Genomic DNA, 115,343 nt, shown 5'->3' on the forward strand with positions numbered 1-115,343 from the left:
GCTGGCCATTGGGTTACCGGTCAATCGCTGGATAATACAGCCGGCGACCGCCAGCATGACTCCGGCGAAGAGCGCGGAGAGGATCCGCGGCCAGCGCCACGGCATTAGCTGATCCAGCAGCGTACCGCTCGCCCATTGCCAGCTCTGAGCATCCCGGCCAAAGGCCAGCGCAACGATCAGCGCCAGCAGCAGAATCAGCGCGCCGCCGAGCACAAACCCCAGTACGTTTTGCCGCTCCAGCGGCACGTTATCGCCGCCATTCATCACCGGAGCACTGATGCTGCGCAGGCGGGGTAACAGCCACAGCAGCAGCGGCGCGCCGATCAGCGCCGTCACGGAGCCGGTGGACACTTCCCTCCACACCCGGGCAAGCCACAGAATAATTTGGTCCGACAGCCAGAGAATAAGCGCGCCGATCAGCGCCGCCAGCAACAGACGCGACAGCAGGCGGCGGGCGCCGAGCATTTTCGCCAGCAGCGGCGAAAACAGGCCGATAAAGCCAATAATCCCCACCGCGTTCACCAGCATCGCGCTGATAATAATCGCCAGCGTCAGCGTTGCCAGTCGCGCCAGAGAAAGCGCCAGTCCGAGGTTACGCGCCACGCCATCATCAAGCCCCATCAGCGTGAGCGGACGCAGCAGCAGCAGCGTTAAGATAACGCCGCCGAGCAGCTGCGGCCACAGACGTTGCACCACGCTCCAGTCGGTTTGCGTGAGCGTACCGGTGCTCCACAGAAACATGCTTTGCAGCTGATCGTGATGGAAAATCACCATCAGTTGGTTCAGTGCCCCACAGTACAGGCTAACCACCAGACCGGCCAGAATCAGGGTCACCGGCGAGAGCCGTTTCCCCCACGAAACGCCGAAGACCAGCGCCCCGACAAGACACGCCCCCGCCAGCGCGGCGAACTGCGAAGCCAGTACGCCGGGAATTGCCCACAGCGTCGTTACCGTCATGCCCAGTTGGGCGCCGGTAGCAACCCCGAGGGTCGTCGGTTCCGCCAGCGGGTTACGCAGTACCTGCTGGAACAGCACGCCCACCAGCCCCAGTCCCGCGCCAACCAGCAACGATACTGCCAGCCTCGGCAGCAGGCTGTAGTGGAACAGCATCTGGGCAATGTTATCGATATCCGGTTGCCACAATGCCTGACGCCATTCGTTTTGCGGCAGCACAGCCTGAAGATTGAAGACGCTAAGGCCGAACGCGGCAAATACCAGCACCGTCAGCAGCAGAGCCGCCAGAGGAGAAATGCGCGATCTCATGCCGGCTCTCCCTGGGCATCCGCCAGTACGCGGGCAAAATGCATCGCCGACAGCGTCGCGCCATAAAACCAGACCGCCGGAACGCGCTGGAAGCGCCCTTCGCGAACAAACGGCATCGCCCGCCATAGCGGCGTATTCATCAACTGGTTCATTTCCGCCTGATTACCATGGTCAAAACAGATAACATCTGCCTCTTTGTAGCCGGCCAGCCGGTCGATACCGACGCTGACGCTGCCCCAGAAGGCGGTTTCACCACGCCAGGCGTTTTTAATATCAAAGCGATCGAGCACTTCCTGGAACAGGCAGTTATGGCCGAAAACCAGGACATGGCGAGGATCGAGTAAGGTGATCATCAGCAGCGGGCGATCGCCGCGCCGGGCGAAACGCGGACGCAGGCTCTCCATCAGAGCATCAAATTCCGCCAGATGGAGCTTCGCCGCCTGCTGTCGGCCAATCAGCTCGGCCATCTCGTTGAGGGATTGCTGCGCCATCAGCAGCGGTCGTTTACCGTCGCTGAAGGTGAATCCGCGCCCCGGAGCAATTCGCGCCAGCTTCTCCGCCGACGGTCCATACCCGGCCGACCAGACGATAAACGACGGTTTCATCTGCGTGAGTAGCTCCAGATTCGGCTCCGTACGCAGCCCGACGTCAATCACCGAAGCCGGCAGCGTCGGTTCATTCACCCACAGGTTATAGTTCGGGATATCGGCCACGCCGTAGGGCGTTACGCCGAGAGCCAGCAGGAGTTCCGCCGGCAGCCACTCCAGCGCCACAATACGCTGCGGGTCAAGAGTTGCAGCCTGAGCGCCGCGCATCTGCCACAGCAGCGGCGACAGGGCCATCGCCGTCAGCAGGCGGCGACGGGTCATCAAAGGGGTCTTTTCCATCAATATACAAAGCTTACCGGCGCGCTACCCGCCGGATGCGGCAGAATACCCATCGGAATGCCGTAAATTTGCTCCAGCGTTTCGCTGCGCATCAGCTCCGCCGGCGTTCCCTGGGCAATCATCTCCCCGCCGCGTAACGCGACCAGATAATCACAGTAACGGGCAGCCATGTTGATATCATGCAGGACGGCAATCACCGTTAACCCGCGTTGCTGGCTCAAACGATGCACCAGCGCCAGCACATCAACCTGATGCGCAATATCCAGCGCCGAGGTGGGTTCATCCAGCAGTAAACAGCGGCTGTCCTGCGCCACCAGCATGGCTATCCACGCACGCTGACGTTCACCGCCGGACAGGCTGTCAACCAACCGGTGTGCCAGCGGCTTCAGGCCGACCAGCGCAATCGCCTCTTCAACTTTTTCCCGGTCGGCGGCGCCGAAACGCCCCAGAGCACCGTGCCACGGATAGCGGCCAATGGCCACCAGCTCGCGCACCGTCATCCCTTCTGCCGGCGGCAACTGCTGCGGTAAATAGGCCACTTTGCGGGCAAAAGCTTTGCTGCTCCAGCTATCCAGCGGCTGGCCGTCCAACAGCACATCGCCTTCCGACGGCGGCTGATGGCGACCGAGCATTTTCAGCAATGTGGATTTACCGGAGCCGTTATGACCAATCAGCCCCGTCACTTTTCCCGCCGGGAAAGTTAAGGAGAGAGGATGCAGCAGCGTACGGCCGGGTACGCGAAAGGTAACGCGATTCAACGAAAACGTGGTATCGGAGTGCGGAGAGTTTTCCTGCATAGCGGCGACCTGGTGAACGGCGCGGCGAACCGCGCCCGTTAAGTGATTAGAAGCGGAAGGTTCCGGTCGCAATAACCTGACGTCCTGCGCCCCAGTAGCACGCGTACTCGCTGTAGCAGCTGGAAACGTATTCACGATCGAACAGGTTGTTCACGTTGATCCCAACCGACGAGCCCGGCAGACCAAAGCGCGCGAGATCGTATTTCACCGTGGCATCCATCAATGCATAGCCGGCTACGTTGAAGGAGTCGTTTTTCTTTCCGGTATCCGTATCATTTTTATAGTAGCTGACCGTTGAGCCGATATAACGCGCACCAGCACCGACCGTCAGCCCGCTAAGCGCGGTCTCATGGAAGGTATAATCCGCCCACAGCGATGCCATATTGCGCGGTACTTCCGCCGGACGTTTACCTTTGAATACGGTGTCTTCGGTGTATTCTGCATCGGTATAGCTATAGGCCGCGGTCAGGTTGATATTGGCATTGACCGCCGCTTTCGCTTCCAGCTCAAAGCCACGCGAGCGAATTTCACCCGTTTGAATGCTATAAATTCCATACGGATCATTAGGATCTGCCGTCAGGTTTTTATCTTTGGTCAGCTGATAAACCGCCGCGGTCACGACCACCGGCATATCTTTCGGAACGTATTTCACCCCCGCTTCATACTGCTCACCACGGGAAGGATCGAACGGCTTACCTTCACGCGAAGAACCGGAAACCGGTTCGAAAGACTGGCTATAGCTGAAGTACGGAGAGATCCCGTTGTCGAACAGATAGTTAATGCCGCCGCGCCAGGTAAACTGCTGATCGTGGTTTTCCGCGAGATCGTTAGAAGAACGCGTCAGCGTTGAAGCCATTGCGTAATCATAGCGACCGCCCAGCGTCATCACCCATTTGTCCCATTCCAGCTGATCCTGGGCATACAGGCCGGTCTGCTCCATGCGGTTCAACACCGCGTAAGGGAAGTTCACATTGACGTTAGCATCGCCGTACTGCGGGTTGCTCATGCTGACAGGATCGGCAGAACCGTAATCGGCATTCACATCGTTACGCATGCGCGAGTAATCAACGCCGGTCAACAGCGTATGGCTGACCGCCCCGGTCGCAAAGTTGGACTGCAGCTGGGTATCCACGGTAAACGTGTTGAGGTTTTCATCAGAACGCACGTAGGCACGGTTGATTTGGCCCGGGGCCGAATAACCATTCCCGTAGACGGAGCGATACAGCGTCTTCACGTCGGTATAGCGCAGGTTCTGGCGTACAGTGAAGGTATCATCGAACTGGTGCGAGAAGCTGTAGCCAACCATCTGCTGACGGCGGGACATCTTGTTATCCGGCTCGCCTTCGTTGTAATCGGTCGGCAGTTTATGCGCGTTGCCGTTGGCGTCGTAATACGGCACCACGGTCCCTTCACGAGGCAACCAACCGTAGTAACCTGCATACGGATCGTTCTGGAAGTTGCTCAGGAAAGTGAAATCGGTTTTATCATCCGGGCGCCAGCTGAAGGACGGTGCGACCGCATAGCGGGTCGATTTCGCCATCTGCTGCTGCGCATCCTGGCTGCGGCCTAAACCGGTCAGTCGATACGACCATACGCCGTTATCATCGATGGCATCGCTGAAATCAAAACCGGTCTGCCACAGGTTATCCGTACCCATTTTGAACTGAATTTCTTTCAGCGGTTCGGTCGTCGGGCGCTTGCTCACCATGCTGACGATACCGCCTGGGTTGCTGTTGCCATACAGCACAGACGTTGGCCCACGCATCACTTCCACGCGCTCGAGGAAGTAAGGGTCCATCGACGCTTCAGAGTAGTTATTCCCCTGCAGCTTCATGCCGTCCAGATACTGGTTGGTATTGACCGTCGATGAAGTCGTGAAGCCGCGAATGGTCACTACGTCATAGGTCGTCGAGCTGCCGCGGGTAGAAAAGACGCTCGGCGTATAGGCCAGCGCCTCTTTCACCGTGGTCGGCTGCTTCATGTCCATCTCGGCGCGGGTTACGACGGAGATAGACTGCGGTGTCTTTTCAATCGGGGTATCGGTTTTGGTCGCAGTAGCTGAACGCTTCGCCGCAATCGTCGGCGCTGGCCCCCAGGCGCTTTCCTGGTCGGCAGGTGCCGCGATAACGGTGATAGTTTCTTCTTTTTTCGGTTCAACTGCTGCCTGTGCATAGACAGACATGCCGCTAACCGCCGTGGCTACTACAACTGCGATTTTACGCAGCGAGTGATTTGGCTGAGCAGTTTTTGGACGCGCCATTGGTATATCTCTGATGAAAGTGAATGATAACGTAAACGAGAATTATTATTATGACCGTTGTCATAATAGGCGAAACGCGGAATGCAAGGCAAGTGATATGGGCGCGGTGAATGCTGAAGGATGAAATAATAACCAGGCAGTTATTGTGGAGTTAAGTGCCTGTTAAGTAATGTGCAGAAATAAAAAAGCCCTCTGATACGTTTGCATCAGAGGGCTTGTTCAGACCGGCAATTAGTTGCTGCCGAACATGTCCTTAATCCAGCCCGCTACGCCATCGCTCTTTTCCTGCTTCGGCGGCTGTTGCTGCTGAGTCGCTGGCTGCTGCTGTTGCTGCTGCCCGGACTGATTGAACGGATTGTTCTGCTGCTGCTGCTCCAGCTGCTGCTGTTGCATCTGCTCGCCCTGGCGACACAGCGCATCCGGCGTGGTGGTCCAGACCGGAAGCGTACGCATTCCTCCGCTACACACGAAGTTGCCGTTGCTGTCCACGCCCATATCCACCACATCTTCCGGCGCCGTCAGTGCCAACGGAGTCGGTGTCTGGTTAGCCAGATAGCGCTGGTAAATGGACATTGCCCCGCTGGCACCGTAGAGCTTCGTCGGCTGGTTGTTGTCGCGGCCCACCCAGGTAATGGTGACCTGGCTCCCGTCAATCCCGGCGAACCAGGTATCGACGTTATTGTTGGTGGTCCCGGTTTTCCCCGCCAGGTGCAGACCCGGATACTTCGCACCAAGCTGACGGCCGGTACCGCGCAGCACAACCTGCTGCATCGTCCACAGGGTCATGTACGCCGCCTGCGCCGGCACCGCACGCTCTGCCTGCGGGTAGCTCTGATACAGTACGGTACCATCTTCAGCAATGACCGAACGCAGCGCCGAAAGCGTTGCGCGGTTGCCGCCGCTGGCGATGGTCTGGAACGCCTGCGCGACTTCGATAGGCGTCAGGTTCAGCGCCCCGAGAATCATCGCCGGTACCGGGTTAAGCTGATCTTTCGGCGCCCCCAGTTTGACCCAGGTGTCGGTTATCGCCGGCAGGCCCAGCGCCATCCCGAGGTTAACCGTCGGCACGTTCATCGAGCGCGTCAGCGCATCAACCAGCATCACCTGACCGCTAAAGCGACGATCGTCGTTCTGCGGGGACCAGGTTTGACCGTTTGGCAAACGGATAGTGATGGGTGCATCGGCAATCGAGGTGTTCAGGCGATACTGATTCGGCAAGCTCAGCGCCGTCAGGTAGGTCGCCGGCTTCGCCAGAGAACCGATTGAACGGCGAGCCTGCATGGCACGGTTATAGCCAGCAAACTGCGGCTCCGCACCGCCAACCATCGCCCGCACTTCACCCGTGAAGCGGTCAACCACTACCATCGCGGTTTCGAGATCCGGCAGCTTACGCTGTTTCTTCAATGCCGGAATGCCGTCGGTCGCCGCTTTTTCTGCGGCATCCTGCGCAACGGAGTCAAAGGTGGTAAAGATCTTCACGCCGGAGAGATCTTTCACCTTGTCGCCCAGCTTCGCCTGCAGCTCCTGACGCACCATCTGCATAAACGCCGGTTGCGGGGAGATAACGCCACCGCGCGGCTGCACGCCCAGCGGACGCGCGCTCAGCATGTCATACAGCTCTTGATCGATCACGTTCTGCTGCTGCAGCAGACGCAGCACCAGGTTGCGTCGTTCCAGTGCCAGCTTCGGATTACGCCACGGGTTGTAAATCGATGCCCCTTTTACCATCCCAACCAGCAGCGCCTGCTGATCGAGGCTCAGCTCTTCGACCGGACGGCCAAAGTAATAGAGGCTCGCCAGCGGGAAGCCGCGAATTTCGTTGTCGCCACTCTGACCGAGATACACCTCGTTCATATACAGCTCAAGGATACGATCCTTGCTGTAGCGGGCATCAACGATCAGCGCCATATAGGCTTCGTTCGCTTTACGCCAGTAGGAACGCTCGCTGGAAAGGAACAGGTTTTTCACCAGCTGCTGAGTCAGGGTACTCGCCCCCTGCACGGTGCGCCCTGCCGTCAGGTTCGCCAGGACCGCACGCCCAATCGAGTACAGGCTAATGCCGTCGTGCTCGTAGAAATGGCGGTCTTCGGTCGCCAGCAGCGTATCCACCAGCAGATCCGGGAAGCCGCTGCGTTTCACAAACAAACGCTGTTCGCCGTTTGCCGACTGCAGCATGGTGATCAGCCGCGGATCGAGACGGAAGAAACCGAACTGGCGGTTATTCTCCATATTCTCAATCGTTTCCAGGTGATCGCCGTCAAAGGTCAGACGCGCGCGCACCTGCCCTTCCTTACTGTCAGGGAAATCAAACGGGCGGCGGATCATCTCGATGCTGTTGGCCTGCACGGTGTACTCGCCCGGGCGCGTCATCGCGCTGACCTGACGGTACTGTGTGGCATTCAGCAGACGAACCATTTCGTTTTTGCTGATCTGCATATCCGGTTCGAGGTTAACCATGCGGCCATAGACCGCCGCCGGAAGCTCCCAGACTTTGCCGTCGATGCGGCTACGGATTTTCTGATCGAGGTAAACACCGTAGGCGGCAACCAGCACCGCGACCACGATCCCTAGCTTGAACAGCAGCCATAGCCAGGTACGTTTACGGCGAGGCTTGTTCGCTTTGCCTTTCGCTTTCTTCGGCATCGGCTCTTCATCCTCATAATCATCGTCGTAATCATCATCGTCGTAGTCCTCATCCCGAACCCGACGACGAGTCACTTTTTGTTTTGCCGGACGCGAGGGTTTTCCCTTACGTCCGATAGGCTCGCGGTCATCTCCCGCCATGCTTTTTCTCCGCAACTTTCAGGCGTAAAAGCCTGATTCTCAATACTTCCTCTTAAGAGAGGAAGAAGATATCTCTCAAATTCACGCCCGGAGGTCTCAACCAGCAGGCAACCATCTCTGTATCACGGCGCTTCGCGCGCTCGGCGTCTCACGGCGTGGTCATGACGTACGCTTATGCACTATTTTTATAATACATAATATAAATCATCATGTTACACACATCGCCTGACGAGAATTTTGGGACATAGCACGAATAGTCCAGGCGACACAGGATAGCACTAAACCGGGACAGGCTTAACCAGCATTTTACTCCCTCATGGCGTAACAAAAGCGAAAATATTATGTTTTTTAATAACATAAAAATATTACCTATCGCTCACCGCCGTTACGTTCTGCCAGGAGCATCTTCACAGATAAAAAAAACAAAAAAGCCAGCGCCGGGTAAATATTATATTCCGACTATGACAAGAAATATTTTGGCAAGAAGTAAAGAGAAACCTTACGCCATTTGGCGATAAAAACGGGAGCGCCTTAACAAATATTCATAATAATATTTCCTGATGACAGCATGGAAATATTTGTTAAACTGTCCTTCAGTTAACCGGATCTGTTTAATATATTATGCGAACTTCCATTATATTTCCGCTGCTCATGGTTGCCACTCTCGCGGGCTGCCAGCAGAACCGTTCGTCTACGCTAAGCCCTACCGTCAGCAATGAAGCGCAGCTGGATCAGCTCTCCTCCGTAGCGGCAGGCGCGCGCTATCTGAAAAACAAATGCAACCGTAGCGACCTTCCCGCCGATGAAGCGCTCGATCGCGCAGCATGGAATGTGGGAAAAAAGAGAGGATGGAGTAATATTGATTACGCAACGCTCAGCCAGCGCAGCACGCAAATGTATCAGCAGCTGCAGCGGGACAGTACGCCGGAAGCCACAAAATGCAGCCAGTTTAATCGCCAGCTGGCACCGTTTATTGATAGCTTACGCAGCTAATAAAATGAAAATATAGCCCCGCCGCTTTTTTATTTCGCACCAGTTTATTCCCCTTGCGGGCTATCTTCAATAATACCTCCCGGCCAGTCGTCCAGAGCAGCAAGCGTAAAAGTTTTACCATTAAAGCTGAATACCGTTAGATCCTGCTGAATCTGCTCGACGACCAGATTCGGCAGCGGCGATTCCCCTTCTTTCCAGGACTGACCATTTAAAACGATGCTGCGTTTCTCCGCAGATGAGGCGAAAACATGCGCGCTGTAGCGCAGTGCGGGCAGATTATCTTCATCGATGATAACCTCTGGTTTCGGTTTTGCTTTCTCAGGTGACGAGGCCGCTACCGGTTTAACCTTTTTTTGCGTGGGAGGTGCTATCGGCACCAGCGCAGCATGTGCCACGGGCACTATCAACGTTGACGTCGCGGGAGGATTACGCCACTGCTCGCCAGCAAACCAACCCAGGGCAATCAACAGCGCAGCGTAGACGGGTACGGTCAGATACGGCACCTGCACCATACGTCCAACGACCACCGGTGGTTCGCCATCGCGCGCAATCAGAGCAGGCAAACGGCACGCTTTCTCATCGGGAACGATCACGCTCTCTCCTTTACCCGTAAAACGATAGCCCGGCGACAACTGCCGGGCTATCAGGCTCATTTAGCCGGAGCCTGTCAAATGTCCCGCCATTACTTACTGCTTACCGGCAGGCCCGTCCCCTGGGCATCGCCCTGAGGTTTTTCCAGTACCACCACGGACCAGGCCGGGAGCGTGATCGTGCCATTGGCCGCGATCTCCACGCCGCTCGCCAGCGAGCCGTCACCGGCAGCTTGCTGGATTTGGCTCAGCTGCAGATTGTCACCGGTAAAGTCATCCAGAGTCCGGCTCTCAGGTGCTGCGTTAATCGCCACAACCAGGCCATCAAGCCGGCTATCGAGGCTCGCCCCTGCCTGCGCGCCATCGTCGATGGTCATGATCAGCAGACCTGCGCGCTGCTCGGGCCCGGTATTACGGAAATCAACGCGCTTCATGACCGCACTTCCGTCACCTAAAGTGAACAGCGGGGATGATTTACGCAGCTGAGTCAGCTCCTGATAGAAGGCGGTCATTTGCTGTAATTCCGTCTCGCCAGGGGTGGCAACCATCTCCTTAACGCGGGAAATCAGGTCATAGTTACTGCCATCATCACTGCTGCGCGGCATCCCGACGTTAAAGTTATTGTCCTGCATGGCATAATCAACGCGGTTAAACCAGTCACCGGAATCATACGAGTCACGGGTAAAGGATTTAGAGCGCAGCAGTTCAGAACCCTGCTGATCAAAGGCGATCCCCTGGCCCAACATCACCGTCGCCAGCGATACCGCCTGCATCCGCACGCGCGTATTCAGATCGGCCTGCTGCGCGGCTTTATAGGTAATCATGTCCCACAGGGTCTGGTTGTCGTGCTTAGAGACATAGTTGACGACTTCCGTCGGGTCGGCTGCGTAGCCGCCAGGTGCGCCGTTATAGTCGATCTCGCTGCCTTTTTTCACCGCGCCGTCTTTATCAATCAGAATAAAATCAGCAAGGTTGCCGGCCATCCCCAGACGGGTCAGATCGGCCAGGTGGCGCACATCGTCATCGCTCTGGCGGGTAATCTCGTTAGGCAGAACCCCGGCACCGCTGCCGACGCCCTGGTTTTCACGCAGCGCATCACCGGAATCAAACGGACCACCGCCGCGCACGGAGTCGCGCAGACGATCGGAGAAGGTACCAATACCGGTTCCTTTCAGATTGATTTGCGACGCGATATCAAAGCGGTCGCTCTGATTAGAATCCCAGCCCTCGCCAAAGAAATAGATATCCGGATTTAACGCTTTCACGCGATCCCACGCCGACAAAATCTGCGCTTTCGGGTGGTAGCCCATCAAGTCGAAACGGAAAGCATCAATCTTATAGTCGGTGGTCCACACCGCCAGCGAATCGGCGATAAGCTTCGCAAACATACGATGCTCTGGCGCAGAATCCGAACAGCAGGTGGCCGACTCAACGCTACCGGTGGTTTCGTTCAGACGCTGATAGTACCAGGGGACAATTTTATCCAGTACCGATGTACGGTCAGTTGGCCCCGCGGCATTAGTATGGTTATACACGACGTCCATAATGACGTTCATTCCCAGATCCTGCTTAATCGCCTGAATCATGGTACGGAACTCTTTAATGCGCGTCGTGCCCTCCGGATTGGTCGCATACGAGCCTTCCGGCACCGTATAGTGGAACGGATCGTAACCCCAGTTATAGGAGTCCGTCTGCGCCACAAGGGTGTTCAGCGCCTGAACCTGCGGGTTGTCCTGGCTATCATTCTGCTTGAGCTGATTGAGCACCTCTTCAACGGAAGAGCCGCTGCTGCAATAACCGGCAAATTCGCTGCTCTTCACCGCGCTGTTGATTTCACACAGGTGACTGAACGGCTGCTGGATATCGGCGACTTTATCGCTGAACTCGTTGACCGTCGCCAGATCGAAGACCGGCAGCAGTTCAACGTGGGTGACGCCCGAGCTGGACAGCTTTTTCAGATGCTGCACCATATTGCTGTCCTGGGCTGTGAGCGCGAGATATTTACCGCGCAGCTCAGCAGGAACGGTCTGATCCCAGGCAGAAAGATCGCGAATGTGCGATTCATGAATCGTCATTTTCGCGAGATCGGCTTTGGTCTTCTGGGCATGAGGCATCGCCAGGCTATCCCAGCCTTCCGGCTTAAGATCGCTGTCGTTAAGGTCAACGACCTGACTGTATTCCGAGTTAGTGGATAAGCTATGGGAGTACGGGTCGGTGACTTCATACTGTTCAACCTGGCGCGACTGCGGATGGTAAACCGTCAGCGCGTAGCGGTAAAACGCCCCTTTCAGGTCGCTGCCGCCCTGCCAGGCCCAGGAGCCAGATGCGCTGTCACGGGTCATCGGATGGCTGGCCACCACTTTTTTATCCGCGCTGTAGATAACCAGATCGACCTGCTGTGCGGTAGGCGCCCACAGACGGAAACTAACTCCGCCATCGCTCATCTGCGCACCGTAATTCAGCGCTTCCGCCGCCTGCGCATAGATATCATCCAGGACACCCGCCGTTTGCACCTGGGTGGCGGAGATCAGCACGCCGTCTTTCTCGGCAGCAATCGCGACGGTTTCACCTTGAAGCAAATCGGCGGTTTTGGCGTCATCGGGCAGTTTAAACGCCGCATAGCCGGAAAGCTGCGGGAAACGCATGCTGACCTGCTGGCTGACGGTGGTTGGCGTCAGTTTCAGGTAGCTGTCGGTAAATTTCCCTTCGCTATCTGCCGCCACTTTGCTGCTGTGGCTGTAGTACAAGCGTACGACAGGCTTGTCTTCACCAGCCGGCCACAGCAGCGTCGTTTTATCGACCCAGTGGGCTTCGGCAAGCGCCACGCCGAAGGCGGCGCGGAACGCATCGGCGCGAGAGTCATAGATAGCATTGCTGCCGGCAATCACCGATACCGTACGGTCGGTAAAGTCGCCAAAGGACACGCGCAGGTCGCTGTCGATCAGCTTGTTGGTGCCATCTCTGACAATGACGTTAATGCAACCGCTCTCTTTATTCAGCGGAATGACCCAATACGGGCCGTATTTATCACTCCCTGCCGGCGTGGTGCTGACGTCATTCCAGTCAGCCATCGGCGCGCTTAATGCATCGCAGGTTTCATTATTCCAAAGATACAGGTTCTTACTGCTGTAATCCGCCGCACTGGTACCGGTTATCCCGGCAATATCGACCAGATGAATAACGGCCTGATTCGCCGACGCCATCGCGGCTTCACCAGGAACCGCCACATCGGGTAAACGAACAACAACATCCTGATTATCAGGATTGCCGGGGTTATCAGGTGAGCCAGAGGAAGAAGATGAAGAACTATTATCGCAGCCGCTAAGTAAAATCAACGAGCCAAGGAATAGGGCATTACAGGTATATCTGAGCATTCGATAGTCCCTAATATGCTTAATAAATTATGAAAGGTAAGAAAAGATGTTTATCTGTAAAGCGTCGCAATTAGATATTTTTGTTTTCTCCGGTTCAATCATCCATTAACAATTAATGGGGGGGCGTAGGTGGCCGGGGGAGTAAAACTCAAAAGGGAATGACGACCCGGATAGTGAAATTCATTATGCTTCGCGACGACAAATCCAGTTTCTCGCAATAAAAGCTCGCAATATAAAAAAGCCACCCACCAATATAGGTAGGGGTACTGTGCCGCCTCGAGGGAAATAAAATGAGCGATGGAATAAAAAGATATATTTCTGTGATGCGCTTAACACTAATAAATAAAAAAAACATTCATCACGCACCGCATATTGCCATGCTCATCACCTTATTACTGATTGGCCAACAGCTGGCGAAATTAAGCTGGCGAATGGTATTCCCGACTCATTCTCCGGATATCGCGATGAATGACGCAGCGCAGGCTTCTGCAGCAATCGCGATGCCAAAAACTGAATTACCGGCATTCACGCTGTTCGGTCGTGCAGAAAAAAAACCGCCGCCATCAGCTCATGACGGCAGCCTGGAACAGGCCCCACTCTCAGCGCTGAAGCTGCGGATTACCGGCCTGCTCGCCAGCAGCGATCCAGCCCGTTCGATTGTCATTATGGCAAAAGGTAATCAACAAGTTAGCCTGATGACCGGCGACAGCACACCGGGGAATGAAGCCCGAATCGTCGCGATTATGAGCGATCGCATTATCGTGAACTATCGGGGCCGAAATGAAGCAATTTTGCTGGCTGATGACGGTATGGCAAAAGCGAATACCTCGCCAGGCGCAGCGGTGAATCCGCGCCTCAGCCAGATCCGCCAGCAGCCGCAAAATATCCTTAATTATCTCAATATTTCACCGGTGATGGTTAATGAGCAACTCAGTGGATATCGGCTTAACCCGGGAAAAGACCCCACGCTTTTCCGTGAATCAGGTTTACATGAAAACGATCTGGCGGTCGCCTTGAACGGGCTTGATCTTCGCGATCGGCAACAGGCTCAGCAGGCATTAAAACAGCTTCCTGAGCTTAGCGAAATAACGCTTACCGTCGAACGCGAAGGGCAGCGACAGGATATCTATTTAGCTTTGAGGGATGAATAATTGGCACATGCAACGATTTTCCGCCTGATTTTCACCACCCTGATGATATTCAGCTCGCTGTTATTCAGACCGGTCTGTGCTGAAGAATTTTCCGCCAGCTTTAAAGGGACGGATATTCAGGAATTTATTAATACCGTAAGCAAAAACCTGAATAAAACGGTGATTATTGACCCCAGCGTACGCGGGACAATTACCGTCCGCAGCTACGATATGCTCAATGAAGAACAATATTATCAGTTTTTTCTTAGCGTGCTGGATGTCTATGGTTTTGCCGTTATCAATATGAATAACGGCGTGCTCAAAGTGGTTCGTTCAAAAGATGCCAAAACCGCGGCGGTCCCGGTCGCCAGCGATGCCGCGCCCGGCGAAGGAGATGAGGTCGTGACCCGCGTGGTGCCGCTAACCAACGTCGCCGCACGTGATTTGGCGCCGCTGCTGCGCCAGCTCAACGATAACGCCGGCGCAGGCAGCGTCGTACACTACGAACCCTCCAACGTCCTGCTCATGACCGGACGGGCTGCGGTGATCAAACGCCTGCTGACCATTGTCGAACGCGTTGATAACGCAGGCGATCGCAGCGTGGTGACGGTCCCGCTGTCGTGGGCCTCCGCCGCCGACGTGGTCAAACTGGTCACCGAGCTGAACAAAGATACCAGTAAATCGGCGCTTCCCGGCTCGATGGTCGCGAACGTCGTCGCCGACGAACGTACCAATTCCGTGCTGGTGAGCGGCGAACCCAATTCACGCCAGCGCATTATCACCATGATTAAGCAGCTCGACCGTCAACAGGCGGTGCAGGGCAACACCAAAGTTATCTATCTGAAATACGCCAAAGCCGCCGATCTGGTGGAGGTTTTAACCGGCATCAGTAGCACGATGCAAAGTGAAAAACAGAGTGCGAAGCCGGTGGCAGCGCTGGATAAAAATATAATTATCAAAGCCCATGGCCAGACCAACGCCCTGATTGTTACCGCTGCGCCGGACGTCATGAACGACCTGGAGCGGGTGATAGCCCAGCTGGATATTCGCCGTCCGCAGGTGCTGGTTGAAGCGATTATTGCCGAAGTTCAGGACGCCGACGGCCTCAATCTCGGCGTCCAGTGGGCGAATAAAAATGCCGGGATGACCCAGTTCAACAACAGCGGCCTGCCGATGTCGACAGTCATTGCCGGCGCCAATCAATACAACAAAGACGGCACGGTCACCAGTTCGCTTGCCAGCGCGTTAAGCTCTTTTAACGGCATTGCCGCCGGGTTCTATCAGGGCAACTGGGCGATGCTGCTGACCGCGCTCTCCAGCAGTAGCAAAAACGATATTCTCGCCACCCCCAGCATCGTCACCCTCGACAACATGGAAGCCACCTTTAACGTCGGGCAGGAAGTACCGGTGCTTAGCGGATCGCAAACCACATCCGGGGATAACATCTTTAACACCGTTGAGCGTAAAACCGTCGGCATCAAGCTGAAGGTCAAACCGCAGATCAACGAAGGTGATTCGGTGCTGCTGGAGATCGAACAGGAGGTGTCCAGCGTCGCGGATTCCGCCTCCAGCACCAGCTCGGATTTAGGGGCCACCTTCAACACCCGTACGGTCAATAACGCGGTCCTGGTGGGCAGCGGCGAAACGGTAGTCGTCGGCGGGCTGCTGGATAAAAGCGTCACCGATACTGCCGATAAGGTCCCTTTGCTAGGTGATATTCCGGTTATCGGCGCCCTGTTCCGCTCCAGCAGCAAGAAAGTCTCCAAACGTAACCTGATGCTGTTCATCCGCCCGACGATCATCCGCGATCGCGATAGCTATCGCCAGGCGTCTGCGGGTCAGTACAACGCCTTTAACGAAGCCCAGACCAAACAGCGGGGCCAGGAGAGCAACGAAGCCTTGCTGAGCGACGATCGGCTGCATATCTACCCGCAACAGGATACCGTGGCCTTTCGCCAGATAAGCGCCGCGATTGATGCCTTCAACCTTGGAGGCAAACCATGACGCCAGCGACCGATCCCCGCCCGCTGCTGCCCTTTGCCTACGCCCGCGCCCACAACATCGTGCTGCTCAGCGACGGCGTCTCGCACCATGTCCGCTGCCTGAGCAGGACGCCGGCACCGGCCTTGCTGGAAGCCCGGCGGGTCGCGGATGGTCCGATTACCATTGAACGCGTGGCCGCCGAAGATTTTGAAAAACTGCTGGTGCTCAGCTACCAGCGTGACTCCGCGGAAGCCCGACGCATGATGGCCGATATCGGCAACGAGCTGGATTTATACACGCTGGCCGAAGAGCTGCCGGACACTGACGATCTGCTGGACAGTGAAGACGATGCGCCGATCATTCGTCTGATCAACGCCATGCTTACCGAGGCTATCAAAGAGAAAGCCTCAGATATTCATATCGAAACCTACGAGCGCCACCTGCAAATTCGCTTTCGCGTGGATGGTGTTCTGCGTGAAATCCTGCGCCCGCAGCGCCGCCTCGCCGCCCTGCTCATCTCACGTATTAAGGTGATGGCCAGTCTCGACATTGCGGAAAAACGTATTCCCCAGGATGGCCGCATGGCGCTGCGCATCGGCGGGCGCGCCATCGATGTACGTGTCTCAACGCTGCCCTCCAGCCACGGCGAACGCGTGGTTTTGCGTTTGCTGGACAAAAACAGCGTCAATCTCGATCTGCTCACCCTGGGAATGCCGCCCGAGCTGCTGCGGCAGGTCGACGACCTGATGGCCCGCCCGCACGGCATTATTCTGGTCACCGGCCCCACCGGTTCAGGGAAGAGCACCACGCTGTACGCCGCCCTCAGCCGGCTCGACGCGCGGGAGCGCAATATTATGACCATTGAAGACCCGGTCGAATACGAGCTGGAGGGCATCGGCCAGACCCAGGTCAATGCCAAAGTGGAGATGACCTTTGCCCGCGGGCTGCGCGCCATTTTACGTCAGGATCCGGACGTCGTACTGGTAGGCGAGATCCGCGATGGCGAGACGGCGCAGATCGCCGTGCAGGCTTCGCTGACCGGGCATCTGGTGCTCTCCACGCTCCACACCAACAGCGCGCTGGGGGCCATTTCACGCCTGCAGGATATGGGCGTGGAGCCATTTTTGCTCTCCACCTCGCTGCTGGCGGTCATGTCGCAGCGCCTGGTGCGCCGCCTTTGCCCGCACTGCCGTCGGCCGCAGCAGGCCGATCCGCAAACTGCCAGCCAAATGGCGGTCGCACCCGGAACGCCGCTGTGGCAGGCAGTCGGCTGTGCGGAATGCAGTTTCACCGGCTATCGCGGGCGCACCGGGATCCATGAACTGCTGCGAGTTGACGATCGCGTGCGTATGGCTATCCACCGGGGAGAAAATGAATTAACGCTGATCCAACAACTGGGGGCCGACTACACCACCTTACGGGATGCCGGGCGCGAGAAGGTACTGGCCGGGATCACCAGTTGGGAAGAGGTGGTCAGAGTGACCGAACAGCGAACGGGGGAAGCAGACTAGGATGGCAGTCTTCCGTTATCAGGCGCTCGATGAGCATGGCAAAACCCAGCGCGGCGTACAGCAGGCGGATTCCGCCCGCCACGCCCGTCAGCTGCTGCGTGAAAAAGGCTGGCTGCTCCTTGAGATTCACGCCGTCGCACGGGCAACGCCGGGGTCCACCCGCTCGCTGCTGACGCGGCGTACCAGCGCCAGCGATCTGGCCTTGCTGACCCGCCAGCTGGCCACTCTGGTGGCGGCCGCCATCCCGTTAGAGAAAGCGCTGGATGCCGTGGCACAGCAGTGCGAAAAAGCCCACCTCAAGACGCTGATGGCAGGCGTTCGCGGTAAAGTGCTTGAAGGCCATTCACTGGCGGAATCCATGCGCGGCTATCCGGGCTGCTTTGACCAGCTGTACTGCGCCATGGTGGCCGCAGGCGAAACCTCCGGTCACCTCGACGGCGTCCTGAACCGCCTCGCGGACTATACCGAACAGCGCCAGCAGCTGCGCGCTCGTCTGCTGCAGGCGATGATCTACCCCATCGTTCTGACGCTGGTCGCCGTCAGCGTCATCGCCATTTTACTCTCCACGGTGGTGCCTAAAGTCGTTGACCAGTTCGTTCATATGAAGCAGGCCCTGCCGTTCTCAACCCGCCTGTTGATGACCCTCAGCGATATTGTCCGTACCGCCGGCCCCTGGCTGCTGTTGGCCCTGCTCGCCGGCGGCCTGCTGCTGCATTACGCCCTACGTCAGCCCGCGCGGCGCCTGCTGTGGCACAAACAGCTGTTGCGTCTGCCGCTGACTGGCCGGGTGGCGCGCAGCATCAACAGCGCTCGCTACGCCCGAACCCTAAGCATTCTGAACGCCAGCGCCGTGCCGCTGCTGCTGTCGATGCGGATCAGCGCAGAAGTGCTGAGCAACGCCTGGGCGCGCCGTCAGTTGGAGGCGGCTACCGAGTCGGTACGCGAAGGCATAAGCCTGCATCGTGCCCTCGAAATGACCGCCCTTTTCCCGCCCATGATGCGTTATATGGTGGCCAGCGGTGAACAGAGCGGAGAACTCAACGGCATGCTCGAACGCGCTGCCGACAATCAGGACCGTGAGCTGAGCGCACAGATTCAGATGGCGCTCAGTCTGTTCGAACCGTTGCTGGTGGTGGCCATGGCCGGAATGGTGTTGTTCATCGTTCTGGCGATCCTGCAACCGATCCTGCAACTCAATACCCTTATGAGTATGTAACTGTCTTAAATGGAGAAAAATATGCAACGGCAGCGCGGCTTCACGTTACTGGAAATTTTGGTGGTGATTGTCATCCTCGGCATTCTTGCAAGCCTGGTAGTGCCCAATTTAATGGGCAACAAAGAAAAAGCGGATCGTCAGAAGGTGGTCAGCGATCTGGTGGCGCTGGAGGGCGCGCTGGATATGTACAAACTGGATAACAGCCGCTACCCCAATAGCGAACAGGGGCTACAGGCGCTGGTCAGCCGGCCCACCGCCGAGCCGCAGGCGCGTAACTACCCGGAAGGTGGCTATATCCGCCGCCTGCCTCAGGACCCGTGGGGCAACGACTATCAGCTGCTCAGCCCGGGCCAGCACGGTCAGATCGACGTCTTTAGCGTTGGCCCTGACGGGATGCCGGATACCAATGACGATATCGGCAACTGGAATATCGGGAAAAAATAGTGCGACAGCGCGGCTTCACGTTACTGGAGATGATGCTCGTTTTACTCTTGATGGGCGTCAGCGCGGGCATGGTAATGCTGGCGTTTCCGACATCGCGCGAGGATGACGCGGCGCAAACTCTTGAGCGTTTTCAGACGCAGCTGCGCTTTATCCGCGAGCGCGGACTACAGACCGGGCAGTTCTTTGGCATCTCGGTTCACTCCGATCGCTGGCAGTTTATGCTGCTGCAACCGCGCGATGACGCAGAACCGGACACCCGCACAGAAGACAGCTGGTATGGCTATCGCTGGCAGCCGCTGCCGTCAGGTCGCGTCGCCACCTCCGGCCTGGTCACATCGGGAAAAATGACTCTGCATTTCCCGCATGATGCCCAGTGGACGCCGGGCGAACAGCCCGATGTCCTGCTGTTTCCCGGCGGCGAAGTCACGCCGTTTCAGCTACGGATCGGCGCCACCGAAGGGATCGTCGTCGATGCCCGCGGCGCGGTTCGCACAGTACAACAGGATGACGCAGGATGAAATCGCAATCCGGGATGACGCTTATCGAAGTCATGGTGGCACTGGTGGTCTTCGCCCTGGCCGGGCTGTCCGTCATGCAGGCAACGCTTCAGCAGACCCGCCACCTGGGGCGAATGGAGGAGAAAACCCTCGCCGGCTGGCTCGCCGATAACCAGCTGGTGCAGCTCAAGCTTGAAAACCGCTGGCCAGCGCTGAGCAGCTCTGAAACCACGCTACAGGCGGCAGGAAGCCGCTGGCATATCCGCTGGCAGGGCGTGGAAACAGAGATCCCGCAGCTGCGTGCGCTGGATGTTGAGGTCCGTCATGATAAGAGTGATAAGACCCCGGTCGCTTCGCTGCGTACCTACGTGACTCAGCCATGACGGTACGCCAGATGCGCGGTTTTACACTCGTGGAAATGCTGCTGGCGCTGGCCATTCTGGCGGCGCTGAGCATCGCTGCGATGGCGGTGCTGCAAAACGTCCTCCGTGCCGATACCCTGACCCGGGAAAAAACAGCGCAGGTACAGGCCCTTCAGCACACCTTCAGCCAGATGGCCGCCGACTTTAATCAGATAATCCCTCGCCGCAGCCGCGAGAGCGCAGGCCTCTTTTTTGCCGGGCGCTTTCAACTTGCCAGCGACGACTGGGCGATAGCCTTCAGCCGCAACGGCTGGCCAAATCCGCTGGGGATGCTGCCGCGCTCCGAGATTCAGAACGTCAGCTACCGCCTGCGCCAGCAGCGGCTGGAACGGCTGAGCTATGACCAGCAGGACCCGCTCACCGGCAGCGAACCGACGGTGGACGTTTTGCAAGATGGCATTCAGGCATTCCGCCTGCGTTTTTATGCCGATGGTCGCTGGCAGGATCGCTGGGAAAGCACGCAAAGCCTGCCTCAGGGCCTTGAAGTGACCCTGACGCTGGACGGCTACGGGGATATCACGCGCCTGTTCCTGATAACGCCCGGAGTCAGCCAATGAACCACCGACAGCGCGGCGTTGCGCTCCTGATGGTACTGCTGATCCTGGCCCTGATGATGGTGCTGGCAAGCGCGATGACCGAACGCACGGCGCGACTCTACCAACAAACCGCCACGACCCTCGATAACCTACAGGCCAAATGGTATGCGCTTGGCGCGGAAACCATGGCTGCCGCGCTGCTCCAGCGCGATGCGCTGGACTCCCCGAATCAAACCCACCTGGCGCAAAACTGGGCGCAGGAGGGACGTCGTTTCACGGTCAACGACGGGGAGATCAACGCGACCATCACCGATGGTCAGGCCTGCTTTAACCTCAACGCGGTCAATCACGGTTCCGGAGAGGAGAGCGAAGAGCTCCCCTGGCCGGCGCGCACGTTTACCCGCCTGCTGGAAAACCTTGGCGAAGAGCCGCTACGCGCACTCCAGCTCACCGCCGCACTGCGCGACTGGATCGACAGCGACCGGGAACCACGGCTCAACGGCGGTGAAGATGAAGTGTACATGGCGCGCTCGCCGGGATACTTCACTGCAAATCAGAAAATACAGGACGTCAGCGAACTGCGGCTGATTAACGGGATGGACGCGGGGCTGTATCTACGCCTGCTGCCCTACGTTTGCGCCCTGCCGGACGACAGCCTGCAACTCAACGTGAATACGCTCAGGCCAGAGCAGGCTCCTCTGCTGATGGCGCTATTTTCTGACGGGATCAATCTCCAGCAGGCGCGTCAGTTACTACAGGATCGTCCGCGCAGCGGCTGGAACAGCGTCGCCGCCTTCCTGGCGCTGCCGGCTTTACAGCAAAGCGATACCGCCGCCGCGCGCCCGTGGTTGACGGTCCACAGTGAACGGTTTGTCGCCGCCTTCACCGTGGTTATGGGCAGCACGCGTTACCAGCAGCGTAGCGTCCTGCAAAAAGAAGGTCGTACTTTCCGCATTATCCAGCGGCGCTATGGACTCTATAGGGTGGCCGATGAATCACGATAAAACACCGCAGAAGGAGATGCTTATTGTGCGTCTTGCTGCACCCGAGCGCCCCGTCGCCTGGCGACTGGTCTGCCCGAGTGACCCGGAACAGGAAGCTTCCGGAGAGTGGTCCGCCACGGGGGATAACACTACGCTTCCCGAGCTGGCGGAGCGCTATCCCGCCTGGGTACTGGTCCCGGCCAGCGACTGCGCCTTTCATGACGTCACGCTCCCGACGGGGCTGCGCAAACCGCCGCAGCAGGTATTGCCGTTTTTGCTGGAAGAGCGGCTCGCCACCGACGTCGAAGAAACCCACTTTGCGCTGCTCCACCACCAGCGAGAGCGCTGTGCCGTGGCGGCGATAGCGCGGCAAAAGATGGCCGCCTGGCTGACCCGCTGCGACGGGCTAGGGCTAACAATTCTCGCGCTGACGCCGGATGTACTGACGCTGCCCTGCCGCCCCGACCGCTGGAGCGCGATACAGGCCGACGACCAATGGCTAATTCGCCAGGACAGCTGGTGCGGTATAGCCGTGGAAAACCCGTGGCTGACGGAATTACTCGCCGCCTGGGAAACGCTGCCGCCGATCGATTGCTATTCCCCACCGCCCGCCACGACCGCCCCCTGGTCCACGCTTGCGCCCCAGGATTTACTCACCCTGGCGGCGGCAAACCCGGCGGCCCGGCGCATCTGTTTACGTCAGGGAGTCTTTGCGCCTAAGCATCGCTGGCAGCCAGCCGGCCAACGCTGGCGCCCGACGCTCGCCGCCGCCGCGGTGCTGGCACTGCTGTGGAGCAGCAATGTCGTGCTCGACCACTTTTCGCTAAGCCGCCAGGCCGATGCGGCCCGGGAGGCCAGCCTGGCGTTTTATCGCCACTGGTTCAAAAACGATAAAAACATCACCAATCCGCGGCTGCAGATGCAGCAACATCTGCGCCAGCTGGAAACGACAGCCACCGCCTCACCGCTGGTCGCTCATCTCCGCACCTTGCAGAATATGGTCTCCGACACGCCGGGAATTCAGCTCCGGGCGTTGACCTGGGATGCCGCCCGTAACGCGCTACAGCTGGATATCTCGGCGGTTTCTCCGCGAGCGCTGGAGCAGTTCACCACCCGCGCCGAGGCCGGTTTTCACGTGCGGACAGGAGAAATGAAACCCCGCCCCGACGGGATTGAAGGACGTCTGACGCTGGAGGGCAACAATGGCTGATTTTCTTGCGCTATGGCAACAGCGCACCCGCCGGGAACAGCGCTTATTGATCGGCATGAGCCTGCTACTGATTGTGGGCATCATCTGGTACGTACTCTGGCAACCCTGGCTCAGTCGGGAAGCACAGTGGCAGCAAACGATCGTCAAAGAGCAGGCGACCCTGCGCTGGATGCAGCAGCAAACACCGCAGCTCCGGCTGCTGGCCCAGCAGAAACCTGCCGCCGGGAGCGCTGTAAAGGAGGCGCTCTCCGCCGTCATCATGCGTGAGGCAACCCGCCTGGATCTGGCGATCGTCCGGCTACAGCCGCAGGGCGCGCGGGTGAACGTCACCCTGCCACCCTGCACTTTTCAGGCGCTGATGTCATGGCTGGACGTCCTCGGACGGCAGGGTATTCACACCTCTTCTCTGGCCGTCAGCGCCCATCCTGCCCAGCCCGGCTGGGTGACGGTCACGACGCTGGTACTGGAGCGTCAACATGACCAGTAAAATCACTATCGGCCTGCTGCTATCGGGTATCTATCTGTTTTGGCTGCTGCTTACCGCACCGGCCAGGCTGCTGACGTTGGCCCTGCCGGACGGCATCAGCGTCGGCGAGTTTTCCGGGACTTTATGGCACGGTGAGGCCCGACAGCTGGCCTGGCGCGGCACCCGCCTCGATCACCTCAGTTGGGCACTGACGTTCTCTACCGGGCTTCCCGGCTGGCGAATCACGCTCAACGATCCCAACGGATTACGCGGTCAGATTTCGCTCTCCGGAATAACAGCGCTCAGATTGCAGGATGGCCGTTTTCTCGTTCCCGCCAGCTTCGCCAGACGTTGGCTTACGCCGGATCTACCGGTCGAAGCCAGCGGCCAGATTACCCTGAGTCTGCCGGAAGGCCGCTTTAACCATGCTGGCTGCCAACAGCTGTCCGGAGGCCGCGTGCTGTGGCAGGAAGCACAGCTGAGTTCCCCGGCCGGTTCGCTGGCGCTGGCCAGCGTCAGCGGCAAATTTAGCTGCACGCCCGCCGGCGCGCTGGCGCTAACTCTCAGCCAGGACTCTCATCAGCTCAGCCTTAGCGGGCAAGGCACCCTGAGCCCCGACGGACGCTACGCCTTTCACGGCAAGCTCCAGACACGTCAATCAACCCCCGGCCTGCTCACCCTGCTGATGACCCAAAATCAGCGCCTGGATGAGCAGGGACGCATTCCCTGGCAGCTGCAGGGAAGATGGTAACCACAGGAGACATCATGACGCTACTTAGCGCATTTTCGTTGCAGTTCCCCCTGTTATGGGGCGGATTTATGTTTGTTTTCGGCCTGACGTTTGGCAGTTTTTTTAACGTGGTCACCCACCGCTTGCCGCTGATGATGCAGCAGGAAGATTCCGCAGGATTTAACCTGTGCATCCCCGCATCCTTCTGCCCTCAGTGCCAGCAGCCTATCGCCTGGCGGGATAACATTCCTTTGCTCGGCTATCTCTCGCTGAAGGGGCGCGCGCGCTGCTGTCAGGCGCCGATTTCTCACCGCTATCCGCTGACGGAACTGGCCAGCGGACTGCTCTTTGTGCTCGCCGGATTTCTGCTAACGCCGGGACTCCCACTACTGGGTGGCCTGATCCTGCTCTCCACTCTGCTGGTGCTGGCGGTCATCGATGGTAAAACCCAGCTTCTGCCGGATCGGCTGACCCTGCCGCTGCTGTGGGTCGGCCTGCTGTTTAATCTTGACGGGACGTTTGTCCCACTCACAGAAGCGGTAACTGGCGCGATGGCGGGCTATTTATCGCTGTGGGTGGTTTACTGGCTGTTTCGCCTGCTGACCGGCAAAGAGGCGCTAGGGTACGGGGATTTTAAGCTGCTGGCGGCGCTCGGCGCGTGGTCCGGCTGGCAGCTCCTGCCGCAGACGCTGCTGTGCGCCTCAGCCAGTGGGCTTATCTGGACCTTGCTGCAACGACGCATCACGCTACAGTCTCTGGATCAGCCGCTGGCCTTCGGCCCCTGGCTGGCGCTGGCGGGCAGCGGGCTATTCCTGTGGGCCCAGTCGGCGTAACCAGGGCTCGACAAGAGCCCGCGGCGCAGTGCTTGCCGGGCCGACAAGGACAGCCCGAACCGTAGTCTGGACAAGTGCAACGCACCGCCTCCGGGAAACCGCGCCACCGCCAGGATCGCGCTATGAGTATTTTTTGGTGCGCCTCGTCGGGGCGGTATTGGCCGGATCGTCCGGCCAGACGTGTTTGGGGTATCGTCCCTTCATCTCTTTTTGCACGTCGCGATAGCTCCCCTGCCAGAACGCGCTGAGGTCACGGGTAATCTGCAGCGGGCGCTGGGCGGGTGAGAGCAGCTCCAGCACCAGCGCGACCCGCCCCTGGGCTATCGTCGGCGTCGTGGCTTCGCCAAACATCTCCTGCATACGCACCGCCAGCGCGGGCGGATTATCGGTATGATAGCGAATCGCTATCCGACTTCCGGTCGGCACGGTGTAGTGGGTTGGCAACTCGCTGTCCAGTTTCTGTCGCAACGACCACGGCAGCCAGTTTTGTAACGCCTGGCGCAGATCCAACGCCTTCAGCGCGCGCAGCGAGTGTACCCCGCTCATCTGCGGCAGCAGCCAGTCTTCAAGTGAGTCCAGCAGAGAAGCATCATCTACGGCAGGCCACGCCTCCTCTGGCAGCCACTGCGCCGCACAATGCAGACGCAAACGCAGCTGCTCGGCCTCCGGCGTCCAGTTAAGCACGCCGAGACCTTTTTCACGGATACCGTTGAGCATCGCCTGATGTAACTCCTCTTCCGAGGGTTTCGCCAGCGGCTGGGTTTTCAACACCAGTTGCCCGATACAGGTACGTCGCCACGCCTTCAGCGTTCCCTGCGCTTCGTCCCATTCGACGGTATCAGAACATTGTGCCAGTTCCGGGCACTGCGCCAGCAGCGTAGTCACATCCACCGGCAGCGCCAGTAAGATCCGCGCGTCAGGCGACGAACTTCCCTGAAGAAGCAGAGGCGCAATTAGCCATTCGTGGCGCCCAAGTGCATCATCGGCGTCAAGCATAGCTCCCATCCCGTTGGCCAACTGATAGCGTCCCTCCTGGCCGCGTCGGCGGGCGATCCGGTCGGCGAACGCCGGCGCCAGCAGCGGTGCCAGCCGTTGGATATCAGGCTGGCCGCCGCGGCTGTCGAGACGCTTCAGAAGCTGCTGCGCCCGCTGCTGCCAGTTTGGCTGCTGGCGCGAGAATGCCGTCCCAAGATCGCAGCTTCCGCCGCGCGGAGGCTCTTCGAGGATCGCCGCCAGTTTCGCCGCAGTTGCCGCATCATCGGGACTGGTCGCCGCCGTCAACATGGCCGCGAGGCGAGGGTCATTGCCCAACGCCGCCATTTTGCGCCCGTGCGCCGTGAGCCTGTCGCCTTCCAGCGCCGACAGCCCCGTCAGCAAGCGCCGGGCCGCCGCCAGGTTTGCCGCCGGCGGGAGATCAAGCCAGCTCAACTGCGCCGGATCGTGGCACCCCCACTGTAAAAGTTCCAGCAGCAGCGCCGACAGATCGCTTTGCAGAATCTCAGGATCGCTCTGTGCCGCCGCGCGCTCCGCCTGCTCTTTGCCGACCAAATGCAGACAAATCCCCGGCTCCAGACGCCCGGCGCGGCCGGCGCGCTGGGTCATCGATGCCTGACTAATGCGCTGGGTCATCAGTCGGGTTAAGCCAGTGCGCGCGTCAAAGCGGGCAACCCGCTCCTGGGCGCTATCTACCACCAGCCTGATGCCTTCGATGGTCAAGCTGGTCTCGGCGATATTGGTCGCCAGCACCACCTTGCGCTGCCCCTCCGCTGCGGGCAGGATCGCTTTACGCTGCTCGCTCAGCGGTAGCGCGCCGTACAGTGGGCAAAGCACTACATCGTCCGCCACCCGTTCGGCCAGTTGTGTCTGTACCCGCTGGATCTCTCCCACACCGGGGAGAAACAGCAGCATCGAGCCGCGTTCCTGCCGCAGCAGCTCCGCAGCCGCGATGGCCACCGCCTCATCGAAACGCTGATGGGTGGCAAGCGCCTGAAAGCGCTTTTCTACCGGGAACGCACGCCCTTCGGAAGTGACTGTCGGAGCCAAAGGCAGCAGCTGCTGCAGGCGATCGTTATCCAGCGTCGCCGACATAATCAGCAGTTTAAGATCGTCGCGTAGCCCCTGCTGAACATCCAGCAGCAGCGCCAGTGCCAGATCCGCCTGCAGGCTGCGCTCGTGAAATTCATCAAGGATCACCAGCCCGATGCCGCTCAGCTCTGGATCGTGCTGGATCATCCGCGTTAGGATCCCTTCCGTCACGACTTCCAGCCGCGTATTCGGTCCAACGCAGGTGTCCGCGCGCATCCGGTAGCCAACGGTCTCGCCCGGTTTTTCACCCAGCAACTCTGCAAGGCGTTGCGCTACGTTACGGGCGGCCAACCGCCGCGGCTCCAGCAGGATAATGCGCCCGTCGATAGGGCCGTCAGCCAGAATTTGCAGCGGCAGCCAGGTCGATTTACCGGCGCCGGTGGGTGCATTGAGCAATACCTGCGGCGCCTGCTGCAGTGCACAGAGAACTTCAGGAAGGACGGCGGCAACCGGCAATAGGGACACGAAGGGCTCCGGAGGTTAACATTTGGGGGCAAGCATTGTAGCATCCTGATAATTCATTACCGAGTCTCTATCATGTCCGAGCCGAAAAGGCTGTTTTTCGCCCTTGAACTGCCTGCTGAAGTCCAGCGGCAAATCGTTCACTGGCGCGCCGCGAACTTTCCGGAAGATGCCGGACGGCCGGTTGCGGCGGATAATCTGCACCTGACGCTGGCGTTTCTTGGCGAAGTCAGCGCAGACAAGCAGCGTGCGCTGGCGGCGTTGGCCGGGCGCATCCAGCAACCCGGATTTACACTTACGCTCGACGACGCCGGGCAATGGCTGCGTTCCCGCGTGGTCTGGCTCGGCACTCGGCGGCCCCCGCGCGGCCTGCTACAGCTGGCCAGCATGCTACGCGCCCAGGCGGCCCGCAGCGGCTGTTATCAAAGTCCTCAGCCGTTTCACCCGCATATCACCCTGCTGCGCGAGGCCCGCCACGCGGTTCCCATCCCGCAGCCGGGCTTTCAGTGGACGGCTACCGTCAGTGAATTTGTTCTTTACGAATCCCATTTTTCCCGCGGACGCACCCGCTATACCGCGCTGGAACGTTATCCCTTCAACAAGGAAAGCTGATGCAGTTCAATCCTCCTTTACAGTCCGCCGTCCTGGTGAAGCGCTACAAACGGTTTCTGGCCGATGTGGTGACCCCCGACGGTCAGGAGCTCACTCTGCACTGCCCGAATACCGGCGCGATGACCGGCTGCGCGACTCCCGGCGATACCGTCTGGTACTCCACGTCGGATAATCCTAAACGCAAATACGCCCATACCTGGGAATTAACACAAACCCAGCGTGGTGCGATAATTTGTGTTAATACTTTACGCGCAAATATCCTGGCGAAAGAGGCGATACTGGCAGGGAATATTGTTGAACTTTCTGGCTATAACGCGCTGAAAAGTGAAATAAAATATGGTGAGGAAAATAGCCGTATTGATATTATGTTACAGGCAGAAGATCGACAAAACTGCTATATTGAAGTGAAATCGGTTACGTTGGCGGAAAATGAAAGCGGTTATTTCCCCGATGCAGTCACCGAGCGCGGTCAAAAGCATCTGCGGGAGCTGATGAGCGTGGCGGCGGCAGGCGACCGGGCCGTAATCTTGTTCGCCGTGCTCCATTCGGCGATCGACCGTTTCTCACCCGCGCATCATATTGATGCCAGATACGCACAGCTGTTGATTGAGGCGCAAACCAAGGGGGTGGAAATTCTCGTTTATAAAGCGGAACTTTCTACCGAAATGATGACTCTGAATAAGCCGATTACCGCGGTGTTAACCCCCGGTAAATAAACGGCTAAATTATGTCCGGGTCGCGAGCGCAAATACGCTTTTCTTCACAGGGTTGTCAAGTGTAACGTTTACATAATTGCTATCCGGAAAAGCATCTGCTATTTATAGCGGCCTGATTTTTCCCCCAACATGGGGATCGATAGTGCGTGTTAAGGAGAAGCAACATGCAAGAAGGGCAAAACCGTAAAACATCGTCCCTGAGTATTCTCGCCATCGCTGGGGTGGAGCCGTATCAAGAGAAGCCGGGCGAAGAGTATATGAACGAAGCCCAGCTGGCGCACTTCAAGCGTATTCTTGAAGCATGGCGTAATCAACTCAGGGATGAAGTGGATCGCACCGTATCGCACATGCAGGATGAAGCAGCTAACTTCCCGGACCCGGTAGACCGTGCCGCGCAGGAAGAAGAATTCAGCCTGGAACTGCGTAACCGCGACCGCGAACGTAAACTGATCAAAAAGATCGAAAAAACGCTGAAGAAAGTCGAAGACGAAGATTTCGGCTTCTGCGAATCCTGTGGCGTTGAGATTGGTATTCGCCGTCTGGAAGCGCGTCCGACCGCTGACCTGTGCATCGACTGCAAAACGCTGGCGGAAATTCGCGAAAAGCAGATGGCTGGCTAATCCGCTTCGCTATCGTATCTCCGGCGGGAGTCTCTCCCGCCTACACGTTTTATTAGTCACCCCATGAATGACTCACACTATATTGGCCGCTTTGCGCCCTCACCTTCCGGCGAACTTCATTTTGGGTCGTTGATTGCCGCTCTCGGCAGCTATCTTCAGGCTCGTGCGAACCATGGTATCTGGCACGTGCGCATTGAAGATATCGATCCGCCCCGTGAAGTCCCCGGCGCCGCCAGTACGATTCTGCGCCAGCTAGAGCACTACGGCCTGCACTGGGACGGCGAAGTGCTGTGGCAGTCGCAGCGTCATGAAGCCTACCGCGAGCGCCTCGCCTGGCTACACGAACAGGGCCTGTGCTATTACTGCACCTGCACCCGGGCGCGTATTCACGCCGTCGGCGGCGTTTATGACGGCCACTGCCGCGATTTACGGCTTGGCGCAGACCACGCCGCCCTGCGCCTGCGCCAGACGCAACCGGTCCTCGCGTTTTACGATCGTCTGCGCGGCACTCTCGTCGCCGATGAAGCGCTGGCACGGGAAGATTTCATTATCCACCGCCGTGACGGTCTGTTCGCCTATAATCTTGCGGTGGTTGTAGACGATCACTTCCAGGGGGTGAACGAAATCGTCCGCGGTGCGGATCTTATCGAACCCACGGTGCGGCAGATTTCGCTGTATCAGCATTTTGGCTGGCAGGCTCCGGGCTACGTCCATCTGCCGCTGGCAGTGAATGCCCAGGGGAATAAACTCTCCAAACAAAACCATGCCCCGGCGCTGCCGGAAGGCGATCCGCGTCCCGAAATTATGCGGGCGTTAATGTTTCTTAATCAGGATATTGAGCAGGAGTGGCGAGGGTTAAGTATTGAGGATTTGCTGAAGAATGCGGTAGCCAACTGGAACCCGGAAAAAATCCAGCATTCTCAAATGACTCTTGCTGAGCTATGATTAGCCGCTATTTTTCTCGTCGCCTTTCAAGTTGCTCCTGCGTTGGCTGCACTTGTTCACCCCAGTCACATAGTTATCTATGCTCCTGGGACTCACAAGTTTGTCGCCTTGCTGCAACCCGAAATGCATAGAGTAATATTTTGATCTGAAGTCCGTCTGACACTACGAGGTGCAACATTTTTACCCGAGTCGCTAATTTTTGCCGTAAGGTGCTAAGCCGTGAAGAGCGCGACGCAGAAGCCGCCGTTGAACAAACGCATATGACGGTTATTCCGCGTGAACAGCATGCAATTTCCCGCAAAGATATCAGTGATAATGCCCTCAAGGTGCTCTATCGACTGAACAAGGCGGGCTATGAAGCCTATCTCGTCGGCGGTGGCGTACGTGACCTTCTGCTTGGTAAAAAACCCAAAGATTTTGACGTAACAACCAGTGCGACGCCGGATCAGGTCCGTAAACTGTTCCGTAACTGTCGTCTGGTGGGCCGTCGTTTCCGCCTGGCGCACGTGATGTTCGGGCCAGAAATCATCGAAGTCGCCACCTTCCGCGGGCATCATGAAGGACACACGACCGATCGTGTCACTTCCCAGCGCGGCCAGAACGGTATGCTGCTGCGCGACAACATCTTCGGTTCAATCGAAGAAGATGCCCAGCGCCGCGACTTCACCATCAACAGCCTGTATTACAGCGTGGCCGATTTTACCGTGCGCGACTACGTCGGCGGCATGAAGGACCTTCAGGAGGGCGTGATTCGCCTGATTGGCGATCCGGAAACCCGCTATCGCGAAGATCCGGTACGAATGCTGCGTGCAGTGCGCTTTGCCGCCAAGCTCAATATGAGCATCAGTGCAGAAAGCGCCGAGCCGATTCCGCGCCTTGCCGCACTGCTCCACGACGTCCCTCCGGCGCGTCTGTTCGAAGAAGTGCTGAAGCTGCTGCAGGCGGGTTATGGGTACGATACCTACATGCTGCTGCGCGAGTATAACCTGTTCCAGCCGCTGTTCCCGACCATCACCCGCTACTTTACCGAGCGCGGCGATAGCCCGATGGAACATATCATTAGCCAGGTGCTGAAGAATACCGATCACCGCATTCATAACGATATGCGCGTTAACCCGGCGTTCTTGTTCGCGGTTATGTTCTGGTATCCACTGCTGGAAATGGCGCAGAAAATCACTCAGGAAAGCGGCCTGGCCTACAACGACGCTTTCGCACTGGCGATGAACGATGTGCTGGATGAAGCCTGCCGTACGCTGGCCATTCCGAAACGCATTACCACCCTCGTGCGCGATATCTGGCAGCTGCAGCTGCGCATGTCCCGCCGCCAGGGTAAACGTGCCTGGAAGCTGATGGAGCATCCAAAATTCCGCGCGGCCTACGATTTGCTTGAGCTGCGTGCCGGCGCTGAAAAAAATGGCGAACTGCAGCGTCTCACCAAATGGTGGGGCGAGTTCCAGGTTGCCGCACCGCCAGATCAAAAAGATATGCTTAACGAGCTCGATGAAGAGCCCACGCCACGCCGCCGCCATCGCCGTCCGCGTAAGCGCACACCGCGTTCAGGTGGCGCATGACCCGCGTCTACATCGCAGTCGGCAGCAATCTTGCCTCTCCTCTGGAGCAGGTGGAGGCTGCCGTTGCGGCACTGGCTGAGATCCCGGACAGCCAGATTGTTGCCGTGTCCTCTTTTTACCGTACGCCGCCGCTGGGGCCGCAGGATCAGCCTGACTACCTCAACGCCGCCGTCGCACTGGACACGAAACTGCAGGCTGAAGCTTTGCTGGATAATACCCAACGCATTGAGCTGCAGCAGGGCCGTCAACGGAAAGCCGAACGCTGGGGCCCTCGTACGCTGGATCTCGATATCATGCTGTTTGGCAACGCCGTGATTAACAGTGAGCGTCTGACGGTCCCGCATTACGATATGAAAAATCGTGGTTTTATGCTGTGGCCGCTGTTTGAAATCGCCCCTGAGCTTCAATTTCCTGACGGGACCACTCTGCGTCAGGTACTGGAAAACCTCGGTGCCGAAAAGCCGGCAAGCTGGTAGTTTCCCCTTCCCCATTTTTAACCATGACGGCGATCGGCGCTATCGGTCGCCTGTACCCTAAATAATTCGAGTTGCAGCAAGGCGGCGACGCAGGGAATCCCCGGGAGCTTACATCAGTATGTGACTGAGGTGAGCGAGGACAAATTCGTCAGGAACGAATTTGAACGCAGTTTACTGCGCCCGTTAGGGCGAGGCCCAAGGATGGGCCGAGTATTGCCAACGCTCATGCAACTTGAAGTATGACGGGGATAAAACCATTGCCCCTCTGAATGCTGCTGTTAGAATGCCGGTTAATATGACTTTCATCATCAGGAAACGTTATGAAACCGACCACTATCGCCCTGCTGCAGAAATGCAAACAGGAGAAGCAGCGCTTCGCCACCATCACCGCCTATGACTACAGCTTTGCGAAGCTGTTTGCCGATGAAGGGATCAACGTGATGCTGGTCGGTGACTCGCTGGGCATGACGGTGCAAGGCCACGACTCGACCTTACCGGTGACCGTGGAAGATATCGTCTATCACACCCGGGCGGTACGCCGCGGCGCCCCCAACTGCCTGCTGCTCGCCGACCTACCGTTTATGGCCTACGCCACGCCGGAACAAACCTTCGCTAACGCTGCCGTCGTGATGCGCGCAGGCGCCAACATGGTCAAGCTTGAAGGCGGTGCCTGGCTTGTGGAGACGGTGAAAATGCTGGCAGAGCGCGCGGTACCGGTATGCGGTCACCTCGGTCTGACCCCGCAGTCGGTCAATATTTTCGGCGGGTATAAAGTGCAGGGACGGGGTGACGCCGCGCAGACGCTGTTTGAAGATGCACTGGCATTAGAAGCGGCTGGTGCGCAGCTGCTGGTCCTGGAGTGCGTCCCGGTCGCGCTGGCTAAGCGTATCACCGACGCGTTGACCATTCCGGTCATCGGCATCGGCGCGGGTAACGTGACCGATGGTCAAATCCTCGTCATGCATGATGCTTTCGGAATAACCGGTGGCCATATCCCTAAATTTGCTAAAAATTTCCTCGCAGAAGCGGGCGACATGCGCGCCGCTGTGCGGCAGTATATTGCCGACGTGGAGTCCGGCGTTTATCCGGGCGAAGAACACAGTTTCCATTAAGGAGTCTTGTTGTGCTGATTATTGAATCCCTGCCGCTGCTGCGCCAGCATATCCGCCGTTTACGTCAGGAAGGTAAACGTATCGCGCTGGTGCCCACCATGGGCAACCTGCACGACGGTCATATGCAGCTGGTCGATACCGCAAAAGCCAGCGCCGATGTTGTGGTAGTCAGTATTTTCGTCAATCCGATGCAGTTTGATCGCCCTGACGATCTGTCACGCTATCCGCGCACGCTGCAGGATGATTGCGAAAAGCTGAACAAACGTAAGGTGGATTTTGTTTTCGCCCCGGCGCCGGCAGAGATCTATCCGCACGGCACCGAAAATCAGACCTTTGTTGATGTGCCGGGTCTGTCGACCATGCTTGAAGGTGCGAGCCGTCCAGGACACTTCCGCGGCGTATCGACCATCGTCAGCAAGCTGTTTAACCTGGTGCAGCCAGACGTCGCCTGCTTTGGCGAGAAAGACTTTCAGCAGTTGGCGTTGATTCGAAAAATGGTGGCCGACATGGGCTACGATATCGAGATAATCGGCGTGCCTATTATTCGCGCCAAAGATGGTTTAGCGCTGAGTTCGCGCAACGGCTACCTCACCGCAGAGCAGCGTAAGATTGCGCCAGGCCTGTACAAGGTACTGAGCGCCGTGGCCGACAAGCTCGCCGCTGGTGAGCGTAACCAGGATGAAATCATTACCCTCGCCGAGCAGGAGCTGAACGAGAAAGGCTTGCGCTCCGACGATATCCAGATCCGGGATGCGGATACGCTGCTGGAGCTGACGGAAACCAGCAAACGTGCGGTTATCCTGATGGCCGCATGGTTGGGCCAGGCACGGTTGATTGATAACAAAATCGTCGAGCTGAGCCAGTAGACAAGGGTTAAAAATCTGGCAATATTGCCGGACATTTACTCAAAGCGGATGCCATGTCCGCTTCGTATCGTTAAGTTATAGACCCTGAATAATCCGGGTTGCAGACCGACGGCAGGCAAGCACTCACCGTGCCCCATCTGGGGAAAGTCGCTCGCCAGCTACTGTTGCTGCACTCTGAAGCAGGACGGGAAGAAAGGTAGACATCATGATTCGTAATATGCTGCAGGGCAAACTCCACCGCGTTAAAGTCACGCAGGCAGACCTGCACTATGAAGGTTCCTGTGCCATCGACCAGGATTTTCTGGATGCGTCCGGCATTCTTGAAAACGAAGCTATCCACATCTGGAACGTCACCAACGGCAACCGCTTCTCCACCTATGCCATTGCCGCCGAACGCGGCTCCCGGATCATTTCGGTGAACGGCGCCGCCGCGCACTGCGCCAGCGTGGGCGACATTCTGATTATCGCCAGCTTCGTCACTATGCCAGATGAAGAAGCCCGCCGCTGGCAGCCGAAAGTGGCCTATTTTGAAGGCGACAACGAAATGAAACGTCAGGCAAAAGCGATTCCGGTACAGGTTGCCTGATCGCTCCCGGAGCCCTGCGCCAGTGGGGCTTCGGTTATCCCTGCGGCTGATTGCTGATCAGCCGCGACATCGTCTCCAGTGAATCCGTCCGCAGAATATAAAGCCTCTTCAGTAAGAACGGGTTATCCCCCGGTTTCACCTTCCCTCTCACCGTGGTTACCGCCATATGAAAGCCGGCATCATTCGCCGCCTTGACCGCCATCGCGTTATACCCGCCAAAGGGATAAGAAAGGTACAGCACGTGCGGATTGAACTGGGCGAGCGCACGCCGGGAATGTTCAAAATCGAACAACACGTTATGGTAACTGCGGCTCAGCAAAATCGGATGATGCTGGGCATCAACCCGGTGCAGGAAGTGGGTATGAGACTGTATGTCAAAGACGTCCTGAATCTGCTTTAGCTCGGAAATACTCATAAACTGCAGCGATTTTGGCTCCCACTTCTGCGGATGGCGCTTAATGCGCGATGAGATAATAAACGCCGTCGCGTGAAAGCCGTACTGTTTCAGGATCGGATACGCATAGCGGTTAACCGACTTCAGACCGTCGTCAAAGGTAATCACGACCGAGCGGGCCGGCAGGTTAATTTTATTGCGCAGGTAGCCTTCCAGCTGATACATCGTCAGCGTAGTGTAGCCCCGATCGCGTAGCCAGGTCATCTGGTTGCTGAAGGCGCGTACCGAGGTCGTCGTGGAGGTATGGCGAAAACGGGTGTTCTCTTCATCGCGCAGGATATGGTGGTAGGTCAGCATCGGGATACCGCTATCTTCCTGAGCATCCAGGCTACTGACCCACGCCAGGCGGTTACCGATACGTATTTGAAACCAGGTCTGGTTCAGACGGTCTTTCAGCTTACTGATAATCGGATAGCGGAGATTATTCGCCAGCGTACCGAACGGCGCACTGCCGACGGAAGGCGCATCATACACTGGGGTATCTTTCCAGGTGAGCAGGTTCTGATTACTCAGCGGTTTATGTAAATCGCCAAGGTTGTCTTCAACCCGCTGCTTACCCTGCACCGATTCGAGGTGGCCTTTATCGATAAAGCCGGTGCCAAAACCGAAGCTGAATTCATAATAATCAGCAGCCGTCGGCACCACGGCGATAATTTGCCCGGCCCGAATATTGCCCACGCTCACCACGTCATTCCCGACCTGTGCCCAGATAACCGCATCTTCGGTCGTCTGCATATAGCGGGCGGGCGTGCCCTGCTGGCTGAGTAAGCTGGCTGAGGCGCTGAGCGACGTCAGCAAAAGGAACAGGGTAAAAAGTCGGGCAAACATGCACGTCGGACCGGTAGAGAAATCAGCCGCTATTGTAACAAAAGCGGCATCAATACCAATGCTTAATTCCCGAACGCATCGTGGAGCAGGCGAAAAGGGGGATTTTTTTGCTGCTGATGCCAGAGGCTGCTGACCACCGGCCCTCCGCTGCTCACTATCGTGTCGCGAAAGGCTTCGCTGCTCAGGGTGTAGCGCAGGAGATACATTCGTTCCAGCAATGAATAACTGATGCCGGAGATCACTTCACAGTGGGTATGTTTATGGCTCATCAAGGCCGCCACACGATAGGGGGCCGCACCGGTATTATCCGTCAAAAAAATCACGCCATCACCGCTGTCCGTGGCGTGCAGCGCATCGCACATCATCCGGCTCAGCATATTGCTGCTAAGATTACGCCAGTAATTTACCGCCCGGCATTGCGCCAGCGGCCCAAACTTTTTTTCCAGACGATCCAGCAGCGCCTCCGCCTTCTCATCATGACAGGTAATAACCCAACCTAGCATCGACAGCCTCCTTAGCAGAAAAGCACTGTAACAAAGGGGATGGGACAGATGAGTGATGGCAGTCAAGATTAGCGGATAGCGCTTCGCCTGAATGTCAGGCAAAGCGCTATTTATCACATTTTGTTAGCTACGCAGGCCGCGTCCACGCTGGATCAGATACCAGCACAGTGCATAGAAAGCGACAATAAAGACGACCAGTACGCCAAACGTCGTAATCAGCGGGACATCGTTGATGCCGAGGAAACCGTAGCGGAAACCGCTGATCATATAAACAATCGGGTTAAGGTGCGACAACGCCTGCCAGAATGGCGGCAGCAGAGTCAGAGAGTAAAACACGCCACCGAGGTAGGTCAGCGGCGTCAGCACGAAGGTCGGGATCAGGCTGATATCGTCAAAGGTTTTGGCAAAAACCGCGTTCAGCAACCCTGCCAGCGAGAAGAGGACCGCGGTCAGAATCAGCGTCAGCGCAACGAACAGCCAGGAATGCACCTGGAACGGCACGAAGAATAACGATATCGCGGTAACCAGAATCCCTACGCACAGCCCGCGCGCGACCCCGCCGCCAACATAGCCAGCGATGACCACATGCGTCGGCACCGGTGCCACCAGCAGTTCTTCGATATTGCGCTGAAATTTCGCACTAAAGAAAGAGGAGGCCACGTTGGCGTAGGCGTTAGTAATCACCGCCATCATGATCAGACCCGGCACAATAAACTGCATATAGGTAAAACCATGCATTTCACCGATCCGCGAGCCGATCAGGTTGCCAAAAATAACAAAGTAGAGGGTCATGGTGATCACTGGCGGTACCAGGGTCTGGATCCAGATACGCATGAAGCGATGAACTTCCTTGGTCCAGATGCTTTTCAGCGCGACCCAGTAAAGCTGCATCATGCTGATTCTCCTTTTCTGTCATGCACCAGCGTGACAAACAGCTCTTCCAGACGGTTGGCTTTGTTACGCATACTTAAAACCTGAACGCCCTGAGCGCTCAGCTGGGCAAACACGCTGTTGATCCCCTGCTCGCGCAGGACTTCTACTTCCAGCGTTGAGGTATCTACCAGCCGATACTGATAGCCTTCCAGCGTTGGCAGCGGGCTTTTCGGTGCCAAATCGAGGATAAACGTTTCTGATTTCAGCTTGGAAAGCAGCGCCTTCATCGAGGTGTTCTCCACCAGCTCGCCTCGTTGAATAATCCCAATGTTGCGGCACAGCATCTCCGCTTCTTCCAGGTAATGGGTGGTCAGGATGATGGTGGTGCCTTTATCATTCAAATCCTTGAGAAAACCCCACATCGAGCGGCGAAGTTCGATATCCACGCCCGCGGTTGGCTCATCCAGGATCAACAGCTTAGGTTCATGCATCAGCGCGCGGGCAATCATCAGGCGCCGCTTCATCCCACCGGAGAGCATCCGTGCACGTTCGTTGCGCTTTTCCCATAAATCGAGCTGTTTTAAATACTTTTCGCTTCTGATAATGGCTTCTTTACGCTCAACGCCGTAGTAGCCGGCCTGATTCACCACAATCTGCTGGACGGTTTCAAACGGGTTGAAGTTGAACTCCTGCGGCACCAGTCCGAGCTGACGCTTTGCATTTACCACGTCTTTTTGCAGGTCGTAGCCAAAGACGTTGACCTGACCGGAGGTTTTATTTACCAGCGAACTGATGATACCAATCGTGGTGGATTTCCCCGCCCCGTTAGGGCCGAGCAGCGCATAAAAATCCCCTGCTTCCACCTGCAGATCGATTCCCCGCAGCGCCTGAACCCCGCCGGGGTAGGTCTTGGTGAGCTGTTTTAGTTCCAGAGCAATGGTCATTAAATATCTCTTCTCGTGTCATGACACGCGATGGGTTGTTTTAAATAAAGTGAGGTTAACCTATATTAGCCCAACGCACTTACTTGGTTACAGGCCGTAAACGTCCATGAATGATATAGATACACTCATCAGCAATAATGCACTATGGTCAAAAATGCTGGTGGAAGACGACCCTGGCTTTTTCGCAAAATTGTCGCAAGCGCAGAAGCCACGCTTTTTGTGGATTGGATGTTCTGATAGCCGGGTGCCTGCTGAACGGTTAACCGGCCTTGAGCCCGGCGAACTGTTTGTCCATCGTAACGTCGCCAATCTGGTGATTCATACCGACCTGAACTGTCTGTCCGTGGTGCAGTATGCCGTCGATGTGCTGGAAGTCGAGCATATCATTATCTGCGGCCACTATGGCTGCGGTGGCGTACAGGCGGCGGTAGAAAACACCGAACTGGGGCTTATCGATAACTGGCTGCTGCATATTCGCGATATCTGGTTCAAACACAGCTCTCTGCTGGGCGAAATGCCCGAGGAGCGTCGGCTGGATACGTTATGTGAGTTGAACGTGATGGAGCAGGTCTATAACCTGGGCCACTCGACCATTATGCAGTCGGCGTGGAAGCGGGGTCAGAAGGTCACCATCCACGGCTGGGCCTACGGTATCCATGACGGGCTGTTACGCGATCTTGATGTGACCGCCGTCAGCCGCGAAACCCTTGAACAGCGCTACCGTCAGGGGATTTCCAACCTCAAGAGCAAACACATCAACCACAAGTAACCCGCCCGTTTCGGAAAACCCCGGCAGCGCAGCGCGCTATCGTCCGGGGTCGCGTGAAACCTTACTCGTCCAGCAGGACCACTTTGCCGACGTACGGCAGATGGCGATAGCGCTGGGCGTAATCAATCCCGTAACCGACCACGAACTCATCCGGGATAGCAAAACCAACAAACTCAACCGGGACGTTCACTTCACGGCGGCTTGGCTTATCCAGCAGCGTACAAATAGCCAGAGATTTCGGCTCACGCAGGCTGAGAATTTCACGCACTTTAGACAGCGTGTTGCCGGAATCGATAATGTCTTCCACGATCAATACGTCTTTACCGCGAATGTCTTCGTCCAGATCTTTCAGGATTTTAACGTCACGGGTCGTCGACATGCCGCTGCCGTAGCTGGAGGCGGTCATAAAATCGACTTCATGCGGCACCTGCACTTCACGACACAGGTCGGCCATAAACATAAATGAGCCGCGCAGCAGCCCCACCAGCACCATTTCGCTGCCGCTGTCTTTGTAGCATTCGTTGATTTGACGACCCAGTTCGGCGATACGCGCTTTGATCTCGGCTTCCGGGATCATCACTTCTACAGTATGTTTCATTAAACTAACCATTTGATTCTTAAGATAAATCATCAACTCCGTTGCGAATGCACCGACGTTGACCGGCAAGCTATGCAGTATACCAGTAAAAAGAAATATGCGATGCAGGGAATAATAAAGCCCATTTTGTGATTCCGATCACACTTGTTAAATCCTATAATTAATTGCAATTAAAAAATTAACAAACAACCGAGTGTCTTTCTATGGCAGAAACAAAGTCTCAACAATCACGGCTTCTCGTGACGCTGACAGCTCTCTTTGCAGCGTTCTGCGGCCTGTATCTTCTTATTGGTGGGGTATGGCTGGCGGCTATTGGCGGCTCCTGGTATTACCCTATCGCTGGTCTGGTGATGCTGGGCGTCACCGTGATGCTGTGGCGGGGTAAGCGCTCAGCGCTCTGGCTCTATGCTGTACTGCTTCTCGCTACCATGGTCTGGGGCGTCTGGGAAGTCGGTTTTGACTTCTGGGCGCTCACTCCCCGCAGCGATATCCTGGTCTTCTTCGGCATCTGGCTTATTCTGCCTTTTGTCTGGCGTCGTCTGCCAATCCCATCGGGCGGCGCAGTCGCTGGCCTGGTTGTTGCCCTGCTGATCAGCGGCGGCATCCTGACCTGGGCCGCATTGAATGACCCACAGGAAGTGAACGGTACCCTGAACGCCGATGCGACGCCTGCGGCGCCAATCTCCGCGGTTGCCGATGGCGACTGGCCAGCATACGGTCGTAATCAGGAAGGCCAACGCTACTCGCCGTTGAAGCAGATCAACGCTGATAACGTGAAAAACCTGAAAGAAGCCTGGGTGTTCCGCACCGGCGACCTGAAGCAGCCGAACGATCCGGGTGAAATCACCAACGAAGTGACGCCGATTAAAGTGGGGAACATGCTGTATCTGTGTACCGCCCACCAGCGTCTGTTCGCACTTGATGCAGCCACCGGGAAAGAGAAATGGCACTTTGACCCGCAGCTGAATACGGATCCTTCCTTCCAGCACGTGACCTGCCGCGGCGTCTCTTATCACGAAGCGAAAGCAGATAACGCACCGGCAGACGTCGTTGCCAACTGCCCTCGCCGCATTATTTTGCCGGTCAACGATGGTCGCCTGTTCGCCATTAACGCCGACAATGGTCAGCTGTGCGAATCCTTTGCCAACAAAGGTATTCTCAATCTGCAGACCAATATGCCGGTCACCACGCCGGGGATGTACGAACCGACGTCTCCGCCCATCGTGACCGACACGACCATTATCATTGCGGGTGCTGTAACCGATAACTTCTCTACCCGCGAGCCGTCTGGCGTTATTCGCGGCTTCGATGTGAACACCGGTAAACTGCTGTGGGTGTTCGATCCGGGCGCGAAAGATCCGAACGCGATTCCGACTGATGAGCATCACTTCACGCTGAACTCTCCGAACTCCTGGGCACCGGCGGCCTATGATGCCAAACTGGACCTCGTGTATCTGCCGATGGGCGTCACCACTCCGGATATCTGGGGCGGCAACCGTACGCCGGAACAGGAACGTTACGCCAGCGCTATCGTGGCGCTGAACGCGACTACCGGTAAGCTGGCATGGAGCTATCAGACCGTTCACCACGATCTGTGGGATATGGATATGCCGTCTCAGCCAACGCTGGCGGATATCGACGTCAACGGTAAAACCGTGCCGGTCATCTACGCTCCGGCGAAAACCGGCAATATTTTCGTCCTCGACCGCCGCAATGGCGAACTGGTTGTCCCGGCACCGGAAAAACCGGTTCCTCAGGGCGCAGCGAAAGGCGACTACGTCTCTAAAACTCAGCCGTTCTCCGACCTGAGCTTCCGTCCGAAGAAAGATTTGACCGGTGCGGATATGTGGGGCGCCACCATGTTCGATCAGCTGGTGTGCCGCGTTATCTTCCACCAGCTGCGCTATGAAGGCATCTTCACCCCACCGTCTGAACAAGGCACGCTGGTCTTCCCGGGTAACCTGGGGATGTTTGAATGGGGCGGTATTTCCGTTGATCCAAACCGCCAGGTGGCGATTGCCAACCCGATGGCGCTGCCGTTCGTATCAAAACTGATCCCACGCGGACCGGGTAACCCGATGGAACCGCCGAAAGATGCCAAAGGTTCGGGTACTGAATCCGGTATCCAGCCGCAGTATGGCGTGCCGTTCGGCGTGACGCTCAACGCCTTCCTGTCGCCGTTTGGCCTGCCGTGCAAACAGCCGGCCTGGGGCTATATCTCCGCGCTGGATCTGAAAACCAACGAAGTAGTGTGGAAAAAACGTATCGGTACGCCGCAGGATAGTCTGCCGTTCCCGATGCCTGTCCAGCTGCCGTTTAACCTCGGCATGCCGATGCTCGGCGGTCCAATCTCAACGGCCGGCAACGTCCTGTTTATTGGCGCCACCGCCGATAACTACCTGCGCGCCTACAACATGAGCAACGGTGAAAAACTGTGGCAGGCTCGTCTGCCAGCAGGCGGTCAGGCAACGCCGATGACCTATGAAGTGAATGGCAAACAGTATGTTGTCATCGCCGCAGGCGGCCACGGCTCATTTGGCACCAAAATGGGTGACTACATCGTCGCTTATGCGCTGCCTGATGAAGCTAAATAAGCGCTAAAGTAAAAAACAGAAGGCCCGGTGAAAACCGGGCCTTTTTTTGGGCTTGCAGAATGCCCCCTGCGGGGAAACACGCTAGACCGTAAAGCCGAGCATCATACCGGTGTCTTCATGTTCCAGCAGATGGCAGTGCGCCATATAAGCATGCGCTTTCGACGCCTCGTGATCGAACTTCACCAGCACTTCGCTGACGCCCCCTTCAACCCGCACGGTATCTTTCCAGCCTGAACGATGCGCGGCAGGCGCTGCGCCATTCTCCGACAGAATACGGAACTGGGTACCGTGGATATGGAACGGGTGCAACATCATGTCGCCTTTGCCAGAAATCACCCAGCGCTCATATTGCCCTTTCGCCGCGGCAAACATCGGGAGATTCATATCAAAGGCTTTGCCATTGATCCGGTTAGCATTATGGAAATCAAAACCGTCGGCGCCGTGGTTCATCTGCCCCATGCTGCCGTGGTTCATGCCTCCCATATCGCCATGATTCATCTGGCCCTTGTTGTCCATATTGCCCATCATGCCGTGCCCCATATTGCCGTGCCCCATCATGCCGCCGTGGTTCATGCCGGACATCGCCTGGTCACCATATTTTTGCACCAGCGCCTGCATTCCCATCATATCCAGCATCGGATCCATCGACAGCTGGAGCGTACGCTGAGTCAGCCCTTCCAGCGACGGCAGCGCAGGCATGTTGACCAGGGTATCCAGCAGCTTGCCGGATGCCTGGATAGTCAGCGGTTGGATGCGCAATACCGGCTGGGGTTTGTCGAACGGCGCTATTGCCATCCCCATCTGGCTCACCGGCAAGGTAACCAGGTCGAAGGCTTTACCGTCGTGGATATCCACCAGGACTTCAAAACGCTCCCCCATTAATACCGGCAGTTCGGTGACCTTCACGGGTTCAGCAAGCAATCCGCCGTCGCTGGCAATAACGTACATCGGTCGGTTATCACTGGTGGCGAAATTCAGCGAACGAGCGTTGCACCCGTTGAGTAACCGCAAGCGCAGCCAGCCGCGCGGCGCAGCATGCTCAGGGTAGAGAGCGCCGTTTGCCAGCAAGGTATCGCCAAACCAGCCCACGGCGGCGCTCATCATGTCGAGCTGATAATCGATCTCTCCGCCGGCGGTGAAGCGTTTATCTTGCACAATCACCGGTACGTCATCGATCCCCCACTGTTTCGGTAGCAGCAGTTGCTCGCTTTCTTCATCCGATATCAGCACCAGACCCGCCAGCCCCATCGCGACCTGGCGACCGGTTTTCCCGTGTTGATGCGGATGGAACCAGCAGGTTGCCGCCCGCTGGGTCGGGGTCAAATTCACGCTACGGGAGGCGCCTGGCGCAATAATGCCCTGCGGCCCGCCGTCGACCTCCCCTGGAACCTCAAGGCCGTGCCAGTGTACGGTCGTCTCTTCTGCCAGGCGGTTATGAATGTCCACGGTCACCGCCTCCCCTTTTTTGAGCTTCAGCGCAGGGCCCAGCAGATTTCCGTTATAGCCCCAGGTCGTCGCCTGGTGTGGACCAAACTGTGTTTTTCCGGCCTGGATGGTTAACGTGATGCGATTACGCGCGTCGGCGGTCAGAAGATCGGGCACCGGCAGAGCCGGACGGCTGGCGGCAAAAACCGAACGGCTCCAGAGCGGTAGCGCGCTGAATACGCCGGCCGCAGCGGTTAATTTGATGAATTCACGACGTTGCATTTTCACATCCTTTTTATTCTGCTGGTGAACATTTAAGCTTAAACCTTCCACCAACCGGAAGGTCAAGCAGAAGAGTAAGAATAAAGCTCTGCGCAGTGTAAAGAAGTATGCTAACGTTGAGCGTCAGTGATTCAATGGTAAAGAAAATGAAGACGCTTTTCAGAACAATAGTGCTCGGAAGCCTGCTTGCTCTATCCGCCAATAGCTATGCGTTAAGCGAGTCCGAAGCGGAAGATATGGCTGATTTAACGGCGGTATTTGTCTTTCTGAAAAACGACTGCGGCTACCAGAATCTACCCAATACCCAAATTCGCCGCGCGCTGGTCTTTTTTGCTCAACAGAACCAATGGGATCTGAGCAACTATGACAGCTTCAATATGAAGGCGCTCGGTGAAGACAGCTACCGCGATCTCAGCGGCATCAAAATCCCCACGACGAAAAAATGCAAGGCGCTGGCCCGCGATTCGCTGAGCCTGCTCGCGTATGTGAAATAAATTGCCCGTGGAGTCTGGCGTCATGCCGATATGCTCGCAGACGCCAGGGTCTGTTTTGGCGAAATCATCAGATATACATAGACAGAATGAATATTTGCTGTTGTGAAATTACCTTTCCGACGCGCGCAAGAGCGGACTAATTATTTATTTCCAGACTACGTCATCCGTTGCCTCCCCGCAAAAAATATTATTTATAATAACCTTCCCACGTAAATATATAAAATAACATTCATTTAATAACAAACAAATTATTCATAATAACGATGAATATACAACCTCTGTCTACTCCACTTATAAATCACGGTAAGTTAACCGAATCACTATCAATACCCCTCCATATTACCCAAACACCAATAAAAACATAATTACGCCACATTTAAAAAACAACGAGTCTTTATTGCAATCTCATTTTTAGCACGCTAACATCCCCCAATAATAAATCCCGTCAACACCTATTTATCAGTGGAATATAACTTTGAACATATCTCAACTCATCCAAATAGCACCTCTGACTTTTATATTATTGACTGGCTGTAATACAAACCAGTCCCAACACCCCACCAGAGTTGTAAAGCCTTCATCCGATACAACATTAAACCAACCCCAGCCCCAACGGCAAAAAATCGAACCAGAGCAAAAGCAGATTGATTCCTGTAGCAAAGCGTTAGCATCGCTGAAAGAAGTTAATCCTAAGCAGGCGGCAAAGCTCGGGAATAACTTCAATGCGCTAATCAGCGCGGCATCGCAGTATAACTCCGTACGCAATAATGTTGCTGAACCCACCAGACAAGGGATTGACTCAATGTATCAGTTCAGGTCAATCAAACTGTGTGCTGACATTGAAAAAGAGCTCATAGATAGCCTTGTCAAACGCGGTGAAAATATTCCACTATGAATCGACTAACTGCCACCAATCTCAACGTGTTCACGCTGGCGATTGTTCTCATGCTGGCATCGTTTTTATTGCCTGCTGCCTATGCAGAAAAAGATATGCCAGTTGATATCGTTACGGGTTCCGATAATGATAATCCCGGACCTGCCTTTCTTAATTTTGCTAAGCAGCAACAGGAAAATAAAAATAACTCCACCACCGACTCCGTGGAGCGTAAAAATCATGAAGGGAAAAATAATAATACGAGAACCACTAATAATACGACACATCAGAAAACAAAAAACACGTCACAGCAGAATGTAGCCATAGCCCAGAAAGATAAAATAATCCGTCAACTCCAGAAGCAGCTTGCGGCCAGGCCAACTGAGGCAGCATCTGTATCTGAAAACCAAAAAGAGCTTACGGATAAAATCAGGCAACTGCAGGGTAAATTAGATTCCGCGTTAATAGCAAATCAGCAGCTAATAATAAAAGAGAATGCCGCGGCCAATGATAAAAAACAGAGCAGCGTTAAGCTTGACACCACTGAAAATAAAATTAAGCAACAGTCGATAGCACTGGCGGCAGTTGAGTCGGAAAAACAAAAGCTTGAGACTTTGCTGGCCGAGGCCACAGCGGAAAAACAGGCGCAGATAAAGACACTCTCTACCATCACGGCAGAGCAACAAGAGTTGACGCTAAAACTAACGGCAGAGGCCAAAGCAAGAGAGGTACTCACCGAGAAGCTCACAAGTACCTCTGCGCAGACACAAACGCTTAGCGAAAAACTCAGCACCGCAACAGCAGCACAGCAGACGCTAACGGCACAGCTCAGCACGGCCGCTGCGGAAAAAATAGAGTTGTCGGGTAGGCTCGCGGCCGCGGAGTTAGAAACGCAGGCTCTCACGACAAAACTTGATGCCTTTATGATTAACAAAAAACAGTTAGCGCAAGAGGATGAAGCTTTTCGGCTTCAGGCAGATAAAGACAAAGCGCTACTGCAAGCCAAAACGGATGAGCTTAACCAGCTAAAGACCGAGCTGGCAAACAACAAACCGGAGACAAAAAAAGCGGATATAGACCTCACGCAGAAGCCGCAGCAGCAGGCCTACGCTCTGGGTGTCTCGATGGGCGATGGTGCGCTGAAAATCCTGGCCATGCGGGATACCCAGGGCATGAAAATCAATCAAGATGCGGTACTGCAAGGCTTCAACGATTCTTTCTCTGGGACGTTCGCTCTTGATGCAAATACCCGTAATGAAGCGCTGCTTGATGCGACAAAAGAAGTCTCTCGCATTCAAGATCAGGTCGAACAGCAAAATATTCGCGCAGGAAAAGACTATCAGCAAAAATTCGCGAAAGAAAAAGGGGTCGTGTTTAAAAACGGTATCTACAGCCGGGTAGATTATGCCGGGAGCGGTAAGATTCTCGGCAACGATATCGTCACGGTCACGATCAAAGAAACGCTCATCGATGGCACCGTCATTAAAGACATGGAAGCAGAGGGAAAAGTCTGGTCACAGGCTTTAAATGCCTATCCCCCTTCGCTCCTCGACCCTATTAAACGTCTGGAAAACCATGGCACGGTGACCATCGTGCTCCCCTCCGATTTCGCCTATGGTAGCGAGGGTGTTCCGCCAAAAATCCCGCCCGGCGCCACGATGGTGTATACGGTAAGAATCGTCGATATTACTGCCGAAAAGCCAAAAGCCAACAAGCCCTGAACCTGACGCCTCCTGATAACGGAGGCGTTTTTTTAATGGGGAACGCTTCCCGCCTCCACTGCTGAAATATCAACCGTGCATCATCATCTATAGTTGGCTATGATGTTGCGCTCGTTTTTTTCGAATGTAACGGATGTTCACAATGGAGGAATCCGCCCGTGGCTGATAACAATCTGTGGCATGAAACACTGCACGACCATTTTGGTCAGTATTTCGCAGTGGATAACGTGCTGTATCACGAAAAGACCGATCACCAGGATTTGATCATTTTTGAGAACGCCGCCTTTGGCCGCGTGATGGCGCTGGACGGTGTGGTACAAACCACCGAGCGCGATGAGTTTATCTATCATGAGATGATGACCCACGTTCCGCTGATGGCGCACGGCCGGGCAAAACATGTGTTAATCATTGGCGGCGGTGATGGCGCAATGCTACGTGAAGTGTCTCGCCACAGCACCGTCGAAACCATCACCATGGTCGAAATCGACGCTGGCGTGGTCTCATTCTGCCGCCAGTATCTGCCAAATCACAACGCGGGAGCCTATGACGATCCGCGCTTTACGCTGGTGATTGACGACGGCGTCAATTTTGTTAACCAGACGACGCAAACGTTTGACGTGATTATCTCCGACTGTACGGACCCTGTCGGTCCCGGCGAGAGCCTGTTCACGTCAGCCTTTTATGAAGGCTGTAAGCGCTGTCTGAACCCTGGTGGAATTTTTGTCGCTCAGAACGGCGTGTGCTTCCTGCAGCAGGACGAAGCCATCGACAGCCACCGCAAGCTCGGTCACTATTTCAGCGATGTCAGCTTTTATCAGGCCGCGATTCCAACCTATTATGGCGGCATTATGACTTTCGCGTGGGCGACCGATAATGATGCTCTGCGCCACCTGTCCAATGAAATTATCCAGGCGCGCTTTCACAAAGCTAACCTGAAGTGTCGGTATTACAATCCGGCTATTCACAAGGCGGCATTCGCCCTACCGCAATATTTACAGGATGCGCTGTCCGCCAGCGATCTTTAGTAAGGGGGTGAGCTAAATTGAAAAAATTGAAGCTGCATGGCTTTAACAACCTGACCAAAAGCCTGAGTTTTTGTATTTACGATATCTGCTATGCCAAAACGGCAGAGGAGCGCGATGGCTACATCGCCTATATCGATGAACTCTATAACGCCAACCGCCTGACCGAGATTTTGTCAGAGACCTGCTCGATAATCGGCGCTAACATTCTGAACATTGCCCGTCAGGATTATGAGCCTCAGGGCGCCAGCGTGACCATTCTGGTCAGTGAAGAACCCGTTGACCCGCAGCTTATCGATCAGACCGAACACCCGGGCCCGCTTCCGGAAGCCGTCGTCGCCCATCTCGACAAAAGCCATATTTGCGTTCATACCTACCCGGAAAGTCACCCGGAGGGTGGGCTGTGCACCTTCCGGGCCGATATCGAAGTCTCCACCTGCGGGGTTATTTCACCGCTTAACGCGCTGAATTATCTTATTCACCAGCTGGAGTCTGATATCGTCACCATTGACTATCGCGTTCGTGGATTTACCCGTGATATCAATGGAATGAAGCATTTTATTGACCATGAGATTAACTCCATACAGAACTTTATGTCCGAGGACATCAAATCGCTGTATGACATGGTGGACGTCAACGTCTATCAGGAGAATATCTTCCACACCAAGATGTTACTCAAAGAGTTCGATCTGAAGCACTACATGTTCCACACCAAACCAGAAGATCTCAGCGCAGAAGAGCGCAAGACCATTACCGATCTGCTGTGGAAAGAGATGCGCGAAATTTACTACGCCAGAAATATCCCTGCCATCTGAGTGTCTGACAGCGCCTGCGGGCGCTGTTACTCAGGCTGGACCAGTTTGAGGGTAACGTTTCGTTCTTTGAGAATGCTCTGTACCGCCTGCGGCAGGTTCACATCGGTCACCACTTCGCTAAAATCGACCAGCGGCGCCACGGTAAATAACGAATGTGCGCCATACTTGCTGCTGTCGGCCAGCAGTATTTTGCGCTGCGCGTTGGCGATAATTTCCTGTTTGAGTCCTGCTTTCTCTTCCGTCGGAGTCGTCACGCCGGTTTCTGCGCTCCAGGAGTTACAGCTCATAAACGCAATATCAGGGAAAACGCTGCGCAGCATTTTACGGCCATACTCGCCGATGCAAGACTGGCTGCTGTCGTCAATTCGTCCGCCGACAATGGTCACTTCAATTTGTCTGAATTCAGATAAAAACAGCGCAATGTGCAAATCAACGGTAATCACCCGTAACGGTAGATGCGTTAAGCACTTTGCCAGCTCAAGCATGGTCGTCCCGGCGTCCAGAACCACCGCATCCCCCGGGCGCACCAAAGAAGCGGCATAGCGGGCGATCGCCCTTTTCTCGGCGGGCGATCGCAGCTGCTTTTCATTGGTGGTAGGCTGCACAGGTTCAAAGCGGCGTAACGCTACGCCGCCGTGGCTGCGGCTGATAACGCCCTGCTCGTCCAGCTTGATCAAATCACGTCGGATAGTGGCCGGAGAAGCATCTACCGCCTCAACCAGTTCCTCTACCGTAACCAGCGTATGGTTTTTCAGATACGCCACTATTTTATCCAGACGGGGTTGTCCTTTCATAACAGGGAATTACGCCAGTTGCATTGCCAGTTTTATCGATATAGCCATGCTCTCAGATTTTGCTTTTCCCGTCCAGGCGATATCAAAAGCGGTCCCGTGATCGGCAGACGTCCGGATAAACGGCAGGCCGGCAGTCATATTCACACCATCATAGAAACCTAATAATTTCAATGGAATGTGTCCCTGATCGTGGTACATGGCGACCACCATATCGTACTGTCCTTCATAAGCCTGAAGAAAGACCGTATCCGGGGGGCAAGGGCCGTAAACCGCGATCCCTTTGGCCTCCATATGGGCAATGGCCGGCGCCAGAAACCGGCTTTCTTCATCGCCAAACAGGCCATTCTCACCCGCATGCGGATTGACTCCGGCGACGGCGATTCTGGGTTTCGCATAGCCGACGCGCCGGAGAAAAGTATCAGCAATCCCGATAACGGTTTCGACACGGGGCGTGTTCAGCGTATCCAGGAAAGTACGCAGGGCGATATGCGTGGACACGTGGATAACTTTCAGCTTTTCCGTGAACAGCACCATCGCATAATCACGGCTGTCGGTCAGCGTCGCCAGCAGCTCGGTATGCCCGGGATAGTTGTGCCCGGCGAGATGCAAGGCTTCTTTGTTCAGAGGTGCCGTGGCAATCGCCTGAACGTCACCTTTCAGTGCCAGCTCCGTCGCCCGCTTGACGCAGCGATAGGCCAAATCGCCCGCCTGCGCCTGAACTTTACCCGGTTTCAGCGCCTGCGGGTCCGCCAGCGGCTCATCAATCACATGGATAACGCCGGGCGTAAAGCAAGCGGCGGCCACCTCGTCGACAGGACGAAACTCAACACCCGCGGCCAGGCCTTTTTCCTGCAGTCGCTTCAGGGTTTGCAGACACCCCACCACCACCACCGGCGCACCGTTCAGTTCATCTTCCGTGAGGGCTTTAACAATAATCTCAGGCCCAATCCCCGCAGGGTCGCCCATCGTGATTGCAACAGTCTTAATGCCCACTATACATCTCCTCAATATAATAAAGCGCATCACACAGCGTGCTGTCTGAACCAAATCCCCCTGCCTTCGTGATCACCGGCAAATCATCCAGTTCACTGTTGATAAATGTGCCGCAAGGAATGCAGGGAGCAACCTCGCTTTGGATCCGGTACCCCTCGGCGCCCAGCGCACTGGCAACCGCAGTAGCGATATCGCCGCCGGTCAGAAACAGGCCGCCGACTCGCGCCTGCCCCAGGATCTGCAATGTGATCTCCCCGATCCGTTGGCTGAGTAACTCTCCCAGCTGCTGGCGGTTCATGCCGGCCGTCTTACACAAATTATCAATAAGCTGTCTGTCCTGCGCACTCCGACTGGTGCGTAAGATCGTGTGGTGCTGGCGACTGAGCTGCGCGCAGGCTTGTTCTGCTACCGAAGATATTTCCAGCGCATATGAAGAAGAGATCAGTCGGGATGCATCAATATCCACCACCTCTGCTCGCCCTTCGCAAAGCGCGCGCTCCACCTGCCGGCGCGTGGCCTCGCTCATTGAGCCTGCCACCACAAGCACGGGCAGTGCCTGCTGCTCTTGCATAAAGAGGCTGACCGGTAAGGCATTTGCAAGACCCGCCGCCCCCACCATCAGCGGAAGCCGCTCTTGTTCACAGAGTGCCTGGGCGATAAGCATCAGATCGCGCTCCTCAACGGCATCAACGACCACCATGCACTCACCATCGGTGGCCCAGGCGCTCAGGACAGCGCTGAGTCGTCCGCGCCGGAGAGAATCAAGATGCACTTCGTGAACAGGGAGGCTACTTTGTCGCGCAATCAGCTCAGCAATTCGCGAAGAGGTAACCGGCGTTTTCGGATCGCTGGCAAACTCGGTCTCCAGAAGCGAAACCCCGTTGACCAGGCACTGGCCATTCTGCGTCGTACGCCCGGCGGAAGGGATAGCCGCGGCAATCACCGCCATACGGCTACCGCTGGCTTGCATCGCCGCAACTATCTCAGCCCCTACGTTGCCACGAAAGGTAGAGTCAATTTTTTTATACACCACCGGAGCTCCTGCTGCCTCACACCAGGGAGCCAGTGCACGACGCACGGTCTCTGCGGCCTGCTCTGCGCAAGCCGCCCGGCTTTCGGTGTTGATGATGAGTACATCCGCGCGGCGAGAAGGCTTCTGTGTTGCACTCAGCATCACTTCCGTTCGAGCGCCTTTTTTTGCCAGCTGCACTCCGGTATCGTTAGATCCCGTGAAATCATCGGCGATAACAATCATTTTCATGCGCTTTTTTCCTCTGAAAGCCGACGAGCCTGTCGCTTCGCAACCCAGGACGTCAGGATCGGGGTCAGAATTGCGGTCGTGATAACCGAGGCGGCTATCAGCGGGGCTGCGGCGGCGGCGACGGATGCCAGAGAAGGATCGGCCTGCGCAATCGCCAACGGCGTCGCAACCGCATTCCCTGCCGTGCTGGAGGCGGCGGCACCCGCAATCCCACTTCCGCCCACCAGCCGATCGGCACGAATATTAAAAAAGCCGCCGATAAAAGTGGTCAGCACACCGAGGAGAATTCCCGCCAGCCCGCCCTGAAGCAACATTTCCAGATTGATACCAGCCCCGAGAGCAAAAGCAAAAAACGGTATGAGGAGCGGCCCGCCTTTGGTCAGGAAGTCGCGCATGTGGATATCAAGATTGCCAAGGATCATGCCGACAACCAGAGGGATCAGCACCGCAACAAGCGCCATGATCGGGATGTTAGCCATGCCGGCTGCCCCCAGCGCAATCATGGTGAAAAAAGGGCCATCATTCAGCGACAAAATGGAGATAGCACCGACATCACGTTCATTGCCAAACTCTCCCACCAGCGCCGCATAAAGCCCGCCGTTGGAATTGCTCATCGCAGCAATAATCGCCACGCCGCTTAAACCAAAGATCCCCTCGGCGCCAAAAAGATGTTCAACGCCCAGCCCCAGCGCGATAGCGATCAGCAGCTTCGTCAGCGTGATCGTGCCACCTTGTAACAACGCCTGAGGGGCAGCTTTGACGCTAATTCCCGCCCCCATACACAGCAAAAATGCGCCAATCAACGGTGCCGCGCCATTTTTAAACAGCGCAGTCGTAAATCCTCCGACCTCCAGCGCATGAGGTGCAAACGTATTTATGACCGCACCGATAACCAGTGGCACAACCATCATGCCACCGGGTACTCGCTCTATTGCCTTTTTGATGTTCATATCGTGCCGCCTGTCATCAGCGTGATTAAATAAAATCATGTTGATTATATTCAATCACAACGATGTCACAACCACACGGGATCACAGTTTTAAAATGATTATATAAAATCAATTAATCATTTATGGCAAAAAAAAGCCGGGAGTTCTGCTCCCGGCGTGATTGTATTAAGGGGGTTACGCTTTGCTGACAAAATCACGGTACGCGGCCACCACCTGTAAAAAATCCTCGACACCGCACAGAGAGAGGCTTTCTTCGTCGTAGTAGCTCATGCCCTCTTCGATTTCATCGCCTGAAATCTCCAGCTGGTTAGCGCGAATCATCACCTCTTCGCCATCCAGCCATAGCGTGTATTCATGCCCGGCACGTTGCCAGGAACGCTCGCTGCCTTTTACGGTACGCGCGGCCTGTTCCACTTCATCCAGCAGGGCGAGGTTATCTTTCACCTCTTCATTAAACCAGTGCCCCACCACCTCGTGGCCCATCGACATTCGCACCTTTACCACTCCGGTAATATCGCGCAGAAATTCGTAATCCATAGTGTCTTCCTCTGCAAGGGCAATGCGTCACCGCTACATTGTACCCATAGGGTAATTATCGCAGCACCCGGGCAGAAAAAAAGTGGAGCAGATAGAGCTACAGCAAATAAAAGCGCCTCAGCCATTTAACCGGTCGTCTAAGCATCAACTCCCGAGCATTATTCCACCATCTATCGCCAGATGCTGTCCGGTAATAAAGGTGTTTTGCATCAGGAACAAATAGGCTTCGGCCAGCTCATCAATGGTCGCGGTACGACCCAGCGGGATTGAGCGGGCAAAACGCTGTTGCGTCGCCGCCAGCTGTTCGGCGGGCATATCGCGCCAGAACGGGGTAATGGTCCAGGTGGGCGAAACGGCGTTAACCCGCGCGCGCGCAGACAGCTCTACCGCCAGTCCCTCCACCAGCGCATTAATACCCAAATTGCCGACGTAGCTGGCACAGGCATTCTGCGCCCGCCCGCCGGTACCGGAAGTGAAAACCAGGCTGCCGCCGGGATTGAGCTTCATCGCCGCCAGTTGGCCAATTTTCACATTGGTGAAAAATTTCGACTCCATCACATGGCGAATCGTGGCCATTGACGCCGACAGAAAACCGCCGCCCATAACATCACCAACCATCGACACAAGGTGATCAACGTTAGGCAGTCCGGCAAAGAGCGCCTCCAGCGCCTCATGATCGTGAGCATCCGCGGCATAGGTATTAACCGTCGTACCCGCTGACTCCAGCGTCTTTTTCGCCTCAACAAGACGTCTAGTATCACGTCCTATCACAATCAGATTAGCGCCGGCCTCCGCCGCCAGCTGTGCAACGCGAAAACCAATCCCCGAACTGCCGCCGATAATGGCCACGGTCTGATGCTGTAACGAACCCATATCTCTCTCCTTCCTGTCAGATATCTTGCACAGCGCGAATTGAGGATCTGTCGATGTACTGAGACGCTCTTATACTGCGCGATAAGAAAGAGGTTAAAGAATCGCCTGACGGCAGTAATAGACATTTGGTGCGCTTAATGCAGCAAAAAAAAAGCCACTCCGAAGAGTGGCTTTGAGCAGCAAGATTCGTTTATACCGCGGTCTGGAAAATCACGCCATCAGCTTTATCAGTGTACTGTTCAAGCTGGTTGAAGTTCAGGTAGCGATAGGTATCCGCTGCGGTTTTATCAACCTGGGCGACGAAGGTCTGGTACTCTTCCGGCGTCGGCAGTTTGCCAAGCAAGGAAGCGACCGCCGCCAGCTCAGCAGAAGCCAGATAGACGTTAGCGCCGGTCCCTAAACGGTTCGGGAAGTTACGGGTTGAAGTGGAAACCACCGTCGCACCGTCAGCCACGCGCGCCTGGTTGCCCATACACAGGGAACAGCCAGGGATTTCGATACGCGCACCGCTCTTACCAAACACGCTGTAGTAACCTTCTTCCGTCAGCTGCGCCGCATCCATACGGGTTGGCGGAGCTACCCACAGACGAGTCGGCAGCTGGCCCTTGTGGCTGTCCAGCAGTTTACCTGCCGCGCGGAAGTGTCCGATGTTGGTCATGCAGGAACCGATAAAGACTTCATCAATCTTCTCGCCCTGCACGTCGGACAGCAGACGCGCATCGTCCGGATCGTTCGGCGCACACAGAATAGGCTCTTTGATGTCAGCCAGATCGATGTCGATCACTGCGGCATATTCTGCATCGCTATCAGCTTCCAGCAGCTGCGGATCTGCCAGCCATTTTTCCATACCCTGGATACGTCGCTCCAGCGTACGACGATCGCCGTAGCCTTCTGCGATCATCCACTTCAGCAGGACGATGTTAGAGTTCAGATACTCAACGATCGGCTCCTGATTCAGCTTAATGGTACAGCCGGCAGCAGAACGCTCTGCGGAAGCATCGGTCAGCTCAAACGCCTGCTCAACTTTCAGATCCGGCAGACCTTCGATTTCCAGGATGCGGCCAGAGAAGATGTTTTTCTTTCCTTTCTTCTCAACGGTCAGCAGCCCTTGTCTGATCGCGTACAGCGGGATCGCATGGACCAGATCGCGCAGGGTGATCCCAGGCTGCATCTTGCCTTTGAAGCGAACCAGTACCGATTCCGGCATATCCAGCGGCATGACGCCGGTCGCGGCGGCAAAGGCTACCAGGCCAGAACCCGCCGGGAAGGAGATACCAATCGGGAAACGAGTATGGGAGTCACCACCGGTACCGACGGTATCCGGCAACAGCATACGGTTCAGCCAGGAGTGGATAACGCCATCACCCGGACGCAGGGAAACACCGCCGCGGTTCATGATGAAATCTGGCAGCGTGTGGTGCGTGGTAACGTCAACCGGCTTCGGATAGGCCGCAGTGTGGCAGAAGGACTGCATCACCAGGTCTGCAGAGAAGCCGAGGCACGCCAGGTCTTTCAGTTCATCACGGGTCATCGGACCGGTGGTGTCCTGAGAACCGACGGAGGTCATCTTCGGTTCGCAGTAAGCGCCCGGACGAATACCGGCTACGCCACAGGCGCGGCCAACCATTTTCTGTGCCAGCGAGTAGCCACGGCTACTTTCGGCAACGTCTTTCGCATGACGGAAAACGTCACTGTGCGGCAGACCCAGCGCTTCGCGAGCACGAGTCGTCAAGCCACGGCCGATAATCAGCGGAATACGGCCACCGGCGCGTACTTCATCAACCAGCACGTCGGTTTTCAGCTCGAAGTTTGCCAGCAGTTCGTTGGTTTCGTGGTTACGCACTTCGCCTTTGAACGGGTAAACGTCAATCACGTCGCCCATGTTCAGGTCATTAACGTCAACCTCAATCGGCAGCGCGCCCGCATCTTCCATGGTATTGAAGAAGATAGGTGCAATTTTGCCGCCCAGGCACAGACCGCCGCCGCGCTTGTTCGGCACGTTCGGGATATCGTCGCCCATAAACCACAGCACCGAGTTGGTGGCGGATTTACGCGAAGAGCCGGTACCGACCACGTCACCGACGTAGGCCAGCGGGAAACCTTTTTGCTGAAGCGCTTCAATTTGCTTGATCGGGCCAACGGAACCCGGCTGATCCGGCTCAATACCTTCACGGGCGTTTTTCAGCATCGCCAGCGCGTGCAGCGGGATATCCGGGCGGGACCAGGCATCCGGTGCCGGAGAGAGGTCATCGGTGTTGGTTTCACCGGTCACTTTGAAAACGGTAACGGTGATCTTTTCTGCCAGCTGCGGACGGTTCAGGAACCACTCGGCTTCGGCCCAGGAGTGCATCACCTGCTTCGCGTATTCATTCCCTGCTTTCGCCTTTTCTTCTACATCGTAGAAGTTATCGAACATCAGCAGCGTATGGGAGAGCGCTTTCGCCGCAATCGGCGCCAGTCTGGCATCGTCCAACGCATCAATCAGCGGATGAATGTTGTAACCGCCCTGCATGGTGCCCAGCAGTTCAACGGCTTTTTCAGGGGTAACCAGTGGGGAGGTCGCTTCGCCTTTGGCGACAGCGGCAAGGAATCCGGCTTTAACATAGGCGGCTTCGTCGACGCCCGGCGGTACACGGTTGATTAACAGGTCTAACAGGAATTCTTCTTCACCCGCAGGCGGGTTTTTCAGCAGTTCTACCAGCGCGGCCATTTGGGTTGCATCTAAGGGTTTGGCAACAATCCCAAGGGCGGCACGCTCAGCTACGTGCTTACGGTATTCTTCTAGCACGACGGTTCTCCTCGCTCTCATTGTAAAATGCGGTAGGCGATTCTCTTCACGCTCCTGTGAGACAGCAGTTTGTAGGGTAAATGCCCGATACCGCGTCGGCAGCATAGCAGGATTTTGGCAAGGTGTTAATCTGTTTACAAAAAAGCAACATTAAAATTTAGCTGAATCGTTAAGGGCAGGATTTTACAGGCTTTACTTACATTTCCCGGGATATAAATTTAATTCTGTTACAGATAACTGACCAGGATCCCAACAATCATCAAAAACCAAAAATAGACCTGCTTATACTCCGTCACGAGCGCTATTTTCGGCGATACTCAGTGGAAACGCGCCAAATTATTGCGCCGGGAGCTAACATGATACGACCTTTGAAACCCCATATGATTGCACTGATTTGCAGTGCAGGGTTATTAGCCGCCTCTGGCACCCTGTATGTCAAAAGCCGTGCCGCTGAAACACCGCCCGCGCCTGTCGCCCAACCTGCCGCGCCTGCCGCCGTGCAGACTCCCGCTCCGGCAGCTCAGCCAGCAGCGGCCACTTACACTTCGGCGCAAATCGATCAGTGGGTCGCGCCCGTCGCCCTTTATCCGGATAACCTGCTGTCGCAGGTGTTAATGGCGTCGACCTACCCGAGCAACGTATTGCAGGCCGTACAGTGGTCACAGGATAACCCAACGATGCAGGGCGATGCTGCCGTGCAAGCTGTGGCGAACCAGCCGTGGGACCCCAGCGTGAAATCCCTGGTTGCCTTCCCGGCGCTGCTGTCGCTGATGGGCGAATATCCGCAGTGGGTTCAGGACCTGGGCAATGCGTTTCTCGCTCAGCCACAGGATGTGATGAATTCGGTACAGAAACTGCGTGCAATCGCCCAGCAAACCGGGACGCTGAAATCGTCGCCGCAGCAGAAAGTGACGACCACCCAAATAACGCCGCCACCGGCAACGGCAACCACAAAAACCAGCACCACCACCGTGGTTGAGCCTGCGCCCACGACACAAATCATCAAGATTGAATCTACCGATCCAAACGTCGTGTATGTGCCGACCTACAACCCCAATACGGTTTATGGCACCTGGCCGAACACGGCTTACCCGCCGGTCTATTTACCGCCAACGCCGGGTGAGCAGTTCACCAACAGCTTCGTCAACGGTCTCGGCTTCAGCCTGGGTGTCGCAACCACCTATGCACTGTTTAGCAGTATCGACTGGGATGACGACTATCACCATCACGACGATGACTGGAATCACGGCGGCTACCACGGCGGCGGGAACAACAATATCAATATCGACGTCAATAACTTCAACCATTTCAACAACCAGCGATTTGACGGCAAAAATACCAACTGGCAGCACAACCCGTCGTTTCGCAATAACGTGCCATACCCGAACAATAACGTGGCGCAGCGTTTCCACCAGACCAATGTTCCCGGAGGTCTCAGTGCCACGCAGCGTACCCCGGCGAACCTGACCAATCAGCGTCAGGCGGCGCTCGACCAGTTCCAGCACAGCACTCATAACGGCGCGGCAAAAGGGCTGACCGCGGGCGGCGTGGCGGCAGCAGGCGGTAACAGGGATTCCCAGCGTCAGGTGGCCTCGCAGCAGCTCAATAAGATCACCCAGCGCAGCAACTACCGTGGTTACGACACCCCGGAAAACCGCACCGCGGCGAAACAGAAACTGCAAAAACCGGCGGCACAGCAACAGCGGCGTGAAAATGCGAAGTCGCATGTCCAGAACCCAACGGCGCAGCAGCAACAACATCGCGAAACGGCGAAATCACAGGTTCAGCAGCACCGGACCAACGCCACGCCGCAGCAGCGCCAGCAGAAAGTACAGAATGTCCGTTCGAATGCGTTCAGCGGTAACGACAGCCGGTCGCCGTCGTGGGAGGCCCAGCGCCAGCGAGGTACGCAGAGCCGAAATTCGGCGCACCTCAACAATAATCAGCGTTCGGCGGTGCAACAGCACGCGGGCCAACATCGCGAACTGCGTCATCGCTAAGGAGCGGTCATGAAAAAAGTCCTGATTTCTGGCTGGTTGGCACTGTTTGCCTTCCCCGCTTTTGCCCAACAACATTTTGCCACTCCGGAGAAAGCCGCCGTCGCGCTGGCGGACGCCATTTCGACGCAAAACGAGACGGCGCTCAACGATTTGCTCGGGGAGGACTGGCGTCAGTACCTGCCGCAGCGAGAGGCCGATCCGGAAGCCGTCGCCCGTTTTCTGCGTGACTGGAAAGTCGGCCATAAGATTGTCGAGCAGGGTGACACGGCGCACCTGAACGTAGGTCGTGAAGAGTGGCAGCTGCCGCTGCCGATTCTGAAAACCGCCGAGGGCTGGCACTTCGATATGGCACAGGCTGAGGATGAGATCCACACGCGTGAAATCGGCCGTAACGAGCTGTCGGCGATCCAGGCAATGCATGCCTACGTTGACGCACAAAATGAGTATTACCAGCACTTCCAGACCTACGCCAAAAAGCTGTTCAGTCGCACGGGGGCGAAAGACGGCCTGTACTGGCCAACTCAGCCCGGCGAAGAGCCGAGCCCACTTGGGCCCGCCTTCAGCCCTGCCGAGCCCGGCGAAGGCTATCACGGCTACCATTTCCGCATCATTCACGACGATGACAAGCAGGCGGTTGCCCTGCTGGCATGGCCCGTTGAATGGGGTGAAACCGGTGTAATGAGCTTTATGGTTGATCAGAACGATCGCGTCTATCAGGCTAATTTAGGTGAGGAGACGGAGACACTCGCTCAGGCGATTACCCGGTTTGCACCGGATGAAAAATGGCAGGCTATCGAGCAATAACCCTATGCCCGGCGCATCTTCCACTCGCCGGGCATCCTTCTTATCTGACAATAATTAGCCTTGATGCGGCATCAGCTGTGGATAGCCGCTGAATGCCGGCTTGCTGCTGCTTAAGGCCGCTTCATCATTATGAATACTGCCAGAGTTTGCTGCCCACACGCCTTCCGACGTTTTGCTGATCGCCTGATGCTGTGAATTCAGGTTCTGCCCCATATTGGCAATATGCGTATTTTCCGTCCCACCGCTGTTATCGGCCCAGGGAATGGAAGGATCGGCGGCGCAGGCCAGGCCGGAGACCATCGTCGCGGCTAACAGCGCTGTTGTTAAAAAGAGTTTCATGACACACCTCACTGTATAATTAACTGCCTATAAGTTTAGTTGGCAATTATTTCGAAAGTATCTATAAGGTGTGCCGATTTATTAATGCAGACATAGTTTTAAACATCAGGCATAAAAAAAGCGGCTCTCAGAGCCGCTTATGCATTTTGCCGGAAAGAAAAACTTACTTTTTCTTCGCTTTCGCGTTCGGCAGGTCGGTGATGCTACCTTCGAAGACTTCTGCCGCCAGGCCAACGGACTCGTGCAGAGTCGGGTGCGCGTGGATAGTCAGAGCGATATCTTCTGCATCACAGCCCATTTCGATAGCCAGACCGATTTCACCCAGCAGCTCGCCGCCGTTGGTGCCGACAATCGCGCCGCCGATAACACGGTGGGTCTCTTTGTCGAAGATCAGTTTGGTCATACCGTCAGCGCAATCAGAAGCGATAGCACGGCCGGACGCTGCCCACGGGAAGGTGGCAGTTTCGTAGCTGATGCCTTTCTCTTTCGCTTCTTTCTCGGTCAGGCCAACCCAGGCAACTTCTGGCTCGGTGTAGGCGATTGACGGAATAACTTTCGGGTCGAAGTAGTGTTTCAGACCAGAGATAACTTCTGCGGCAACGTGGCCTTCGTGAACACCTTTGTGCGCCAGCATCGGCTGACCCACGATATCGCCGATAGCGAAGATGTGCGGCACGTTGGTACGCAGCTGCTTGTCAACACGGATAAAGCCGCGCTCGTCAACTTCAACACCCGCTTTGCCGGCGTCGAGGTTTTTACCGTTCGGTACGCGGCCGATAGCGACCAGCACTGCGTCATAACGCTGTGCTTCAGCCGGGGCTTTTTTGCCTTCCATGGAAACGTAGATACCGTCTTCTTTTGCTTCAACGGCGGTCACTTTGGTTTCCAGCATCAGGTTGAATTTCTTGCTGATGCGTTTGGTGAAGACTTTTACCACGTCTTTGTCGGCTGCCGGGATAACCTGGTCGAACATTTCAACCACGTCGATCTCTGAACCCAGCGCATGGTACACGGTACCCATTTCCAGACCGATGATACCGCCACCCATTACCAGCAGGCGTTTTGGTACGGTTTTCAGTTCCAGGGCGTCGGTGGAATCCCATACGCGTGGATCTTCATGCGGAATGAATGGCAGTTCGATCGGACGGGAACCCGCCGCGATGATCGCATTGTCGAAGTTAATCACGGTTTTGCCGTTTTCACCTTCCACTTCCAGGGTGTTAGCGCCGGTGAATTTACCCAGACCGTTAACCACCTTCACTTTACGGCCTTTGGCCATGCCGGCCAGACCACCGGTCAGTTGGGTGATAACTTTTTCTTTCCAGGTACGAATCTTGTCGATATCGGTTTTCGGTTCGCCGAAGACGATACCGTGTTCAGCCAATGCTTTGGCTTCTTCGATAACTTTTGCAACGTGCAGCAGTGCTTTAGAAGGGATACAGCCGACGTTCAGACAAACACCGCCGAGGGTGCTGTAACGTTCTACGATGACGGTCTCCAGACCTAAATCCGCGCAACGGAAAGCAGCAGAGTAGCCTGCCGGGCCCGCCCCAAGTACCACGACCTGAGTTTTAATTTCAGTACTCATCATGACCTCTTAATTATTTCCGGCGGTCCAGGGTACTCTTGTCGCCCATATCCACCGGGACGTTCTATCCGCGTTTATATTACAAAATTGTTAACAATTTTGAAACAACAAACGGCAAACGATTTTATCCTTTGTTGCTGATAACCCCGAAACGAAGACAAGGTTACCAGAAAAAAGCCGGCCGTCAGGCCGGCTTTTCGCTTACATCACCAGGCGGCGAATATCGCTCAACATGTTGTTGATGATGGTGATAAAGCGCGCACCATCAGCACCATCGATCACGCGGTGGTCGAAGGACAGAGAGATTGGCATCATCAGACGCGGAACAAACTCTTTGCCATTCCACACCGGCTCCATCGCGGATTTAGAAACCCCGAGGATAGCCACTTCCGGCGCGTTTACAATCGGTGCGAAGTGGGTTGTACCCAGGCCACCGATGCTGGAGATGGTAAAGCAACCGCCCTGCATTTCGCCCGCGGTCAACTTACCGTCACGCGCTTTCTTAGAGATAACGGTCAGCTCACGAGACAGCTCGGTAATGCTCTTCTTGTTCACGTCCTTAAAGACCGGAACAACCAGACCATTCGGCGTATCTACCGCAACACCGATGTTGATGTATTTCTTCAGCGTCAGACGCTGTGCATCTTCGGACAGTGAGCTGTTAAAGCGCGGCATCTGCTCAAGCGCAGCGGCAACGGCTTTCATGATGAAGACAACCGGGGTGAATTTCACGTCCAGTTTGCGCTTCTCAGCTTCAGCATTCTGCTGCTTACGGAAGGCTTCCAGATCGGTGATATCGGTTTTATCGAAGTGCGTAACGTGCGGGATCATCACCCAGTTACGGCTCAGGTTAGCACCAGAGATTTTCTGGATACGGCCCAGTTCCACTTCTTCCACTTCACCAAACTTGCTGAAGTCCACTTTCGGCCACGGCAGCATACCCGGGATACCGCCACCGGTGGCAGCAGCAGGTGCCGCTTCAGCGCGTTTAACCGCGTCTTTCACGTAAGCCTGAACGTCTTCGCGCAGGATGCGGCCTTTACGACCAGAACCTTTCACTTTCGCCAGGTTAACGCCAAATTCGCGCGCCAGGCGACGAATCAGCGGAGTCGCGTGAACGTAAGCATCGTTTTCAGCGAACTCAGATTTGCCTTCTGCTTTTGCTGCCGGTGCCGCCGCTTTTGCCGCCGGGGCAGGTGCAGCAGCCGGTGCCGGAGCAGCCGCCTGAGCCGGAGCCGCAGCAGGTGCGGCGCCTTCGACTTCGAAGACCATAATCAGAGAGCCGGTAGATACTTTATCGCCGGTGCTGATTTTGATTTCTTTTACGGTACCTGCGAACGGTGCTGGGACTTCCATGGAAGCCTTGTCACCTTCAACGGTGATCAGTGACTGCTCAGCGGCAACTTTGTCGCCCACTTTCACCATCACTTCGGTCACTTCAACTTCGTCACCGCCGATGTCCGGTACGTTAACGTCTTTCGCGCCGCCAGCAGCCGCTGGTGCACTGGCCGCCGGAGCTGCTGCCTGCGCAGGAGCTGCCGGAGCAGCAGCGCCAGCCACTTCGAAGACCATAATCAGCGAACCGGTAGACACTTTGTCGCCGGTGGTAATTTTAATTTCTTTCACGGTACCCGCGAACGGAGCCGGGACTTCCATAGACGCTTTGTCGCCTTCTACGGTAATCAGGGACTGTTCAGCCGCAACGGTATCGCCCACTTTAACCATGATCTCGGTGACTTCAACTTCGTCGCCGCCGATATCCGGTACATGAACGTCTTTCGCCGCCGCAGCAGCAGGTGCCGCCGGTGCCGCTTCTTTCTTCTCATCTGCCTTGGCAGGTGCAGCATCAGCTGCACCGTCGGCGGAATCGAAAATCATGATCAGTTTGCCAGTCTCGGTTTTGTCGCCGACAGAGACTTTAATCTCTTTTACGACGCCAGCCTGCGGAGACGGGACTTCCATAGAGGCTTTGTCGCCTTCTACGATGATCAGCGACTGTTCAGCTTCAACTTTGTCGCCAACTTTGACCAGGATCTCGGTGATTTCAACTTCATCTGCCCCGATATCCGGTACGTTGATTTCGATAGCCATTATTCTTTTACCTCTTACGCCAGACGCGGGTTAACTTTTTCTGCATCGATGTTGAATTTAGTAATTGCATCCGCAACCACTTTCTTATCGATTTCACCACGTTTAGCCAGTTCGCCCAGCGCCGCTACAACCACATAGGAAGCATCAACTTCGAAGTGGTGACGCAGGTTCTCACGGCTGTCAGAGCGACCAAAACCATCAGTACCCAGTACACGGTAATCATCAGCCGGTACGTAAGTACGGACCTGCTCGGCAAACAGTTTCATATAGTCAGTTGATGCTACAGCCGGTGCGTCGTTCATCACCTGAGCGATGTACGGTACACGCGGAGTTTCCAGCGGGTGCAGCATGTTCCAACGTTCGCAGTCCTGGCCATCACGCGCCAGTTCAGTGAAGGAAGTTACGCTGTAAACGTCAGAACCTACGCCGTAGTCATTCGCCAGGATCTGTGCTGCTTCACGAACGTGACGCAGGATAGAACCGGAGCCCAGCAGCTGAACTTTACCTTTGCTACCTGCAACGGTTTCGAGTTTGTAGATACCTTTACGAATACCGTCCTCGACACCTGCTGGCATAGCCGGCATGTGGTAGTTTTCGTTCAGCGTGGTGATGTAGTAGTAAACGTTCTCTTGCTTCTCACCGTACATACGCTCCAGACCATCGTGCATGATGACCGCAACTTCATACGCGTAAGACGGATCGTAAGAGATACAGTTCGGGATAGTCAGAGACTGAATATGGCTGTGGCCATCTTCGTGCTGTAGACCTTCACCGTTCAATGTTGTACGACCGGAAGTACCACCGACCAGGAAGCCGCGAGCCTGCTGATCGCCAGCCTGCCAGCACAGGTCACCGATACGCTGGAAACCGAACATTGAGTAGTAGATGTAGAACGGGATCATCGGCAGGTTGTTGGTGCTGTAAGACGTTGCCGCCGCCAGCCAGGATGCGCCTGCGCCCAGTTCGTTGATGCCTTCCTGCAGGATCTGACCTTTTTCGTCTTCTTTGTAGTAAGCAACCTGCTCACGGTCCTGCGGGGTGTACTGCTGGCCGTTCGGGCTGTAGATACCAATCTGACGGAACAGACCTTCCATACCGAAAGTACGCGCTTCATCAGCGATGATCGGTACCAGGCGGTCTTTGATAGACTTGTTCTTCAGCATGACGTTCAGCGCACGCACGAAGGCGATCGTGGTAGAAATTTCTTTGTTCTGCTCTTCCAGCAGCGGGCCGAAATCTTCCAGAGTCGGCAGTTCCAGCTTCTCAGAGAAGTTAGGCTGACGGCTCGGCAGGTAGCCGTGCAGTTTCTGACGCTGGGCGTGCAGATAGGTATGCTCTTCCGAGCCTTCCGGGAAGGTGACGTACGGCAGTTTTTCGATATCAGCATCAGCAACCGGTACATTGAAACGATCGCGGACGTAGCGAACGCCGTCCATGTTCATTTTCTTCACCTGGTGAGCGATGTTTTTACCTTCAGCGGTATCGCCCATGCCATACCCTTTAATGGTATGGGCCAGGATGACGGTCGCTTTGCCTTTGGTATCCTGCGCTTTTTTCAGTGCAGCAAAGACTTTCTTCGGATCGTGACCACCGCGGTTCAGGGCCCAGATCTGCTCGTCAGTCCAGTCGGCAACCAGCGCTGCGGTTTCCGGATATTTACCGAAGAAGTGCTCGCGAACGTATGCACCATCTTTGGATTTAAAGGTCTGGTAGTCGCCGTCAACGGTTTCGTTCATCAGCTGGATCAGCTTGCCGCTGGTGTCTTTACGCAGCAGCTCATCCCAACGACCGCCCCAGATAACCTTGATAACGTTCCAGCCAGCACCTGCGAAGATACCTTCCAGCTCGTTAATGATTTTGCCGTTACCGGTGACCGGGCCGTCCAGACGCTGCAGGTTGCAGTTGATGACGAAGACCAGGTTATCCAGTTTTTCACGGGTCGCGATGGTGATCGCGCCTTTAGATTCCGGCTCATCCATCTCGCCGTCGCCCAGGAAGGCATAAACGGTTTGTTTAGAGGTATCTTTCAGACCACGGTGTTCCAGATACTTCAGGAATTTAGCCTGATAGATAGCACCAATTGGGCCCAGGCCCATAGAGACGGTCGGGAACTGCCAGAATTCCGGCATCAGTTTCGGGTGCGGATAAGAAGACAGACCGTTGCCGTGAACTTCCTGACGGAAGTTGTTCATCTGCTCTTCGGTCAGACGGCCTTCCAGGAATGCACGTGCATATACGCCCGGGGAGATATGGCCCTGGAAGTAAACCAGGTCGCCGCCATCCTGCTCGTTGCGTGCACGGAAGAAGTGGTTGAAGCACACTTCATAGAACGTTGCGGAGGACTGGAAGGACGCCATGTGGCCACCCAGTTCAAGATCTTTTTTCGATGCGCGCAGAACGGTCATGATGGCGTTCCAACGAATCGCAGAACGAATTCGACGTTCCAGATCCAGATTCCCCGGGTATTCCGGTTCATCTTCAACGGCAATAGTGTTGACGTAACTGCCTGTAGATGTGCCAGCAGCAACCTTCACCCCGCCTTTGCGGGCTTCAGAAAGGAGTTGGTCAATCAGATACTGAGCACGCTCAACACCTTCTTCACGGATGACCGATTCGATCGCCTGTAGCCAGTCGCGAGTTTCGATCGGATCCACGTCATTTGGTAAACGTTCTGACATGGGGGGTATTCCTTATCTATCTAATCGTTGATTAATCTGGAACCTGTCCCATTGCGCTCTTTGTTCTTCATTCTTCCGGCTGTATCTTTGTTGGCTGCGCTTCCTCATCCCTGTCACATAGTTCACTATGCTCCTGGGAATTCGCACGCTTGCCGCCGCGATACCTCCAAAATTATTTTGAACAACTAAAAGTGCAATAAGACAGGTTCTGCGTTTAGTTGCCGCGCTCTAAAAATGGCGCTTAAGAACCGGAGTTCTCATCTTTCCGTTGCTGTAAACGACGCAGTGAGCGTTCTCGACGACTCTCCTCACGGCTACGATCCAGCAAAATTTCTTCAATGAACGCCAAGTGCCGATGCGACGCTTCACGCGCCTGCTCCGGCTCTCCGGCGATTATCGCCTCAAAAATACGAGTGCGATGATTGCTGACCTGCGGAAGCATCTCCCGGCGGGCATACAACAATTCAAAGTTCTGACGAACATTTTGCGCGAGCATCGGCTCCATGCAGCGTAGCAGATGGAGAAGCACGACATTGTGCGCCGCTTCGGTGACGGCAATTTGATACTGGACGACGGCGTCAGATTCGGCGTCAAGATCGCCGGACTGCTGAGCCCGTTCGATAGCCTGATGCAGCTCGCGGATACGTTCGCGATCGGCATCGTTGCTGCGTAGCGCCGCGTAATAAGCCGCGATGCCTTCCAGCGCGTGGCGGGTTTCCAGCAGATCAAATTGGGATTCAGGGTGATCGGACAGTAGCTCTACCAGCGGATCGCTGAAGCTCTGCCACAGGCTGCTCTGTACAAAAGTTCCACCGCCCTGGCGACGAAGCAACAAGCCCTTGGCTTCGAGGCGTTGAATCGCCTCACGCAGCGAGGGGCGGGAAACGTCGAACTGTTTTGCCAGTTCGCGTTCAGGCGGGAGTTTTTCACCGGGGCGCAACGTCCCCTCAAGGATTAAAAACTCAAGCTGCTGCTCTATCACATCAGATAGTTTTGGTTGGCGGATTTTGCTGTAGGCCATATTCCCTGTCTCTGCCATTAGCCCGTAGTCAATTGGTCTTACCAATTCGCAGTTCGTAGCGGTAAAGTAACAAAGTATTCACCTTCTGTCCATACAGGTTTTGATTGAAATCAGTAAACCACGCACATTTTAACAACCTTACAGAAATAACATTTCAGAATTGTAACTTCACACAAATGATGTGTTTACCCCATAAGAGGTAGTGTTAACGTTTATGAAACGAAAAATTAGGCTATCTGAACCGATTCAAGTCAGTAAAAATCGATTTTTTATTCATAAATAACGCATAGTAAGACATAAAGAGTTCTCCCCTTGCCTGCGGGTGCCATTTACAAATGGTTTCTTTTTGTTCGCTTCGTCATCATCCCTTCATAAAGCAGGTGCATTCACTCGCGCTTATCACTATTCTCGGTGAGACGAAAGGCCTTTTGGCGTTTTTATGTTTCGCCTTCCGTAAAGAAATCAATACGAAAACGGAATTTCGCAATTACACCACACAACAATATGTAAGCTGAATCAATCAGGAAAGAGCTGACCAAAACTCCCTTGAATATAGATAGCTATGCTATTTGGCAGGGACAGACAACGAAGCAGTAACCTGAAGGACGACGCGTATAAACATAATAACCACACACGAGGTTTCATGATGGAAGGTCAACAGCATGGCGATCGGCTAAAGCGCGGCCTGAAAAACCGCCATATACAGCTTATTGCTCTGGGCGGCGCTATCGGCACCGGCCTGTTTCTGGGCAGTGCATCCGTTATTCAGTCCGCCGGCCCCGGGATTATTCTGGGCTATGCGATCGCCGGTTTTATCGCCTTCCTGATCATGCGTCAGCTAGGTGAGATGGTCGTAGAAGAGCCGGTAGCAGGTTCGTTTAGTCATTTTGCCTATAAATACTGGGGCGGTTTTGCCGGCTTTGCTTCCGGCTGGAACTACTGGGTGCTGTACGTGCTGGTCGCGATGGCCGAACTGACCGCCGTCGGGAAATATATCCAGTTCTGGTGGCCTGAGATCCCAACCTGGGCTTCTGCCGCCGTCTTCTTTATTGCCATCAACGCTATCAACCTGACCAACGTGAAAGTGTTTGGTGAAATGGAGTTCTGGTTCGCCATTATTAAAGTCGTGGCCGTCGTCGCCATGATCCTCTTCGGAGGCTGGCTGTTGTTCAGCGGCAACGGTGGCCCACAGGCAACCGTGCGCAACCTGTGGGATCAGGGCGGTTTTCTGCCGCATGGTTTCACCGGACTGGTGATGATGATGGCGATTATCATGTTCTCGTTTGGTGGCCTGGAGCTGGTCGGGATCACCGCCGCCGAAGCCGATAACCCGGAACAGAGCATCCCTAAAGCCACAAACCAGGTTATCTACCGTATCCTGATTTTCTATGTGGGTTCGCTGGCCGTCCTGCTTTCCCTGATGCCATGGACGCGCGTCACCGCGGATACCAGCCCGTTCGTCCTGATCTTCCACGAGCTGGGTGATACCTTCGTGGCCAACGCCCTGAACGTCGTGGTCCTGACCGCTGCGCTTTCCGTGTACAACAGCTGCGTATACTGCAACAGCCGCATGTTGTTTGGTCTGGCTCAGCAGGGCAACGCACCAAAAGCGCTGATGAGCGTCGATAAGCGCGGCGTGCCGGTCAATACGATTCTGGTCTCTGCCGTGGTTACCGCCCTGTGCGTTCTGATTAACTACCTCGCACCGGAGTCGGCATTTGGCCTGCTGATGGCGCTGGTCGTCTCTGCGCTGGTGATTAACTGGGCGATGATTAGCCTGGCACACATCAAATTCCGTCGTGCAAAACAGCAGCAGGGCGTGGTCTCACGCTTCCCGGCGCTGTTTTACCCGGTTGGCAACTGGGTCTGCCTGCTGTTTATGGCCGCAGTTCTGGTGATTATGCTGATAACGCCTGGCATGGCAATTTCCGTTTACCTGATCCCGGTTTGGATTGCGATTCTGGGTATCGGCTATCTGTTTAAACAGAAAAGCGCCAGCGCAGTAAAAGCACAATAATACATCTCGATATTCTGTGTCCGCCCTCCTCCGGCGGGCACAGAGCACTGTTATCTGCTTCACACTTTCCTCGCTACAGTCGTTTAATCCATATCGTTAACCTGATACTGCAACGCATTTCTCGCTGACTCAGCAAATAATTCCCTCCATATCGCAACGGGGAGATCTCCAGATGGCAGGCAATAAACTTTCAGTGAGAGAAAAGATTGGCTACGGGATGGGCGACGCCGGATGTAACATCATCTTTGGCGCCATCATGTTGTTTGTTAACTATTTTTATACGGATATCTTTGGCCTTGCACCAGCCTTGGTTGGCGTACTGCTGCTCTCCGTACGTGTTATTGATGCCGTGACCGACCCCATTATGGGCGCCATGGCCGATCGTACCCGCAGTAAATATGGCCGCTTCCGCCCCTGGCTGCTGTGGATAGCGTTCCCCTATGCGCTGTTCAGCGTCCTGATGTTCACCACCCCGGAATGGACCTATAACAGCAAAGTTATCTATGCCTTCGTCACCTATTTCCTGCTCTCCCTGACCTATACGGCGATCAACATTCCCTACTGTTCATTGGGCAGCGTGATTACCAATGACCCGCAGGAGCGCGTGGCCTGCCAGTCGTATCGGTTTGTGATGGTCGGTATTGCCACCCTGCTGCTGTCCCTGACGCTGCTGCCGATGGCTGACTGGTTCGGCGGCGCCGATAAAGCCAAAGGTTATCAGATGGCGATGACCGTGCTGGCGGCAATCGGCATGTGTATGTTTCTGTTCTGCTTCGCCACCGTTCGTGAACGCGTACGCCCGGCGGTACAGACCAACGACGAGCTGAAAAAAGACTTAAAAGACGTGTGGAAAAACGACCAGTGGGTTCGCATCCTGCTGCTAACCCTGTGCAACGTCTGCCCCGGGTTTATCCGCATGGCTGCCACTATGTATTACGTCACCTGGGTCATGCAGCAAAGCACCCACTTTGCGACGCTGTTTATCAGCCTCGGGGTGGTCGGGATGATGATCGGCAGCATGCTGGCAAAAGTACTGACCGACCGTTGGTGCAAGCTGAAGGTCTTCTTCTGGACCAATATCGCGCTGGCGATTTTCTCCTGCGCCTTCTACTTCTTCGACCCACATGCCACCATGATGATTATGGTGCTCTACTTCCTGCTCAATATCCTGCATCAGATCCCCTCTCCGCTGCACTGGTCCCTGATGGCGGACGTCGATGACTACGGCGAGTGGAAAACCGGCAAACGCATCACTGGGATCAGCTTCTCCGGCAACCTCTTCTTCCTGAAAGTCGGGCTGGCGGTAGCCGGGGCGATGGTCGGCTTCCTGCTCTCCTGGTATGGCTACGATGCCGGAGCGAAAGAGCAGAGCGCCTCGGCGGTGAACGGCATCGTTCTGCTGTTCAGCATTATTCCTGGCGTCGGCTATCTGATTACCGCAGGCGTTGTACGGATGCTGAAGGTGAACCGCGAGTTTATGCGCCAAATCCAGTCGGATCTGGAAAAGCGCCGCGCAAACTATGACGAACTGAATACCTGGCAGGATCTCAAAACCAGTGAACACGTAAGGAAAGCTTGATGAGCAACTGGCTTAATCCGTTTATTGAACAGCGCGCAGACCCCTATATTCTGCGCCATCAGGAGCACTACTATTTTATCGCCTCGGTCCCGGAATATGACCGACTGGAGATCCGTCGCGCAGCCACGCTGGAGGGCCTGCGCGAAGCACCGGCGGCTGTAGTCTGGCGCAAGCCCGATAGCGGCCCGATGAGTCAGCTCATCTGGGCACCAGAACTGCATGAAATTGACGGGAAATGGTATATCTACTTTGCCGCGACCCACACGCATGACCTGGACACACTCGGGATGTTCCAGCACCGGATGTTTGTCCTCGAATGTGCCGACAGCGACCCGCTCAGCGGCCGGTGGATTGAAAAAGGCCAGGTGAAAACGCCGTTTGATACCTTTGCGCTCGATGCCACCACCTTTCAACATCAGGGTAAGCAGTGGTATCTGTGGGCGCAGAAGGCTCCGCATATCGAAGGTAATTCCAACCTGTATCTGGCAGAACTGGAGAACCCGTGGACGCTGAAAGGCGAGCCGGTCATGCTGAGCAAACCGGAATTTGACTGGGAATGTCGCGGCTTTATGGTCAATGAAGGCCCGGCGGTGCTGGTTCACGGTGACAGGCTGTTTATCAGTTATTCTGCCAGCGCGACCGATGAAAACTACTGCATGGGTCTCTTGTGGATAGACCTGTTGGCCGACCCACTACGCCCGGAGAACTGGCATAAATCACCGGAGCCGGTGTTCCGTACCAGCTATGAAAACCGTCAATACGGCCCCGGCCATAACGGTTTTACCCAAACCCCGGAAGGGGAAGATGTGCTGGTCTACCATGCCCGAAACTACACCGAAATTGAAGGCGACCCGCTGTACGATCCCAATCGCCATACCCGGCTGAAGCGGGTGCGCTGGCAAGAAAACGGGATGCCTGACTTCGGCATCCCGCCCGCTGATATGTATTAATCTGCTCCCCTGCCCGCTGGCGGGCAGGGGCTTAAATCAAGGTACCGTAGATCGTCAGCAGCGCCATGATAACAACCACCACCAGCGAGGTTTTTTTCGCCATCGAAACCGCGGCTTTAGGCGTTTCGACCTTGTCTACATGCGGTTCGCGCGCCAGCGAAAATTGTGCCAGTCGGGTCAGAACCTGATACTGCGAGGAATGACGATCGCCCAAAGAAGCAAACCAGGCCGGTAATGCTTTTTCACCGTGCCCCACCAGCGCATACACCACGCCGACCAGACGAACCGGTAGCCAGTCCACGACGTGCAGAATGGCATCGATCCCTGACTGCAAGCGATGGCGCGGCGTTTGATAACGTGCCAGCCACGTCTGCCAGGCGCGTAGCACACAGTAGCCAATCAGCGTAATCGGCCCCCACGGTCCACCAACCACAAACCAGAACAGCGGCGCCAGGTAGTAACGGTAGTTAATCCACAGCAACGCATTTTGTAATTCACTCAGAAACTCACGGTCGTCACAGCCGGGCGGCACGCCGTGTATCAACGTCAGCTCGCTGGCCATCGCGTCACAGGCATGACGATCGTTGCGTGATGCGGCTTTCAGATAAGCGTGATAGTGCAGGCGTACCCTGCCCGCGCCAATGCACAGCAGGCCAAGCAAGATCCAGAAAACCAGCAGCGGAACGTTAAACAGCACACCGTGCAGCGCACGCTGGAGGATAAACACCACCGCCATTGCCAGTGCCGTCATCAGCAGGGTCCCGAATAAGGAAAAATGCTTTACGCGACGAAACAGCACTTCCAGGCGATGATCGAGCTGCCAGTGCTCACCCAGCTTAAACAGACGTTCAGCGATGAGAACCAACAGCGTAGTAAACAACGTCATGGCATCTCCTTTTCTGACGAGGCGGCCAGCAGGCCGCGAAATTTTACCCAGTCAAAAGCCGGACCGGGATCCGTTTTCCGTACTGGCGCAATATCGCTGTGGCCAGTCATGTTGTTCGCGATGGCCGGGTACAGCGCGATCAGCTGCTGCGTCACGGCCGCCAGCTGCTGATACTGGGCATCGGTATAGGCCAGCGTGTCGGTGCCTTCCAGCTCAATGCCAATAGAGAAATCATTGCAGCGTTCACGCCCGTGATAGCAGGATACTCCGGCGTGCCATGCCCGCTTATCAAAAGGAACATACTGCACGATTTCGCCATCACGACGAATAAGACAATGTGCTGAAACACGCAGATGCGCGATTTCCGCAAAGAAAGGATGTGCGTTGGGATCGAGCGTGCCGCTAAATAAAGCGTCGATCCACGGGCCACCAAATTCACCCGGCGGCAGACTAATATTATGCACCACCAGTAAGAAAGGGGCTTCATCATCCGGGCGGCAATCATGGTGCGGCGAAGGAACCCGACGCGCATCCACCAGCCATCCCCCATTCAACTGCATGCGGAGTCTCCTTTCGCTAACTCATGCTCCCGGGCTACCCATGGCCCAAAGGATGCTGATTATCATACACAAAATCGACCAGCCTGTAGCAGACTCCCCCGCAAATCAACGCTAAAAAGCAAAGACATAGCCAGTCCAGGGGTGCGCAGAAACACGAAGTCTATATGGTGTAGAAACGCGGTTCAGGTTAGCATGTTTCCCATTGCTGAATCTTATCTATCTGGAGCTTTATCATGTCGCCTCGTCGCTACAATCCCGACCGCCGCCGTGACGCGCTGCTGGAACGCATTAACCTGGATATCACCGATGCCGTAGCCCAATCCCTGCGGGAAGATCTGGGTGGCGAAGTGAATGCTAACAACGATATTAGTGCTCAATTATTGCCGGAAGACGCACGCTCACATGCGATCATTATTACGCGCGAAGACGGCGTATTTTGCGGTAAGCGCTGGGTGGAAGAGGTCTTTATCCAACTGGCTGGCGATGATGTCAGCATTACCTGGCACGTAAAAGATGGCGATGTCATCAAAGCAGACCAGCCGCTGTTTGAGCTGGATGGCCCTTCCCGCCTGCTGCTGACCGGCGAGCGCACCGCACTGAATTTCGTACAGACATTGTCCGGTGTATCCAGCGAAGTACGTCGCTACGTCGATCTGCTGGCCGGAACCAAAACCCAGCTACTCGACACGCGTAAAACGCTGCCAGGCCTGCGTACCGCGCTGAAATATGCCGTTCTGTGTGGCGGTGGCGCCAACCACCGTCTCGGTTTATCCGATGCCTTCCTGATCAAAGAAAACCACATTATTGCCTCTGGCTCAGTGCGCCAGGCGGTAGAAAAAGCCTTCTGGCTGCATCCTGACGTTCCGGTTGAAGTGGAAGTTGAATCACTTGATGAGCTGGATGAAGCCCTTAAAGCGGGGGCAGATATCATTATGCTCGACAATTTCACCACCGATCTGATGCGCGAGGCGGTAAAGCGGACCAACGGCCAGGCCGCGCTGGAAGTCTCCGGCAACGTCACGTTTCAAACCATCCGCGAATTTGCTGAAACCGGCGTTGATTACATCTCCGTTGGCGCTCTGACCAAACACGTACACGCCCTGGACCTGTCCATGCGTTTTCGCTGATCGCGCGCCCCGGAGCCACCAGGTGCCGGGGCGTTTTTTTGCGAGACAGAGAGCATCCCTTTCCTCCTCCCTGCAATAACAGCATAAAGTCTGGAACGCCGCTTCCCGCGTCATCATTTGCCATTCGCCGCCGGGCCTGAAGCTCGTCACAGTGCTCTCACAACCACAAGGAGCACTTATGGACAGACAACGCGGCTTTACTCTGATCGAGCTGATGGTGGTCATCGGCATTATCGCCATTCTAAGCGCCATTGGCATTCCGGCTTACCAGAACTACCTGCGTAAAGCGGCCCTGACCGATATGCTGCAAACCTTTGTCCCGTATCGCACGTCCGTCGAATTATGCGCACTTGAACACGGTGGCCTGGCAAGCTGTGACGGCGGTACCAACGGCATCCCCACTCCGGCCACCACCCGCTACGTCGCCACAATGAGCGTTGCGAACGGCATCGTCACACTCAACGGACAAGAAAGCCTCAATGGGCTGAGCGTCACCATGACGCCATCCTGGGATAACGCCAGCGGTATCACCGGCTGGCAGCGCATCTGCGGTATTGCCAGCAATAGTGCACTCCAGCAGGCCTGTGAAGATGTCTTCCGCCTACACTGAGGCCGCTACGATGAAAACCGAGCAGTTAATCACCCTTTGCCAGCGCCATCATGCACTGCTGTTGAAAAGCGATGAGCAAACCATCGCTATCGCGGTTGTCGATGCACCAACGCCTGAACTGATGGAGGCTCTGCGCTTCGCCACTCAGAAACGCATTGATATCGAATGCTGGAGCCAGGATCAGATGCATAAGCGGCAGCAAACGGCAGACCATCCCTCGCGGCCGGCCAGTGGCGATGCCGTTTCTGGCGTTATTGAGCTGGTCCAGGCGCTCCTTGAGCAAGCACTGCGCCGGCGGGCTTCCGATATTCACATCGAACCCGAGGAGAATCACCTGCGCATCCGCCTGCGTGTCGATGGCGTGCTGCATCTGCTCCCGACTCTGCCCTCAGAACAGGCGGCGCCTGTTATCGCGCGGCTCAAGGTACTGGGAAATCTGGACATCGCCGAGCATCGACTACCGCAGGATGGACAATTCTCCCTGCTCCTTTCCGGTCGCCCGGTCTCGTTTCGCATTGCGACTCTTCCGTGCCGTCATGGGGAAAAAATCGTTCTGCGTTTGTTGCATCAGGTCGAGCAGGCGCTCAGGCTTGATGCGCTGGGGCTTTCGTCCGATCAGCTTCTCGCCTTTCGCTCAGCGCTCGACCAACCACAGGGGCTGATCCTGGTCACCGGCCCCACAGGTAGCGGTAAAACCGTGACGCTCTATAGCGCGCTGCAGGCCAGAAATCACGAGGCCGTCAATATTTGTAGCGTGGAAGACCCGCTGGAAATGCCGATAGCCGGAATGAACCAGACGCAGATAAACCCGCGCGCCGGGTTAACCTTTCAAAACGTGCTGCGCGCGCTGTTACGCCAGGACCCAGATATTGTCATGGTAGGGGAAATTCGCGATGCGGAGACCGCTGAAATTGCGATTAAAGCAGCGCAAACCGGGCACCTGGTCCTCTCAACATTACATACGAATTCCACCAGTGAAACGCTCACCCGCCTGCAACAAATGGGGGTTGCCGGCTGGATGATCTCTTCCGCACTGTCGTTGGTCATCGCCCAGCGTCTGGTACGAAAACTGTGCGTACACTGTCGCCGTGAGGTCGGTAAGACGCTGGATATACCGTACAGTTTGTGGCCGCGCCAGCTTCCTCATTGGCAGGCTACAGGTTGCCAGCACTGCTATCACGGCTACTATGGCCGCCAGGCGTTATTTGAGCTACTGCCGGTGAATACAGCACTCCGCCAGGCGATTGCCCGCGGCCTTAGCGCCCTGGAAATCGAATCTCTGGCGCGTGAAGCTGGAATGATGACGCTGTTCGAAAGCGGCTGTCAGGCGGTCGAGCAAGGGTTGACCAACTTCGAGGAAGTGATACGCGTACTGGGAATTCCTCATGGCAGTTAACCGTCTCTGGCGCTGGCAAGGCGTGGATACTCAGGGCAAACCTTGTCAGGGCACGCTGTGGCACAATAGCCGGCTGGAAGCCTTTCACGCGCTTCAGCATGAACGCATTATTCCGCTGCTCATCCGTCGCTGTATGGTTGAAAACAGGCTCTGGCATTCGCGCTATAGCGGGCAGGTTGTGCGTCAGTTGGCCGTGCTCCTGCAGGCCGGGCTTACTTTGGCAGAAGGGCTTGAACTGCTGGCGCAGCAGCAGCCGAATGCGCAATGGCAGGCTCTGCTGCGCGCACTGGCTCAGGATCTGGCTCGCGGCATCTCGCTTTCTGCGGCCCTGGAAAAGTGGCCTCAGGCCTTTGCTCCGCTTTATCTGGCCATGATCCGTACCGGCGAGCTCACGGGTAAACTGGATTTCTGCTGTCTTCAACTGGCGCGCCAGCAGCAGGAACAACAGCAGCTGGCAGAGAAAGTGAAAAAAGCGGTGCGTTACCCGGTCATTATTCTAAGCCTGGCCCTGCTGGTCGTGATTGCGATGCTCTGTTTCGTCCTGCCGGAATTTGCCGCTATCTATCAAACGTTCAACACACCGCTTCCGCTGCTGACGCGCCTGGTTATCCACGCCAGCGAAGCTCTTAGCCAAAGCTGGCCCGCACTGATTCTGTTGATAGTGTTGCCCGCGCACCTTAACCGAATGGCCCGCCGTCGTCCTCTCTGGCTGCTGCGGCGACAAAAAATACTTCATGCTTTTCCGGTCCTGGGAAAACTGATACGTGGGCAGCGGCTCAGCCAGATCTTTACCGTGCTCGCTCTCACTCAAAGCGCGGGTATTAGCTTTCTGCAAGGTCTGGAAAGCGTTGAAGAAACGCTGAGCTGCCCGCTGTGGCGCCAGCGGATCCAGCAGGTCCATACGCACATATCCCACGGAGCTCCGATTTGGCAAGCACTCGATCGCAGCGGCGGTTTTACCCCGTTATGCCTGCAGCTCATTCGCACCGGCGAAGCATCAGGCTCGCTGGATAGCATGCTGGAAAATCTCGCGCGTCATCATAGCGAACAGACACATTATGAGGCAGAAAACCTGGCAACGTTGCTGGAACCAGCCCTGCTGTTGATAACCGGAACAATTGTGGGCGTACTGGTGGTGGCGATGTATCTACCCATTTTTCATCTGGGAGACGCCATTAGCGGAATGGGAGGATAAGTGCTGGCGCAATACGCGCCAGCATCAGGCATTACAGGCTGTTGAACACGCGGTTCTCTTGTTCCTGTACGCGAATGAAGGTTGTGCGCTTGGTCAACTCTTTCAAACGAGAAGCACCCACATAGGTGCAGGCAGAGCGCAGGCCGCCCAGGATATCGCGAGCCGTATTCTCTACCGGCCCACGCAGCATCAGCTTAACGGTTTTCCCTTCCGCGGCACGATACTGCGCAACGCCGCCAACGTGGCGCGTCATCGCGGATTCGGAACTCATGCCGTAGAACAGCATGAATTTCTCGCCGTTTTCTTCAACGACGGTACCGCCGCTCTCTTCATGACCGGCCAGCATGCCACCCAGCATGACAAAATCTGCGCCGCCGCCGAAGGCTTTCGCCACATCACCAGGCATCGTGCAGCCGCCGTCGCTGACAATCTGGCCGCCCAGGCCATGCGCTGCGTCGGCGCATTCGATAACGGCAGAGAGCTGCGGGTAACCGACGCCGGTCTTCACACGAGTGGTGCACACGGAGCCCGGGCCAATGCCCACTTTCACAATATCAGCGCCGGAGAGAATCAGCTCTTCGCACATTTCACCCGTTACGACGTTACCCGCAATAATGGTTTTCTGCGGCCAGGCTGCACGCGCTTTGGCGACGAACTGAACAAAATGTTCAGAATAACCATTCGCCACATCGATGCAGATGAAGCTAAGCTGCGGATTCTGAGAAAGGATCTGTTGGGTTTTTGCGAAATCGACATCAGAGGTCCCGGTGGACACCATGACATATTTCAGCACATCAGCGGAAACTGACTGAACAAAAGCCTGCCACTCTTCGACGGAATAGTGCTTGTGAACCGCGGTCAGAATGCCAAACGAGGCCAGCGCTTTCGCCATGCCGAACGTTCCGACGGTATCCATGTTAGCGGCAATGATCGGCACGCCAGACCAGGACTGGCCAGAATGTTTAAAAGTGAATTCACGTTCCAGCTGAACATCAGAACGGCTTTTGAGGGTAGAGCGTTTTGGGCGGATAAGAACGTCTTTAAAACCAAGCTTCAGATCTTCTTCGATACGCATGAGCGAATTCCTGGGGTTAATTGCATTATTGTGAGAGCACAACTCCAGTGACGTTATCATACGCACGAATCATGGCTGCGCAAGACTGCGATTTTCACTTTTTTTACGCTACAATCGTATAAATTTACCCGCTGAACAGCGAATGGCGCGCTCGCGATAATAGACGTTCAGAGCATAATTTTTAACCACTTGATTTATATATACAAAACAATTCAGTATATATTGTGACGGCAGTTTATTGGCCTGAAGCCGCCTTGATGCGATATTGTTCACCGGGCATGGTGCCCATCAATCACAGGCACCGCTGAAGAGTAATGTGTATATGGTCAGTTCAGGATCGGAGTGTATGAGGTATACGGTAGCGTTAACTGGCGGCATTGGCAGTGGTAAAAGTACCGTGGCCGATGCATTTTCCCGTCTGGGGATTAACGTTATTGACGCCGATATTATCGCCCGCCAGGTTGTTGAACCCGGCACCTCCGCGCTACAGGCCATCGCCGCTCACTTTGGTTCCCGGATGCTCAATGATGACGGCACGCTCAACCGCCGCGCCCTTCGTGAGAAAATATTTGCTCACCCCGAGGATAAAGCCTGGCTGAACGCGCTACTGCATCCGCTAATACAGCAGGAAACTCGCAGGCAGATGCAGGCCGCGAGCTCCCCTTATATTCTCTGGGTCGTACCCTTACTGGTTGAAAACCGGCTGGCCGCAAATGCCGACCGCGTGCTGGTCGTTGATGTTCCAAAAGAGACACAGATCGCGCGTACGATGCTTCGCGATCGGGTCAGCCGTGAACATGCAGAACATATTCTTGCCGCCCAGGCGACGCGCGAACAGCGTCTCGCCGCTGCGGATGATGTCATTGAAAACATGGGCCCTCCGGATGCCATCGCATCGGATGTCGCCCGCCTGCACGAAAAGTATCTAATGCTGGCATCGCAGGCCGCCTCACAGGAAAAATCGTAATGCACACCCCTGTTCTGTTTGAACATCCACTCAACGAGAAAATGCGCACCTGGCTGCGTATTGAGTTTTTGACTCAGCAATTGTCCGTTCATCCAACCATCGCCAGCTACGCGGATGCGCTCCATTTTTTCCGCAACACGGGCGATCTTTTAGATGTTCTGGAGCGTGGAGAGGTCAGGACGGACCTGCTAAAAGAGCTGGAACGCCAGCAGCGTAAATTGCAATCATGGGAAGACATTCCGGGCGTCGATCTGGAGCGTATTGACGCTTTACGGCGGCAGCTTAAGCAATGCAGCAGTACGCTGATATCCGCCCCGCGCATCGGCCAGTTCCTGCGCGAAGACCGCTTGATTGCGCTGGTCCGCCAGCGTCTGAGCATTCCCGGCGGCTGCTGCAGCTTTGACTTACCGACCCTGCATGTCTGGCTGCATATGCCTCAGGCATACCGTGACGAACAGGTCGGAGTATGGATCGCCAGTCTTGCTCCCTTAACGCAATCTCTGGTGCTTATCCTCGACCTGATTCGCAACGCAGCCCCTTTCCGCAAACAGACCAGTCTCAACGGCTTTTATCAGGATAATGGTGAAGATGCCGACCTGCTGCGTCTGCAGCTGGACATTGCCAGCCAGCTCTACCCGCAAATTTCCGGCCATAAAAGCCGTTTTGCAATTCGCTTCCTGCCGCTGGATAGCGAACTTGGGATCGTACCTGAGCGTTTTGATTTTGAACTGGCTTGTTGTTAAGGAGAAAAGATGTCAGAAGAGACGATCGTCAATTGCCCAACCTGCGGTAAATCCGTGGTCTGGAACGAGCAGAGCCTGTTTCGACCGTTTTGCTCAAAACGTTGCCAGCTGATCGATCTCGGTGAATGGGCTGCGGAAGAAAAACGTATTCCCAGCGCGAGCGATCTGTCCGACAGCGATGGCTGGAGCGAAGAACAGCAACAGTAACTGAATCCCGGGCAAGGCAACATCGCGCATTGTCCGGGGAACAATTATTCAGGAAGCAGTCTGGACTAATTTCGTGATAATCGGTTCATTCGCCGGTGGGAACGCTTCTGCGACTAACGCCCGTTGGGCAATCCACTGCCCAGGCTGCCCTTCTTTCCCCCATGGCTCACCGGACCACGCTTCCACCAGCCAGAACCACAGGATAATGTGGCGGTCAGGGAACTGATACTCCAGCTTATCAAACAGACGGGACGACCGTACCGTAATCCCCACCTCTTCCTGTAGCTCACGCACCAGCGCCTCCTCGGCGGATTCACCGGCTTCAATTTTACCGCCGGGAAACTCGAGCTTATTGGCCATATGGGCATCGGCGGCCCGCTGGGTGATAAAGATCTCCCCTTGCGGATTGCGGATAATACCTACGGAAATTTGCAGTTGTTTCATTGTGGTTATTCCATAAAAAAGGCGCAGATATCTGCGCCTTTGTTTTTTTGATGCTCCGGACTTAGCTCAGACGACCGTGGCACTGCTTATATTTTTTACCTGAACCACACGGGCAAGGATCGTTACGACCCACTTTACGGTCTCCGGTTTCTTCAGCCAGGGCTGCCGCGGCGGCCGTTTCGTCATCCTGATGACTCAGCTGCTGCATCTGCGCCAGACGCTCGGCTTCCTCGCGACGCTGCTGCTCCATCGCCTCAACCTCTTCCGGCATGCGGACCTGAACCTTGCTCAGGGTGCTGATCACTTCATATTTCAGTGATTCCAGCATAGCGGCAAACATGGAGAAAGATTCACGCTTATATTCCTGCTTCGGATCTTTCTGCGCATAGCCACGCAGGTGAATCCCCTGACGCAGATAGTCCATCGCCGCCAGGTGCTCTTTCCACAGAGAATCCAGAGTCTGCAGCATGACGCCTTTCTCAAAATGACGCATCATTTCGGCGCCAACCACTTCTTCCTTGCGCTGGTAGGTCTCAATCGCACTCTGCAGAATACGCTCACGCAGGGTCTCTTCGTGCAGCTCAGGCTCTTTATCCAGCCACTCTTTCAACGGCAGTTCAAGATCGAAGTCATTTTTCAGGCGTTCCTGCAAGCCTTCGACATCCCACATTTCTTCCAGCGACTGCGGCGGGATATGGGCATCGATGGTTGCCTTGAAGACGTCTTCGCGAATGCTGTTGATGGTTTCGCTGACATCAGAAACGTCCAACAGCTCATTACGCTGGCTATAGATTGCACGGCGCTGATCGTTAGCAACATCGTCATATTCCAGCAGCTGCTTACGAATATCAAAGTTGCGGCTTTCCACTTTACGCTGCGCGTTAGCGATAGCCTTAGTGACCCACGGGTGTTCAATCGCTTCGCCCGGCTTCATCCCCAGCTTACGCATCATGCCGGACACGCGGTCGGAGGCAAAAATACGCATCAGGGCATCTTCCATTGACAGATAGAAGCGGGAAGAACCAGCATCACCCTGACGACCAGAACGGCCGCGCAGTTGGTTATCGATACGACGGGATTCGTGACGCTCGGTACCGATAATGTGCAGACCGCCTGCTGCCAGAACGGCATCGTGACGAACCTGCCAGTCGGCTTTAATCTGTGCGATTTGCTCCGGCGTTGGATCTTCCAGCGCAGCGATTTCGGCCTGCCAGCTACCGCCGAGCATAATATCCGTACCACGACCGGCCATGTTGGTGGCGATAGTCACCGCTGACGGATAACCCGCCTGGGCAACGATATCGGCTTCACTGGCGTGGAACTTGGCGTTCAGAACGTTATGCTTGATACCGGCTTTGGTCAGCTCATTGGAGACCACTTCTGATTTTTCAATCGAGATGGTACCCACCAGGACCGGCTGGCCGGCGGCGGTACGTTCTTTGATATCTTCGATGATCGCCTGGATTTTTTCCGCTTCGGTCATATAGACCAGATCCGCCATATCTTTACGGATCATTGGGCGGTTGGTTGGCACGACCACGGTATCCAGCTTGTAGATAGAGCTGAATTCAAAGGCTTCGGTATCAGCCGTACCGGTCATCCCGGCCAGTTTCTCATACAGGCGGAAATAGTTCTGGAAAGTGATGGAAGCCAGCGTCTGGTTCTCATTCTGGATATCTACACCTTCTTTCGCTTCAACGGCCTGATGCAGACCATCAGACCAGCGGCGGCCTTGCATGGTACGCCCGGTATGCTCATCGACGATAATGACTTCGCCATCTTTAACGATATAGTCGACGTCACGAGTGAACAGCACGTGCGCACGCAGCGCCGCCGTCACGTGATGCATCAGCATAATATTGGACGGTGAATACAGTGATTCCCCTTCATCCATAATGCCTTCCTGCACCAGCAGCTCTTCAATCAGGACCAGACCGCGCTCGGTCAGGTTAACCTGACGCGCCTTCTCGTCAACGGAGAAGTGTCCTTCACCGGTAAAGGTATCGGAATCTTCTTTTTCCTGACGAACCAGGTGCGGGATGATTTTGTTAACGCGTTTGTACATTTCCGAGCTGTCTTCCGCCGGACCGGAAATAATCAGCGGAGTACGCGCTTCATCGATCAGAATGGAGTCAACCTCATCCACCAGCGCATAATGCAGCTTACGCTGTACGCGCTCTTCCGGACTGAACGCCATGTTATCGCGCAGGTAGTCAAAACCGTATTCGTTGTTGGTGCCGTAGGTAATATCCGCACCGTATGCTTCACGTTTGGCAGGTGCCGGTAAACCCGACATGTTGATACCAACCGTCATACCGAGGAACTCGAACAGCGGGCGGTTATTTTCAGCATCACGCTGTGCCAGATAATCGTTGACGGTAACGACGTGAACGCCTTTACCCGTCAGCGCGTTCAGGTACGCAGGCAGCGTTGCGGTCAGGGTTTTACCCTCACCGGTACGCATTTCCGCGATGCAACGCTCGTTCAGCACCATACCGCCCAGCAGCTGGACGTCAAAGTGGCGCATGCCGAATACACGTTTACTGGCTTCACGCACCACTGCAAAGGCTTCCGGGATCAGACTTTCCAGGCTTTCACCCTTTTCCAGACGAGCGCGAAACTCGACAGTCTTACCTTTCAGCTCCTCGTCAGAGAGCTTTTCCATTGCCGGTTCCATGGCGTTGATAACGCCAACGGTTTTGCGCATACGGCGCAGGGTACGATCGTTACGACTACCGAAAACTTTAGTTAATAATTTGATTAGCATAATAAAATCTCAAACGCCCCGCGATGCGGAGTCACAAAAAAGAATCATCCGTTTTTCGTTCAGCTGAGACGTTGAGGCCCTGCGCGAATCCCGGTCACCTGGCTAATCCAGGCCGAGACACAAAATGCAGAATGGGACGGGTTATATGATGCCTGGCGTACGATAACCGGTGGTTTGCTTTCCTGCGTCAGCAGTGCGCTGAGCGTGTCGAGCAAAGCCAGATGCTGCGCCTGCAATGGCGAAGACTCTTCGGCAACCGGAAGTGCCTGCGGCGCCATTGCAAAAGACAGATGGCGAATAACCGTGCGGATAGCATGTTGATGCCAGTAATCAACGGTAAAATTCGGTCGACGGCTGGCATCCAGCAGCGCCAACTGGGAGAAATTAACTTTATTCGGGCTGTGGTTGCTGGCAGTGGCTTTCGCCGGCGAAGACGCTTCATGACTGTTGCTAAGCGCAGGCAGGCCAAGGCTAGCCGCGACCATCCCCAACAGGAGATGCGGCCAGAAATACCGTCTGCCAAACTGTCGCCAGCGCGTCAGCAATCCACTCACGTACGTTACCTTTAGTTGAAGCAACCCCAGGAAATATTTTTGCGCCCAAATATTACCATTAATACCGCTCAACAGCAGCATGAATGACGGCTTCGGCAAGGCAAAAACGTTCAATAAAACAGCGAACGAACAATGAACAGCGCCGAGAAATCAGAGCAGAATGGGGAGAGGGGGCTAAAAATGAAAAAAGACTGGTCCCCTGGTCGGAGAGAGTACCAGGTTACCAGTCGATTTTACTGAATGGTCAGGCTTATGCCATAACCATTGACGGTGCGCGGAATGCCAACGGCAGTTCTGCTTCGTCTTCGAAAGTCACATACTCCCAGGCTTCCTGTTTTGCCAGAACAGCCTGCAGCAGTTTGTTGTTCAACGCGTGACCTGATTTGAACGCCGTGAATGCACCGATGATATTGTGACCACACATAAACAGGTCACCAATCGCATCCAGCATTTTGTGGCGGACAAACTCATCTTCAAAGCGCAGACCGTCTTCGTTCAATACGCGATAATCGTCAACAACGATGGCACAATCGAAGCTGCCGCCCAGGCACAGGCCACGGGACTGCAGATATTCGATATCACGCATAAAACCAAAAGTACGAGCGCGACTAATCTGGCGCATAAATGCATCAGCAGAGAAGTTCATCGCGTAGCGCTGGCTGCTTGCATCAATCGCCGGATGGTTAAAATCGATGGTGAAATCCAACGAAAAACCATTGAACGGTTTGAATTCAGCCCATTTGTCGCCATCTTCGACACGAACGGTCTCTTTGATGCGCACAAATTTCTTGGCACAGTTCAGTTCATCGATGCCAGCATCCAGCAGCAGATAAACGAACGGAGCAGCACTACCATCCATAATTGGAATTTCCGGCGCATCGACTTCAACAACAATGTTGTCAATGCCCAGGCCAGCCAGTGCGGCATTCAAGTGCTCGACTGTCGAAATCCGCACGTCATGCTCGTTCACCAGGCAAGTACAGAGCATGGTATCACGCACAGATTTGGCATCAGCCGGAAAATCAACCGGTGGATTCAAGTCGGTGCGACGATAGATGACCCCGGTATTTGCCGGCGCAGGGCGCAACGTCAGGGTGACTTTCTTGCCGGTATGCAAACCGACGCCAGTCGCCTGAACGATACGTTTAAGAGTCCTTTGTTTGATCATCGTATAATCTCGCCAAGTTACCTATCCAACCGAAGTGTACAATACATTCGGGAGGGCAGTTTAGCACAAAGAGCGCTGATGCCCAACTTCCAGCCAATTCTTAATCGGCTTGCTTACGCAGGAACGCTGGGATATCCAGATAATCCGGCTCTTTCGCAGTTTGCGGTGTATTGTCGTTCACCACTTTCGCGACCGGTTTCTGCTCTTGAGTTAATGGAGACATACCGTGCTGCTGGTAGCGATCCATGACCGGCTGCTGAACCTGTTTGTTAGTCACCAGCGTAATTTCCGGACGTTTGTCCATACCAATACCGGTAGCGACAACGGTAACACGCAGTTCGTCGTTCATGTCCGGGTCAAGGGAAGTACCGATAACCACGGTCGCGTTATCCGAAGCGAAAGCACGGATAGTGTTACCCACGGTTTCAAACTCATCCAGACGCAGGTCGAAGCCAGCCGTAATGTTGACCAGAACGCCACGTGCGCCGGACAGGTCGATATCTTCCAGCAGCGGAGAAGAGATAGCCATTTCAGCGGCTTCTTCCGCACGGTCTTCACCGCTTGCCACGCCGGAGCCCATCATCGCATAGCCCATTTCGGACATCACGGTACGCACATCCGCGAAGTCGACGTTCATCAGACCCGGACGGGTAATCAGTTCGGCGATACCCTGCACCGCACCTTTCAGCACATCGTTTGCTGCGCCGAAAGCGTCCAGCAGAGAGATGCCACGGCCAAGGACTTTCAGCAGCTTGTCATTCGGAATAGTGATCAGCGAGTCCACATGCTTGGACAGTTCGGTGATCCCTTGTTCGGCGAACGCCATGCGCTTTTTGCCTTCAAAGTTAAACGGCTTTGTGACAACCGCGACGGTCAGGATACCCAGATCCTTCGCCACTTCAGCCACCACCGGCGCGGCACCAGTACCGGTACCACCGCCCATACCTGCCGCAATAAACACCATGTCTGCGCCATCAAGAGCAGCACGCAGCGCTTCGCGGTCTTCATCAGCCGCGTTGCGACCGACTTCTGGGTTCGCCCCCGCACCCAGACCTTTGGTAATACCGCTACCGATCTGGATTGTCTGGCCAACAGCCGTTTTACGCAGAGCCTGCGCGTCGGTGTTCACCGCGAAGAATTCAACACCTTCGATGCGCTCGCGCACCATGTGCTCAACGGCATTACCACCGCCGCCACCGACGCCGATGACTTTAATCACCGCGTCGTTGGTCAGTTCCATAGGTTCAAACATAGTTTCTCTCCGTTTTGTGCCTGTCGCCTGAGAACGCTAATTTTCTGCGTTCTCTGAAAAAATTAAAACTCTTTTCGCAGCCAGCTATTAAGTCGCTTAATCCACGAGCCAACTGATGCAGTTACGCGTTTTTCCACTTCTGCTTCACCACTGAGATGAGATTCCTTCCCGTAGTGCAGCAACCCAACTGCCGTCGAATAATACGGCTCCTGGGCATAATCCGTTAAACCGGTAATATTCAGCGGTGCACCAATACGAACCTGCGTATGGAACACGCGCTGGGCACAGGCGGCAAGGCCTTCAATTTGCGCGGCGCCGCCCGTTAAAACAATCCCCGCAGCAAGGTGGTGCTTCACCCCTTGCTGGCGCAGCTGCTCTTGCAGTTGCAAAATCTCTTCGTTCACCAGGTTGAGCAGTTCGGTATAACGCGGCTCAATCACTTCTGCCAGCGTCTGGCGCTGCAGGCTGCGCGGCGGACGTCCGCCGACGCTCGGCACTTCGACGTTTTCGTCTTTACCGACAATGGAACCCAGCGCACAACCGTGACGCACTTTAATTGCTTCGGCATCGCTCGGCGGTGTCCCGAAGGCGTAAGCGATGTCGCTGGTCACGACGTTACCCGCATACGGAATAACTTTGGTATGGCGCAGCGCACCGCCGGTATACACGGCGATATCCATTGTACCACCGCCGATGTCTACGACGCAGACACCCAGCTCACGTTCATCTTCCGTCAACACGGAATAACTGGCCGCTAAACCGGCAAAAATGAGTTGGTCCACTTTCAGACCGCAGCGTTCCACCGCTTTAACAATATTTTTTGCCATGTCGTTATGGCAGGTAATCAGATGAACTTTTGCCTGCATACGCACGCCGGACAGACCTACCGGGTTCTTAATCCCTTCCTGGTAGTCAATCGCGTACTCCTGCGGGATAACGTGCAGGACACGATGTTCATCGCGCACGCGGACTGACTTCGCGGTATGCACCACGTTCTCAACGTCGTCCAGCGTGACTTCTTCTTCTGAAATCGGCACCATGCCAATTTCATTTTGACAGCTAATATGCTTACCTGAAAGCGCCAGATACACTGATGAAATCTGGCAATCCGCCATCAGTTCGGCCTGGTCAATGGCGCGCTGTACGCATTTCACCACGGATTCCAGGTCATTAACCCCGCCTTTATCCATACCACGCGATGGACAGCTGCCCACGCCAATGATATTGACCACGCCGTCGGGCAGAACTTCCCCTACTAAAGCGGCAACCTTTGCGGTGCCAATCTCCAGTCCAACTACCAGTTTTCTGTCCGTCGCCTTGATCATTGTTGTTCTGCCTGTGCCTGATTCTGTTGTTGATTAGTTTCCTCTGCGGGAGCAGGTACCCAGCCCACTGCCGCGCCCGAGTCATAACGCAAATCAACGTAGCTTATCCGTTTGCCGTCGGTCTGCGCTTGCTGCTGTAGAACCGGGTAGAGTTCCATAAAGCGCTGAAGCCGTTTCATGGTATCGCCTCGGCCAAGGTTGAGCTTAATGTCGTTATTCAGCGTCAACTGCCAGGAGCGACGTGCGGTCATCGCCGCCACTTTCAACGTGAACTTATCCTTTGCCAGCACCTGCCCCATGTCGCGATAACCCTGCAACACTTCGTTCTCACTGCCTTCCGGTCCATACAACATCGGTAAATTCTGCTTATTGGTACGATCCGCCGGTACGCTGAAGGAATTACCTTCCACGTCGACCATATGTTGATCATTCCAACGCGCAATCGGCACATATTCAACCAGATGAATCTTCAATTCGTCCGGCCACTGCTTTCTGACGCTCGCCTGCTTAATCCACGGCAGACGTTCAATCTGACTTTGGATAATGTTGACATCCTGCGTCATAAAGGTTCCCGGCGAACCCAGAGCCAGTATCGCCTGGCGAATATCATCGTTACGCGTGTAGTGACGCTCACCGGTTACAACCATCTTGGACAGAGGCAAACGCTGTGCATCTTCCATCCAGCCCAGAACCATCCACCCGCTGACCAACACGGTACATAGCACCGCCAGCAGGAAGAAAATTCCGGCCAGACGAGTTCCATTACTCCGACGCAAAGAAGATGCTTCTTCTTCTTCGTGGTTCCGCGTATTCAGCGCAGCCTGCGACATATCACCCCGCCAGGTCCAGAATTCGTACAACAAGCTGCGAGAAGCTCATCCCTGCCTGACGCGCCGCCATCGGCACCAGGCTATGGCTGGTCATGCCAGGGGAAGTATTCGCTTCCAGCAAATAAAACTGGCCATCGCTGTCCAGCATCACGTCAATACGTCCCCAACCTTTACAGCCGAGAACATTCCAGGCTTTAAGCACCAGGGCCTGAATTTCTGACTCGCGGGCAAGATCTTCACAACCAGGGCAGAAATATTGCGTCTCATCAGAGAGATACTTCGCCTCATAATCATAGAAGGTTCCTGCCACCTGGATACGAATTGACGGTAAAATTTCTTCACCGACGATAGCAACGGTGAATTCAGGCCCACTAAGCCATTTCTCAATCAGAACATCTTCATCATGCTGAAAAGCCAGCGTCAATGCATTCTGCAATGCACAACTTTCGCTCACTTTCGACATTCCGACGCTCGAACCTTCGCAAGCTGGTTTAACAATCAGCGGCAGACCCAGTGCGGCTATCTGCTGTTCAACCTCAGCAGACAAGCCAGTATTGAACTGCGCACGCGTCAGCGCGACCCACGGAGCGACCGGTAAACCCGCGCCCTGCCACAGCAGCTTGCTGCGAACTTTGTCCATGGAAATAGCCGACGCCATCACGCCACTGCCGGTATATGGCACCTGAATCAGGTCCAGAAGGCCCTGCAACGTACCATCTTCCCCACCGCGGCCATGCAGCGCAATAAACGCTTTCTTAAAGCCCATTTGTTTCAGCTGGGTCACATCTACGTCGCGAGGGTCGACAGGATGCGCATCCACGCCAGCTTCACGCAGGCCTGCGAGTACCGCAGTCCCTGAATTGAGTGACACTTCGCGCTCAGCAGAGGTACCGCCGAAAAGAACCGCGATTTTATCAGCCATGGCGCTCCTCCTCCGTTTTTTGCGGCACGAGTTTGATTTCAGCCAGGTGGCGTGCGATTTTTCCTATATTTCCTGCACCCTGCACCAGGATCAGGTCATTGCCGGTCAGCACCGATGCCAGCATTTTTGCCGCCTGCGCCGGATCGGAGAGCAGAATCGGATCAACCTTGCCGCGGCCGCGAATCGTGCGACACAGCGAGCGGCTATCGGCCCCCGGAATCGGAGCTTCACCGGCGGAATAAACATCCAGCATCAGCAGCGCATCAACCTGAGTCAGTACGTTAGCGAAATCATCGTACAGATCGCGCGTACGGGTAAATCGGTGCGGCTGGAATAACATCACCAGGTTTTTATCCGGCCAGCCGGCGCGTGCTGCTTTGATCGTGGCATCCACTTCTGTCGGATGATGACCGTAGTCATCGATCAGCATCGCGCTACCGCTTTTACCATTAACTTCAGCCAGCGGATATTCACCGAGGAAATCAAAGCGGCGACCGGTTCCCTGGAAACTCTCCAGAGCACGCAGGATGGCACTGTCATCAATCCCCTCTTCCGTCGCCACCGCAACCGCCGCTGCCGCGTTCAGTGCATTATGACGACCGGGCGCATTCAGGGTCACCTGAATCACGTCTTTATCCTGACGAATCAGACGGAAGTGACCCTGAGCACCGACCTGACGGTACTCTTCTACACGCACGTCAGCATCTTCGCTAAAACCGTAGGTGGTTATCTGGCGGCCAACGCGCGGCAGCAGTTCACGGATCACCGGGTCATCCACACACATCACCGCACGTCCATAGAACGGCAGGTTGTGCAGGAAGTTAATAAATGTCTGCTTCAGATTCTCAAAGTCGCCATGGTAGGTGTCCATGTGATCGGCTTCGATATTGGTCACAATGGCGACCATCGGCTGCAGATGCAGGAACGACGCATCGCTCTCATCCGCTTCCGCAATCAGGTAACGACTGTGGCCCAGGCGGGCATGAACGCCTGCCGCTTTAACCAGTCCGCCGTTGACGAAAGTCGGATCCAGCCCCGCTTCCGCATAAATGCTGGAAACCATCGCCGTGGTCGTGGTTTTACCGTGCGTGCCAGCGACCGCAATGCCATGGCGAAAACGCATCAGCTCCGCCAGCATCTCAGCGCGGCGAATGACCGGGATACGTGCTTCGTGCGCCGCAACAATTTCCGGGTTTTCCGCAGAGATTGCGCTGGAAACCACCACCACGCTCGCATCGCGTACGTTTTCCGGGCGATGGTTGAAATAGATCGTGGCGCCAAGTTGCGACAGCTGTTGCGTCACCGGATTCGGCGCCAGGTCGGAGCCGCTAATCTGGTAGCCTTCGTTAGCCAGAACTTCGGCAATACCGCCCATACCGGCACCGCCAATGCCAACAAAGTGAATGTGCCGGACGCGACGCATCTCGGGCACTATGGAACGCAGTTTCGCCAGATCTTGTGTATTCATTCTTTACGCCATCAACTTCTTTATACGGGCGGTGAGATTCACCGCGATTAGCGCGCCAGTGCTACAGCGCTCACTTCTTCTGCTACCCGTTCGGTAGCATCCGGAATCGAGGCTCTACGCGCTCGTTCCGCCATATCCAGCAGCGTTTCCCGATCCCAGCCAGCCAGCGTCTGCGCAACGGCGTCGACGGTGAACTGAGGCTGTTCAAGAATCTTCGCTGCTCCCGCTTTCTCCAGCGGCAGTGCATTCCAGTACTGCTGACGATCCTTGTGCTGAAACGGCACAAATAACGCCGGTAAACCTGCTGCGGCAATTTCACTGACCGTCAACGCACCGGAACGACACACGACAACATCGGCCCAGGCATACGCCGCCGCCATGTCATCAATAAATTCAGTCACTTTATGCTGCGGCTGCCCGGCATCCGCATAAGCCTGCTGTACCGTCTGCTGGCCACCTTTACCGCTTTGATGCCAGATAGTGACCGCCTGGCCCAGTTTCCCGGCCACCTGCGGCATGGTCTGGTTCAGGATTCGCGCACCCTGTGAGCCGCCAACCACTAACACCCGGGTCGGCCCCTGGCGTCCGACCAGACGCTGTTCCGGTAGCGGCAGCGCCAATACATCGGTACGCACCGGGTTGCCCACTACGTCGGCATCCGGGAACGCGCCAGGAAACGCCTGCAGCACTTTCTTCGCAATTTTTGCCAGCCATTTGTTCGTCAGGCCGGTAATACCGTTTTGTTCATGCAGCACCACCGGAATGCCCAGCGACCACGCAGCCAGGCCGCCTGGACCAGAAACGTAGCCGCCCATCCCCAGCACAACGTCCGGCTGGAAACGCTTCATGATCTCCCGCGCCTGACGCCAGGCATTGAAGATGCGCACCGGCGCTAACAGCTGCGCTTTCAGGCCCTTACCGCGTAGGCCGGATATGCGGATAAAGTCAATTTCAATGCCGTGTTTCGGCACTAAATCCGCTTCCATACGATCGGCGGTGCCGAGCCAGCGAACCTGCCAGCCCTGGTCCATTAAATGGTGCGCGACCGCCAGCCCCGGGAACACATGCCCACCGGTACCGCCCGCCATCACCATTAACCGCTTTTCCTGACCGCTCATCGAACACCCCGTGTAAACGCCTGGGCTTTTTCCAGACGCGTTTCATAATCAATTCGCAACAGCAACATGATGGCCGTCGACATAATCAGCAAACTGGACCCGCCGTAGCTGATAAGTGGCAACGTCAGGCCTTTAGTAGGCAGCATACCTGCCGCCGCGCCGACGTTAACCAGCGCCTGGAAGCTAAACCAGATACCAATGGCGCAGGCCAGGAAGCCAGAAAAACGATGGTCAATCTCCAGTGCCTTACGACCAATCGACATGGCGCGAAAGGCGACGAAGAATACCATTAATAGGGCCAGTACCACACCGATATAACCGAGTTCTTCGCCGATAATGGCGAAGATGAAATCGGTATGCGCTTCCGGTAAATACTCCAGTTTCTGCACCGAGTTACCTAAGCCCTGTCCCCACATTTCGCCGCGGCCGAAAGCCATCAGCGACTGGGTCAGCTGGTAGCCGCTGCCGAACGGATCTTCCCACGGGTTCCAGAAGGAGGTCACGCGGCGAATACGATACGGTTCGGCAAGGATCAGCAGGACGACCGCCGAGATCCCCATCCCGATAATGGCGATGAACTGCCACAGCTTGGCACCGCCGAGAAACAGCATCGCCAGGGTGGTCACGAACAGTACCACCACCGTACCAAGGTCCGGCTGCGCCAGCAGCAGTATTGCCAGCACAAAAATGACGCCCATCGGCTTTAAGAAGCCGCGCAGGTTATTTCGAACCTCATCACCTTTACGTACCAGGTAGTTGGCGATGTAGCAAAACAGCGACAGCTTGGTAAATTCCGCAGGCTGAATACGCAGCGGCCCCAATGCAATCCAGCGCGATGCCCCGTTAACCGAGCTACCAACGACCAAAACGATCAGCAGCATTGCGATAGAAGCGATCAGCATCGCAGTACTGTGCCGCTGCCAGAACTCCATGGGCAGGCGTAACGTCACCAGGGCCAGCCCCAGCGCCAAAAGAATGTATAGCCCGTCGCGCTTGGCGAACAAGAAGGGATCGTTAGCCAGGCGCTGCCCTACCGGCATGGATGCGGAAGTCACCATAATAAAACCGACCGCAGCCAGACCGAGCGTCAGCCACAACAGCATGCGGTCATACATGACCAGGCTATCGTTATCTTTCTGCCGCGACCCCATGACCCAGCCTTTCAGCGCCGCAAACAGCCAGCTGAAGATGAACGCCCCCGGCAGGCGAGGCAATCTCCACTGAGGCATTCTCAGGCGCGGGAGGGATAAACGCATCAACCTAACTCCTTCGCCAGACGGGCAAAGACATCGCCCCGTTGTTCGAAACTCTTAAACTGATCGAGGCTGGCACACGCCGGGGATAACAGCACCATATCGCCCGACTTCAGCAGCGGTGCAATCTGACGCATCGCCTCTTCCATCGTCCCGGTTTGTGTCGCCACTTCCGGGCGCAGTGCCGCCAGCTGTTCGCCGTCACGACCGAAGCAGTACAAGCGGATGTTGTCACCCGCCAGGTACCGTTTCAGCGGTGTAAAATCAGCGGATTTACCGTCGCCGCCCAGCAGCAGGTACAAGGTCCCGTCCAGATGCAGTCCGTTCAGTGCCGCTTCGGTGCTGCCCACATTGGTGGCTTTGGAATCATTAATCCAACGAACGCCGTTATGATCCAGCACCAGCTGGAAACGGTGCGCCAGGCCAGTAAAGGTGGTCAACGCCTTAAGGCTGCTGGCACGCGGCAGACCGGCGGCATCCGCCAGCGCCAGCGCTGCCAGCGCATTGCTGTAGTTATGCTGGCCGGTGATGTGCATCTCTTTGACGTTGAGGACCTTCTCTCCTTTCACCCGCAGCCAGGTTTCTCCCTGCTGGCGGTTAAGGTGATAGTCACCGACATCAACGCCGAAGCTGATGCAGCGCTCATCGGCACCGCGAACCGGCATCGTCAGCCCATCATCGGCATTCACAATGCAGGTTTTGGCATTTTCATACACCCGCAGTTTTGCCGCACGATACTGCTGCAGGCCCAGCGGGTAGCGGTCCATATGATCCTCGGTTACGTTGAGAATCGTCGCGGCTACCGCTCGCAGGCTGGAGGTGGTCTCCAGCTGGAAGCTGGAGAGTTCCAGAACGTACAGTTCACGGGTGGCATCAAGCAGCATCAGGGCTGGCAGGCCGATATTGCCGCCAACGCCGACGTTAACACCAGCCGCTTTTGCCATCTCACCGACTAACGTCGTCACGGTACTTTTACCGTTAGACCCGGTAATGGCGATAATGGGCGCCTGCGCTTCGCGACAGAACAGCTCGATATCGCCGACGATTTCTACGCCAGCATCCGCCGCCGCGCTCAAGGCAGGATGCGCCAGCGCGATACCAGGGCTTGCCACAATCAGATCCGCTGCCAGCAGCCAGTCTTCATTCAGGCCTCCCACGTAGCGCTCAACCTCTTCCGGCAGCTTATCCAGCCCGGAAGGTGCTACGCGGGTATCCATCACGCGCGGCGTCACGCCGCGCGCCATGAAAAAGTCCACGCAAGACAGCCCGGTCATACCCAGGCCAATAATGACGACTTTTTTACCCTGATAATCTGCCATGATTAACGTACCTTCAGCGTCGCCAGGCCAATCAGCACCAGCATCAGCGAAATAATCCAGAAGCGCACAATGACGCGCGGTTCCGGCCAGCCTTTCAGTTCATAATGGTGGTGAATCGGCGCCATACGGAAGATGCGCTGACCGCGCAGCTTAAAGGAACCGACCTGCAGAATAACCGACAGCGTCTCCACCACGAATACGCCACCCATGATCACCAGCAGGAACTCCTGACGCAGCAGCACCGCAATGATGCCCAGCGCGCCGCCCAGGGCCAGTGAACCGACATCGCCCATAAAGACCTGAGCCGGATAGGTGTTGAACCAGAGAAAACCGAGGCCCGCCCCGACGATCGCCGTACAGACGATAACCAGTTCCCCGGCGTGGCGCAGATAAGGAATATGCAGATAGTTGGCAAAATTCATGTTGCCCGTTGCCCATGCCACCAGCGCAAAGCCTGCCGCAACAAACACGGTCGGCATAATCGCCAGGCCATCAAGGCCATCGGTCAGGTTAACCGCATTACCGGTACCAACAATCACGAAGTAGGCCAGCAGAATGTACAAAAGCCCCAGCTGAGGCATGATGTCTTTAAAGAACGGCACAACCAACTGGGTCGCTGGCGTATCTTTACCGGCCATATACAGCGCGAACGCGACGCCCAGAGCAATCACCGACATCCAGAAGTACTTCCAGCGAGCGATCAACCCTTTGGTGTCTTTACGCACGACTTTGCGGTAATCATCAACGAAACCGATGATACCGTAGCCGATCAGAACGGTCAGAACACACCACACATACGGGTTGGACGGGTAGGCCCACAGCAGTACGGAAACCACAATCGCGGTCAGGATCATAATCCCGCCCATGGTCGGCGTACCGCGTTTGCTGAAGTGTGATTCCGGACCGTCGTTACGTACGACCTGACCGAAAGAGAGTTTTTGCAGACGGGCGATCATGCGCGGGCCCATCCACAAAGAGATGAACAGCGCGGTCAGCAGGCTGACGATGGCGCGAAACGTCAAATAAGAAAAGACGTTAAAGCCGGAATAATATTTGACCAGATGTTCGGCCAGCCATACTAACATGTTCCATTCTCCTGTAATGCGCGTACTACCTCTTCCATGGCGGCACTACGTGAACCCTTCACTAAAATGGTGATGATATTGTGTTCCGCCGTCAGCTCACGCAGACGAACCACCAGCGATGTTTTATCGCTATAGTGCTCACCCACGCCGCTGGCGCGACTCATCTCTGCACTCAGCGCACCGGTGCTGAGGACGCGATCCAACCCCGCCGCTTTTGCCGCTTCGCCAACCTGGCGATGACATGCTTCGCTTTCCGCACCCAGCTCGGCCATATCGCCGACGACCAGGACGCGATAGCCCGGCATCTCAGACAACACCTGAACCGCAGCGGTCATTGAACCGACGTTAGCGTTATAGGAGTCATCAAGCAGCAGTTGGGTCTCTGTGAGCGCAATCGGGAACAAGCGCCCCGGCACCGCTTTCAGCTGTGCCAGACCGGCTTTCACCGCATTTAAATCGGCGCCCACCGCCATCGCCAGCGAGGCGGCAGCCAGCGCATTGGCGATATTGTGGCGGCCCGGCAGTGGAAGCAGTACATCAACGTTCCCCGTCGGGGTTTGCAGCGTAAATTCCGTGCCGTGGCTGGTGATATGGATATTGGTGGCGGTAAAGTCACTCTGCGCCGCATCTGGCGAGAAGCGCCATACCTTGCGTGAGCCAATTACCGTTTGCCAGTTTAGCCAGTCGTTATTGTCAGCATTCAGAATGGCGATACCGTTTTCTGGCAGGCCGGTAAAGATTTCACCCTTCGCTTTCGCAACGCCCGCCAGGGAGCCGAAACCTTCAAGGTGAGCAGCGGCCAGATTGTTGACCAGGGCCGCTTCCGGGCGGGTCAGGCTAACGGTCCAGGCAATCTCGCCCTGATGATTAGCGCCTAACTCAATCACCGCATATTGATGTTCCGGGGTCAGACGCAGCAGCGTCATCGGTACACCAATATCGTTATTCAAGTTACCGGCGGTATACAGCGTATGACCGCACTGGCCGAGAATCGCCGCCGTCATCTCTTTTACCGATGTTTTACCGGAAGAACCGGTCAGTGCGACAACGCGAGCCGGCACCTGTTGGCGAACCCATGCAGCCAGTTCCCCAAAGGCCAGGCGAGTATCGTCCACCACCACCTGAGGTAAATCACAGTTCAGCTTACGGCTGACCAACAACGCTCCAGCGCCGGCTTGTTTCGCTTGTTCTGCGAAGTCATGAGCATCAAAACGCTCACCTTTCAGCGCCACGAACAGACAGCCAGCCGTTATCTTACGGGTGTCAGTGGTAACTTCATCAATGGCCAGGTCGCGACCGTGCAGTTCGCCGCGCGTAATGTCGGCGAGCTGGCTTAACGTCAAGCGAATCATGCTACCGCTCCCAGCAGACGGGCTACGGTGACGCGATCGGAGTAGTCAAGGCGGCGATTGCCAACAATCTGGTAATCTTCATGGCCTTTGCCTGCAACCAGGACAACATCACCCTCAGCGGCCTGCATCACGGCGTTGGTCACCGCTTCTGCCCGGCCTTCTTTCACCTTCGCATGTCCGGCATCAACCATGCCGGCCAGGATATCGTTGATGATGGCGCGAGGCTCTTCAGTACGCGGATTGTCATCGGTAACAACAACAATATCAGCGAACTCTTCGGCGATAGCTCCCATTAGTGGGCGTTTGCCTTTATCACGATCGCCGCCGCAGCCGAAAACGCACCACAGCTTGCCGCTACAGTGCAGACGTGCCGCCTGCAGCGCTTTTTCCAGCGCATCAGGAGTATGTGCATAATCAACCACCACGGTCGGCTTACCTGGCGCACTGAACACTTCCATACGGCCGCAGACAGGCTGCAGACGAGAAGCGGTGTTCAGCAGCTCAGACAGCGGGTAGCCCAACGCCAGCAGCGTAGCCAGCGCCAGCAGCAGGTTGCTGACGTTAAAGGCGCCCATCAGGCGGCTTTCAACTTCGCCCTTGCCCCAGCTGGAATCAAACTGGATGGTCGCACCGCTATCGTGGTAGTTCACCGCCGTGGCTTTCAGCCAGCGACCGTGACAGTTCGGGTTAATATTATCTTCCATCGAGACGGCGACGGCATCCGGCAGCTTCGCCAGCCAACGACGACCCACTTCGTCGTCGGCGTTGACGATGGCCTGACCGCAATGATGGGTGGAGTAAAGCAGCCATTTTGCCGCTTCGTAATGTTCCATATCACCGTGGTAATCCAGATGATCGCGACTCAGGTTAGTAAAGACCGAGGCCGCAAACTGCAGCGCTGCTACGCGGTGCTGAACCAGACCGTGGGAAGAGACTTCCATGGCAGCGAAGGTGGCTCCTTGCTCTGCCAGGCCGGAAAGCACGTGCTGCACATCCACCGCAGAACCGGTGGTATTTTCCGTCGGGATGACCTTATCCAGCAGACCGTTACCGACCGTTCCCATCACCGCACTGGTTTCGCCAAGCAGTTTTGCCCATTGCGCCAGAAGCTGCGTGGTGGTGGTTTTGCCGTTGGTGCCGGTGACGCCAATCAGACGCAGTTGCTCTGAAGGCTGATGGTAAAACCGCCCGGCCAGCGCGGATAAACGCTCATTGAGTTGGCTGAGGTAAATGACCGGCACGCCGTGTATTTCACGGATTTCACCGTCAGCAGCCTCATCTTTGGCCTCTGCAATAATGGCAGCAACACCTTGCGCTATCGCCTGCGGGATATAACGACGCCCGTCCGCCTGATGACCTAATACCGCGACAAAGAGATCGCCAGAAGCAGCCACCCGGCTGTCCAGTGTCATCTCTCGCAGAATTCGCTCCGGCGCATTTGGCACCCACGGAGCGAGAAGGTCGCGCAAATTACGATCTGCCACCTGTTCCCTCGCCTTGATTAATCACAAATTCACTTTTTTCGCCCGTTGCCAACGCGTCCGGCTCAATGTTCATGGTGCGCAATACGCCGCCCATGATGGCACCGAAGACCGGAGCGGAAACGGCGCCGCCGTAGTATTTACCCGCCTGCGGGTCGTTGATCACCACCACCAGCGCAAAACGCGGATGGCTGGCGGGCGCAACGCCTGCGGTGTAAGCAATATATTTGTTGATATAGCGGCCATCTGGCCCCACTTTCTTCGCCGTACCGGTTTTAATCGCGATGCGGTAGCCCTTAATGGCCGCCTTCACGCCGCCGCCGCCGGGCAGCGCGACGCTTTCCATCATATGCACAACGGTACGTACGAGAGGTTCCGGGAATACACGCTCACCGGGAACCGGTGGATCAACTTTGGTAATCGACAGCGGGCGATAGATGCCGTAGCTGCCGATCGTTGCGTAGACTCGCGCTAACTGTAACGGTGTTACCATTAGCCCGTAGCCGAAAGAAAAGGTGGCCCTCTCTATGTCAGACCACCGTTGTTTTTGAGGATATAAGCCACTGCGTTCTCCGACCAACCCCAAATTGGTCGCTTTTCCGAGCCCAAAACGTGAGTAAGTGTCTACTAACGCTGAGGACGGCATCGCTAACGCCAGCTTGGAAACACCGACGTTACTCGACTTCTGTAGTACCCCGGTCAGGGTCAATTCGCTATAGCGCGCCACGTCTTTGATTTCGTGGCCGTTAATACGGTAAGGAATGGTATTCAGCACGGTATTTTCGTTAACAATGCCGCGCTGAAGCGCCGTCATTACCACCATGGGTTTGACCGTGGAACCCGGCTCAAACACGTCAGTGATAGCGCGGTTACGCATGATGTCTTTCGCCGTACCTGAGAAATTATTCGGGTTATAAGAGGGGCTGTTCGCCATTGCCAGCACTTCACCGGTGCTGACATCGACCAGTACCGCACTCCCCGACTCCGCTTTGTTGAAGGCCACGGCGTTATTCAGTTCGCGATAAACCAGCGCCTGCAGGCGCTCATCAATGCTCAACGCCAGGTTGTGCGCAGCCTGGCTGTCGGTGGAAGAGATATCTTCAATTACGCGGCCGTAGCGGTCTTTACGCACGATACGCTCACCCGGTTGGCCGGTAAGCCATTTGTCAAAGCTCTTCTCAACGCCTTCAATACCCTGGCTATCAACGTTAGTGAAGCCAATGAGGTGAGCGGTAACTTCGCCTGATGGGTAGTAACGGCGCGACTCTTCGCGCATGTGAATCCCAGGCAGCTTCAGCTTCTTGATGTAATCGGCCATATCAGGATTGACCTGACGCGCCAGATAGATAAAACGCATTCTCGGATTGGTATTGATGCGTGATGCCAGCTGATCCAGCGGCATGTTTAACGCATCGGCCAGCGCCTTCCAGCGGTTATCGAGGGTGACACCGCCTGCATCGTGCAGCTCTTTCGGGTCCGCCCAGATAGCCTTCACCGGCACGCTCACCGCCAGCGGGCGACCGGAGCGGTCAGTAATCATTCCGCGAGCGGTTGAGACTTCCTGTACGCGTAAAGAACGCATATCGCCCTGACGTACCAGCATGTCCGGGCTGATCACCTGTAGCCAGGCCACGCGGCCCAGCAGGAAGACCAGAGCCAGCAGAATACAGCCGCACAGCAACGCAAAACGCCAACTGATAAAGTTGGCCTGTTCTTCCTGACGTTTTGGTTTTAGCGTTTTCGGCGCTGCTTTCATGCGTCGCAATAATCCTTATTTTTGTACAACGATATTTTCTTGTGATGGATCGACATGTTGCATCTGCAACTTCTCGGTCGCGATCCGCTCAACCCGACTGTGATCGCCGAGCGCGTTCTCTTCGAGGATCAGGTTTCGCCATTCAATATCCAGCGCGTCACGTTCCAGAACCAGTTGTTCACGCTGCGCGGTTAACAGACGGGTATGGTGCGCCGTCGTCACCACGGTAATCGCCGTAATGATGATGCAAATGAACAGACAGAGTGGCAGCTTCCCAAACCGCAGAAGATCGTCCCCGATTACGCCAGGCAAGGCATGGCGCTCGTTGCTTCCTAACGATCCTTTTACTTTGCTTAAGGCTTCTGTCACTCTGCCGATCATGCGTTCGTCCTCTCTGCAATGCGCAGAACTGAACTACGGGCCCGTGGATTCTCTGCCACCTCTTCTTCGCCCGGCATCAACTTGCCTAGTGCTCGCAACTCACGGCCACCCAGTTTTTTGAGCTGCTCTTCAGTCATCGGTAACCCTGCCGGAACCTGCGGACCGCGGCTTTGCTCACGCATAAAGCGTTTCACAATACGGTCTTCCAGCGAGTGGAAACTGATAATGGAAAGCCGCCCGCCCGGGGCCAGCACGCTGAGCGAGCTTTTTAGCGCCTGCTCTATCTCCTCCAGTTCACTGTTCACCCAAATGCGCACCGCCTGGAAGGTACGGGTCGCGGGATGTTTGAATTTGTCCTTCACCGGCGTTGCCGCCGTCACCACTTCCGCCAGTTCTTTGGTACGGGTCATGGGCTCGATGCGGTTGCGCTCCACGATGGCGCGCGCGATTCGCTTACCGAAACGCTCCTCGCCGAAGGTTTTGATGACCCAGGCAATATCCGCCTCATCCGCCGTCTGTAACCACTCGGCGGCAGACTGACCGCGGGTAGGGTCCATACGCATATCCAGCGGGCCATCGCGCATAAACGAGAAGCCGCGCTCCGCGTCGTCAAGCTGAGGTGAAGAGACGCCAAGATCGAGAAGGATGCCGTCGATCTTGCCAGTTAGTCCGCGCTCACTAACATAGTCAGCCAGCGCAGAGAAAGGTCCATGAACGATGGAAAAACGAGGGTCATCGATGGTCTTCGCCACGGCGATAGCCTGCGGATCGCGATCGATAGCCAGCAAGCGTCCTTCCGCTCCCAGTTGGGAAAGGATCAGGCGCGAGTGTCCGCCGCGACCAAAGGTCCCATCAATATAGATACCATCCGGACGGATATTCAGGCCGTTAACAGCTTCATCCAGAAGTACCGTAGTGTGTTTAAAATTTTCCATCATGTTATAGAGACAAATCCTGCAGACGCTCCGACAACGCTTCGGTAGCCGACTGCTCAGCGTCGATATCTTCCTTGACCCGTTGATACCAGGTCGTTTCATCCCACAGTTCAAACTTATTGAACTGCCCGACCAGCATCACTTCTTTTGTCAGCCCGGCATGCTGCCGTAACACCGGAGCAATCAAGAGACGCCCGGCATTATCCATCTGACATTCGCTGGCATGTCCCAGAAGCAGACGCTGTACGCGCCGCTCACCGGGATTCATGCTCGATAAACGCGACAATTTTTGCTCGATGATTTCCCATTCAGGCAAGGGATAAAGCAGCAGGCACGGGTGATGAATGTCAATGGTACAAACCAATTGACCGGAAGCGTCTTCGATCAGCCCGTCGCGGTAACGCGTCGGTACGGCCAGACGGCCTTTGCTGTCGAGATTGACTAACGTTGCCCCACGGAACATGCCAGCCTCACCCCTTTTCGCCACATTACCCCACAAATTCCCACCAGAAGGAGTTTACGGAGCGGAGGAAAAGCTTGTCAAGCCAGCACGAATGCCAACGAAGCTCAAAAACCCATTATTTGCAGCCGATATCAGGCCTGATTAAATAATCATCAACAAACGAGGCAAATTAACGCTATGAATACGTGTAAGAAAACAACCAACAAATTCTTAACAGTTAAAAGCAACAAAATATCTTCGGTGGGAAAATATAAAGTGTCAGTTTGCGACGCGAGCGGCATTTTAGGCCATTATGATGTCCGTTAACAGTGTCTGTTATCGTCAGAGAGGCACACTTGTCGCGGGGTGCGGAGAGATGACGGTCTGATTAACCGTAAAATGATTGTTAATTCAGCGATTAATTTAATGAATGTAACAAAATAATACAAATAAAAGCCAATTTATCTTTTTTTATAGCGAACGGGTACTGCAAAACTCGAACTCCAGAATAAAACAAAATAATGCGTAAAGAAGTTTAGGGATTTGTCTGAAAGCGATCTAATTTTGCTTTTTTATGGTAATTTGTACGAATTGTCGCCAGACGATTTTCGTCTGGCGAGTAAAGTCGCCATTAACCCAATCATTAATACATGACTTTTCCCGGCATTTAACATGCCTGGTACATCAACGACGGTTCAGACTTCCCCGACGATACAAGTTACGACGAATACGGCTTAAACCCGGTTTTGGTTTACGCGGTTCATCGAGGCTGGCGAGCACAATTTCCAGTACGCGTTCAGCCACATCGCGATGGCGCTGGGCCACGGCGAGCACCGGACACTGCAGGAAATCAAGCAGCTCATTGTCACCGAAGGTCGCAATAGCCAGTTCGGACGGCAACTTCCCTTCCCGACGCAGCGTTACATCCATCACTCCCTGCAACAGCGGAAATGACGTAGTAAACAGCGCCTGCGGCATCGGATGCGTCTCCAGCCATTTCTCAAACAGCTGCGCCGCCGCGTCACGTTCAAAGCTATTGGCGTACAGATACTGCACTTCACGCGGATCGTCGTTCCACGCGGTACGGAAGCCCTGCTCACGCAGGAAGCTCACCGACAGCTCCGGTAGCGCACCAAGATAAAGAACGCTTTCCCCTGGGAATTTACGCAGTTCAGCGGCCAGCATTTCCGCATCATCCTGGTCAGCACCGACAACGCTGGTGAAGTGCTCACGATCGAGCGCGCGGTCGAGAGCAACAATCGGGAAAGGATCGTTAGCCCAGCGTTGATAGAACGGATGCTCAGGCGGTAATGACGTCGAAACGATAATGGCGTCCACCTGGCGCTGTAGCAGGTGCTCAATGCAGCGCATCTCGTTATCAGGCTGGTCTTCTGAGCAGGCGATCAGCAGCTGATAGCCGCGCTGGCGCGCCTGACGCTCAAGATAGTTAGCAATGCGGGTATAGCTGGTATTCTCCAGATCGGGGATCACCAGACCAATAGAACGCGTGCGTCCTGCACGCAAGCCAGCAGCAACCGCATTAGGGTGATAGTTGTGCTCACGAACGACGGCCATCACTTTTTCGACGGTTTTGTCGCTCACGCGGTACTGTTTCGCTTTACCGTTAATCACATAGCTTGCGGTGGTTCGCGAAACACCGGCCAGCTGGGCGATTTCATCCAGTTTCACAATTGCCCCTTGGGTAATAAGTACAGAACATAACCTTTCTTCAGCTATGGATTCATTTTCATAACATCTAAACGCAGAATAGATAGCGCAGCAACCGGTTTTGTCTACAGTTCCCACCGATTTCGCAAAAAAATAACCCGACAGATTGTGTCGGGCTATTTTTACGTCAGTTTCAGGGACTCAGCGCATGATTTTATCGCCGCGCGACAGTCCGACTACGCCGGAGCGTGCCACTTCGACAATTCGGGCAACATCGCGTAACGAAGCCAGGAAAGCATCTAGTTTATCGCTGGTCCCGACCAACTGGACGGTGTAAATGGACGGAGTGACATCGATGATTTGCCCGCGGAAAATCTCCGTATTGCGCTTCACCTCTTCACGCCCGAAACCACTCGCCTGAACTTTCACCAGCATGATTTCACGCTCGACGTGCGAATTCTGCCCCAGCTCACTGACGCGCAGCACATCCACCAGCTTATGCAGCTGTTTTTCGATTTGCTCAATCGCTTTCTCATCGCCAACGGTCTGGATAGTCATTCGCGAAAGCGTCGGATCGTCGGTGGGCGCCACCGTCAGGCTTTCAATGTTATATCCGCGCTGGGCGAAGAGGCCGATGACGCGTGATAAGGCGCCCGATTCGTTTTCCAGTAATACCGATAATATCCGGCGCATAATCAGGTTCTCTCCGTTTTGCTCAACCACATCTCATCCATGCCGCCGCCGCGGATCTGCATGGGATACACATGCTCGCTGCCGTCGACCGTCACATCAACGAAGACCAGGCGATGATTACGCACCTGCTCCAGCGCTTCGGCGAGCTTAGATTCCAGCTCCTGCGGTTCGCTAATGCGAATCCCTACGTGGCCATAGGCTTCGGCAAGCCGGACGAAATCCGGTAGCGATTCCATGTAGGATTGTGAATGGCGACCGGAATAGATCATATCCTGCCACTGCTTCACCATCCCGAGATAGCGGTTGTTCAGGTTCAGCACCAGCACCGGCAGCTCGTACTGCAGGGCGGTGGAAAGCTCCTGAATATTCATCTGAATACTGCCATCGCCAGTCACACACACTACGGTTTCTTCCGGCAGCGCCATCTTCACACCAAGCGCCGCAGGTAAACCGAAGCCCATCGTGCCGAGACCACCGGAGTTAATCCAACGTCTTGGTTTATCGAAAGGATAATAAAGGGCGGCAAACATCTGGTGCTGGCCGACATCAGACGTCACATAGGCATCGCCGTTGGTCAGGCGCCAGATAGTCTCGATCACCGCCTGCGGTTTGATCTTGTCGCTTTGCGTGTCGTATTGCAGACAGTGGCGCGCGCGCCACTGCTCTATCTGCTGCCACCAATCGCGGATCTCATCCAGCGGCTGCTGCGCCTCTTCCTGCTCAAGCAGCTCGAGCATCTGATCCAGGACCTGGCGAGCATCGCCGACGATCGGCACATCCGCCGGGACTGTTTTCGAGATTGAAGTGGGATCGATGTCAATATGCAACACCGTAGCATTCGGGCAGTACTTCGCCAGATTGTTAGTGGTGCGATCGTCAAAACGCACGCCGACGGCAAAAATGACATCGGAGTGATGCATCGTCATATTGGCTTCGTAAGTGCCGTGCATCCCCAGCATACCTAACGCCTGGGAATGAGAGGCAGGAAATGCCCCCAGCCCCATCAACGATGACGCGACCGGCAGATTCAATTTTTCCACCAGGGTGCGCAGTTGCTCTTCACATCCGGCGTTAATCGCCCCGCCGCCGACATAGACCACAGGATGCTTCGCCGCGACCAGCGTCTGCAGGGCTCGTTTAATCTGCCCTTTGTGGCCGCTGGTCGTCGGATTATAGGAACGCATGCTGACGGTATCCGGCCACGCGTACGGCAGCTTATTCGCCGGGTTGAGAATATCTTTCGGCAAATCAACAACGACCGGACCTGGACGGCCGCTCGCCGCCAGCCAGAACGCTTTTTTCAGTACGCCGGGAATATCTTCCGTCTGCTTGACCAGAAAGCTGTGTTTCACCACCGGCCGGGAGATGCCGACCATGTCGCACTCCTGGAAGGCGTCATAGCCAATCAGGGACGTCGCCACCTGCCCGGAGAGGATAACCAGCGGCACAGAATCCATGTATGCGGTTGCAATACCGGTAATGGCGTTCGTCGCGCCCGGACCCGAAGTGACCAGCACGACCCCCACTTCGCCGGTCGCACGCGCAAGACCGTCAGCCATATGCACCGCCGCCTGCTCGTGGCGCACCAGAATATGGTCGATACCACCCAGGGTATGTAACGCATCATAGATATCGAGGACCGCGCCCCCGGGATAACCGAATACTTGCTTGACGCCCTGATCGACAAGCGATTGGACGACCATCTCGGCTCCTGACAACATCTCCATGGTTTGCCTCCAGGCTTAGTGTTTCTAACGACAGCAGAATTCAATTTCCGCGCGTTTGCACAATGCCAAGAACCGTCTCTTCGCATTGAGGTGAAAGGACTGCGTGTCCTTACCATAACTGCTCGCCAACGGGCAGGCAATTAGCGACCTCAGGTGCGCGTGAGCCGTGAAAAGAATAAAAGATAAGAAATTGATATGAAACGTGGTTGAAAGCTTCATGAATAAGAAGCGGGCGCTGAAATTACTCGGCCAAATTGGCTGACGACAGAAATTCATCCATTTTTCGCTCAGGGCCCGGCCTGACGAACAGAGGCAAACAGAATAAAATTCTGCATTTTTAGGTTTACTCACACAAAGCGAGAGTCACGACTCCCGCTCGCGCGCAACATCGCTTAGCGCTGACAAATACTCACCAGCAACTCTTCCATCCACTGATGGCCTTTATCTTTTCCGGCGGCTTCATGCCAGGAAAGATAGCAGGTGCGGCTGTTCACTTTAAGCGGTAAAGACAATAATTGCAGATCGAGTTTTTCCGCATATTCGCTCGCCAGCCAGCGCGGAGCAATAGCCACCATATGGGTTTGGGCCACAACATTGAGCACGCTGACCATCGCATTACCTTGATATGCAATGCGCGCCTGCTTATTGACGGAGCTGTACCATGGCTGGCTAAATGAAGCGAAACGATCCAGAGCCACAACCGCATGCTCTTCTCGATAAATATCGGCTTCCGCCAGTGGCCCGGAAATACGCGGGTGTTTACAGCTGGCCACTAATACCATTTCATCCTTAAATAAGGGCACGCAGGCAAACTCGGGGCGGCGAAACTCTTCGTAACCGACAACAAACTCCGTTTCCTGATAACGTAATTGATGTTCGGTATTTTGATTGAGTGAGGATTTAAAAATCAAATGAATATTCGGTGCAACTTCACTCACCCGGTTAAAAATAACCGAAGTGAGATAGTTATCCAGAGGACTGCAAATGCATAGATTAAATACGCGCTCGCTGCTTATCGGTTCAAAACCGGAACCGGGTAATTCATTTTGTACTAGCTGTAATGCCTGGCGTACTGAGCCAAAAAGCTGAAATGCGCGCGCCGTCGGCTGAATTCCGCGGCCATAGCGCACAAACAGTTCGTCATTAAACATCACCTTCAGACGCGATACCGCGTTGCTCACCGCGGGCTGGGACATCCCCAGCGACTGCGCAGCTCGCGTAATGTTTTGTTCCTGCATCACCGCATCAAAAACGGTAAGCAGATTAAGATCAACCGTCCTAAGCTGAGGTTTGGTGACATTCCCGTCGGAGGGGAGTGTCGTTTCAGAATTTTCAATTATCATATCCAGCTCCACCATCACGCTTAATTCCCTTTTAAAAATGCGGTAATCAATATAGTAAATATCATTTACCATACATATCTCATTTGCAAAAGGGCAAAAATGCATTTTAGGAATATATCAAAATTATAAGTAGACCCGAACATTTTGCATTAAAGAAACAATTCCGAACTCACTTAAATCATATCAATTACTTGATGATATTAAGTGTACTCATAATTGGCAGGAACACACAACACCACCACTGATTAACTATAATTTAAGCATTATTAAAACATTTATTCCCCACCGGGTTTAAATTAACACTCCATTATCATTGATAGCTGCCCTACTCTCACACAAAAGCATTCACAAAACAAATAAGTCTATATATTTCATTTAGATACTGTTAGTCGCCAATCCCGTGCCTTCATGTTTTGAATGCAAATGAATTGCAGCGGCACGTTTAATATTTTCCCCGCAGCGCTCTGTTGATAAAACTATCGTCGGTAAAAACAGGTGATCATCAGCACAATTAGCTAATTACTCCCGCGAGCAAAAAGACGTTTTTCCACCCCAAGGGTTGACATCAAAACGCGTATCCAGTAACTCTAAGAGCATATCGATTTCATCTGGAGCATGACGCAATGATTCGCACTACTCGCTTCACCGGCCTACTACTACTAAACGCATCCACTATGCGCGGTAGGCTGTTGGGCGACGTTCAGCGTTAAGTCATCTTCCAGCAAGACTATAAAACCCGCGCCATTGCGCGGGTTTTTTTATGCTCGTCAGCAAGGCGCCCAGGACACCGAATAAGGATCTAAACCATGAGCCAGCAAGTCATTATTTTCGATACGACCTTACGTGACGGGGAACAAGCATTACAGGCCAGCCTGAGCGTAAAAGAGAAACTGCAAATTGCTATGGCCCTGGAGCGAATGGGCGTAGATGTGATGGAAGTCGGCTTCCCGGTCTCTTCTCCTGGCGATTTTGAGTCCGTACAAACCATCGCGCGCACCATCAAAAACAGCCGTGTCTGCGCCCTGGCTCGCTGCGTAGAGAAAGACATTGATGTTGCGGCAGAATCCTTAAAGGTCGCCGAAGCGTTTCGTATTCATACCTTCATCGCCACGTCGCCGATGCATATTGCCACCAAGCTGCGTAGTACCCTGGATGAGGTCATTGAGCGCGCGATCTATATGATTAAACGCGCACGCAACTATACCAACGACGTTGAGTTCTCCTGTGAAGATGCTGGCCGCACGCCGATCGCCGACCTGGCGCGCGTCGTCGAAGCCGCCATCAGCGCCGGTGCCACGACCATTAACATCCCGGATACCGTCGGCTATACCATGCCGTTCGAGTTCTCAAATATTATTACCGGCCTGTACGAGCACGTTCCTAATATCGACAAAGCTATCATCTCGGTGCACACCCATGATGATTTAGGCCTGGCCGTCGGCAACGCTATCGCCGCAGTTCACGCCGGAGCTCGCCAGGTTGAAGGCGCAATGAACGGCATCGGCGAGCGAGCAGGCAACTGTTCGCTGGAAGAAGTCATTATGGCTATCAAGGTGCGCAAAGACATTATGGATGTCCGCACCGGCATTAATCACAACGAAATCTGGCGCACCAGCCAGACCGTCAGCCAGATTTGCAACATGCCAATCCCTGCTAACAAAGCAATCGTCGGAACCGGCGCCTTCGCCCACTCCTCCGGGATTCACCAGGACGGCGTGCTGAAGAATCGCGAAAACTACGAAATCATGACCCCGGAATCCATCGGACTGAACCAGGTACAGCTGAACCTGACCTCCCGCTCTGGCCGTGCGGCGGTAAAACACCGTATGGAAGAGATGGGTTACAAAGATACCGATTACAACATGGATCATCTGTACGACGCATTCCTGAAGCTGGCAGACAAAAAAGGCCAGGTCTTTGATTACGATCTGGAAGCGCTGGCGTTCATTAACAAACAGCAAGAAGAACCGGAACATTTCCGCCTGGATTACTTCAGCGTGCAGTCAGGCTCCAGCGATATCGCTACTGCCTCCGTAAAACTGGTCTGCGGTGAAGAGACAAAAGCTGAAGCCGCTAACGGCAACGGCCCCGTTGACGCGATTTATCAGGCAATCAACCGAATCACCGGCTATGACGTTGAGCTGGTCAAATACGACCTGAACGCCAAAGGCCAGGGCAAAGACGCGCTGGGTCAGGTGGACATCGTCGTGACCTACAACGGCCGCCGCTTCCACGGCGTGGGTCTGGCAACGGATATCGTTGAGTCCTCCGCAAAGGCCATGGTTCACGTGCTGAACAACATCTGGCGTGCCGCTGAAGTCGAAAAAGAATTGCAACGCAAAGCTCAAAATAACGAGAACAAGAAGGAAACCGTGTAATGTCGAAGAATTACCATATTGCTGTTTTGCCAGGTGATGGCATTGGCCCGGAAGTCATGAACCAGGCGATGAAAGTACTGGAAGCCGTTCGTCAGCGTTTTGATATGCGTATCACCACCAGTCAGTATGACGTCGGCGGCATCGCTATCGACCGCCAGGGTACTCCGCTGCCGCAGGCGACTGTCGAAGGCTGCGAGCAGGCCGATGCGATTCTGTTTGGCTCCGTAGGCGGCCCAAAATGGGAACATCTGCCGCCGGCCGGCCAACCCGAGCGCGGCGCGCTGCTGCCGCTGCGTAAACATTTCAAACTGTTCAGCAACCTGCGTCCGGCAAAGCTGTACCAGGGGCTGGAAGAGTTTTGCCCGCTGCGCGCGGATATCGCCGCAAACGGCTTCGACATTCTGTGCGTTCGCGAACTGACCGGCGGCATCTACTTCGGCCAGCCGAAAGGCCGCGAAGGCAGCGGTCAACACGAGAAAGCGTTTGATACCGAGGTCTATCATCGCTTTGAAATCGAGCGTATCGCACATATCGCGTTTCAGTCCGCACGCAAACGCCGTCATAAAGTGACTTCTATCGATAAAGCCAACGTCCTGCAGTCATCTATTCTGTGGCGTGAAGTTGTTAGCGAAATCGCCAAAGAGTACCCGGACGTTGAGCTGGCGCATATGTACATCGACAACGCAACCATGCAGCTGATTAAAGACCCGTCTCAATTTGACGTTCTGCTGTGCTCCAACCTGTTCGGCGACATTCTGTCTGATGAGTGCGCCATGATCACCGGTTCAATGGGTATGCTGCCGTCCGCCAGCCTCAATGAACAAGGTTTTGGTCTGTATGAACCGGCAGGCGGCTCAGCCCCGGATATCGCGGGTAAAAATATTGCCAACCCTATCGCACAGATCCTCTCTCTGGCGCTGCTGCTGCGCTACAGCCTGGATGCTGAAGCAGCGGCCACAGCGATTGAACAGGCGATCAACCGCGCATTAGAAGAAGGCGTTCGTACCGGCGATCTGGCGCGCGGCACAGCGGCCGTCAGTACCGATGAAATGGGTGACATTATTGCCCGCTATGTCGCTGAAGGGGTGTAATCATGGCGAAGACCTTGTACGAAAAGTTGTTTGATGCTCACGTCGTTTATGAAGCACAGAACGAAACTCCGCTGCTGTACATCGACCGTCATCTGGTGCATGAAGTCACTTCGCCTCAGGCTTTTGACGGTCTGCGTGCGCACAACCGCCAGGTTCGTCAGCCGGGGAAAACCTTCGCCACCATGGATCACAACGTCTCAACCCAGACGAAAGATATCAACGCGTCCGGCGAAATGGCGCGCATTCAGATGCAGGAGCTTATCAAAAACTGCAATGAGTTCGGCGTTGAGCTGTATGACCTGAACCACCCGTATCAGGGCATCGTCCACGTAATGGGGCCGGAACAGGGTGTGACCCTGCCAGGTATGACCATCGTCTGTGGCGATTCCCACACCGCCACCCACGGTGCGTTTGGCGCGCTGGCTTTTGGTATCGGCACCTCTGAAGTTGAGCACGTCCTGGCAACTCAGACCCTGAAGCAGGGCCGCGCCAAAACCATGAAGATCGAAGTTAACGGCAAAGCGGCTCCGGGCATCACTGCCAAAGATATCGTGCTGGCGATCATTGGCAAAACCGGCAGCGCCGGCGGTACCGGTCACGTCGTGGAGTTCTGCGGTGAAGCCATTCGCGATCTGAGCATGGAAGGCCGTATGACTCTGTGCAATATGGCCATCGAAATGGGTGCTAAAGCGGGCCTGGTCGCACCGGATGAAACCACCTTTAACTATGTGAAGGGTCGTCTGCACGCACCGAAAGGGCAGAACTTTGACGCTGCCGTTGAATACTGGAAAACGCTGAACACCGACGCTGACGCGACCTTTGACACCATCGTAACCCTGCAGGCTGAAGAGATTGCCCCACAGGTCACCTGGGGGACCAACCCGGGTCAGGTCATCTCCGTTAACGACAGGATCCCCGACCCGGCCTCATTCGCCGATCCGGTCGAGCGTGCCAGTGCGGAAAAAGCGCTGGCCTATATGGGCCTGAAGCCGGGCATTCCGTTAACCGACGTAGCTATCGATAAAGTGTTCATTGGCTCTTGTACCAACTCACGCATCGAAGACTTACGCGCCGCCGCAGAAATTGCCAAAGGCCGCAAAGTCGCGCCGGGCGTGCAGGCATTAGTGGTTCCAGGCTCTGGCCCGGTTAAAGCCCAGGCGGAAGAAGAAGGTCTGGATAAAATCTTTATCGAAGCCGGTTTTGAATGGCGCCTGCCGGGCTGCTCTATGTGTCTGGCAATGAACAATGACCGTCTGAACCCGGGCGAGCGCTGTGCATCAACCAGCAACCGTAACTTTGAAGGCCGTCAGGGCCGCGGCGGACGTACCCATTTAGTCAGCCCGGCAATGGCCGCAGCGGCGGCCGTTACCGGCCATTTTGCCGACATCCGCGATATCAAATAAGGAAACCATCATGGCAGAGAAATTTACCCAACATACGGGCCTGGTGGTTCCGCTGGATGCCGCAAACGTCGATACCGATGCGATCATTCCTAAGCAGTTCCTGCAGAAAGTGACGCGCACCGGCTTCGGGGCGCACCTGTTCAATGACTGGCGTTTTCTTGATGACCAGGGACAGCAGCCCAACCCGGAATTCATCCTTAACTTCCCGGAGTATAAAGGTGCATCAATCCTGCTGGCGCGGGAAAACTTCGGCTGCGGCTCCTCCCGTGAGCATGCGCCGTGGGCATTGACCGATTACGGTTTTAAAGTGGTTATCGCCCCCAGCTTCGCCGATATCTTTTACGGTAACAGCTTTAATAACCAGCTGCTGCCGGTGACCCTGAGCGACGAGCAGGTCGACGAAATGTTTAAGCTGGTTCAGGCCAACCCAGGCATTAAGTTCGAAGTCGATCTGGAATCCGAAGTGGTGAAAGCGGGCGACAAATCCTACAGTTTTAAAATTGATGCCTTCCGCCGCCATTGCATGCTTAACGGCCTTGATAGTATTGGCCTGACGCTGCAGCACGAAGAAGCCATATCAGACTACGAAAACAAACTGCCGGCCTTTATGAACTAACGATGCCGCTAATCCCCTGGCCCGGTCCTTGTGACCGGGCATTTTTTTAGGTTTTTCGCGCGGCTTACGGCAAGAAAAGAGCCCGCCCTTACCGATGGACCCTCGCATGACGAAAGCTGTAACGGTTAAAAATATCACCTTCCAGGAAGGCACCACGTTAATTTGCGTCCCGCTGATCGGCCAGACACTCGACGAGCTGAAAGCCCATGCCTGCACGCTGGCAGAGGCCGGAGCCGATCTTATCGAATGGCGTGTCGACCATTTTACCTCTGTCGGCGATCGGGATCAGGTCCTGCTGGCGCTGGCGGAGATTCGTCGGCTGCTCGCCGACAGGCCGCTGTTGTTTACGTTTCGCAGTCATAAAGAAGGGGGTGCAACGGAAATCAGCGATGAAGCGTACTTTGCACTCAACCGTCTGGCCGTCGCCAGCGGGTTGGTCGAACTCATTGATATTGAGCTATTTAATGACGAAGAATCGATCCGGGCGCTGATCGACGAGGCTCATGCCGCCGGAGTAAAAGTGATTATGAGCAATCATGATTTCCAAAAAACGCCGGCGCAGGAAGATATTATCGCCCGGCTACGTCGGATGCAGGACCTGGGGGCCGATCTCCCTAAAATAGCGGTCATGCCTCAGTCGCCCCAGGATGTGCTGACATTACTGTCCGCCACGCTTGTCATGAAAGAACAGTATGCCACCCGCCCGTTAATCACCATGTCGATGGGGAAACTGGGCGGCATCAGTCGAGTTACCGGGCGGATATTTGGCTCAGCCATGACGTTTGGCAGCGTGGGCCAGGCATCAGCGCCCGGACAAATTGCCGTGCGCCAACTGCGGGAAATCATGAATATTTTGTCCTGAACATCGTGGCGCATCGCCGCAACCGGCGGTGCGGCATCAGGACTAAATATCTTTGACTTTACTGGTCAAAAACAGCGTCAGCAGAGAGATAGCGGCAATGGCCCAATACACGCTGGCGTGGCCGTAGTTTTGCGACAGCGCCCCCTGCAGTACACCGGCGAGAATCACTCCGGTGGAAATACTGTTGGTAAACAGCGTAGTCGCCGCACCGGCCCGTCCGGGCATCAGATCCTGAAACCACAGCATGCCAATCCCGGCGACAATACCGATAAAAATGGCGTTGAACAGCTGTAGCGCCAGCAGCGCGGTGCGATCGTGAAACAGAATCAGGCCGCCATAAAACAGCACACCGGCGGCAACTGCCGCGACCATCATTTTGCGCTTACCCCAGCGTTTCACATAATAACCCGCCAGAATCATCGCCGGGATTTCCAGCCCCGCCGCCGTCCCCATTAAGATCCCGGCCAGGCTATCCGGTAAGCCAAGATCGCTACTGATCCACAACGGCATATCGATGATATACAT

The 115,343-nt window shown here is 55.4% G+C and carries 101 protein-coding genes (2 of these 101 running past the window's edge); 48 read left to right on the forward strand and 53 right to left on the reverse strand.

All coding sequences use genetic code 11. The annotated features are described in order from the left end of the window. From fhuB to mrcB, 5 genes are all read right to left on the reverse strand, one after another. On the reverse strand, positions 1-1,263 hold the 5' portion of the coding sequence (fhuB, locus tag ACMYSK_RS14760; protein ID WP_434636371.1) for a Fe(3+)-hydroxamate ABC transporter permease FhuB. Its footprint begins 720 nt before the window's first position; only the first 1,263 of its 1,983 coding nucleotides appear in the window; the start codon lies at positions 1,261-1,263; its stop codon lies off the left edge, out of view. Further along, a complete protein-coding gene (gene fhuD, locus ACMYSK_RS14765) occupies positions 1,260-2,150 on the reverse strand; it encodes a Fe(3+)-hydroxamate ABC transporter substrate-binding protein FhuD (protein ID WP_434636372.1) in 891 nt (296 codons plus the stop codon). Before fhuD ends, fhuB begins: the two co-directional genes overlap by 4 nt. Continuing rightward, a complete protein-coding gene (fhuC, locus tag ACMYSK_RS14770) occupies positions 2,150-2,947 on the reverse strand; it encodes a Fe3+-hydroxamate ABC transporter ATP-binding protein FhuC (protein ID WP_434636374.1) in 798 nt (265 codons plus the stop codon). Before fhuC ends, fhuD begins: the two co-directional genes overlap by 1 nt. 46 nt (positions 2,948-2,993) lie before the next feature. Continuing rightward, positions 2,994-5,207: a ferrichrome porin FhuA gene (fhuA, locus tag ACMYSK_RS14775; RefSeq protein WP_434636376.1), complete on the reverse strand. Its 2,214-nt coding sequence runs from the start codon at positions 5,205-5,207 to the stop codon at positions 2,994-2,996. Between the two features lie 231 nt (positions 5,208-5,438). Continuing rightward, a complete protein-coding gene (gene mrcB, locus ACMYSK_RS14780) occupies positions 5,439-7,991 on the reverse strand; it encodes a bifunctional glycosyl transferase/transpeptidase (protein WP_434636377.1) in 2,553 nt (850 codons plus the stop codon). Between the two features lie 621 nt (positions 7,992-8,612). Between mrcB and gspS the strand changes: the two genes are divergently transcribed. Next, positions 8,613-8,984: a type II secretion system pilot lipoprotein GspS gene (gspS, locus tag ACMYSK_RS14785; RefSeq protein WP_434636379.1), complete on the forward strand. Its 372-nt coding sequence runs from the start codon at positions 8,613-8,615 to the stop codon at positions 8,982-8,984. A gap of 44 nt (positions 8,985-9,028) precedes the next feature. Here the strand turns inward: gspS and gspB are convergent, their stop codons facing one another. Continuing rightward, complete coding sequence (gene gspB, locus ACMYSK_RS14790; protein WP_434644136.1) at positions 9,029-9,577, reverse strand: type II secretion system assembly factor GspB; 549 nt, start codon at positions 9,575-9,577, stop codon at positions 9,029-9,031. An 89-nt stretch (positions 9,578-9,666) separates the two neighbouring features. Continuing rightward, positions 9,667-12,948: a pullulanase-type alpha-1,6-glucosidase gene (gene pulA, locus ACMYSK_RS14795; RefSeq protein ID WP_434636381.1), complete on the reverse strand. Its 3,282-nt coding sequence runs from the start codon at positions 12,946-12,948 to the stop codon at positions 9,667-9,669. Between the two features lie 290 nt (positions 12,949-13,238). Between pulA and gspC the strand changes: the two genes are divergently transcribed. The 13 genes from gspC to ACMYSK_RS14860 are packed head-to-tail and all read left to right on the forward strand — an operon-like array spanning position 13,239 to position 24,909. Further along, positions 13,239-14,099, forward strand: a complete 861-nt coding sequence (gene gspC / locus ACMYSK_RS14800; protein WP_434636382.1) for a type II secretion system protein GspC — start codon at positions 13,239-13,241, stop codon at positions 14,097-14,099. A gap of 42 nt (positions 14,100-14,141) precedes the next feature. Next, positions 14,142-16,082, forward strand: a complete 1,941-nt coding sequence (gene pulD / locus ACMYSK_RS14805) for a GspD family T2SS secretin variant PulD (protein ID WP_434644139.1) — start codon at positions 14,142-14,144, stop codon at positions 16,080-16,082. Further along, a complete protein-coding gene (gene gspE, locus ACMYSK_RS14810) occupies positions 16,079-17,572 on the forward strand; it encodes a type II secretion system ATPase GspE (RefSeq protein WP_434636384.1) in 1,494 nt (497 codons plus the stop codon). Before pulD ends, gspE (ACMYSK_RS14810) begins: the two co-directional genes overlap by 4 nt. Before the next feature lies 1 nt (position 17,573). Beyond that, complete coding sequence (gspF, locus tag ACMYSK_RS14815; protein WP_434636387.1) at positions 17,574-18,788, forward strand: type II secretion system inner membrane protein GspF; 1,215 nt, start codon at positions 17,574-17,576, stop codon at positions 18,786-18,788. Positions 18,789-18,809: 21 nt separating this feature from the next. Next, a complete protein-coding gene (gspG, locus tag ACMYSK_RS14820; RefSeq protein ID WP_434636389.1) occupies positions 18,810-19,232 on the forward strand; it encodes a type II secretion system major pseudopilin GspG in 423 nt (140 codons plus the stop codon). Further along, a complete protein-coding gene (gene gspH, locus ACMYSK_RS14825; protein ID WP_434636392.1) occupies positions 19,232-19,750 on the forward strand; it encodes a type II secretion system minor pseudopilin GspH in 519 nt (172 codons plus the stop codon). Before gspG ends, gspH begins: the two co-directional genes overlap by 1 nt. Beyond that, on the forward strand, positions 19,747-20,112 hold the full coding sequence (gene gspI / locus ACMYSK_RS14830) for a type II secretion system minor pseudopilin GspI (RefSeq protein ID WP_434636394.1): 366 nt from the start codon (positions 19,747-19,749) through the stop codon (positions 20,110-20,112). The genes gspH and gspI overlap by 4 nt, the downstream gene beginning before the upstream one ends. Positions 20,113-20,123: 11 nt before the next feature. Further along, positions 20,124-20,708: a type II secretion system minor pseudopilin GspJ gene (gene gspJ, locus ACMYSK_RS14835; RefSeq protein ID WP_434636396.1), complete on the forward strand. Its 585-nt coding sequence runs from the start codon at positions 20,124-20,126 to the stop codon at positions 20,706-20,708. Then, complete coding sequence (gspK, locus tag ACMYSK_RS14840; protein WP_434636398.1) at positions 20,705-21,691, forward strand: type II secretion system minor pseudopilin GspK; 987 nt, start codon at positions 20,705-20,707, stop codon at positions 21,689-21,691. The genes gspJ and gspK overlap by 4 nt, the downstream gene beginning before the upstream one ends. Further along, a complete protein-coding gene (gene gspL / locus ACMYSK_RS14845; protein WP_434636400.1) occupies positions 21,678-22,880 on the forward strand; it encodes a type II secretion system protein GspL in 1,203 nt (400 codons plus the stop codon). Before gspK ends, gspL begins: the two co-directional genes overlap by 14 nt. Further along, on the forward strand, positions 22,873-23,367 hold the full coding sequence (gspM, locus tag ACMYSK_RS14850) for a type II secretion system protein GspM (RefSeq protein WP_434636402.1): 495 nt from the start codon (positions 22,873-22,875) through the stop codon (positions 23,365-23,367). Before gspL ends, gspM begins: the two co-directional genes overlap by 8 nt. Beyond that, positions 23,357-24,097 carry a type II secretion system protein N gene (locus ACMYSK_RS14855; RefSeq protein WP_434636404.1) on the forward strand — a complete coding sequence of 247 codons (741 nt, stop codon included), beginning with the start codon at positions 23,357-23,359 and terminating at the stop codon, positions 24,095-24,097. Before gspM ends, ACMYSK_RS14855 begins: the two co-directional genes overlap by 11 nt. Before the next feature lie 14 nt (positions 24,098-24,111). Further along, positions 24,112-24,909, forward strand: a complete 798-nt coding sequence (locus ACMYSK_RS14860) for a prepilin peptidase (RefSeq protein WP_434636406.1) — start codon at positions 24,112-24,114, stop codon at positions 24,907-24,909. Positions 24,910-25,029: 120 nt separating this feature from the next. On the opposite strand, the gene hrpB is transcribed toward ACMYSK_RS14860, so the two are convergent. Next, complete coding sequence (gene hrpB, locus ACMYSK_RS14865) at positions 25,030-27,459, reverse strand: ATP-dependent helicase HrpB (protein ID WP_434636408.1); 2,430 nt, start codon at positions 27,457-27,459, stop codon at positions 25,030-25,032. Between the two features lie 72 nt (positions 27,460-27,531). Here hrpB and thpR point away from each other — a divergent pair, with 72 nt between their 5' ends. The 9 genes from thpR to panD all read left to right on the forward strand — a co-directional run bounded on the left by thpR (position 27,532) and on the right by panD (position 34,960). Then, entirely contained in the window at positions 27,532-28,068 is a 537-nt protein-coding gene (thpR, locus tag ACMYSK_RS14870) for an RNA 2',3'-cyclic phosphodiesterase (protein ID WP_434636410.1), read from the forward strand. Continuing rightward, positions 28,068-28,784, forward strand: coding sequence for a DNA/RNA nuclease SfsA (gene sfsA, locus ACMYSK_RS14875; RefSeq protein ID WP_434636412.1), 717 nt, complete (start codon positions 28,068-28,070; stop codon positions 28,782-28,784). The genes thpR and sfsA overlap by 1 nt, the downstream gene beginning before the upstream one ends. Positions 28,785-28,948: 164 nt before the next feature. Further along, the gene (dksA, locus tag ACMYSK_RS14880) at positions 28,949-29,404 is read left to right on the forward strand and encodes an RNA polymerase-binding protein DksA (RefSeq protein WP_004858018.1); all 456 of its coding nucleotides are present in this window, start codon (positions 28,949-28,951) and stop codon (positions 29,402-29,404) included. A 63-nt stretch (positions 29,405-29,467) separates the two neighbouring features. Then, positions 29,468-30,349, forward strand: a complete 882-nt coding sequence (gene gluQRS, locus ACMYSK_RS14885) for a tRNA glutamyl-Q(34) synthetase GluQRS (RefSeq protein WP_434636414.1) — start codon at positions 29,468-29,470, stop codon at positions 30,347-30,349. 176 nt (positions 30,350-30,525) lie between these two features. Next, complete coding sequence (pcnB, locus tag ACMYSK_RS14890) at positions 30,526-31,920, forward strand: polynucleotide adenylyltransferase PcnB (protein ID WP_434644142.1); 1,395 nt, start codon at positions 30,526-30,528, stop codon at positions 31,918-31,920. Next, positions 31,917-32,396, forward strand: a complete 480-nt coding sequence (gene folK, locus ACMYSK_RS14895) for a 2-amino-4-hydroxy-6-hydroxymethyldihydropteridine diphosphokinase (protein WP_434636416.1) — start codon at positions 31,917-31,919, stop codon at positions 32,394-32,396. Before pcnB ends, folK begins: the two co-directional genes overlap by 4 nt. 320 nt (positions 32,397-32,716) lie before the next feature. Further along, positions 32,717-33,508: a 3-methyl-2-oxobutanoate hydroxymethyltransferase gene (gene panB / locus ACMYSK_RS14900; protein ID WP_434636417.1), complete on the forward strand. Its 792-nt coding sequence runs from the start codon at positions 32,717-32,719 to the stop codon at positions 33,506-33,508. Between the two features lie 11 nt (positions 33,509-33,519). Beyond that, positions 33,520-34,374, forward strand: coding sequence for a pantoate--beta-alanine ligase (gene panC / locus ACMYSK_RS14905; protein ID WP_434636419.1), 855 nt, complete (start codon positions 33,520-33,522; stop codon positions 34,372-34,374). Positions 34,375-34,579: 205 nt separating this feature from the next. After that, entirely contained in the window at positions 34,580-34,960 is a 381-nt protein-coding gene (panD, locus tag ACMYSK_RS14910; protein WP_004858002.1) for an aspartate 1-decarboxylase, read from the forward strand. A gap of 34 nt (positions 34,961-34,994) precedes the next feature. Here panD and ACMYSK_RS14915 read toward each other — a convergent pair whose 3' ends face one another. The 4 genes from ACMYSK_RS14915 to ACMYSK_RS14930 all read right to left on the reverse strand — a co-directional run bounded on the left by ACMYSK_RS14915 (position 34,995) and on the right by ACMYSK_RS14930 (position 38,562). After that, positions 34,995-36,242, reverse strand: coding sequence for a polysaccharide deacetylase family protein (locus ACMYSK_RS14915; RefSeq protein WP_434636421.1), 1,248 nt, complete (start codon positions 36,240-36,242; stop codon positions 34,995-34,997). A gap of 62 nt (positions 36,243-36,304) precedes the next feature. Then, a complete protein-coding gene (locus ACMYSK_RS14920) occupies positions 36,305-36,745 on the reverse strand; it encodes a PTS sugar transporter subunit IIA (protein WP_434636423.1) in 441 nt (146 codons plus the stop codon). Between the two features lie 123 nt (positions 36,746-36,868). Then, positions 36,869-37,639 (reverse strand): ABC transporter permease, encoded by a 771-nt coding sequence (locus ACMYSK_RS14925; protein ID WP_434636424.1) that lies wholly within the window; start codon positions 37,637-37,639, stop codon positions 36,869-36,871. Beyond that, the gene (locus ACMYSK_RS14930; RefSeq protein ID WP_434636426.1) at positions 37,636-38,562 is read right to left on the reverse strand and encodes an ABC transporter ATP-binding protein; all 927 of its coding nucleotides are present in this window, start codon (positions 38,560-38,562) and stop codon (positions 37,636-37,638) included. The genes ACMYSK_RS14925 and ACMYSK_RS14930 overlap by 4 nt, the downstream gene beginning before the upstream one ends. Positions 38,563-38,668: 106 nt before the next feature. Between ACMYSK_RS14930 and can the strand changes: the two genes are divergently transcribed. After that, positions 38,669-39,331, forward strand: a complete 663-nt coding sequence (gene can, locus ACMYSK_RS14935; RefSeq protein WP_434636429.1) for a carbonate dehydratase — start codon at positions 38,669-38,671, stop codon at positions 39,329-39,331. Positions 39,332-39,392: 61 nt separating this feature from the next. Here the strand turns inward: can and hpt are convergent, their stop codons facing one another. Then, positions 39,393-39,929 (reverse strand): hypoxanthine phosphoribosyltransferase, encoded by a 537-nt coding sequence (gene hpt, locus ACMYSK_RS14940; RefSeq protein WP_015585135.1) that lies wholly within the window; start codon positions 39,927-39,929, stop codon positions 39,393-39,395. Positions 39,930-40,132: 203 nt separating this feature from the next. On the opposite strand from hpt, the gene ACMYSK_RS14945 reads away from it, so the two are divergent. Then, complete coding sequence (locus ACMYSK_RS14945) at positions 40,133-42,523, forward strand: glucose/quinate/shikimate family membrane-bound PQQ-dependent dehydrogenase (RefSeq protein WP_434636431.1); 2,391 nt, start codon at positions 40,133-40,135, stop codon at positions 42,521-42,523. A gap of 81 nt (positions 42,524-42,604) precedes the next feature. On the opposite strand, the gene cueO is transcribed toward ACMYSK_RS14945, so the two are convergent. After that, positions 42,605-44,230: a multicopper oxidase CueO gene (cueO, locus tag ACMYSK_RS14950; protein WP_434636433.1), complete on the reverse strand. Its 1,626-nt coding sequence runs from the start codon at positions 44,228-44,230 to the stop codon at positions 42,605-42,607. Positions 44,231-44,376: 146 nt separating this feature from the next. Here cueO and ACMYSK_RS14955 point away from each other — a divergent pair, with 146 nt between their 5' ends. The 5 genes from ACMYSK_RS14955 (at position 44,377) to speD (ending at position 49,156) form a co-directional block, all read left to right on the forward strand. Next, on the forward strand, positions 44,377-44,724 hold the full coding sequence (locus ACMYSK_RS14955) for a YacC family pilotin-like protein (RefSeq protein WP_015585138.1): 348 nt from the start codon (positions 44,377-44,379) through the stop codon (positions 44,722-44,724). A gap of 475 nt (positions 44,725-45,199) precedes the next feature. Beyond that, positions 45,200-45,619 carry a permease gene (locus ACMYSK_RS14960; RefSeq protein ID WP_434636435.1) on the forward strand — a complete coding sequence of 140 codons (420 nt, stop codon included), beginning with the start codon at positions 45,200-45,202 and terminating at the stop codon, positions 45,617-45,619. Beyond that, positions 45,616-47,319: an FKBP-type peptidyl-prolyl cis-trans isomerase N-terminal domain-containing protein gene (locus ACMYSK_RS14965; protein ID WP_434636437.1), complete on the forward strand. Its 1,704-nt coding sequence runs from the start codon at positions 45,616-45,618 to the stop codon at positions 47,317-47,319. The genes ACMYSK_RS14960 and ACMYSK_RS14965 overlap by 4 nt, the downstream gene beginning before the upstream one ends. Positions 47,320-47,477: 158 nt before the next feature. Beyond that, positions 47,478-48,344 carry a polyamine aminopropyltransferase gene (speE, locus tag ACMYSK_RS14970; RefSeq protein ID WP_434636438.1) on the forward strand — a complete coding sequence of 289 codons (867 nt, stop codon included), beginning with the start codon at positions 47,478-47,480 and terminating at the stop codon, positions 48,342-48,344. A gap of 17 nt (positions 48,345-48,361) precedes the next feature. Further along, the gene (speD, locus tag ACMYSK_RS14975; protein WP_434636441.1) at positions 48,362-49,156 is read left to right on the forward strand and encodes an adenosylmethionine decarboxylase; all 795 of its coding nucleotides are present in this window, start codon (positions 48,362-48,364) and stop codon (positions 49,154-49,156) included. A 26-nt stretch (positions 49,157-49,182) separates the two neighbouring features. On the opposite strand, the gene ACMYSK_RS14980 is transcribed toward speD, so the two are convergent. From ACMYSK_RS14980 to acnB, 7 genes are all read right to left on the reverse strand, one after another. After that, positions 49,183-49,950, reverse strand: a complete 768-nt coding sequence (locus ACMYSK_RS14980) for a DeoR/GlpR family DNA-binding transcription regulator (RefSeq protein WP_434636443.1) — start codon at positions 49,948-49,950, stop codon at positions 49,183-49,185. Positions 49,951-49,959: 9 nt separating this feature from the next. Further along, positions 49,960-50,943, reverse strand: a complete 984-nt coding sequence (locus tag ACMYSK_RS14985; protein ID WP_434636445.1) for a D-threonate 4-phosphate dehydrogenase — start codon at positions 50,941-50,943, stop codon at positions 49,960-49,962. Next, entirely contained in the window at positions 50,933-52,204 is a 1,272-nt protein-coding gene (gene dtnK / locus ACMYSK_RS14990) for a D-threonate kinase (protein ID WP_434636447.1), read from the reverse strand. The genes ACMYSK_RS14985 and dtnK overlap by 11 nt, the downstream gene beginning before the upstream one ends. Beyond that, the gene (locus ACMYSK_RS14995) at positions 52,201-53,154 is read right to left on the reverse strand and encodes a 2-keto-3-deoxygluconate permease 1 (protein ID WP_434636449.1); all 954 of its coding nucleotides are present in this window, start codon (positions 53,152-53,154) and stop codon (positions 52,201-52,203) included. Before ACMYSK_RS14995 ends, dtnK begins: the two co-directional genes overlap by 4 nt. A 174-nt stretch (positions 53,155-53,328) precedes the next feature. Beyond that, positions 53,329-53,691 (reverse strand): protein YacL, encoded by a 363-nt coding sequence (gene yacL, locus ACMYSK_RS15000; protein ID WP_434636451.1) that lies wholly within the window; start codon positions 53,689-53,691, stop codon positions 53,329-53,331. 144 nt (positions 53,692-53,835) lie between these two features. Next, positions 53,836-54,564 (reverse strand): SDR family oxidoreductase, encoded by a 729-nt coding sequence (locus tag ACMYSK_RS15005; RefSeq protein ID WP_434636452.1) that lies wholly within the window; start codon positions 54,562-54,564, stop codon positions 53,836-53,838. 190 nt (positions 54,565-54,754) lie between these two features. Next, positions 54,755-57,352, reverse strand: a complete 2,598-nt coding sequence (gene acnB / locus ACMYSK_RS15010) for a bifunctional aconitate hydratase 2/2-methylisocitrate dehydratase (RefSeq protein ID WP_434636454.1) — start codon at positions 57,350-57,352, stop codon at positions 54,755-54,757. A 356-nt stretch (positions 57,353-57,708) separates the two neighbouring features. Between acnB and ACMYSK_RS15015 the strand changes: the two genes are divergently transcribed. Beyond that, the gene (locus ACMYSK_RS15015) at positions 57,709-59,352 is read left to right on the forward strand and encodes a DUF3300 domain-containing protein (RefSeq protein ID WP_434636456.1); all 1,644 of its coding nucleotides are present in this window, start codon (positions 57,709-57,711) and stop codon (positions 59,350-59,352) included. A 9-nt stretch (positions 59,353-59,361) separates the two neighbouring features. Next, positions 59,362-60,156: a DUF2950 family protein gene (locus ACMYSK_RS15020; RefSeq protein WP_434636458.1), complete on the forward strand. Its 795-nt coding sequence runs from the start codon at positions 59,362-59,364 to the stop codon at positions 60,154-60,156. Positions 60,157-60,210: 54 nt separating this feature from the next. Here ACMYSK_RS15020 and ACMYSK_RS15025 read toward each other — a convergent pair whose 3' ends face one another. The 5 genes from ACMYSK_RS15025 to pdhR all read right to left on the reverse strand — a co-directional run bounded on the left by ACMYSK_RS15025 (position 60,211) and on the right by pdhR (position 67,873). Then, positions 60,211-60,495: a hypothetical protein gene (locus ACMYSK_RS15025; protein ID WP_434636461.1), complete on the reverse strand. Its 285-nt coding sequence runs from the start codon at positions 60,493-60,495 to the stop codon at positions 60,211-60,213. 163 nt (positions 60,496-60,658) lie between these two features. After that, on the reverse strand, positions 60,659-62,083 hold the full coding sequence (lpdA, locus tag ACMYSK_RS15030) for a dihydrolipoyl dehydrogenase (protein ID WP_434644145.1): 1,425 nt from the start codon (positions 62,081-62,083) through the stop codon (positions 60,659-60,661). Between the two features lie 201 nt (positions 62,084-62,284). Then, the gene (aceF, locus tag ACMYSK_RS15035) at positions 62,285-64,174 is read right to left on the reverse strand and encodes a pyruvate dehydrogenase complex dihydrolipoyllysine-residue acetyltransferase (RefSeq protein ID WP_434636463.1); all 1,890 of its coding nucleotides are present in this window, start codon (positions 64,172-64,174) and stop codon (positions 62,285-62,287) included. A gap of 14 nt (positions 64,175-64,188) precedes the next feature. Further along, complete coding sequence (gene aceE / locus ACMYSK_RS15040) at positions 64,189-66,852, reverse strand: pyruvate dehydrogenase (acetyl-transferring), homodimeric type (protein ID WP_434636465.1); 2,664 nt, start codon at positions 66,850-66,852, stop codon at positions 64,189-64,191. A gap of 241 nt (positions 66,853-67,093) precedes the next feature. After that, positions 67,094-67,873 carry a pyruvate dehydrogenase complex transcriptional repressor PdhR gene (gene pdhR, locus ACMYSK_RS15045; protein ID WP_004857919.1) on the reverse strand — a complete coding sequence of 260 codons (780 nt, stop codon included), beginning with the start codon at positions 67,871-67,873 and terminating at the stop codon, positions 67,094-67,096. Between the two features lie 643 nt (positions 67,874-68,516). On the opposite strand from pdhR, the gene aroP reads away from it, so the two are divergent. From aroP to ACMYSK_RS15060, 3 genes are all read left to right on the forward strand, one after another. Then, on the forward strand, positions 68,517-69,890 hold the full coding sequence (gene aroP / locus ACMYSK_RS15050; protein ID WP_434636467.1) for an aromatic amino acid transporter AroP: 1,374 nt from the start codon (positions 68,517-68,519) through the stop codon (positions 69,888-69,890). Between the two features lie 172 nt (positions 69,891-70,062). Then, entirely contained in the window at positions 70,063-71,469 is a 1,407-nt protein-coding gene (locus tag ACMYSK_RS15055) for a glycoside-pentoside-hexuronide (GPH):cation symporter (RefSeq protein ID WP_434636469.1), read from the forward strand. Continuing rightward, on the forward strand, positions 71,469-72,419 hold the full coding sequence (locus ACMYSK_RS15060) for a glycoside hydrolase family 43 protein (RefSeq protein ID WP_434636470.1): 951 nt from the start codon (positions 71,469-71,471) through the stop codon (positions 72,417-72,419). The genes ACMYSK_RS15055 and ACMYSK_RS15060 overlap by 1 nt, the downstream gene beginning before the upstream one ends. A gap of 31 nt (positions 72,420-72,450) precedes the next feature. On the opposite strand, the gene ampE is transcribed toward ACMYSK_RS15060, so the two are convergent. Further along, positions 72,451-73,305, reverse strand: a complete 855-nt coding sequence (ampE, locus tag ACMYSK_RS15065) for a beta-lactamase regulator AmpE (RefSeq protein WP_434636473.1) — start codon at positions 73,303-73,305, stop codon at positions 72,451-72,453. Next, on the reverse strand, positions 73,302-73,865 hold the full coding sequence (ampD, locus tag ACMYSK_RS15070; protein WP_434636475.1) for a 1,6-anhydro-N-acetylmuramyl-L-alanine amidase AmpD: 564 nt from the start codon (positions 73,863-73,865) through the stop codon (positions 73,302-73,304). The genes ampE and ampD overlap by 4 nt, the downstream gene beginning before the upstream one ends. A 233-nt stretch (positions 73,866-74,098) precedes the next feature. Here ampD and nadC point away from each other — a divergent pair, with 233 nt between their 5' ends. From nadC to hofC, 4 genes are all read left to right on the forward strand, one after another. Further along, positions 74,099-74,992, forward strand: a complete 894-nt coding sequence (gene nadC / locus ACMYSK_RS15075) for a carboxylating nicotinate-nucleotide diphosphorylase (RefSeq protein WP_434636477.1) — start codon at positions 74,099-74,101, stop codon at positions 74,990-74,992. 178 nt (positions 74,993-75,170) lie between these two features. Beyond that, positions 75,171-75,602: a prepilin peptidase-dependent pilin gene (gene ppdD / locus ACMYSK_RS15080; RefSeq protein ID WP_434636479.1), complete on the forward strand. Its 432-nt coding sequence runs from the start codon at positions 75,171-75,173 to the stop codon at positions 75,600-75,602. 10 nt (positions 75,603-75,612) lie between these two features. Then, positions 75,613-76,998, forward strand: coding sequence for a type II secretion system protein GspE (gene gspE / locus ACMYSK_RS15085; RefSeq protein ID WP_434644147.1), 1,386 nt, complete (start codon positions 75,613-75,615; stop codon positions 76,996-76,998). Continuing rightward, on the forward strand, positions 76,988-78,193 hold the full coding sequence (gene hofC, locus ACMYSK_RS15090) for a protein transport protein HofC (RefSeq protein ID WP_434636481.1): 1,206 nt from the start codon (positions 76,988-76,990) through the stop codon (positions 78,191-78,193). The genes gspE (ACMYSK_RS15085) and hofC overlap by 11 nt, the downstream gene beginning before the upstream one ends. Before the next feature lie 31 nt (positions 78,194-78,224). On the opposite strand, the gene ACMYSK_RS15095 is transcribed toward hofC, so the two are convergent. After that, complete coding sequence (locus ACMYSK_RS15095; RefSeq protein ID WP_434636482.1) at positions 78,225-79,268, reverse strand: GMP reductase; 1,044 nt, start codon at positions 79,266-79,268, stop codon at positions 78,225-78,227. Positions 79,269-79,614: 346 nt separating this feature from the next. On the opposite strand from ACMYSK_RS15095, the gene coaE reads away from it, so the two are divergent. Genes coaE through yacG form a run of 3 tightly spaced genes read left to right on the forward strand, consistent with a single transcriptional unit; the run spans position 79,615 to position 81,185 of the window. Continuing rightward, complete coding sequence (gene coaE, locus ACMYSK_RS15100; RefSeq protein WP_434636485.1) at positions 79,615-80,235, forward strand: dephospho-CoA kinase; 621 nt, start codon at positions 79,615-79,617, stop codon at positions 80,233-80,235. After that, positions 80,235-80,978 (forward strand): cell division protein ZapD, encoded by a 744-nt coding sequence (gene zapD / locus ACMYSK_RS15105; protein ID WP_434636486.1) that lies wholly within the window; start codon positions 80,235-80,237, stop codon positions 80,976-80,978. The genes coaE and zapD overlap by 1 nt, the downstream gene beginning before the upstream one ends. A 9-nt stretch (positions 80,979-80,987) precedes the next feature. Then, on the forward strand, positions 80,988-81,185 hold the full coding sequence (gene yacG / locus ACMYSK_RS15110; RefSeq protein WP_434636488.1) for a DNA gyrase inhibitor YacG: 198 nt from the start codon (positions 80,988-80,990) through the stop codon (positions 81,183-81,185). Between the two features lie 48 nt (positions 81,186-81,233). Here yacG and mutT read toward each other — a convergent pair whose 3' ends face one another. The 23 genes from mutT to leuO all read right to left on the reverse strand — a co-directional run bounded on the left by mutT (position 81,234) and on the right by leuO (position 108,486). Next, entirely contained in the window at positions 81,234-81,629 is a 396-nt protein-coding gene (mutT, locus tag ACMYSK_RS15115) for an 8-oxo-dGTP diphosphatase MutT (protein ID WP_434636490.1), read from the reverse strand. Positions 81,630-81,690: 61 nt separating this feature from the next. Further along, complete coding sequence (gene secA / locus ACMYSK_RS15120; RefSeq protein WP_434636492.1) at positions 81,691-84,396, reverse strand: preprotein translocase subunit SecA; 2,706 nt, start codon at positions 84,394-84,396, stop codon at positions 81,691-81,693. Positions 84,397-84,455: 59 nt separating this feature from the next. Further along, entirely contained in the window at positions 84,456-84,950 is a 495-nt protein-coding gene (gene secM / locus ACMYSK_RS15125; protein WP_434636494.1) for a secA translation cis-regulator SecM, read from the reverse strand. A gap of 250 nt (positions 84,951-85,200) precedes the next feature. After that, on the reverse strand, positions 85,201-86,118 hold the full coding sequence (gene lpxC, locus ACMYSK_RS15130; protein WP_434636496.1) for a UDP-3-O-acyl-N-acetylglucosamine deacetylase: 918 nt from the start codon (positions 86,116-86,118) through the stop codon (positions 85,201-85,203). A gap of 100 nt (positions 86,119-86,218) precedes the next feature. Beyond that, a complete protein-coding gene (gene ftsZ / locus ACMYSK_RS15135; protein WP_369171818.1) occupies positions 86,219-87,370 on the reverse strand; it encodes a cell division protein FtsZ in 1,152 nt (383 codons plus the stop codon). 62 nt (positions 87,371-87,432) lie between these two features. Continuing rightward, positions 87,433-88,695 carry a cell division protein FtsA gene (gene ftsA / locus ACMYSK_RS15140; RefSeq protein ID WP_004857881.1) on the reverse strand — a complete coding sequence of 421 codons (1,263 nt, stop codon included), beginning with the start codon at positions 88,693-88,695 and terminating at the stop codon, positions 87,433-87,435. Next, positions 88,692-89,525: a cell division protein FtsQ gene (ftsQ, locus tag ACMYSK_RS15145; protein ID WP_434636498.1), complete on the reverse strand. Its 834-nt coding sequence runs from the start codon at positions 89,523-89,525 to the stop codon at positions 88,692-88,694. Before ftsQ ends, ftsA begins: the two co-directional genes overlap by 4 nt. Before the next feature lies 1 nt (position 89,526). Then, the gene (locus ACMYSK_RS15150) at positions 89,527-90,447 is read right to left on the reverse strand and encodes a D-alanine--D-alanine ligase (RefSeq protein ID WP_434636500.1); all 921 of its coding nucleotides are present in this window, start codon (positions 90,445-90,447) and stop codon (positions 89,527-89,529) included. Beyond that, a complete protein-coding gene (gene murC, locus ACMYSK_RS15155) occupies positions 90,440-91,915 on the reverse strand; it encodes a UDP-N-acetylmuramate--L-alanine ligase (RefSeq protein ID WP_434636502.1) in 1,476 nt (491 codons plus the stop codon). The genes ACMYSK_RS15150 and murC overlap by 8 nt, the downstream gene beginning before the upstream one ends. A gap of 47 nt (positions 91,916-91,962) precedes the next feature. Continuing rightward, positions 91,963-93,033 (reverse strand): undecaprenyldiphospho-muramoylpentapeptide beta-N-acetylglucosaminyltransferase, encoded by a 1,071-nt coding sequence (murG, locus tag ACMYSK_RS15160; protein ID WP_434636503.1) that lies wholly within the window; start codon positions 93,031-93,033, stop codon positions 91,963-91,965. Further along, complete coding sequence (gene ftsW, locus ACMYSK_RS15165; RefSeq protein ID WP_434636504.1) at positions 93,030-94,289, reverse strand: cell division protein FtsW; 1,260 nt, start codon at positions 94,287-94,289, stop codon at positions 93,030-93,032. The genes murG and ftsW overlap by 4 nt, the downstream gene beginning before the upstream one ends. After that, positions 94,289-95,605 carry a UDP-N-acetylmuramoyl-L-alanine--D-glutamate ligase gene (gene murD / locus ACMYSK_RS15170; RefSeq protein WP_434636506.1) on the reverse strand — a complete coding sequence of 439 codons (1,317 nt, stop codon included), beginning with the start codon at positions 95,603-95,605 and terminating at the stop codon, positions 94,289-94,291. The genes ftsW and murD overlap by 1 nt, the downstream gene beginning before the upstream one ends. A gap of 2 nt (positions 95,606-95,607) precedes the next feature. Next, entirely contained in the window at positions 95,608-96,690 is a 1,083-nt protein-coding gene (mraY, locus tag ACMYSK_RS15175; RefSeq protein ID WP_434636508.1) for a phospho-N-acetylmuramoyl-pentapeptide-transferase, read from the reverse strand. After that, positions 96,684-98,042 (reverse strand): UDP-N-acetylmuramoyl-tripeptide--D-alanyl-D-alanine ligase, encoded by a 1,359-nt coding sequence (murF, locus tag ACMYSK_RS15180; RefSeq protein WP_434636509.1) that lies wholly within the window; start codon positions 98,040-98,042, stop codon positions 96,684-96,686. The genes mraY and murF overlap by 7 nt, the downstream gene beginning before the upstream one ends. Next, positions 98,039-99,526 (reverse strand): UDP-N-acetylmuramoyl-L-alanyl-D-glutamate--2,6-diaminopimelate ligase, encoded by a 1,488-nt coding sequence (murE, locus tag ACMYSK_RS15185; protein WP_434636510.1) that lies wholly within the window; start codon positions 99,524-99,526, stop codon positions 98,039-98,041. The genes murF and murE overlap by 4 nt, the downstream gene beginning before the upstream one ends. Then, complete coding sequence (locus ACMYSK_RS15190) at positions 99,513-101,279, reverse strand: peptidoglycan glycosyltransferase FtsI (protein WP_434636512.1); 1,767 nt, start codon at positions 101,277-101,279, stop codon at positions 99,513-99,515. Before ACMYSK_RS15190 ends, murE begins: the two co-directional genes overlap by 14 nt. 15 nt (positions 101,280-101,294) lie before the next feature. Further along, positions 101,295-101,660, reverse strand: a complete 366-nt coding sequence (gene ftsL, locus ACMYSK_RS15195; RefSeq protein WP_004857854.1) for a cell division protein FtsL — start codon at positions 101,658-101,660, stop codon at positions 101,295-101,297. Next, positions 101,657-102,598 (reverse strand): 16S rRNA (cytosine(1402)-N(4))-methyltransferase RsmH, encoded by a 942-nt coding sequence (rsmH, locus tag ACMYSK_RS15200; RefSeq protein ID WP_004857852.1) that lies wholly within the window; start codon positions 102,596-102,598, stop codon positions 101,657-101,659. Before rsmH ends, ftsL begins: the two co-directional genes overlap by 4 nt. Before the next feature lies 1 nt (position 102,599). Next, entirely contained in the window at positions 102,600-103,058 is a 459-nt protein-coding gene (gene mraZ, locus ACMYSK_RS15205) for a division/cell wall cluster transcriptional repressor MraZ (protein ID WP_434636514.1), read from the reverse strand. Between the two features lie 663 nt (positions 103,059-103,721). Next, positions 103,722-104,726 (reverse strand): catabolite repressor/activator, encoded by a 1,005-nt coding sequence (gene cra / locus ACMYSK_RS15210; RefSeq protein WP_434636516.1) that lies wholly within the window; start codon positions 104,724-104,726, stop codon positions 103,722-103,724. 180 nt (positions 104,727-104,906) lie between these two features. Next, complete coding sequence (gene ilvN / locus ACMYSK_RS15215; RefSeq protein ID WP_123757508.1) at positions 104,907-105,398, reverse strand: acetolactate synthase small subunit; 492 nt, start codon at positions 105,396-105,398, stop codon at positions 104,907-104,909. Positions 105,399-105,400: 2 nt separating this feature from the next. Further along, positions 105,401-107,125 (reverse strand): acetolactate synthase 3 large subunit, encoded by a 1,725-nt coding sequence (gene ilvI, locus ACMYSK_RS15220; protein ID WP_434636518.1) that lies wholly within the window; start codon positions 107,123-107,125, stop codon positions 105,401-105,403. Positions 107,126-107,517: 392 nt separating this feature from the next. Beyond that, complete coding sequence (leuO, locus tag ACMYSK_RS15225; protein WP_434644150.1) at positions 107,518-108,486, reverse strand: transcriptional regulator LeuO; 969 nt, start codon at positions 108,484-108,486, stop codon at positions 107,518-107,520. Positions 108,487-109,091: 605 nt separating this feature from the next. Between leuO and leuL the strand changes: the two genes are divergently transcribed. From leuL to aroD, 6 genes are all read left to right on the forward strand, one after another. After that, positions 109,092-109,178, forward strand: a complete 87-nt coding sequence (gene leuL, locus ACMYSK_RS15230) for a leu operon leader peptide (protein ID WP_049267590.1) — start codon at positions 109,092-109,094, stop codon at positions 109,176-109,178. Positions 109,179-109,274: 96 nt separating this feature from the next. Further along, complete coding sequence (leuA, locus tag ACMYSK_RS15235) at positions 109,275-110,846, forward strand: 2-isopropylmalate synthase (RefSeq protein WP_434636519.1); 1,572 nt, start codon at positions 109,275-109,277, stop codon at positions 110,844-110,846. Continuing rightward, the gene (gene leuB, locus ACMYSK_RS15240) at positions 110,846-111,937 is read left to right on the forward strand and encodes a 3-isopropylmalate dehydrogenase (protein ID WP_434636521.1); all 1,092 of its coding nucleotides are present in this window, start codon (positions 110,846-110,848) and stop codon (positions 111,935-111,937) included. The genes leuA and leuB overlap by 1 nt, the downstream gene beginning before the upstream one ends. A 2-nt stretch (positions 111,938-111,939) precedes the next feature. Continuing rightward, positions 111,940-113,340 carry a 3-isopropylmalate dehydratase large subunit gene (gene leuC, locus ACMYSK_RS15245; RefSeq protein WP_434636523.1) on the forward strand — a complete coding sequence of 467 codons (1,401 nt, stop codon included), beginning with the start codon at positions 111,940-111,942 and terminating at the stop codon, positions 113,338-113,340. Positions 113,341-113,350: 10 nt separating this feature from the next. Then, the gene (leuD, locus tag ACMYSK_RS15250) at positions 113,351-113,956 is read left to right on the forward strand and encodes a 3-isopropylmalate dehydratase small subunit (RefSeq protein WP_434636524.1); all 606 of its coding nucleotides are present in this window, start codon (positions 113,351-113,353) and stop codon (positions 113,954-113,956) included. Between the two features lie 106 nt (positions 113,957-114,062). After that, complete coding sequence (gene aroD, locus ACMYSK_RS15255; protein ID WP_434636526.1) at positions 114,063-114,818, forward strand: type I 3-dehydroquinate dehydratase; 756 nt, start codon at positions 114,063-114,065, stop codon at positions 114,816-114,818. Positions 114,819-114,860: 42 nt separating this feature from the next. On the opposite strand, the gene ACMYSK_RS15260 is transcribed toward aroD, so the two are convergent. After that, positions 114,861-115,343 carry the 3' end of a sugar efflux transporter gene (locus tag ACMYSK_RS15260; protein ID WP_434636528.1) on the reverse strand. It continues 702 nt past the right edge of the window, so the window shows 483 of its 1,185 coding nt (coding positions 703-1,185); its start codon lies off the right edge, out of view; it ends in the stop codon at positions 114,861-114,863.

This window comes from Klebsiella sp. I138, assembly GCF_051131765.1.
Lineage (GTDB): Bacteria > Pseudomonadota > Gammaproteobacteria > Enterobacterales > Enterobacteriaceae > Klebsiella.

Bases quoted from the DNA above. Each gene is read 5' to 3' on its own strand.
- pulA (WP_434636381.1), bottom strand. From the start codon at position 12,948: ATGCTCAGATATACCTGTAATGCCCTATTCCTTGGCTCGTTGATTTTA.
- ACMYSK_RS15025 (WP_434636461.1), bottom strand. From the start codon at position 60,495: ATGAAACTCTTTTTAACAACAGCGCTGTTAGCCGCGACGATGGTCTCC.
- sfsA (WP_434636412.1), top strand. From the start codon at position 28,068: ATGCAGTTCAATCCTCCTTTACAGTCCGCCGTCCTGGTGAAGCGCTAC.
- mraY (WP_434636508.1), bottom strand. From the start codon at position 96,690: ATGTTAGTATGGCTGGCCGAACATCTGGTCAAATATTATTCCGGCTTT.
- gspL (WP_434636400.1), top strand. From the start codon at position 21,678: ATGAATCACGATAAAACACCGCAGAAGGAGATGCTTATTGTGCGTCTT.
- ACMYSK_RS14860 (WP_434636406.1), top strand. From the start codon at position 24,112: ATGACGCTACTTAGCGCATTTTCGTTGCAGTTCCCCCTGTTATGGGGC.
- aceE (WP_434636465.1), bottom strand. From the start codon at position 66,852: ATGTCAGAACGTTTACCAAATGACGTGGATCCGATCGAAACTCGCGAC.
- ACMYSK_RS15055 (WP_434636469.1), top strand. From the start codon at position 70,063: ATGGCAGGCAATAAACTTTCAGTGAGAGAAAAGATTGGCTACGGGATG.
- nadC (WP_434636477.1), top strand. From the start codon at position 74,099: ATGTCGCCTCGTCGCTACAATCCCGACCGCCGCCGTGACGCGCTGCTG.
- ACMYSK_RS14980 (WP_434636443.1), bottom strand. From the start codon at position 49,950: ATGAAAGGACAACCCCGTCTGGATAAAATAGTGGCGTATCTGAAAAAC.
- aroP (WP_434636467.1), top strand. From the start codon at position 68,517: ATGATGGAAGGTCAACAGCATGGCGATCGGCTAAAGCGCGGCCTGAAA.
- gspS (WP_434636379.1), top strand. From the start codon at position 8,613: ATGCGAACTTCCATTATATTTCCGCTGCTCATGGTTGCCACTCTCGCG.
- ACMYSK_RS14925 (WP_434636424.1), bottom strand. From the start codon at position 37,639: ATGATGCAGCTTTACTGGGTCGCGCTGAAAAGCATCTGGACCAAGGAA.
- ACMYSK_RS15095 (WP_434636482.1), bottom strand. From the start codon at position 79,268: ATGCGTATCGAAGAAGATCTGAAGCTTGGTTTTAAAGACGTTCTTATC.
- leuB (WP_434636521.1), top strand. From the start codon at position 110,846: ATGTCGAAGAATTACCATATTGCTGTTTTGCCAGGTGATGGCATTGGC.
- lpxC (WP_434636496.1), bottom strand. From the start codon at position 86,118: ATGATCAAACAAAGGACTCTTAAACGTATCGTTCAGGCGACTGGCGTC.
- ACMYSK_RS14915 (WP_434636421.1), bottom strand. From the start codon at position 36,242: ATGTTTGCCCGACTTTTTACCCTGTTCCTTTTGCTGACGTCGCTCAGC.
- gspE (WP_434636384.1), top strand. From the start codon at position 16,079: ATGACGCCAGCGACCGATCCCCGCCCGCTGCTGCCCTTTGCCTACGCC.
- zapD (WP_434636486.1), top strand. From the start codon at position 80,235: ATGCACACCCCTGTTCTGTTTGAACATCCACTCAACGAGAAAATGCGC.
- secA (WP_434636492.1), bottom strand. From the start codon at position 84,396: ATGCTAATCAAATTATTAACTAAAGTTTTCGGTAGTCGTAACGATCGT.
- coaE (WP_434636485.1), top strand. From the start codon at position 79,615: ATGAGGTATACGGTAGCGTTAACTGGCGGCATTGGCAGTGGTAAAAGT.
- leuA (WP_434636519.1), top strand. From the start codon at position 109,275: ATGAGCCAGCAAGTCATTATTTTCGATACGACCTTACGTGACGGGGAA.
- ftsL (WP_004857854.1), bottom strand. From the start codon at position 101,660: ATGATCGGCAGAGTGACAGAAGCCTTAAGCAAAGTAAAAGGATCGTTA.
- panD (WP_004858002.1), top strand. From the start codon at position 34,580: ATGATTCGTAATATGCTGCAGGGCAAACTCCACCGCGTTAAAGTCACG.
- mraZ (WP_434636514.1), bottom strand. From the start codon at position 103,058: ATGTTCCGTGGGGCAACGTTAGTCAATCTCGACAGCAAAGGCCGTCTG.
- lpdA (WP_434644145.1), bottom strand. From the start codon at position 62,083: ATGAGTACTGAAATTAAAACTCAGGTCGTGGTACTTGGGGCGGGCCCG.
- gspJ (WP_434636396.1), top strand. From the start codon at position 20,124: ATGCGCGGTTTTACACTCGTGGAAATGCTGCTGGCGCTGGCCATTCTG.
- ftsA (WP_004857881.1), bottom strand. From the start codon at position 88,695: ATGATCAAGGCGACGGACAGAAAACTGGTAGTTGGACTGGAGATTGGC.
- ftsW (WP_434636504.1), bottom strand. From the start codon at position 94,289: ATGCGTTTATCCCTCCCGCGCCTGAGAATGCCTCAGTGGAGATTGCCT.
- ilvI (WP_434636518.1), bottom strand. From the start codon at position 107,125: ATGGAGATGTTGTCAGGAGCCGAGATGGTCGTCCAATCGCTTGTCGAT.
- ACMYSK_RS14930 (WP_434636426.1), bottom strand. From the start codon at position 38,562: ATGACCATTGCTCTGGAACTAAAACAGCTCACCAAGACCTACCCCGGC.
- ACMYSK_RS15150 (WP_434636500.1), bottom strand. From the start codon at position 90,447: ATGGCTGATAAAATCGCGGTTCTTTTCGGCGGTACCTCTGCTGAGCGC.
- thpR (WP_434636410.1), top strand. From the start codon at position 27,532: ATGTCCGAGCCGAAAAGGCTGTTTTTCGCCCTTGAACTGCCTGCTGAA.
- murC (WP_434636502.1), bottom strand. From the start codon at position 91,915: ATGAATACACAAGATCTGGCGAAACTGCGTTCCATAGTGCCCGAGATG.
- ACMYSK_RS15190 (WP_434636512.1), bottom strand. From the start codon at position 101,279: ATGAAAGCAGCGCCGAAAACGCTAAAACCAAAACGTCAGGAAGAACAG.
- dtnK (WP_434636447.1), bottom strand. From the start codon at position 52,204: ATGAAAATGATTGTTATCGCCGATGATTTCACGGGATCTAACGATACC.
- ACMYSK_RS14945 (WP_434636431.1), top strand. From the start codon at position 40,133: ATGGCAGAAACAAAGTCTCAACAATCACGGCTTCTCGTGACGCTGACA.
- gluQRS (WP_434636414.1), top strand. From the start codon at position 29,468: ATGAATGACTCACACTATATTGGCCGCTTTGCGCCCTCACCTTCCGGC.
- leuD (WP_434636524.1), top strand. From the start codon at position 113,351: ATGGCAGAGAAATTTACCCAACATACGGGCCTGGTGGTTCCGCTGGAT.
- pulD (WP_434644139.1), top strand. From the start codon at position 14,142: ATGATATTCAGCTCGCTGTTATTCAGACCGGTCTGTGCTGAAGAATTT.
- ACMYSK_RS14855 (WP_434636404.1), top strand. From the start codon at position 23,357: ATGACCAGTAAAATCACTATCGGCCTGCTGCTATCGGGTATCTATCTG.
- murD (WP_434636506.1), bottom strand. From the start codon at position 95,605: ATGGCAGATTATCAGGGTAAAAAAGTCGTCATTATTGGCCTGGGTATG.
- yacL (WP_434636451.1), bottom strand. From the start codon at position 53,691: ATGGATTACGAATTTCTGCGCGATATTACCGGAGTGGTAAAGGTGCGA.
- gspC (WP_434636382.1), top strand. From the start codon at position 13,239: ATGAGCGATGGAATAAAAAGATATATTTCTGTGATGCGCTTAACACTA.
- aroD (WP_434636526.1), top strand. From the start codon at position 114,063: ATGACGAAAGCTGTAACGGTTAAAAATATCACCTTCCAGGAAGGCACC.
- ftsZ (WP_369171818.1), bottom strand. From the start codon at position 87,370: ATGTTTGAACCTATGGAACTGACCAACGACGCGGTGATTAAAGTCATC.
- pdhR (WP_004857919.1), bottom strand. From the start codon at position 67,873: ATGGCCTACAGCAAAATCCGCCAACCAAAACTATCTGATGTGATAGAG.
- ACMYSK_RS15020 (WP_434636458.1), top strand. From the start codon at position 59,362: ATGAAAAAAGTCCTGATTTCTGGCTGGTTGGCACTGTTTGCCTTCCCC.
- gspI (WP_434636394.1), top strand. From the start codon at position 19,747: ATGAAATCGCAATCCGGGATGACGCTTATCGAAGTCATGGTGGCACTG.
- cueO (WP_434636433.1), bottom strand. From the start codon at position 44,230: ATGCAACGTCGTGAATTCATCAAATTAACCGCTGCGGCCGGCGTATTC.
- ACMYSK_RS14995 (WP_434636449.1), bottom strand. From the start codon at position 53,154: ATGAACATCAAAAAGGCAATAGAGCGAGTACCCGGTGGCATGATGGTT.
- leuC (WP_434636523.1), top strand. From the start codon at position 111,940: ATGGCGAAGACCTTGTACGAAAAGTTGTTTGATGCTCACGTCGTTTAT.
- leuL (WP_049267590.1), top strand. From the start codon at position 109,092: ATGATTCGCACTACTCGCTTCACCGGCCTACTACTACTAAACGCATCC.
- panB (WP_434636417.1), top strand. From the start codon at position 32,717: ATGAAACCGACCACTATCGCCCTGCTGCAGAAATGCAAACAGGAGAAG.
- ACMYSK_RS15005 (WP_434636452.1), bottom strand. From the start codon at position 54,564: ATGGGTTCGTTACAGCATCAGACCGTGGCCATTATCGGCGGCAGTTCG.
- murF (WP_434636509.1), bottom strand. From the start codon at position 98,042: ATGATTCGCTTGACGTTAAGCCAGCTCGCCGACATTACGCGCGGCGAA.
- mrcB (WP_434636377.1), bottom strand. From the start codon at position 7,991: ATGGCGGGAGATGACCGCGAGCCTATCGGACGTAAGGGAAAACCCTCG.
- gspM (WP_434636402.1), top strand. From the start codon at position 22,873: ATGGCTGATTTTCTTGCGCTATGGCAACAGCGCACCCGCCGGGAACAG.
- fhuA (WP_434636376.1), bottom strand. From the start codon at position 5,207: ATGGCGCGTCCAAAAACTGCTCAGCCAAATCACTCGCTGCGTAAAATC.
- ACMYSK_RS15060 (WP_434636470.1), top strand. From the start codon at position 71,469: ATGAGCAACTGGCTTAATCCGTTTATTGAACAGCGCGCAGACCCCTAT.
- aceF (WP_434636463.1), bottom strand. From the start codon at position 64,174: ATGGCTATCGAAATCAACGTACCGGATATCGGGGCAGATGAAGTTGAA.
- can (WP_434636429.1), top strand. From the start codon at position 38,669: ATGAATGATATAGATACACTCATCAGCAATAATGCACTATGGTCAAAA.
- yacG (WP_434636488.1), top strand. From the start codon at position 80,988: ATGTCAGAAGAGACGATCGTCAATTGCCCAACCTGCGGTAAATCCGTG.
- fhuC (WP_434636374.1), bottom strand. From the start codon at position 2,947: ATGCAGGAAAACTCTCCGCACTCCGATACCACGTTTTCGTTGAATCGC.
- dksA (WP_004858018.1), top strand. From the start codon at position 28,949: ATGCAAGAAGGGCAAAACCGTAAAACATCGTCCCTGAGTATTCTCGCC.
- ACMYSK_RS14965 (WP_434636437.1), top strand. From the start codon at position 45,616: ATGAATCGACTAACTGCCACCAATCTCAACGTGTTCACGCTGGCGATT.
- rsmH (WP_004857852.1), bottom strand. From the start codon at position 102,598: ATGATGGAAAATTTTAAACACACTACGGTACTTCTGGATGAAGCTGTT.
- hofC (WP_434636481.1), top strand. From the start codon at position 76,988: ATGGCAGTTAACCGTCTCTGGCGCTGGCAAGGCGTGGATACTCAGGGC.
- gspF (WP_434636387.1), top strand. From the start codon at position 17,574: ATGGCAGTCTTCCGTTATCAGGCGCTCGATGAGCATGGCAAAACCCAG.
- ACMYSK_RS14955 (WP_015585138.1), top strand. From the start codon at position 44,377: ATGAAGACGCTTTTCAGAACAATAGTGCTCGGAAGCCTGCTTGCTCTA.
- ACMYSK_RS14920 (WP_434636423.1), bottom strand. From the start codon at position 36,745: ATGCTAGGTTGGGTTATTACCTGTCATGATGAGAAGGCGGAGGCGCTG.
- ACMYSK_RS15015 (WP_434636456.1), top strand. From the start codon at position 57,709: ATGATACGACCTTTGAAACCCCATATGATTGCACTGATTTGCAGTGCA.
- murG (WP_434636503.1), bottom strand. From the start codon at position 93,033: ATGAGCGGTCAGGAAAAGCGGTTAATGGTGATGGCGGGCGGTACCGGT.
- ppdD (WP_434636479.1), top strand. From the start codon at position 75,171: ATGGACAGACAACGCGGCTTTACTCTGATCGAGCTGATGGTGGTCATC.
- ampD (WP_434636475.1), bottom strand. From the start codon at position 73,865: ATGCAGTTGAATGGGGGATGGCTGGTGGATGCGCGTCGGGTTCCTTCG.
- hpt (WP_015585135.1), bottom strand. From the start codon at position 39,929: ATGAAACATACTGTAGAAGTGATGATCCCGGAAGCCGAGATCAAAGCG.
- mutT (WP_434636490.1), bottom strand. From the start codon at position 81,629: ATGAAACAACTGCAAATTTCCGTAGGTATTATCCGCAATCCGCAAGGG.
- gspE (WP_434644147.1), top strand. From the start codon at position 75,613: ATGAAAACCGAGCAGTTAATCACCCTTTGCCAGCGCCATCATGCACTG.
- ftsQ (WP_434636498.1), bottom strand. From the start codon at position 89,525: ATGTCGCAGGCTGCGCTGAATACGCGGAACCACGAAGAAGAAGAAGCA.
- gspG (WP_434636389.1), top strand. From the start codon at position 18,810: ATGCAACGGCAGCGCGGCTTCACGTTACTGGAAATTTTGGTGGTGATT.
- ilvN (WP_123757508.1), bottom strand. From the start codon at position 105,398: ATGCGCCGGATATTATCGGTATTACTGGAAAACGAATCGGGCGCCTTA.
- folK (WP_434636416.1), top strand. From the start codon at position 31,917: ATGACCCGCGTCTACATCGCAGTCGGCAGCAATCTTGCCTCTCCTCTG.
- fhuD (WP_434636372.1), bottom strand. From the start codon at position 2,150: ATGGAAAAGACCCCTTTGATGACCCGTCGCCGCCTGCTGACGGCGATG.
- ampE (WP_434636473.1), bottom strand. From the start codon at position 73,305: ATGACGTTGTTTACTACGCTGTTGGTTCTCATCGCTGAACGTCTGTTT.
- gspK (WP_434636398.1), top strand. From the start codon at position 20,705: ATGAACCACCGACAGCGCGGCGTTGCGCTCCTGATGGTACTGCTGATC.